Source organism: Duganella flavida (assembly GCF_009857445.1).
Lineage (GTDB): Bacteria > Pseudomonadota > Gammaproteobacteria > Burkholderiales > Burkholderiaceae_D > Rugamonas > Rugamonas flavida.
On sequence record NZ_WWCN01000023.1, the window covers coordinates 1 to 88,831 of the forward strand.

Consider the following 88,831-nt stretch of genomic DNA (forward strand, 5'->3'; position numbering starts at 1 on the left):
GACGGGACGCAGCACGTGCGGCTTCCAGCGCAGCTGTGATGGCCGCGCGTGCGGTGCTGATCGGTGCAGCAGGTGCGGCCGGAGCCGGCGCGGCTACAGGCGGCGCTATTGGTGCGCTCGGCGCTGCGACGACCGGGGCCGGAGCCGGAGCCGCGACGGGCGCTACTGGCGATGGTGCTGCTGGGGCGGCCGCTTCGCGTGCCATCGCGGCGGCTCCGGCGATGACGGATGGCGGCACCACGCTGGCGTGGTTCGCTTGCACGTTGGCGGCAGCACGTGCTGGCGTGGCACCTGCGGCGGCGCGGGCCGAAGCCATCGCCGCCTGGCGCGATACTGCTGGCGCTGCCGCTGGTTGCCCCTCCGCCCCGCCTACGCCGGGACGAAAGGCTAACATCCGTAACAAGGTCATCGAGAAGCCGGCATATTCATCCGGCGCCAGGCCCAGCTCATTGCGGCCATGCACGGCGATCTGGTAGTACAGCTGCACTTCTTCCGCATCGAACAAACCGGCGAGACGCACGATATCCGCGTACTCTGGCAAATCTTCCGGCAAGGCAGCCGGCACCGTCTGCGCCAAAGCAATCCGGTGCAGCAAAGTGCCCAGATCCTGCAAAGCGCCGTTGTACGACAGGCTGCGCGTGGCCATCTCATCGGCCACGGCCAACAGATCAGCACCATCCTGCGCTGCCAGCGCATCCAGCAAACGAATCAGGTAGAACTGGTCCAAGGCGCCCAGCATGCCCTGTACCGCATCCAAGGTCACGGCGCCGGCGGCGTAAGCAATCGCCTGATCAGTCAGCGACAAGGCATCGCGCATCGAACCATGCGCGCCGGTGGCCAGCAGGCGCAAGGCCGCCTGCTCAAAGGTGATGCCTTCCTGCCCAAGGATATTCTCAAGGTGGCCAATGATATGACCCGGCGGCATCTGCTTCAGGTTGAACTGCAGGCAGCGCGACAGCACCGTCACCGGAATCTTTTGCGGATCAGTGGTCGCCAGAATAAATTTGACGTGCTCCGGCGGTTCTTCCAGCGTCTTCAGCATCGAGTTGAAGGCGTGGTTGGTCAGCATGTGCACCTCATCGATCATATAGACCTTGAAGCGTGCATTGGTCGGCGCGTAAACCGCCTGCTCCAGCAGCTGCGCCATTTCGTCGACGCCGCGGTTGGACGCCGCATCCATCTCGATGTAATCAACAAAGCGACCCGCATCGATGGCGGTACACGCCTCGCACACGCCGCACGGCGTCGCGGTGATGCCGCCATTGCCATCCGGGCCGACGCAATTAAGCGATTTGGCCAGAATTCGCGACAAGGTGGTTTTACCCACACCGCGCGTTCCGGTGAACAGATAGGCGTGGTGCAGCCGGCCGCTATGCAAAGCATGCGTCAGTGCGCGAACCACGTGCTCCTGACCGACGAGCGTTTCGAAGTTGCGAGGGCGATATTTACGGGCGAGGACTTGATAGGACATGCTGGGATTTTACCGTATCGCGGGTGCCAAAGCGGCAATTGTAACAAGTCGCGACTGGATTAGGTAAGTCTGCGATTTCGCCCTACAATTTGTTTTTCTTTTAACATGTCAAAAATGAAAAATCTTGCCCTGCTCCCCCTGCTGTTGCTGTCCCTCGCCGCCCACGCAGATGAACGTGAATGGCATCCCTATAAAAAACTGGTGGAAGACCTGCGCCTCGACAAGTTCTATGCCCTGCCGGCCGCCGAGCGCGATAAGGTCAACCTCTACCTGACCATCAAGCCGCAGAATAAAAACATCAAACCATCCGAGGTGGTGCTGACCGTGGTGCACGGCAGTGAGCGCCAGCAGCTGCCGGCGCTGTCGCCCGACTACCGCATGGCCTTCGTCCCCAACCCCAAGTGGATGACCGACGACACTAAAATCCTGACCAGCCTGCCGAAGGAAGAAAAGTCCAAGGTCGACTACGACGCCACCACGCCGCTGCCGGAAGGCTTGCAGTGGAATTATGCGCCGGTGATGAGCAGCGTCGGCCAGATGAACCAAGCTATCAAGAAAATGGCCGGCGCACTGAGCATGTTCGCGCCGAGCGTAAAGGTGGTGGTGTTCAAGTTTAATCACCCGGCGCAGCTGAAGGTGGGCAGCGCAGTGTTTAACACCGATGCCAAGAACCAGATCAAGCTCAAGCCCGATTCGGCGCTGCTGAAGGAGAATCCGCTGATGGTGGCGTCCGAGCGGCCGTTTGAAGCCGAGCTGGACTCTGAATAAAATAAAAAAAGCTCCCCGAGGGGAGCTTTTTCTTGAATAAGGAGGCGAGCCTGATCTGCGGCACTTATGGTGAACGGCTGTGGCTGCTTCGTTCCCGACCTGACCAGGTTGACCATGCCACAATGCGCAGGGGCCCGCCAGACTTGATTATACCTTACAGCCCCAACTCCTGCCAAATTTGATCCACGCGTGTTTTCACCTCAGGTGACATGGTGATCACCGTGCCCCACTCGCGCGTGGTTTCACCCGGCCATTTATTGGTGGCGTCGATGCCCATCTTGCTGCCCAGGCCGCTTACCGGCGAGGCAAAGTCCAGGTAATCGATCGGCGTGTTATCGACCAGCGTGGTATCGCGGGTCGGATCGACGCGGGTGGTAATCGCCCAGATCACCTCGTTCCAGTCGCGGATATTCACGTCCTCATCCACTACCACGATGAACTTGGTGTACATGAACTGGCGCAGGAAGCTCCACACGCCAAACATCACGCGCTTGGCGTGGCCGGCATACTGCTTCTTAATCTGCACCACCGCCATGCGATAGCTACAGCCTTCCGACGGCAGGTGGAAATCGGTGATCTCGCTGAACTGCTTTTGCAGCAGCGGCACAAACACCTCGTTCAGCGCCAGGCCCAGCACGGCCGGCTCATCCGGCGGTTTGCCGGTGTAGGTCGAGTGATAGATCGGATCGCGTCGCATGGTGATGCGGTCTATGGTGAACACCGGGAACCAGTCCTGCTCGTTGTAATAACCAGTGTGGTCGCCGTAAGGACCTTCCAGCGCATGCTCGTAACCGGACGGATGATTTTCATCCGGGTAGATATGCCCCTCCAGCACAATCTCAGCCGAAGCCGGCACACGCAGCTCGCTGCCGATGGCTTTAACCAGTTCAGTACGGCTGCCGCGCAGCAGGCCGGCGAACTGATATTCCGACAAGGAATCCGGCACCGGCGTTACTGCACCTAATATAGTAGCGGGGTCCGCTCCCAAAGCGACGCATACAGGATAAGGCTTCCCTTTGCTTTGGATGGCGTGCTCGCGGAAGTCCAGCGCGCCGCCGCGATGGGCCAGCCAGCGCATGATGACCTTGTTCGGGCCCAGCACCTGCTGGCGATAGATACCCAGGTTCTGCCGCTTCTTATTAGGGCCCTTGGTAATCACCAGCCCCCAAGTAATTAAAGGCGCTACGTCGCCTGGCCAGCAGTGCTGGATCGGCAATTTCGACAAATCGACATCGGCGCCTTCCCACACAATCTCCTGGCACGGCGCGCCGCGCAGTTCTTTCGGCGCCATATCCCATACCGCTTTTACCAGCGAGCCCAGGCCCAGCAGATCTTTGAAGTCCTTCGGCGGCTCCGGCTCTTTCAGGCGCGACAGCACGTGGCCGATCTTGCGCAATTCGCTGACGTCTTGCGCGCCCATGCCCAGCGCCACACGGCGCTGCGTGCCGAACAAATTAGCCAGCACCGGCATGCTGTGGCCGGTCGGATTCTGGAACAGCAAGGCCGGTCCGCCCGCACGCAAAGTGCGGTCGCAAACCTCCGTCATCTCTAAATGCGGCGAAACAGGGCTTAAAATGGGCTTAAGTTCACCCATTCCTTGCAGTTGGGAAATAAAATCTCGTAGATCGGAATATTTCATCGGTTTTTTAATATTTTCTTACATTAAAGCGTACTGTTTAAAAATACAGGTCAAGTGATTGATTTTATTGGTTTTCTCTAGCTAGCAAGGCAAAATTCTAGATTTAAAAGTTATAAAGACGCTTGCCGTTAGTATTGACTTGATATAAAACGCCTTCTACAATCCACCCTACTTGATGAGGACTGGCCTTTGCGCCCCTCATACATTCACGGAGTCGGGGCTCCACATGACATTTTAAGGAGTGTTTTCAAAGGCGTCTTGCCTTGCTCCCCGGTTGTAGTTGTATTGCATCTGGTTGACTCCTGCGGGAGAGATCAGCAACAAGCAAGCAATGATGGCGTTCTCGTGAGCTTCCTACAGCGACGACGAACGAGATATTTCTGATGCACGGCATTAGCACCTGTTTAGCTGCGTTTAACGCTGGCGGGGTATCGCTTTTACGGTCATTTCAGGGGAACTCTATGATTAATCGCATCACCGGCGCAACGACGTTTGCCCGTACCATGGCTCGCCAGCCAGCCGCGTGGTTCACCACGTCGCGCATTTCGGCAAAGGGCGTGCTGACCACCGCCCAACACACCCTGACCATTGTGGGTGTGACCGCTTTAGTAGTAATGGCAGTACTGTTTGTCCGTCCAGACCTGGTAAAAGCCCTCAGTGACGGCCTGAACCGCGTTCCTGGCGCAGAAGTGGTTGCTGTCACCGCACCACCACTGGACGCGCTGATGGAGGCGCCAGCCGCCGTCACCGTGTCGACCGCTCCGCTGTCGGCCGAAGAAAAAGCCCTGCTGGGCACTGAGAAGCAGCAGAAATGGGTTACCACCTGGCTGTCCAAGCGTTACCGCGTTGCCGGCGACGCTGCCAACATGCTGGTGTCGACCGCTTACCTGACCGCTCGCGAAATCAAACTGGATCCACTGCTGATCCTGGCTGTGATGTCGATCGAGTCGGGCCTGAATCCGTTCGCGGAAAGCCCGATGGGCGCGCAAGGCCTGATGCAGGTGATGTCCAAAGTGCACCACGAGAAGTTCCAGGACATGGGTGGCACGCAAGCCGCGCTGAACCCAGTGGCCAATATCCGCGTTGGTTCGCTGATCCTGAAGGATTACGTGACCCGTGGCGGTTCGGTGGAAGCCGGCCTGAAGAGCTATGTCGGCGCCGCTGCGTTTGAAAGCGACGACGGCTACGGCACCCGCGTGCTGGCCGAGTACAACCGCCTGAAGCAAGTTTCGGCGGGTAAGAAAGTGCCAACCATCACGCCAGTGATGACGGCTGCAGCACCAGCCAAGGCTGTGCCAGTCGCAGCGACCGAGAAATCGGTAAGCGGTACGCAGATCGCTGGTCTGTAATTAGCACCGTCCTAGTAAAAGCCGCCTCGGTCAGGCGGCTTTTTTTACGTCCCTAATTCGGACAATCCCGAATGCTCACCCGGCCGGTATCCCGGAATGGATCCTTGCCGCTGCCAAAACTGTTCGACTCCTTGTAATAGCAAACCACTGCACCGCCTGGCAAACGCCACTTGGTCACGCGGCTGCCATCCGGCGCGGTGAACTCACCTATCGCGCCACTACCGCCGCCCACATACGCCTTGCCGATGGCCGTGGCCAGCGCCGTCTCATCATTCACATATTTGCGGTCGCGCTGCGTCCAGGCATCCTTGCGCGCCTTTTGGTCAGCAGCCAGTGCGCCTTTGATGGCGCGCTGCCTGAGGTCGTCCTGCGGCTTGACCGGGACGGCAAAGGGATCGGGCGGCAATGTGGCTGCAACGGTGGACTCGGCAGCGGACGCGGATGGCGGCACGGTGATCGGCTGCGGCTCGGCGGCCACCGGCACGCGCTCCGGACGCGCAGGCGCGCGAGCCAGCGCGTCGGCAGGCTTGGATGGCTTGGCCGGCTCCGCCGGTTTAGCTGGTTTAGGCGGCGGTAGCGGCTTAAACGGCGTCAAAATGTAGGTGATTGGCGTGTGCGGTCTCAAAACCGCCGCCAGCGGCCTCTCAGGCGCTTTCCAGGCGAAGAAGGCCAATAGGTGCGCGCCGCCGATCAGCGCCAGCCAGCCGCGCCGGCGCCAGCTTGGTGTCTGTAATTCGATGATACCGCTCCAAGATTAGCCGAAATGCAATTCTGTCCATTCGGCGCTGCACAAGTCAAGCGGCCAATAAAAAAAGCCACCGCACGCTACCGTGGGTGGCTTTTAACGATACCGGCGAAGCTTAGCGCTTCTTGTCTGCGGCAACCTCGTCCGGACGCAGCTGGGCCGCCAGCTTGTCCAGCACGCCGTTGACGTATTTGTGACCGTCGATACCGCCGAACGACTTGGTCAGTTCCACCGCTTCGTTGATCACGACGCGGTAAGGAATTTCCTGGTTGTTCTTCAGTTCGTACGCACCGATCAGCAGCACTGCGTGCTCGATCGGCGACAGTTCCTTGATGCCACGGTCCACCAGCGGCGCGAACATCTCGCGCAGTTCCACCGACGAACCGATGGCGCCGTTCAGCAGCACGGTGAAGTGCTCGGCATCGGCCTTGTCGAAGCCGTGCGCGCCGCGGATGTGGTTGACCACCGTGGAGGCGGATTCGTTATTCAGCAGCCACTGGTACAACCCTTGCAGCGCGAACTCACGCGAGCGGTGACGCGGCGTGCGGTTCTTGCTGGGGTTGGCGTGCAAAGTCTTCTCATTCATGTGGTTCTACCTTTATTCTTAATTACTCGTCGTCGCCGTGGTCCTGGCTCAGCTCTTCCAGAGCGATGGTCAGGTTGGCCATTTCGACGGCTACGCGCGCCGCATCGGCGCCTTTGACGGCCATGCGCACTTCGGCTTGCTCGTCGTTCTCGGTGGTCAGGATCGCGTTAGCGATAGGAATACCATAATCCAGGCCGATACGGGTGATGCCCGCGCCCGATTCGTTCGACACCAGCTCGAAGTGGTAAGTTTCACCTCGGATGATGGCGCCCAGCGCGATCAGCGCGTCGAACTGCTGCGACTCAGCCATCTTCTGCAGCACCAGCGGCACTTCCAGCGCGCCCGGCACGGTCACGTGCAGGATGTCTTCATCCGCCACGCCCAGGTGCTTCAGCTCGGCCAGGCAAGCGGACAGCAGGCCGTGGCAGATGTCTTCGTTAAAACGGGCTTGTACCACGCCAATGCGCAGGTCTTCACCGTTCAGGTTGGTTTCGTAGCTTCCTACGGTCATGATGGCCTCTTGTATGTTGGTTGAATTAGTTAGGTTTGGCGACGTAGCCGGTCACTTCCAGATTGAAGCCGGTCATCGACGGCATCTTGCGCGGGCTGGCCAGCAGCTGCATTTTGCAGACGCCGACTTCGCGCAGGATTTGCGCACCGATGCCGTAGCTACGCAGGTCCATACTGGCCGCGCGGCCTTTCGGCTTGGTGTCTTCCGGCTTGCACAGGGCGTCGAACTGGTTGAAGAACTGCTCGGCAGTTTCTTCGCAGTTGAGCAGCACGATCACGCCGCTGTCAGCCGCCTTGATCGCCGCCATCGAGGACGACAGGTTCCACGAGTGGGTGGTCGCTTCCGATTCCAGGATGTCCAGGATCGAGACTGGCTGGTGCACGCGCACCAGGGTTTCCTTGCCCTTCTCAATCTGGCCGTGCACCAGCGCCAGGTGGGCCGAGCCGCTTGGCTTGTCGCGGTAAGCGATCATGCGGAAGTCGCCATGGGCGGTCTTCAGCGTACGCTCGCCGGCTTTTTCCACCAGCGACTCATTGCGGCTGCGATAGTGGATCAGGTCGGCGATAGTGCCGATCTTCAGATTGTGTTCCTTGGCGAATTCCAGCAGGTCCGGCAGGCGCGCCATGGTGCCATCGTCCTTCATGATTTCGCAGATCACCGAGGCGGGCGTCAGGCCGGCCATGGCGGTCAGGTCGCAACCGGCTTCGGTATGGCCTGCGCGCATCAGCACGCCGCCCTTTTGCGCCTTCAGCGGGAAGATGTGGCCTGGCTGGACGATGTCCGACGGCTTGGCATCCTTGGCCACAGCGACCTCAATGGTCTTGGAGCGGTCGGCGGCCGAGATACCGGTGGTCACGCCTTCCGCCGCTTCGATCGAGACGGTGAAGTTGGTGCCATAGGCGGTGCCGTTCTTGGACGACATCATCGACAGTTCGAGTTGGTCGCAGCGCTCTTCGGTCAAGGTCAGGCAGACCAGGCCGCGCGCATGCTTGACCATGAAATTGATGGCTTCCGGCGTGACGAAGTCCGCCGCGAGCACCAGATCACCTTCGTTTTCCCGGTCTTCTTCATCGACCAGGATCACCATGCGGCCAGCGCGCAATTCGGCGACGATTTCTTCGGTGCTGGAAATTGACATTTTTAATCCTTCAAGGCTAAGCGAGAGTATTTCATTAACCCGCTATTTTAAAGGATTTACGCCAACCCTACCTTAAAACGCTGATTTTACCGGCAAAATTAGAGGGCATCATCCGCTAAAATAGTTGAATCCGGCCGCATCCTACTTGCGTATAAGAAATAAACGTAAGCCAAATCAAAGGGATAATCATGTTCACCACCGTATTACCAGCCTGCCTTGCAGCCTTGCTGCTGACGGGACTGGCACACGCACAAGACGGCCGGCAAATCGCACAGGGACAGCGATTGTGGCAGAAACGTTGTTCGGAATGCCACGCCATCGATTCCGATGAAACCGGCCCGCACCATCGCGGCGTCTTTGGGCGCCGGGCCGGCAGCGTCAAAGGCTATGACTATTCGCCGGCGCTGCGTCACGCCAACGTGCAATGGGACGAGGCCTCGCTCGACCGCTGGCTCAGCGATCCGGAAAAATTCATCCCCGGCCAGAATATGGACTTCCGCGTGCGAAACAAGACCGAACGGGCGGCCCTGATCGCCTTCCTGAAAAGTATTTCGGGCTGATTACCAGGGAGCGTTATCGACCTTGCCAGTATACACATCCCAAGTCGTACCAAGCGGCGCATCATCTGCTGCGCTGATTAACATCCGGGCTAAATCGTTACGGCTGATAGTACGCCACATAGTCATCCTGTGCAGTGGGGCGCTAGCCGTAACGGACATCGGGTTTTCCGCATCCGTCAGCCGTGGCGCCCGGCAAATGACATAGGGCAGCCCGCTATCTCGCAAAAACTTCTCGCGCTTGACGATGTTATCTCGCATGCCGGGCTTCATGGCGTTTAACAGCCACCAGACCCATGACGGCAGATCTGCGCCCATCACGGAAAGCAGCACAAACCGTCCAGCGCCGCCTGCTTTAGCTGCGGCTATCGTGTTGACACAGCCATCGAGCATCACGGCTTTGACTTGTTCGCGCGTTAGCCCTTTTCCGTGGATATCGACGGTGAAGAATACGGCGTCAAATCCACCAGACAGCGCGCCTTTAATCGCCTCCGCATCGGTCACATCGGCGGCATATGATTCCACCGTCCCGTGCGATGGCACAGGCTGCCGCGAGATCGCCCGCACCGCTGCACCGCTGGCCGCTAACTGCGCCACAACGCGCTTGCCAGTCCCGCTGCTGGCGCCCACCACCGCATAGCGCTTCATGGCTGAATCTCCTGTGCCAGCGCAGCGACAGCAGCATGAATACCCGGCGCCGCTGCCAGAAAACTGGTGCTGGCAAAGCTCCACGGATTACCTTGCACATCGGTGAGCACACCGCCGGCTTCGCTGACCAGCAAGGCGCCAGCCGCCAGTCCCGAACGGACCTGGCTAAATTGCCAGAAGCCATCCATGCGCCCGCTTGCTACATCGATTAATTCCAGGGTCGCCGGCACCGCCATGCGCACCAGGAGCGCCTTATCGAGCATTACCGTTACTGAGCGGCCGATGGCGGCATAGGTCTGCCCTCCTTCACCGGGCCGTGCCTGCCCAGTTCCCACAATGGCGGCCCGCAGTTCGTTCTTGACGGAGACCTGCAGGCGCAGGTCATTCACATGAGCACCGCCATGGCGGACGGCGGTGTAGGTCACTCCTTGAACAGGAATATTCACCACCGTGAGCACCGGCAGGCCATCCCGCACCAGGGTGGCGCTCACTGCCCAGCCAGCGCCGCCATGGATATGATTAACGTTGCCTTCAACCGGATCAACGATCCACCACTCTCCTTCAGGCAAGGCGCCGCCAGCCTCCTCATCCTCCACCCAGCCACTGCCGGGGCGCAGGCTGAGCAAGGCCGCGCGCAAATCGGCGCCGACGGCACGGTCGTTATCCTCGATTGCGGCCAACAGGGCGGGAAAATCATCAGGGGGATTCGCCTTCTGGAAGCGGGCCAGCAAGATGCGGCCGGCGGTTTCTACAGCTTCACGGACTGATGGCAGCAATCCGTTCAATTCATCTGCGTACATAAGTACTCCTTGGTGTAATGTGAGAACATGTTCATAATATGAGCAATTACTCATATTCGATACTCGCATTCCCAACATGACCAAACTGCCACCACCGCCCGCCACCGCTCCTCGGAAAAGACCGACGCAACGCCGCTCCGCAGCCACTGTGGACGCAATTCTGGAGGCCGCTGCTCGCATTTTGGAAACCAGTGGCTATGAGGGCTACACCACTAACGCGGTCGCGGCAACGGCTGGGGTGAGCATCGGCTCCTTGTATCAATACTTTCCGAACAGGGAGTCGCTAACCCAGGCGCTGGTCGAGCGTGAAACTGCGGAGTTGTTGGCCGCCATTGAGGCGATAGGAGATGTAAGCGGGGTTGACGGTATTCAGCAAATACTCAACATCGCGGTACGTCATCAGTTACAACGGCCGCACCTGAGCCGCTTCCTGGATCTAGAAGAAGCGCGCTTACCTACAAGCGAAACCAGCCGCCTTCATGGGGAGCGTGCAGCAACGATTCTGGCGGGATATTTGAAAAAAGCGGGATGCGCGGCGCCCGGTTATGCCATCCGCGATGTGATGGCGATTACCCGCGGCATCGTTGACGCTGCGGGCTGCCAGGGTGAAACTGACGAGATGGCACTGGCACATCGCGTCCGGGCAGCGGTCTTTGGCTATCTGGACATGATCGCCAGAGACCCGGTTGGCGGTTTAGTTCCCTGAAATGGCGCTCGACACGGAAACCATGCGCTCAACATAACGGGCGATCAGGTCGATTTCCAGATTGACCTTGGCGCCCACAGTCAGGTGCTTGAGCGTGGTGACGGCGATGGTGTGCGGGATCAGGTTGATCGAGAACTGGCACACGAGGTCGGCACCAGTTCCAATGTCGTTAATGCGATTGACTGTCAGCGACACGCCATTCACCACGATCGAGCCTTTGTAGGCCAGGAACTTGGCCAGCTCATGCGGCGACTCCACCACCAGCTCCCACGATTCGCCCACCGGCTCAAACTTGCGCACGACGCCCAGGCCGTCAACGTGGCCCGAAACCAGATGGCCACCGAGGCGCTCATTCAGCGTCAGCGCTTTTTCGAGGTTGACTTCGGTCAGCGTGTCGAGGCCGACAGTCTTGTTCAGGCTTTCGCGCGAGACATCGACGCGGAAGTTGGTGGCATCTTTCTCCACCACGGTCATGCAGGCGCCGTTGATGGCGATCGAGTCGCCCAGGCCAACGTCGGCCAGCGGCAGGCCGCCGGCGTTGATGTCCAGGCGCACGCCTGCGAACGAGCCGCCTTCCAGCGGCTTGACGGATTCAATTTTGCCGACAGCGGCGACGATACCAGTGAACATAATTTTTCCTAACGAGTGAATCGGGCAAGGATACGCAAATCTTGGCCGATTTGCTTAACCTCGTGAAATTGCAAATTCTTTTTGTGCGACAGGTCGGTCAGCGCCGGCAGCGCGAACATGCCTTGCGCGTCGCCGATCAGCGTGGGCGCGAGGTAGACCAGCAGCTCGTCAACGCAGCCTTCGCGGATCAACGAACCATTCAGCTTGCCACCCGCTTCCACGTGCAGCTCATTGATCTGGCGGCGGCCCAGTTCCCGCATCAGTTCCGGCAGGTCGACCTTGCCGCTGGCGTTCGGCAGCAAGATCACCTCGTGACCAGCTGCAACCAACGCCGCTTCCTTTTCAGGATGGCTCACCGCAGCGACAATCCACGTCCCGCCGCCCTCTAATATCTTGGCGGACAGGTCAATTTCAAGCTTGCTGTCGACCACGATGCGGCGCGGCTGGCGCGGCGTCTCCACTGCGCGCACATTCAGTTGCGGATCATCGGCCTTGACCGTGCCAATGCCAGTCAGGATAGCGCAAGCGCGGGCGCGCCAGTGATGGCCGTCGGCACGCGCTTCCGGGCCGGTAATCCACTGGCTGACGCCGTTGTGCAAGGCTGTCATGCCATCGAGGCTGGCGGCGGTTTTCATGCGCACCCACGGCAGGCCGCGCGTCATGCGCGAAAAAAAGCCGATATTCAGTTCATAGGCCTGTTCGGCCAGCACGCCAACATGGGTGGCGATGCCGTTAGCGGCCAGCTTGGCCATGCCCTGCCCTGCCACCAGCGGATTCGGATCTTCCATCGCTGCCACCACGCGACCGAGGCCGGCGCGCACCAGCGCATCCGAGCATGGCGGCGTGCGGCCGTGGTGGTTACATGGCTCCAGCGTGACGTAAGCGGTGGCACCACGCACATCATGGCCGCGCGCCTGCGCATCCTTGAGCGCCTGGATTTCCGCATGATCGCTGCCAGCTTGCTGCGTGACGCCGGCGCCGATCACCACGCCATTGCGCACGATCACACAGCCGATGTGCGGATTCGGCGCGGTGGTGTACAGCCCCTTCGCGGCCCACTCCAGCGCCAGCGCCATGCCTTCAAGATCGTCGCGAATATCCACGTTACCCCTACCAAATATGATTTCGCGTCATTATAAAGGCTTGTTCAGTCGGCCGCGCTGGCGCAATTAGAGGGTTCTGTCTTGGGATCGCAAACGCGCACGCGGCCCAGCATGTTGATGATGACGTTGCGGGCTTGATCACCTTGCGCGAGCGACAACGTGCCCCAGCGAGCGGTGAGGCTGTTGTCGAAGCGACAGGTGCGGCCGGCAGCGTTGTAGGCGATGTAGGTGGGCGTGCCGCCGGAGGTGAAGCGCGCTGTGATGCTGATGTCGGCCCGCAGCGGGTCGTGGCGGTAGATCAGCGGTTCACCAGGGTCGGGGCGGCGGTTGCCGTTGCGGTCGATGAAGATGGCCCAGCCGCTTTGCCAGTTGCTGCCGGATGGCTCCAACGGCGCCATCAACACTTTGCTGCCGCGTGCCATTGCTTGCGAGCGGGTCAGGTCGATGGCGGCTTGCAGATCATTCGCGGCGGTTTGCAAGCGCAGGCGCTGTAGCGATTGCTGGAAGGCCGGCGCGGCCACGCCTAGCAGGATTGCCGCGAGCGCCAGCACGACCAGCAGCTCGATCAATGTCAGGCCATTGTGGCGCCTCATGGCCAGCATCCTGATGCAGGGCCGCTGGCAAGGCGCTGGCCGGTGCTGGTGAGGGTCAGCATATTGCAATCGTTGTCGCGGAAGCGGCTATCAACCAAGGCGGTGCCGGGCCGTGCGATCACTTGGATGCATTGCGAAATCAGCTCGCCATCGCAGGCCTTGCCTTCGATTTCGTACGCACTGGCCGGCGCGCTGGCGGCGCTCCACCATTGGAAGTGGCGCGCTTCGGGCTCCGTGGCTGCGGCGGAAAAAGCAATGTAGCTGTTGTGCTGCGAGTGAAACCGTTCCTGCTGCATCATCAGCTTGAGCAAGGCCGATTGTGCTTCGCTGCGGCGCGTGCGCACCACATGCTGCTGGTAGGCCGGCATCGCGAACGCCATCAGTATCATTACGATGACCATCACCACCAGCAGCTCAATCATGCTGAACCCCGCGCGTTTCATTTGGCCGCCTCATGCAGTTCGCGCCAGTTGATGATCTCGCGCCAGCTCAGGCGGCCGGCGCGGCGCATGATGCGCACACTGCCGATGGTTGGCGCCACGCCCGCCGCCGCACCAGCGCCGACAACGACATACGTTTTCTCCTGCCAGATGCGCCCGATCGGATCGGCCTCGCCTCGCGTGACTGTTTGCGGCAGCAGTGTGGGTAGCGGCACGTAGCCGGGCAGCACCTCGCCCGCGATCGGCACAGCGCCTTCTGCCGGCAAGCCGCTGGTGACGCTGAGCGCGTAACTTCGGCTATGCGCCGGACTGCACATATCCGCGCCGGGCAGCACGGTGTTGAACAGCACCACGCCATCCGCCAGCTTGCCGGTGTCGATGCTGCGCTCGGTCGCCGCAGTGAAGTCGATATACCAGCCTTTGCTGCCGGGCTCCATACGCAAGTCGCTGCCATCGAGGAAGCGCTGGGTCAGTTGGCGGCGGCCGGTGATGATGTCCGGCGGCGTTTGCAGGCTGTCGATGAGGGCGTAGTAAGACTGCGGCGAGGCCTTGCGGTCAGCCTGCTCTATCAGCCGGCCAGTGCCGAACATGATGAAGTAGCCTTGGCTGGCGTAGGCTAGCAGCGGCAGCTGCGTGATCGGCTGGCGCCTGCCGCTGGCATCGCGGGCGATGAACAGCGGCTTGCTGATCGCCTTCGCCCACGGCGCGCTGCCGCTGAAATCGAAGCGCCAAAGATTGCCTTGCAGGTCGCCCGCGTAGGCATAGCGCAGCATGCCGTCGCTATCGTTCAGCAGCACTGGCGCGCTGAGAGCGTTGGCCTGCGTGACATCCGCAACCGGCGTTGTGATGCGGTAGTAATTGCGGTTGAACCGCCAGCCTTCGTCACGCGGTTTGTCGAGGGCCAGCAGGAATAAGGCGCCCTTGCCATCGCCAGCGTTATTGATGCCACTGGCGACGATGGCGAAGTCGCGCACCACATCGCGCCGCACGCGCACCCTGGCGAGTTGCGGGATGGCGGTGACATTGCCCATCAGCGGATCGTCGCGGCTGGTGAATTCCCACAGCGCGCCGAGGCCATCAGCAAAATGCGTGGGATCGGTGATGTCCAGCGCGAACACGCCGGGCGCTCCGCCGCCCATGGCGGCGAGCAGGATGGTTTTCTTGTTGCCGTCAATGCGGGCTTCGCCAGCGCTGGCAGGGCCGTCCACGTAGGCGCGATGCAGGTAGGCGGCATCGGTCAGGTGGTGCAGTTGGGCGATCAAGGCATCCGGGATGTAGGCGAACAGCTCGTTGCCGCTGGCGGCGTCGAAGGCGTGCAGCATGCCATCGTTGGCGCCGAGGTAGACGGCGGTGCGGCGGTCTGTCGGACCGACGTAGACAGGCGTGCCGTGGACGGTGTCGCCAAGTATGCTGCTGCGGCGGCGGAATGGTGCACCTTCCAGCGTACGATCGCCACGCAGATAGGCGACGCGCTGCTCGCCAAGATGGTCGTCACGATCGAGCTGTGCTCGCTGCGCAGCCGACAGTGCCGGCCATGTGAAGGGAATCATGGTCAATGCGCCGTCAGGCTGCACGATGGCGCTGTAAATCTGGCGCAGCGCCGGTGCAGGCGTTGGCGGTCGGCCGGCATCGCCAGTCAGGATGACGCCCGCATCCCATGCCAGTGTGGACGTTGCGCCGACGCCGGCTGACAACACGTAGCGCGAGAAATGCCCGCCCCAGTCGGCAAGATCCATCGAGGCTTGATACAAATCGCCAGCGCTGGCCGATGGCGCACCGCCGGCTACAGGGAGTCGCGCAGGCCGCAGCAGAATTGCGCCGCTGGCCGTACCTTTGCTACCGGTCGAAGCCGGGCTGCAAGTAGCGGCAATCGGACCACTATCAATCTCCAGCGGCGGCGGCACAGCGCGGGCCAGCGTGCAGATGGCCCCTGCCAGCAGCCACACAGGTATTTTGAGAATTTGCTTCATGGCGTCTCCTCCGGTTTGCTAAACACGCTTTGCAACACAACCTCGGTTTCTGGTTTGGCGCCGAAGCCGAGGGCAGTGACGCGGTAGCAATAATGCGGCTCCGCGGCGGCGGACGCGTCGTCGCCAGGTTGATGGCATTCCATACGTTCGATCAGGTAGCGCGGCTTCTTGAATGGCAAAAAGCCCTCTCCTGTCGGCATCACGGCACCTGTGTAGGTGCCGTGAGTGACTGTGCAGTCGCCGCCGTCAGCGCCGGACAGATCCACCTTTTGCCACACCGGCGTCGCGCTGGACGGCGCACGCGCACACAAACCGGCGCTGGCCGCACCGGCACCGGCATCACACGACTCCGCGAATCCTTCGCCGCTTTCAAATGCAATATGGCGGGCTGGATCGAGGCTGTTGTCGATCTCGTGTTCCGCATCTTTCAAAGCATCCTCCGTCGCCAGAAACGCCACATCCCGATCGCGCTCAGCGCGCGCCGCTTTTTCGCTTTGCAAACTCAACTGGGCAGCCGACACGCCCAATAGCATCACCATGATCAGCAGCACCAGGCTAATCAACAGTGCAATTCCTCGTTGCCCGCGCATGATTCAGCCATCCCGGTTGCGCAGCGCCACGGTCACGCTGAACAGCCGCCGCGCGCGCAGCCGCTGCGATGCCGGCAAGCTGCCCTCCACCACGCGCACGCCAATGTCCTCCCCATGCGCATCGGAGTACGCCGGGCCGAACAAGTCGTAACGCGTATTCACCGTGTCGCTGCGGGTGTTGCGCTCGCCGTGCAGCAGCAAGGCCAGCTTGATGCTGCACACGCGCCTCCAACCAGCCATGGCCTGCACGGCGGTCGCGTTGAGATAGGTGTTGGGCACGCCATCCACCGGCGTATCGGTATCAACGCCGTACAGCACTTGAAACGAGTCCACGCCGCGCACGATGGCGTCCGCGCCCCAGCCGGAGGCGCTGCGGTACTTGCAGCGCAGTTCTGCCTCGCCGCTTGCGTCTTCCGCGACGTAGAAAATGCTCCAGCCTTGCGACGCGCCCGCCACGCCAAAGCCTGCGCAGTTGACGCTGGAGCCATCGCCACTCGCGCCTGCGCCGGAGCCGCTGAAGCGCAAGGCCAGCACATCACTGCCATTCGCCACTGGCGGCAGTGGCTTGCTGATGCCGTCGCTGCTGCGGCTGATGCTGGCAGCGTCGCGGCCATCAACGGCAGGCGCATCCGGATCGAGCTCGGGCGGTGCGAGGTCGCCATCCCAGTTGATGTATGCGCCTTGCCGTATCGCTTGCGCCATCGTCTGCAAGGCATAGCGGCCGCCATCTGCCAGCCACGCGTTGTCGGTGTGATTGCGATAATTGCTGGCGGTGGCGATCAGCAGGCCGCTGGCAAGCAAGGTAAGTAACAGGCCCAGCGCAATGGCGATCAGGAATTCGACCAGGCCCCAGCCACTGCCGTTTACATTGCCGCGCGCGGGCTTCATGGCGTAGCTCCGACCGCCAGTGCCACGCCGGGCGCGTATTCGCCTGTCTCATCCACGACCGGCGTGCCATCTGGATTCTTGCCGCGCCAGCCGACCTTGACCACCAAAGGCGCAGCAGCGTCGCCCATGCAAGCCCAGCGCAATTGGCCGCCGCTCCACAAGCCTGCATCGCGGCAAATCAAGACGCGGCCAGCAGGCAGGATTTGCCGCACCTGCTGCTTGGACTCATACATATCGGCCCACGCCAGCGCCGCGCTGGCGCACGCATCGCCGTGACAGAAGACAGCAGGCGCGGATGGCAGCGGCTCCGCATAGGCATCGTAATTGAGGGTGAGATAGAGCGCGGCCTGCGCCGGATTGGCACGCATGCGCTCAACCAGCGCAGTCGCCATCTGCGTCGCCTGCGACAACAACAGGGCCTGATGCCGCGCCCGCAGCGCCGCCATCTGCAAGGCCACGCCGCCGATGATGCCCAAAGCGAGCACCACTACCGCAATCAGAGTTTCCAGCAAGGTAAAGCCGCGTGCGCGCATGGCACACCTCCGCAAGTCGGGGAGACTGCGTTAAAAGGTAGCAGCGGCTAAAGCAGAGAGTATGAGGTGTATCAAAAGTGCGCCAGCAATACGCTAGCTCTTGCGCGGAGCCTTGCGCTCCTGGCCGACTTCGGCAATGGCGTTCTGGAACTCGGCCAGATCTTCAAAGTTTTTGTAGACCGATGCAAAGCGGATGTACGCCACGTTATCGAGGCGCTTCAGTTCCTGCATTACCAGCTCGCCGATGTAGCCGGTGTCCACTTCGCGCTGACCGCTGGTCAGCAGCTTTTCTTCAATCGTAGCAATGGCGGCATCGACCGCAGGCGCAGCCACCGGACGCTTGCGCAACGCCAGCTCCAGACTACCGCGCAGCTTGGCCGAGCTGTACTCGGTGCGGCTACCATTCTTCTTGACCACATACGGCATCACCAGTTCGATGCGCTCATACGTGGTAAATCGTTTATCACATTTCCCGCAGCGCCGGCGCCGGCGAATGGAGTCCCCTTCCTCCGATACACGCGTATCGAGGACCTGGGTGTCTTCATGCTGGCAGAACGGACATTTCATAGTGGCGCTTTAGTTAGCGTCGTCCTCGCGAAAGCGGGGACCCATAGAACGCATGCTCAGTATGGATCCCCGCCTACGCGGGGACGACGGGGTATTACTTGGCGTAGACAGGGAACTTGTCAGCCAGAACCTTCACCGCCGCCTTGACGCGCTCGATGGTGGCTGCGTCGTGCGGGTTATCCAGCACGTCAGCGATCAGGTTGCCGACTTGTTCCGCTTCCGCTTCCTTGAAGCCGCGGGTGGTCATCGCTGGCGAGCCCAGACGAACGCCCGACGTCACGAATGGCTTCTGTGGATCGTTAGGAATGCCGTTTTTGTTGGTGGTGATGTGCGCCGAACCCAGGATCGCTTCCGCTTCCTTACCGGTCAGATTCTTCGGACGCAGGTCCACCAGCATCACGTGCGACTCAGTGCCGCCCGATACGATGCGCAGGCCGCGCTTGATCAGGGTCTTGGCCAGCACGTCGGCGTTCTTCACCACTTGCTGCTGGTACTCTTTGAACGCAGGCTGCAGCGCTTCCTGGAAAGCCACGGCTTTGCCAGCGATCACGTGCATCAGCGGGCCGCCCTGGATACCAGGGAAGATGGCCGAGTTGATGGCTTTCTCGTGTTCAGCCTTCATCAGGATGATGCCGCCGCGTGGACCGCGCAGCGATTTGTGGGTGGTCGAGGTGACGAAGTCAGCGTGCGGCACTGGGTTAGGATACAGGCCAGCAGCGATCAGGCCAGCGTAGTGCGCCATGTCGACCATGAAGTACGCGCCCACCGCTTTGGCGACCGCAGCGAAACGCTCGAAGTCGATTTTTTTCGAGAAGGCCGAGGCGCCGGCGATGATCAGCTTAGGCCTGTGTTCCTTGGCCAGTGCTTCCATGGCGTCGTAATCGATGTCTTCCGCAGCGGTCAGGCCGTAGGACACCACGTTGAACCATTTGCCCGACATATTCAGTGGCATGCCGTGGGTCAGGTGGCCGCCTTCTGCCAGCGACATGCCCATGATGGTGTCGCCTGGTTTCAGCACGGCGAAGAATACGCCCTGGTTGGCTTGCGAGCCCGAGTTAGGCTGTACGTTGGCAGCTTCGGCGCCGAACAGTTTCTTAACGCGGTCCATGGCCAGTTGCTCAACCACGTCGACGTACTCGCAGCCACCGTAGTAGCGCTTGCCTGGGTAGCCTTCGGCGTATTTGTTGGTCAGTTGCGAACCTTGCGCTTCCATGACGGCTGGCGAGGTGTAGTTCTCCGACGCGATCAGTTCAATGTGATCGTGCTGGCGGGTGTTTTCGTTTTGAATTGCGCCGAACAGTTCTGGGTCTACGCTGGCGAGGGTGTGATCTTTTGCGAACATGAAAAAACTCCAATCGAATGAGTAACTTTGTTTCTGGCAGTTGGATCGAAAGAGAGAAGCCATAGCGGACCGGCAGCCTCTTCGTGCTTTCCATCGAGGGCTGCCCAGGCGAACGGCTGTTGAAATCTCACGTTTCCCGGTGGATGCCCACCTTTCGCTGACTGATCAAAAACGCACTATTGTGGTGCATTTTTAGAAATCTTTCCAGCTTTTCGCCAGTTACGTGAGACGTAATGGAAGCCAGATTGTATTTGATGCGCCAGATTTGAGCAAGAAAAGGTATTGCATTATTGGCAATTTAACCTATAAGGGAATTTACGGATACAATTTTGGGCACTTCCCACCCACTTACAAGGATCGATCATGATCGTCTTCATCACCGGCGCGACGGCCGGCTTCGGCGCCGCGATGGCGCGCATCTTTGCCAGCAACGGCCACAAAGTCCTGATCAGCGGCCGCCGCGAAGATCGCCTGCAGGCGCTGTCGGCCGAGCTGGGCGGTGCTGTGCGCCCTATCGTGCTGGACGTCACCGACCGCGAGTCGATCAAGGCGGCGCTGGACGGCCTGCCGCCAGAATGGCGCGACATCGATGTGCTGGTGAATAACGCCGGCCTGGCGCTGGGCGTGACCCCGGCCCACACCTCATCGCTGGAAGACTGGGACACCATGATCGCCACCAACGTCAGCGGCCTGGTGGCCATGACCCGCGCCATCCTGCCGGGCATGGTCGAACGCAATCGCGGCACCATCATTAACATCGGTTCGATTGCTGGTTCGACGGCTTATCCGGGCGGCAACGTGTACGGCGCCACCAAGGCCTTCGTCAACCAGTTCACGCAAAACCTGCGGGCGGATTTGGCCGGCACCGGCGTGCGCACCACCAACCTGGCGCCAGGCCTGTGCGGCGGCACCGAGTTCTCCAACGTGCGCCTGAAGGATGACGCCGCAGCGGCCAAGGTCTACGAAGGCACCACCCCGCTGACGGCCGAGGACATCGCCAACACCGCCTACTGGATCGCCACCCTCCCTGCGCACGTCAACATCAACCGCATCGACATGATGCCGACCTGCCAGGGTTACGGCGCGCTCAACGTCAAACGCGCGCTGTAACCGGGCCGGGCCTCCCTTTCTAACGGGAGGCCCTGAATTCGTAAGCCATTGTTACAATCCTTGGCAAACGCCCGGGAAATCGCTTTACTATCGCCGGGTACCAACACAACAATATCGCGTAGAATGTTGCTCAATCACATTGGTAGTCAAAACAACATGTCTGCAGATTTTATCTGGAACGTCCGGGTCTATTACGAGGACACCGACGCCGGCGGTATCGTCTATTACGCAAATTACCTCAAATTCTTCGAGCGCGCCCGCACCGAGTGGCTGCGCGCCCTCCACGTCAACCAGCACGACTTGCTGGCCGAGCATGACGCCATGTTCGTCGTCAAAAGCGTGAGCGCTGACTATCATGCGCCCGCAAAGCTCGATGATGAATTAAAATTAACGGTTAGTATCGAAAAAATCGGCCGCGCCTCCATCGTGTTCCATCAGGAGGCCTGGCGCGGCGAAACATTGCTGAATACGGCGCGGGTCAAAGTTGGCTGCGTCGATTCTGCCCTGCGTCCGCGCGCCGTTCCTGCGATCGTCGCCGACAAAATGCGTCACACCACCAAAGACTGATAAACAATGAACGTCACCCAAGACCTTTCTTTCCTGTCCCTCATCACCAACGCGCACCTGATCGTACAGCTGATCATGGCGCTGCTGTTCGTCATTTCGCTGACCAGCTGGACCTACATTTTCAGCAAGCTGTTCGCCATCAAATCGGCGCGCCGCCTGACGGTGGAATTTGAAAAGACCTTCTGGGCCGGCGGCAACCTGCACGCGCTGTACCAGAACGCCGGCAAGGACCGCGCCAACAGCGGCCCGCTGGCCCGCATCTTCGAGGCCGGCATGGGTGAGTTCATCAAATCGAAAGCCGCCTTTGCCGCCAACCGCGACAACCTGGACGCCGGCGCCGTGCTGGACAGCGCACGCCGCGCCATGCGCGCTGCCTTCCAGCGCGAGATGGATGCGCTGGAATCGCACCTGGCCTTCCTGGCCTCGGTTGGTTCGGTGTCGCCGTACATCGGCCTGCTGGGTACCGTGTGGGGCATCATGAACGCCTTCCGCGGCCTGGCCAACGTGCAGCAAGCAACGCTGGCTGCGGTGGCGCCCGGCATTGCTGAAGCGCTGATCGCGACCGCCATCGGCCTGTTCGCGGCGATTCCTGCGTTCGTGGCTTACAACCGTTTCTCGTACGACGTGGACCGCCTGGCGATCCGTTTTGAGAGCTTCGTTGAAGAGTTCTCCAACATCCTGCAACGCCAGTCGCGTTAATCGAGGGCGATAGATTATGGCCTCCTCTTTCTCCAGCGGCATGCGCGGTGGCCGGACCCGCAAGCTGAAGTCCGAAATCAACGTCGTGCCTTACATCGACGTGATGCTGGTGCTGCTGATTATTTTCATGGTAATGCCATCGGCGAATGACCCGAGCGTGGTGGACCTGCCGCGCGCAGAAAAATCCACCAAGCCGCCGAGCGACTACGTGCAGATCGTGCTGAAACCGAACGGCGCGCTGTCGATCGGTGTCAAAGGCAAGGATGAAGATGCGCCGGAAACCTCGCCGAATCGGGACGCGCTGGTACGCAAGCTGCGCACCATCCACGAGGCGCATCCCGACTATCCGGTGCTGATCGCCGGCGACAAGGAAAGCAAGTACGACGACGTGATCCAGCTGATCTCGGAAGCGAAGAAACTGGGCATCACCCGCGTGGGCCTGTCCACCAAGTAAATGCAGAACATGACACCCGCAACCGCTGGCGGCCCATACAAGGTTCCGCGACAACACGACAACTGGCGTTCGATCACGCTGTCTGTGGTCATGCATGCCGTGTTGTTGATGTTCCTGTGGATAGGCGTCAGCTGGCAAAACAATGAACCGGTTGAAGTGCAGGCCGAAATCTGGGACATGAAGGTGGAACAGGCCGCGCCGACGCCGACGCCTGAACCTGCCCCGCAGCCAGAGCCTGAACCGGAAGCCGTCAAACCACCGCCAGCACCGGTGGTGGAAGCGCCGCCGGTGCCGCGTGAAGATCCTGAAATCGCCCTGCAACGCATCAAGAAGAAAAAGCAGGAAGAAGAGAAAGCTGAAAAGCTGGAACAAGCACGCCTGAAAAAAGAAGCCGACGATAAACTGGCCAAGCTGGAAGCCAAGAAAAAGGCCGAGCAACAAGCCAAGGAAGAGAAGGCAGAACAGGAAGCGAAAGAAAAAGCGCTGGCCGAGAAAGACAAGAAAAAAGCCGCTACCGAAAAACTGGCCAAGGAAAAAGCCGAGAAAGCCGCCAAGGAAAAAGCCTTCGCCGCCGAGATGAGCCGCATCACCGGCGCCGCCGCCAAAGGCAGCACCGGCACCGCCGCGCAATCGACCGGCGGCCGGGTGGATGGCGGCTACCGGGCGGCGGTGATCGCCAAGATCAGGGGCAATATGTCGGGTAACTGGGATAACTCGCTGTCGGCGACCTATTCCATCACTCAACTGCCGTCCGGCGAGATTATTGGCGTTCGCAAAGTAAAAGGCAGTGGGACAGACGCCTACGACCGCGCCATCGAAAGCGCGATCAACGCATCGTCTCCACTACCCAAGAAAAAAGATGGTACGGTAGAGCGTGACATTACCGCCGATTTCAATATGAAGGACATGCACTGATGCACACCATGAAAAAATTAAACCAAGTGATCTTCTACACCGGCTTGGCGATCGCTGCCACCATGGGCGTCGCCCAGGCGCAGATGCGGATCGAAATTTCCGGCGTCGGCAACAACCAGATTCCGATCGCCGTGGCAGGCTTTGCGAACGAAAGCGTTTCGCCGCAAAAGATCTCCGAGATCATCAAGGCTGACCTTGAGCGCAGCGGCGCTTTCAAGATCATCGACGCCGGCGTGGTCAGCGACGTCAACAACATCGACTACGGCAGCTGGAAAGCCAAGGGCGCCAATGCGCTGGTAGTCGGCACCGTTGATGCCCTCGCCGATGGCCGCTACGACGTGCGCTACAAGCTGCTGGACACCAATCAGCAAGCCAAGATCTCCAACCTGGACAAGGCCGTCACCGCCCAGTTCACCCGCCTGTCGGCCCACCTGATCGCCGACGATGTGTTCTTCAAGCTGACCGGCATCAAGGGCGCGTTTTCGACCCGCATCTCCTACGTCAAGCAGGAAGGCCGCAACTACCAGCTGATGATCGCCGACGCCGATGGCGAAAACGAGCAGCTGGCGCTGCGCTCGAACGAACCGATCATTTCGCCATCGTGGTCGCCGGACGGCACCAAGGTCGCCTACGTCTCGTTTGAACAGAAGAAGCCAGTGGTCTACGTGCAGAACCTGATCACCCGCGCGCGCACCGTGGTGGCCAACGAAAAAGGCAGCAACTCGGCCCCATCGTGGGCGCCGAGTGGCAACAAGCTGGCGGTAGCGCTGTCGAAGTCGGGCAACACCCAGATCTACACCGTCAACGCTGACGGCAGCAATCTGCAGCGCGCTACCAGCAGCAGCGGCATCGACACCGAACCGCAATGGTCGGCTGACGGCAGCAGCATCTACTTCACCAGCGACCGCAGCGGCGGCCCGCAAATCTACCGCATGAACCCGGATGGCAGCGACGCCAAACGCGTCACCTTCGGCGGCAGCTACAACATTAGCCCGCGCATCTCGGCGGACGGCAAGACGCTGGCCTACATCTCGCGCCGCGACGGCAACTTCCAGCTGTTCGTGCTGGACCTGGCTAGCGGCCAGGAGCAGCGCCTGTCCGACACCACCGACGATGAGTCGCCAAGTTTCGCCCCTAACGGCAAATACATCATGTACGCCACCCGCGCCGGCGGCCGCAAATCGCTGGCCGTGGTCTCGGTGGATGGACGTGTAAAACAACGCCTGACCACTCAGGCGGGCAACATCAAGGAGCCCACCTGGGGCCCGTTCATGCAGTAATTTCGTGTCACTACTAGGAGAATCATTATGCGTAAACTCAGCAGCTTAGCTTTCATCGTTACCACCGCCGCCATCCTGTCGGCTTGCTCGACCCCAGTCAAAGTGGCAGAAGCGCCACCAGTCGAAGAGCGCAAAGTTGAAAAAGCGGTGCCGCCACCAGTCGACACCCGCACCGTCGCGCCAGTTGAAACCAAATCGCTGGATCCACTGGACGATCCCAAAGGCGTGCTGGCACAACGTAGCGTCTACTTCGACTTCGACAGCTACGTGGTCCGCGCCGATGGCAAATCGGTGGTAGAAAACCACTCGGCCTACCTGGTGAAGAACAAAGCCCGCTCGATCCTGGTGCAAGGTAACACCGACGAACGCGGCGGCGCTGAATACAACCTGGCACTGGGCCAGAAACGTGCTGAAGCCGTGCGCAAAGCCATGAGCACCCTGGGCGTGCCTGAGTCGCAAATCGAAGCCGTCTCGCTGGGCAAAGAAAAACCAAAAGCCACCGGTTCGAACGAAGAAGCATGGTCGCAAAACCGTCGTGCTGACATCGTCTACAAGTAATCAAAAGCACTACCTTTTTGCCGGGTCACAGGCATAATACGGGGCGGCGCGCGGAGATATCCGCGCCCTGTCCCGTTTCTTTTTTTAGATTTGTGTAGAAAGCGCCTGACATGATGAAATTCTCCAAATCCGGCCTGAGCGCCGCCCTGCTGGCCGCGACCGTCTGGCTGCCGCTGCAAGCCCACGCCGGCCTGTTCGACGACGACGAGGCGCGCCGCGCCCTGCTCGACCTGCGCGCCAAGGTGGAAGCCATGCGCACCGAACTGAATGGCCGCATCGACACCAAGTCCGACAAATCCAGCACGCTCGACCTGGTGACCCAGAACGAAAACCTGCTGCAGGAAATCGCCAAGCTGCGTGGCCAGATCGAAGTGCTGGCCAACGACATCGCCAACACGCAAAAGCGCCAGAAGGATTTCTACGTCGACCTCGACGCCCGCATCCGCAAGCTGGAGCCGCGTGAAGTGGTCATCGATGGCAAGGCTTCGCAAGTCGATCCTAGCGAGCAGCGCAATTACGAGGCGGCCATGCAGCTATTCAAAGCCGGCGACTACAAGGCAGCCGGCAGCGCGCTGGGCGACTTCGTGGCGCGTTATCCAGGCTCCAGCTACGCCTCCAACGCGCAGTACTGGCTGGGCAACGCCTACTACGCGCAGCGCGACTGCAAGAGCGCCATCGCCGCCCAGCTGGTGGTGCTGAAGAACTACGGCGACAGCCCGAAAGCGCCGGACGCCATGCTGAACATCGCCAGCTGCCAGACTGAGCTGAAAGACAAGGCTGCCAAAAAGACACTGCAAGACTTGATCAAGCAGTATCCGGATTCGCCGGCGGCAGCTACTGCCAAGGAACGCCTGGGAGGCAAATAATTACCGCAGGGTATTTGACAGTTGAGCTGACCTCCCCTATAATCTCGCTTCTTTCGGGGGTCGTTAGCTCAGCTGGTAGAGCAGCGGACTTTTAATCCGTTGGTCGCAGGTTCGAATCCCGCACGGCCTACCATCCGAAAGTTCCTAGGTTTGATACCTAAGGGTCGTTAGCTCAGCTGGTAGAGCAGCGGACTTTTAATCCGTTGGTCGCAGGTTCGAATCCCGCACGGCCTACCAAGATTCATCAAAAAAGCCACCCTCGGGTGGCTTTTTTGTTTTGCTTGCGTGCCTCAGGCTTTTTTGGCGCGGCGGCGGATCAGGGACAGCAGGCCCAAGCCACCCAGCAGCATGGCGTAAGTTTCTGGCTCCGGCACTGCGGCGGTTTGCAGGTTGTCGAGGATGTAGGCGTTGTTGCTGCCACCCGATTCAATCTTGATGCTGTTGAAGACGATGTTCTGGAAACCATAGAACTCACCACCATAGCCGGTCGCGGAGGTAAAGCTCGCTACTGCGGTGGCCCCGAGGTAGGCGGTGAAAGTCGACTCGCCCGGATTGCTGACGAAGTTGAACGCCGCGCCAGACAGGTTGGAGGAGAAGGTCAGCGTCGTCGGCGTGGTGCAGCAAGGGTAGAAGTTGGCAACAACCGTACCATTCATATTCGGGTACGTACCAGCATAATAACCAGTGACAAAGTTACCATCGCCGAAGGTCACACCAGCGAAGTTACTACCAGCCGCAGCGCCTTCCGACAGTGCGGAGTCAAAGTGCTCGGTCGTATATACACCGCTCAAGCCGCTGCCGGATGCAATAATGTTGTCCGCGTGAGCCATCGCGCTCGCACTCAGGATGGCGGCACCAATCAGTAAATTTGTCAGACGCATGTGATTCCCCTTTATTAATTTTAATGGTAAAAAGAAAACACATATTAGCATTAGAATATTTAAATTTATGACGTCCTCACAAAAATCTTAAGCAGTTTGTGCGAAATTGACACAAATCCCCCTGTATCATGGCAGATCTGCTAGCGTGGTAAAATCCACGCCCTACAAAAAAATCATCTGAATCGCCGCCATGACTTACGAAGAATTCCTCGACGAAATCACCACCCTGCTCACCGAAATGTACGACCTCTCCGATGAGGCCGCGATCAAGCTGGTGGTCGATGCACAAGCCAACGATTATTTCGTCACCCACGATGACAAGGAAGAATTGCGCTCCGTCGAACAAGCCAAGATCGAAGCCACCGCGCTGTACACGGCCAAGCAAAACAAGAATGAGACTCAGCGCAAGCAACAGCAGCGCCAGGAACAGAAGAAAAAAACCCGCTGATCAGATCAGCGCAGCGTAACCCCGCCGATACGGGCGGGCAGCGGTCGTGGGATGTGGACGTCGCGTACCGCCACCTGCTCGGTGATGGTCTGGATCAGGCGTCCCAGCGGCGCCTCCACCCAGCGATGGAACAGCGCGCCGGCGGCCAGGCTGAAGCCCCACGCCACCAGCATGCCGAAGGCCTGCACTTCTGGCTCGGGCTGCACAAAGCGCGTAAAGACCGCGTTCACCAGCAAGCACACCGGGAAGTGAATCAGGAATACCGAGTAGGAAATCTTGCCCAGGCTATTGATCACGGTCCACGCACGGCCGTCGGAGGTAGTCTTGACGCGGCCGAACAGGAATAGCAGCGACGCCACCACCGCCGCCAGCGCGATGCGGCTGCGGAATTCCAGCGCCAGGCCAGCCACTGCCGGCAGCAAGGCCATCATCATTAACAGCACCGCGAAACCGGTCTTGCGGCGCGGATCGCTGGCCCACCACGCCATCACACCCATGCCGTAGCTGCCGAAGAAATACGGCGCCCAGTTATCCCAGTCGGCATCCAGGTTGAAGTACAGCAGCGACAGCGTGATGCCAAACGCCGCCGCCAGCGGCATCAGCCACGACAGCGGACGCTTGCCCTCGACAATGCCGCCCACCCACAAGGCCAGCACCATCAGTGCATACAGCTGGAAGTCAATCGCCACGTACCACGCGCCGGCCGACACCGACGGATAACCCAGCACGCCATGCAGCAGCAGCGCATGCGCGCCCAGTTGCGCCAACGTGGCCGGCGCGGAAATCGAATCGTGGCTCATCCAGCGTGCCGCCAGCGCGGAAGCGACACTGGCGATCAGGGTGGCGGCCAGGAAGGCCGGCGCCAGCTTGGCGTAGCGGCGCCAGATGGCGCCCAGCGGATAGGCATAGCCGGCATGACCGGACGGCGCCAGTGATTTGGCCGCAAGAAAGCCGCCGATGACCAGGAATACCTGGACGGCAATGCGCGCACTGTTGCTCAACCAATCGACCAGCGACGGCAGCAAGGCGCGTGCGTGATCGGACATCGGACCATAGAAGGCCAGATGGTGCAATACGATCAGCTGGGCCGCGCCCGCTTTCAACAGATTAATCAGACCAAATTGCGACGAGGCCGGTTTACCCGCACCATGCGTCGCACCCGCAACTACTTTCATCAACATTCCTTGCTATGCAATTTTCCGCCACCAAATCGTTATTTTTAGCGACAGGGCGATATGATAGCCGAGGTTGTCCCGTTAGTGGCGCGCGCATGAACATTTTGACCAAATTTCCACGCTCATCCCCTTGAACTTTCTGCCGACGGCGATTACAATTCTGGCCCTTGGGTCGTTAGCTCAGCTGGTAGAGCAGCGGACTTTTAATCCGTTGGTCGCAGGTTCGAATCCCGCACGGCCTACCAAGATTCAACAAAAAAGCCACCTTCGGGTGGCTTTTTTGTTTTTAGCGCCGGAATTTGCGCGGCTGGCGTTTGCGGGCGGCGGAGTTCTGGTCTTGCAGGATGGCGTCCACGCGCTCCGACGCTTCGCGCGACAGGCGCAGCGCCAGTTCGGTGTCCGGGAAGTACTCGGGCTGGCGGTAGGCCAGCCAGGCGTAGGCCGAATACAGGCGGCAAGCATCTTCCACCTGCTGCAGGTTCATATAGTGCAGTGGGTTGTCGGCCGGTTTGAGGTGAGTAATTTTCTTGTGCGCCAGCGACTTGGCCCAGTTCTCCCAGGCGTTTTGCAGCGCCGGCACCTTGGCCGAGATCGGCACCAGTGACAGCGCGAATTTTTCCGCCACCGTCAGCTCCAGCGTATCGAGCCAGGCCGCGCGTTCGAACTGGTCCTCGGTGATGCGCGGATAGAAGAAGCCGTCCGGCACGTCGATGTTATGGACGAAGCGTTTGAGCAGCTTGGCCAGCGCATGCTCATGCGTGACCGAGGAGATGCGGTGCAAATGCTCCAGCGTCGGCGCCACCGCGAAGCCGGTGGTCTTCAGCGGCACCGGTTTTTCGCGCAGCAGCGAGCGCATCACGTTGTGGGTCTCGTTGTCGTAGCCGGCTACCAGGCCTTCCTCGTGCACGCCGAAGCGCCCTGCCCGGCCGGCGATCTGGCGCGCCAGCGCGGACGGAATCTCTTCCTCTTCGTAACCGTTGTACTTGACGCTGGTGGTCATCACCACCCGCGCGATCGGCATGTTCAGGCCCATGGCGATGGCGTCGGTGCCTACCACCACGTCGGCCGCACCGTCGCGGAACCGCTGGGCTTGCGCGCGCCGCACTTCCGGCGACAGGTTGCCGTACACCGTGGCCACCGACAGGCCGGCCTCGGTCACCATGTCGCGCCACATCAGCACTTCGCGGCGCGAGAAGCAGATCACGGCGTCGCCGTGGCGTAGGTTGCTGAGCTTGCGCACGGCGGTGGGCTCCATCGACAGCGGGCCCTTGCGCTTGAGCAGGTGCACTTCCAGTTCGCATTCCAGCCGCTCGGCCAGCACTTCAATTGCGCGCCGCGCTTCCGGGGCGCCGACCAGATACACCACCTTGGCCGGCGCGCCGCACACGGCGGCGGTCCAGGCGGCGCCGCGATCGCGGTCGGACAGCATCTGGATTTCATCGATAACGGCGACGTCAACCGGGGTTTGCGTATCCAGCATTTCCACCGTGCTGGCCACATGGGTGGCGCCCGGCACCAGTCGGCGCTCTTCGCCGGTGACCAGGCTGACCTTCAGCGGCTTGCCATGCTGCTGCATTTCCTGCAAACGCTCGTAGTTTTCCAGCGCCAGCAGACGCAGCGGCGCGAGGTAGACGCCGCTCGGCGCCTTGCCCAGCGCTTCCATCGCCTGGTGAGTCTTGCCGGAATTGGTCGGCCCCAGCACGGCGATGAATTTGCGCTTGATGCGGCGCGCCACCTCGAACGAGGCCGGGTATTCGGCCAGATTGATGCTCTGGCGGGTGCGTTCGGCGTGCTGCTCCTCCATGTCGCGCTCAACGGCGTGCTCCAGGCGTTGCCGGATGCGGTCGAACACCAGTCCGGCCGGCTCGGAAATCTGCATGCCAGTCAGTGCCTGCAGGAAAGGCTCAGCGTCCATATCGCAGTCGTCGCAGGCATCGGCCAGTTCTTGCACGAAGGCGGCCGTTGCGGCTTGCAACTCGGCAATTACCTCGTCGCTGGCGCGCTCGCGCAGCAAGGCCGAGCGGGTGTCGGCATCCATCTTGCGCCATTTGGATGGCTTGGCCAGCACACCTTGCGTCGGCACCAGATCGTACGGCACGCGCCGGCCGGCGTACTCGACCACGCCGGTAATGCGCAGGAACACCCGGCCTTCGAGCCGGGACAGCGCGACGCCCTGCTGGGCCAGACCGAGCTGGCGCAGCAGTTCGTCATCCTCTCCCGGATCGCCGTCGAGCGCTGCAATTTGAGAGGCTGGGGAAGGATGGGTCATGGCGTTATACTCAGTGGGGATACCGCCGGGATTATACCGCGCCCTCGTCTTCGCCTTTAAATTCTGGCACCATACGCCCCCTATGCCCCAAACCATCCTCACCGCAGTTCACCACGAATTGCTGATTAAAAAAAGCCGTTTTATCGCCTGCGTCCAACCGATGACAGACCGCGCCGCCGCGCAGAAAATCGTCGCTGAATTAAAAGCTCAGCATCCGGGCGCAGCGCATGTTTGCTGGTCGTTATTAGCAGGTGGCCAATCTGCCGCTGTCGATGATGGCGAACCAAGCGGCACCGCAGGCCGTCCCATGCTCGATGTTTTACGCCACCAGGATCTGGAAGGCGTATTGGCGACCGTCGTACGTTATTTTGGCGGAGTTAAATTGGGCGCCGGCGGTTTAGTTCGCGCTTATACCGACAGCGTGGCTCAGGCATTATTAAAAACCGAAAAAATCGCGATTATCAAACAGCGCCTCCTGATTTGCAGCGCACCGTATGCCATGGAAGGCCTAGTGCGACGAGAAATAGAAATGGCCGGCGCTGCACTGGATAATGTGCAGCATACCGACCATGTTCAATTTGAATTCAGCCTGCCCGATAGCACTGCCGATGCGCTAATTATCCGTCTGAATGAAGCCGGCCACGGCCGCATTATCTGGGCTGCTCCGGACGACGAGGAAGCAAGCTGATTCTTGGTGCATACGTGCTAATTTTTAGCTTGAACCAAGGTGCCGCTGCCGATCCACGTCATTCTGTGCCACACGGTTTCCAGCGGTCCCTGCGAGTGCCGGGCCAGCCACCACACGCTGAACTGACGTTGCAGCAGCGCCAGCACGATACCGATCGCCATAGCAAAACTGGCGCCCGTGTATTTATACATGCCGAGTCCAAAGCCATAATAAATCGAGGTGCCGACGATGGATTGCACCACATAGCTGGTTAAACTCATGCGCCCCAGCGGCGAGAATATCGCCAGCCAGCGCTGCGAATAAAACAGCAGGCAGAAAGTAGCGACCAGCACCAGCATAAACGCCATATTCGACCACGAAGTAACGATCAGCAATAATGGCCGCTGGACCGCTTGCCCGACGCTCCACGCTTCCGGCCATGTTTTCAGCAAATACAGTGGAATAAATACCAAGCTGGCAATCAATAAAACCTTCAGCCAGAAGGCCTGACTATCCTCCTTGAATACACCTTTGCGGCCAGCCAGCATACCGAGCATAAACAAAGCGGGAATCTGGAATATCCGGCCATTTTCCCAGCTCCAGCGAATCACGCCCATTTTACCGTTGGTGAGATTCCCCCACCAAACCTGCGCCGCCGAACCGTGGGCAAAATAGTCATTCGCAATACCGAAATAAGCCCACGATGCTGGATCACCCAGTTTTTGATTCGGATTCGGCAAAGCCTGGATAAACTCAATCCATGCGTACGGCTGCAGCAATAACACCACCGCAATCGCCAGCACCCAGCGATTACTCAAACGCGCCACTGGTATCAGCGCCAATCCCAGCACCGCGTAGATGCTGAGGATATCGCCGTGATAAAACATCGAATTGATCAAGCCAAAGCCCAGCAGCAGCACCAGTCGCCAGGCAAAACGGGCGCGAAAATCTTCGCCGCGCCGTTCCCGGTTGTGATACTGGATGTAGAAAGTCATGCCAAACAACAAGGCAAAAATCAGGTAGGACTTGCCGCCGAACAAGAAGAACAAGCTATTCCAGATCACCTTGTCGACCGCCTTCAGCCCATCCGGCAGGCCGGCGGGCAGGAAATAGAAATCAAAGTGCTCGATGTTGTGCAACAGCATGATCGAGGCAATGGCAAAGCCACGCAGCGCATCGATCACGTCCAGCCGGGAATTATTTGTCGTCATGGGTCTCCACCATTTCCAGGGCAAAAGTGAACATAATGCCAAGTGTAATGGAATCGATCCCACGTGACACGAATGTGGTTGAACAACTGCATCTCGTTTTAATTTAATTGCCACACGGGAATTGGCTGTGTATATTGGTGACAATCCTGCAAGCTATCGATCGCCCAATTCCTGCGGTCACATCTTTCCTCACTGGCCTTATTCCCGCCAACGTTCCCCACGGGACGCGAGTCAACCTCGACAAACGGAATATTCAAATGAAACTCAACAACCTCAAGGTAGGTACCCGGCTGGGGCTGGGTTTTGGCGCGGTCCTTGTGGTGCTGGCCATCACCATCGCCCTGAGCATCTACAGCCAGGCCAAACTGGCGGCGAATACCGACGGCATCGTCCATGAAACGTATCCCAAAGTGCTGCAGGCGCAGAAGATCATGAATCACAACAACAAGATTGCGCGCTCGCTGCGCAACGCCCTGCTGATACGCGACGAAGCCAAGGCGGCCAAGGAAATGGCCACGGTCATGGAAAAGCGCCAGGAAAACGACGTTGCCATGAAGAAGCTGGACGAAATGGTGCGCTCGACTCAGGGCCGGGCCCTGTTCGACGCCGTGCAAGCCGCGCGCAAGCCGTTCAATGAATCGCTGGACGAAGTGCTGCGCTTGCGCCGCGAGGGCGATATCGACGGCGCCGTTGCGGAAATGCTGGGCAAAATGCGCGGCCTGCAACTGGCCTACATGGACGCCATCGACGCCCTGATCGCACACCAGAACGAAAGCATGGAGCGCGCCCGCGCCGAGGCCGAAGACACCTATGTGCAATCGCGCAACCTGGCGATCACGCTGGGCTTGCTGTCGCTGGCATTGGGCGCGGCGATGGCATGGATGATTTCGCGCCAATTGCTGGCCCAGCTGGGCGGCGAGCCGAATGATGTGGCCGCCATCGCGCGCCAGATCGCCGGCGGCGACCTGGCAGTGCCGATTATCCTGCGCAGCGGCGACCAGCGCAGCCTGCTGTTTGCGATCCAGGTCATGCGCGACAGCCTGGCCGACATCGTTGGACAAGTGCGCAGCGGCGCCGACTCCATCGTGACGGCGGCAACGGAAATCGCCTCCGGCAATATGGACCTGTCCTCGCGCACCGAGCAGCAAGCCGGCTCGCTGGAAGAGACCGCGTCGTCGATGGAAGAGTTGACCGCAACCGTCAAGCAAAACACCGAGAATACGCGCCAGGCCAACACGCTGGCACAGAATGCGTCCGAGATTGCGGTCCAGGGTGGCACGGTGGTGGCCGACGTGGTGCAGACCATGGGTGCGATCAACGAATCGGCCAAGAAGATCGTCGACATCATCAGCGTGATCGATGGCATCGCATTCCAGACCAACATCCTGGCCTTGAATGCGGCAGTGGAAGCGGCGCGTGCCGGCGAGCAGGGCCGCGGCTTTGCGGTAGTGGCGTCGGAAGTACGGGTGCTGGCGCAGCGTTCGGCGGAAGCGGCCAAGGAAATCAAGAAACTGATCGATGACTCGGTTGGCAAAGTCGGCGCCGGCACGCAGCTGGTGGGCGAAGCTGGCGCGACGATGGAGCGTATTGTGGCGGCCGTGCAATCGGTCACCGCCATCATGAGCGAGATCAGCACTGCCAACCACGAACAAGAAGCGGGCATCGAGCAAATCAACCACGCGATTACCGAGATGGACACCGTAACCCAGCAGAACGCGGCGCTGGTCGAAGAAGCGGCCGCAGCGGCGGAAGCGCAGCAAGACCAGGCCAATCATCTGGTACAGCTGGTGGGCGTATTCAAGCTGGCCTCAGACCAGGCACAACACGCGTCGAGCCCAGCCGGCCTGAGCGGCCAACGCAAGAAAACGCCGCTGTCGCTGGTAGCCCCACGCCGCAACGCCCTCGCCGCCTAAAAAACAACTCCGGGGTCAGGTCCTCCATTTCTACACGGCCTCAGCCGTAGTGCGAGCTAAGGCTGAGGCCGTGTAGAAATGGAGGACCTGACCCCGGAGTTACGCCAGCCGGAAAACTTTGACGGCTTCCGCCAGCCGCGCGGCCTGTTCTTGCAGGGCGCCGGCGGCGGCAGCGGCTTCCTCAACTAAGGCAGCATTCTGCTGCGTCGCGCTGTCGATGGTGCTGATGGCTTGGTTCACCTGGTCGATACCCATCTCCTGCTCGCGGCTGGCTGCCGCGATCTCGCCTACAATCGCCGTCACTCGCTGGATGCTGGAGACGATTTCGTCCATCGTGCCGCCGGCCTGGCCGACCAGCGCACTGCCCTCGCCTACTTGCGCCGCCGACGCTTCGATCAGCTGCCGCACCTCCTTAGCCGCCGCATCGGCGCGCTGCGCCAGCACCCGCACTTCCGATGCAACCACCGCAAAGCCGCGCCCCTGTTCACCCGCGCGCGCAGCTTCCACTGCCGCATTCAGCGCCAGAATATTGGTCTGGAACGCGATCCCTTCAATCACCGAAATGATGTCGACAATTTTCTGCGATGAGCTGTTAATGCCGCCCATGGTCTGCACCACTTGCGCCATCACCGCACCACCGCGCGTAGCCACTTGTGCCGCCGACGTCACCAGCTGGTTGGCTTCGCCCGCGTTGCTGGAGTTCTGCCGCACCGCCGACGTCATTTCCTCCATCGAGGACGCCGTCTCTTCCAGTGAACTGGCTTGCGACTCGGTGCGGGCAGACAGGTCCAGGTTGCCGGTCGCGATTTCGCCCGAAGCCAGCGCGATCGCATCGGCGCCGCTACGCACTTGGCTGACGATGCCGTGCAAGCTGCCGTTCATATCCCGCAAGGCGCGCTTGAGCTGGCCGGTTTCGGTGGCGTCGTCGCCAGCCACTGCCATCTGTACCGACAAGTCGCCCTGCGCCACCCGCGAAGCGAAGTCCACCGCTTCTTCCAGCGGCCGCAGGATGGAGCGCGAAATCATCTGCCCCACCACCAGCGACACCACCACCGCCAGCAACCCAAAGCCGATGATGTGGATGCGTGACTTGACCACCGCCTCATCGCCCACTTCCTTGGTCGCCTGCGAGTTGTGTTCGATCAGGTCGCTGAGCGCGGCCATGCTTTTTTCCAGCACGCGGAAGCTTTCCATGAAGGCCGGGAACTTGGCCTGCGCGGCGGTAGGATTGGTCAGCGACAGCTCGACCATTTCTTCCGCGCTCTTCAGGTAGCGATCCACGTCCGGCCGCACCTTGTCCATCGCCTGCCGCACTTCGGCATCGGTGCTGGCCGCATCCATTTCTTTGATCAGCTTGCGAAACAGCGCGATGTGCTCGGCACTATCCTGCCGCACTTCCTTCACTTCGGCCGGATCGTTTTTCTCGGCTGCCAGCCGCGCGGCCAACACGTCGGCGCGCAGCGCGTCGTGGGCCTGGTCGGCTTGCAGCTGGTCCTTCATGGCCGCGCTGTTGGTGCTGATCGCATCCATCGACATGTCCAGCACGTGTACCGCGTAATACCCCACCAGTCCCACCAGGCTGACGAACAACAGTGTCGCCAGGTTCATCAACAACAAGCGCTGCTTGATCGTGAGCCGCATGGCGTCCCCTGTTTAGAATTTGATGGATAGGCCTACCGTCCAGCTCCAGTCCGGCGTGTTCTTGTTCAGCCCGCGCGAGACGGCAGTGTCGACCTGCACCAGGTCGGTCAGCAGATACGAGCCGCCGAAGTCGAAGGTAGACAGCGATCCGCCGTTGCGGCCGCGCGCAATCTGCGGCGCCGAGTATTCGACGAAAATCCGGCTACGTTCGTTCAAGTCCTTGCCCAGTACGATACCGAAGATGCCGCTGGTGTAGCGCTCGCCATTGTCGTTGCGCTGCCAGGCCACGCCGGGCATGATGCCGAGGCCGAAATCATTGGGTAGCTCCCACTCGGCCGCCAGTCGCAGCGAGCCGCCCTTGCCGGGCGCGCGGAAGGAGCCGGAACCGGTGTCGAGGTCCAGATGGGCCAGCACGCCCATCGACGGCCGCAGGCCTTGTTCATCGGCCATATGCCATTTCACGCCGAGCGAAACGTCGGCGTAACCGCTCTCGCTGGTGCGCGCACCGCTGGCCAGGTCGTCGGTCACCAGGCGCATGCGGCCATCGGTTTCGATGCGGGCTTCTAGTGTGTCGCTGAGGCCGAAGCGCAGCAAGGTCGGCGTGGAATAAGTGCGCTCCCTGACGCCGTTGGCCTTGTTGCGCTCCAGCGCGACGCTGGTTTCGATCTGAAAGCGCCCTTCGCCGACCACATTGCTCGATTCGACGAAATCCGGACGGTCGGTGGCGATCTGGTCTTTTTCATCGCCGGCGTGGGCCAGCAGCGGCAGGCTCAGCAGCAATAAGGTACTCCATACACGAGGCATACTGACTCCACTTCATGATGCACAATGGACATCACCCTAACACATTGGTATAAATCAATCGTTGGAAAATTCCCACACTGAAATATGAAGATCGAAAAACTCAGCCTCGCCGGCTTTGCAGGCTTCCTCGACTACCTCAACGACCATTTATCGGACAATGGCCACAGCGACACGGCCTACTTCCAGCCGCTACCGCGCACCGAGTCGCGCTTTCCAGTTGAGAAGGCCGAGGCGTTCATCAGCGGCATGCAGATTGAGGTCGGCCAGCCCGGCTGGCGGCGGGCGTGGGTGATGCGAGAAGATGATGACAGCATCGCCGGCCACATCGATTTACGCGGGCATCCGGAGCGCTACACCGGCCATCGCTGCCTGCTGGGTATGGGGGTAGACCGCAAGCATCGCGGCCAAGGACTGGGCAAGCAGTTGATCGCGCATGCCGAGCAGTGGGTGCTGCTGGCCGGCGTGCAGTGGGTCGACCTGCAAGTGCTGTCGGTGAACGCGCCGGCGATCCATCTTTACCAAAGCTGCGGCTACCGCCAGACCGGCGAAATCCCGAACATGTTCCACATCGACGGCAAATACTTCAGCTACACCAGCATGACCAAACGCCTGCGCTAGCGTAAGTTGACATACGCAACAACGGCAATGACGTAGCTTGTGGCAATAATAATCGACGTAACGCCGATCCACGTCATAACACGCTCGCGCTGTTTGCGGACCGCTACGTATTCAAAAAAAGCATCGAGCAGCTTGATCACAATCGAGCCTCCTTTAATTAACTGTAATCAAATAGTGAGCCCCGCCAAACCGATCCAGGCGTAGGCTCTGCCAAGCGCGGAGGCGTGTTCCAAATATACGCCTATCTCGTAACAGGCCCCTCCACTCATCGCAATCCCGGCCCACAGCAGTTGACCGTTCTTGACAGCGTTGTAGACCACGTCATTGGCTGAAGACCGGAATGTTCGACCTATCGCCAATAGGGGCAGCATGACGATGGGCGCGAAGATGGGCACCGCGATGTGCACGACGAGCCATGCAAGAAACTGTAGCGTCTCCATGATCTAGCCTTTCAGCGAGGGTGTCCGTTTTCGGACGGTGGTGAGCGATGACGGGCAGCCGGGGAAGCAGTCCCAATTCAGCTGGTTGAGCTTAAGCCGTTGATTTATCTTGTTTTTTCCTTTTATCAAAGGTGTGGCACGGGGCTTGCGATAGGAGGGGCATGGATACGCAAATCAGCCCTCACCTCATCGCCCGGCGCCAGCGCAAGACTGCGCTGGTGGTCGCCGCCCTGCTCGCTACGCTCAGCCTGACGGCGTGGGCCATCAATCGTGCTGTCAGTCCCAGCGTGGATGCCGGCGGCGTTAGCATTGCCACGATCCGGGTCGGCAATATCGCCAATACCATCAATGCGGCTGGCGTCGTCATTCCGGTGCATGAGGAGATGGTGTCGAGCCCGGTCCAGACGCGCGTGGCCAAGGTGTATGCCAAGCTGGGCCAGCAGGTGCAGGAAGGCGAGCTGCTGCTGGAGCTCGACCACCGCACTATCCAGCTGGCTATCGAATCGCTGCGCGACCAACTGGCGCAGCAGGAAAACCGCATCCTCGCGCTGACGCTGGAGATGGACCAGAAACGCAAGCAGCTCACCAGCGCCATCGAGCTGCTGGAGCTGGACCTGCAAGCCACCCGCGTCAAGCTCGGCCGCTATCAGACCTTGCGCAAGGCCGGCGGCGTCTCGGCCGAAGATTTGCTGACCGCTGAACTCAACGTCCAGCGCACCGAGATTCTGCTGCGCCAGCACCGCGAGCAAATCGAAGACAGCAAGCGCGTCACCAGCAGCAATATCGAAGGTGCGCGGCTGCAGAAAAGCATCTTGCAAAAGCAGCTGCAGGAACAGCAGCAACTGCTGGCGCAAACGCAGGTGCGCGCGCCGTTCGCCGGCATGCTGACCTGGCTGTTGGCCGATGAAGGCGCCAGTGTCAACACCGGCCAGCTGGTGGCCAAAGTCTCGGAGCTCAACAACTACAAGGTGGAAGCTTCACTGTCCGACTTCCACGCACGCGCGCTCAACGCCGGGCAGAAAGTGCTGGTCGAGCAAGGCAATGTCAAGCTCAACGGCACGGTGCAGACCGTGCTGCCGGAAATCCAGAACGGCACGGTCAAGCTGCTGGTCACGCTGGCCGAGCCGCACCACAACATCCTGCGCAACAAGCTGCGCGTGGAGGTCAACATCATCACCGAGCAAAAACAGAACGCCCTGCTGGCCGACAACGGTCCCGCCTTCAATGGCCGCGGTCCGCAGGATATCTTCGTGGTGCGCGACGGCGTCGCCCGCAAGACCACGCTCAACATCGGCGCCAGCGATGGCAAGGCCGTCGAAATCCTGTCCGGTGCGCGCGCCGGCGACCAGCTCATCATTTCAGACACCAGCCGCTACAAGGACCGCGACAGCGTCCGCGTAGCGCAATAAAAGGAGAACTTCATGATCCGCCTGAACAAAGTCAGCAAAACCTACCAGACCGACAAAGTCGAAACGCTGGCCCTGAAAGACATCGACCTGCACGTGGAGAAATCCGAATTCGTCAGCATCATGGGCCCCAGCGGCTGCGGCAAGAGCACCCTGCTCAACCTGATCGGCCTGCTCGATGAACCCGGCAGTGGCGCCATTCACGTGGCAGGCACGCCGGTGGCATCGTACAAGGACAAGTACGTGGCCAAGCTGCGCAACAACACCTTCGGCTTCATTTTCCAGAGCTTCCACCTGATCAACGACCTGCGCGTGATCGACAATGTTGAGCTGCCGCTGTTGTACCGCAATATCTCGACCAAGAAGCGCCAGCGGCTGGCGCGCGAGGCGCTGGAAAAAGTCGGCCTCGGCGCGCGCATGGACCACTACCCGAACCAGCTGTCCGGCGGCCAGCAGCAACGCGTGGCGATTGCGCGCGCCATCGTCGGCCAGCCGCAAGTGCTGCTGGCCGATGAACCTACCGGCAATCTCGACAGCAAAATGGGCCAGGAAGTGATGGACATCCTGCTCCAGCTGCACAGCGAAGGCACCACCATCGTGATGGTCACGCACAACGAGCAAGAGGCCAAACAAGCCACCCGCATCGTGCGCGTGTTTGATGGCCAGCTGGTCGCGTAAGGGGTTCGCATGTTTAGAAATTATCTGCTGACGGCATGGAAAGTCTTCATGCGCCGCAAGCTGTTCACCGCGATCAACCTGCTGTGCATCGTGTTGACGCTGGTGGTGCTGATGGTGGTGACGGCGCTGCTGCAAAACACCTTCTACCCGACCGGTGTGGAAGGCAAAAGCGAGCGCTACCTGCAAATGATCATGATCGAGTCTACCCATACCGACAAGCCCGGCCGCCGCACCGGCACGCTGGGCTACAAGCTGATTGACCAATACCTGAAACCGCTCAAGCATGCCGAACTGGTGTCGGCGGCCAGCTTCCCGATGTCGGTCTCGGTCTACCAGCAGGAGCAGGTCAGCGACCTGCTGATGCGCCACACCGATGCCGAGTACTGGAAAATCCTCGACTTCACCGTGCTGCAAGGACGCCTCTACAACGCCGAGGATGTCGCGCAAGGCCGCATGGTGGCCGTGCTCAACCAGTCCACCGCGCGCAAGCTGTTCCCCGGCCAGACCTGGCTGGGCCAGAAGTTCAGCGCCAACGGCCAGATCTTCACGGTGATTGGCGTGGTGCAAGACGAAATGCACATCAACGCCTTTTCCGACATCTGGGCACCGCTCACCTCGCAGCCGTCCAGCGATTACAAGAGCAAGCTGTTCGGCGGCTTCAGCGCCATCATGATGGCGCGCTCACCGGAAGAGCTGCCAGCGCTGAAAAAAGAAATCATGCAAGCCGCCACTACCGTGCAGTACGACGATCCGACTCACTTCAACCGCACCAAAATGTGGGGCGACTCCAAACTCAGCCTGTTCGCGCGCACCCTGCTCAGTGACCAGACCGAAGACGGCGGCGCCGCCAAGCTGCTGACCGCCATCATCGTGCTGATGATCTTGTTCATGACGCTGCCTGCGCTGAACCTGGTCAACCTCAACGTCGGCCGCATCATGGAACGCAGCAGCGAGATCGGCGTGCGCAAAGCCTTCGGCGCTACCAGCCGCCAGTTGGTGGCGCAGTTGGTGCTGGAAAACGTGCTGCTGTGCCTGATAGGCGGCGTGATCGGGCTGGTGGGCGCGGCTGCGGCGCTGTGGTGGCTGGAAGGCTCGGGCCTGATTCCCTACCTGCAGGTTCATCTCAACCTGGCCGTGTTCGGCTACGGCCTGTTGATTACGCTGGTGTTCGGCGTGCTGTCGGGCGTGATCCCGGCCTGGAAAATGTCCCGGCTGGCGCCGGTCCACGCCTTGAAAGGAAATGCATAATGCTGCGCCATCTGTTGAAACTGATCTGGAAACGCAAGTCCCGCAACATGATGCTCAGTCTGGAGATCCTGCTGGCCTTCCTGGTAGTGTTTGCCATTGCCGCCTTCGGCCTGCGCTACTGGCAGCTGTACCAGATGCCGACCGGCCACAGCTGGAAAAACCAGTGGTCAGTCAGCATCCGCGTGGCCGGCGACATCCCCAACGACGCCGCCATCTTCGACAGCCTGAAGCGCGGCCTGCTCGATTTACCGGAAGTGGAATCGGTCGCCTTCAGCTCGTTCGGGACGTATGAAATGTCGCGCTGGACCGAGGAATACACCCTGCCCGACGGCAGCAACGAGCTGACCATCGACGGCATGGGCGTCAGCGACGACTACTTCAAGACGATGGAAGTGACGCCGGCCGCCGGCCGCGTTTTCTCGACACTGGACGACGGCGCCGACGCCGCACCAGTGGTGATCAACCAGCGCCTGGCCGATAAATTCTTCCCAGGTAAAAATCCCATCGGCCAACTCTTTGTGCTGGCGCCGCGCGAGCAGCGCGTGCAGCAGCGCTATCGCGTCACCGGCGTGGTGGCGCAGTTCCGCTCGCACGGCGAATTCATGGACCCGGTGTACTTCATGCTGCCGCGCTACATCCCCGGCGTCGGCAAGGATGCCGCCTACAACATCATGCTCAAGCTGAAGCCGGGCACGCCGCGCATCTTTGAAACCAGGCTCAACGCCAAACTCAAGCAGATCCGCAATGACTGGAATTTCGTCATCACGCCGCAAAGCGAGGCGCGCAAGTCCATGCTCAACACCCAGCTGGTGCCACTGATTATCCTGGCGGTGATTGCCGCCTTCCTGCTGGTGATGGTGGCGTTCGGCCTGTTCGGCGTGCTGTGGCAAAACACCACCCAGCGCATTCCGGAAATCGGCCTGCGGCGCGCGCTCGGTGCCGATGCCGGCAGCATTTACCGCCAGATCATCTCCGAGCAAATGCTGCTCAGTACCAGCGCCATCGTGATCGCCATGGTGCTGCTGGTGCAGCTGCCGCTGACCGATGTGTTTGGCGAAAGCCTGAACTGGACCGTGTTCACACAAGCGACGCTGCTATCGGCAAGTGTGATCTATCTGCTATCCTTGCTGTGTTCACTCTACCCCGGCTGGCGCGCCGCGCGCCTGAGTCCGACCCAAGCGCTGCACTACGAATAAACAATGGAATCGACTCGCAAGCAACGCATCCTCATCATCGACGACGACAGCGCAGTACAAGTGTCGCTGGCCCTGCTGCTCAAGCAGTCCGGCTACGACCCGCTGTGCGCCGACGATCCGAAACAGGCGCTGGCCGTGCTGGCGCAGCAGCCGGTCGACCTGGTGCTGCAAGATATGAACTTCTCGCTGCAAACCAGCGGCGAGGAAGGCTTGCAGCTGCTGGCCGATATCCGCGCTGCGCAACCGTCGCTGCCGGTGCTGCTGATGACGGCGTGGGGCTCGATCGCGCTGGCAGTGCGTGGCATGCAGGCGGGGGCGGCCAATTTCTTCACCAAGCCGTGGGACAACACCCAGCTGGCGGAACTGATCCGCACCACGCTGGAGACCGCCACACCGGCGGCGGGCCCTTCGCGGCAGGCGCTTGATGCGCAGTTCGATTTCAGCGCCATCGTCGGCGAACATCCGCGCTTGCTGAAGGTGCTGACCACCATCGGCCAGGTCGCCAACACGCGCGCGCCGGTGCTGATCCTCGGCGAAAGCGGCTGCGGCAAGGAACTGGTGGCGGACGCCATCCACCGCAACAGCGCGCGCGCCGGCCAGACCATCGTCAAGATCAATATGGGCGCGATTACGCCGTCGCTGTTTGAAAGCGAAATGTTCGGCCACGTGCGCGGCGCCTTCACCGATGCCAAGAGCGACCGCAAAGGCCATGTCGCCTGCGCGCACGAGGGCACGCTATTCCTTGACGAGATCGGCGAACTGAATCGCTCGGACCAGGTCAAGCTGCTGCGCGTGCTGCAAGACCAGACTTACCAGCCGGTCGGCGCCAGCCGCAGCGAGAAGGCCGATGTGCGCGTGGTCTCGGCCACCAACCGCGAACTGGCCGAGCTGGTGGCCAGCGGTGAATTCCGCGAAGACTTGTTCTACCGCCTGAACCTGATTACCATCCGCCTGCCGCCCCTGCGCGAGCGGCGCAGCGATATCCCGCTGCTGGCGCGCCACATCATCGGCGAGGTATCGGCCAGCTACGGCTTGCCGTCAGCGACGATTACGCCGCAAGCACTGGAGTGGCTGAGCGCGCAGCCGTGGCCCGGCAATATCCGCCAGCTCAAGCAAACACTGGAGCGCACCTTGCTGCTGGTGGGCCGCAGCGAATTGCGGCAAGCCGACTTTGTCGCCGTCGAGCAGCACGAACATGGCGGTGTGCCCGGCGTGGCCAACGCACGCCTCGGCGTCGATGGCATGACGTTGGAACAGGTAGAGCGCCACATGATCGCCCACGCACTGGAACAGCATCAGGGCAATATCTCGCGCGTGGCCAAGGCGCTGGGCCTGAGCCGCACCGCGCTGTACCGCCGCCTCGAACGCCACGGCCTCGGCAGCGCAGAGCAGCCATGAGCTTGCGGCGGCGCTTGTACGCCTATCTGATCGCGGCGCATCTGCTGTTCCTCGCCATCACCGTGCTGCTGTTCCGCACCCAGCCGCTGCTGATGCTGGGGCTGGAAGCGGCGGTGCTGCTCAGCCTTGTACTCGGCATCCGCCTGATCCGCCGCGCGCTGGAGCCACTCGGCTACACGCGCCACTTCCACGACTTGCTGCAAGACCAGCACTACGCCGCCCGCCTGCAGCACAGCAACGACAAGGAACTCAACGAACTGGTCCAGTTATTCAACACCATGCTGGGCGCGCTGTACCAAGAGCGCTTGCAGATCGGCGAGCAGCAAGGCTTCCTCGACCGCCTGCTGGAAGCCACGCCCAGCGCCGTGATCGTGTTCGATTTCGACGGCCGCATCAGTCTGCTGAACGCCAGCGCGCAAGCCCTGCCCGGCCTGGCCGATGCGCGTGGCAAGTCGCTGTCGGCCTGTGCAGCGTCGCTGGGCGAGCAGCAGCACCGTAGCTTGCTGGCCCAGCTCGACGCGCTGCCGCTCGGCGACTCTCAGCTGCTGGCCGATGCCGATGGCCGCCGCTACCGTGGCCAGCGCGGCCAGTTCTACGATCGCGGCTTCGCGCGCCACTTCCTGCTGATTGAAGAGCTGACCGAAGAATTGGAAAGTTCGGAACGCGCCACTTACGAAAAACTGATCCGCGTGCTCGCGCACGAGGTCAACAACACCGTCGCCGCCACCGGCTCAGTGCTGGACTCGCTGCTGTACTACCGCAGCCAGCTGGCCGAACGCGACAGCGAAGACTTCAGCACCGCCATCCTCGCCGTGCAGCGCCGCAACGCCAGCCTCGGCGAATTCATCGAACGCTTCACGCGCGTGGTGAAAATGCCAGCGCCGGAACTGCGGCCCAACGCCGTGCGCGACCTGATGGACGACATCCTGTATTTGTACCGCGAGCAGTGCCGCAGCCGTGGCATCAGCATTGCGTGGGAGCGCTGCGACGACGTACCGGCCATCGCCATGGATCGCCACCTGATGGAGCAGGCGCTGCTGAACGTGGTGAAAAATGCGATGGAAGCGGTGGAGATGGGCGCCGGCGCGGACAAGCGGATTGCACTGGTGCTGGCGCGCGAGGAAAGCGGCGTGCGGCTATCGGTGATCGACAGCGGTAACTTGCTGGGGGAAGTGCCGGCGCACCAGCTGTTCACGCCGTTCTACACCACCAAGAAAGGCGGCCAGGGCATCGGTCTGCTGTTCGTGCGCGAAGTGCTGAACCGGCACGGCTTCCACTACCGGCTGGCCGCCACCGGCGACGGCGCGACCAGCTTCGATATCTGGTTTTACTGAACCCGCTGCACCTTCGGATTGCGGTGCGCGCCGTCAATATCGAGGAAGATGGCGCCTAGCATGCCGCGCTTGACGGTGACTTTGGGATTGGTCAGCTCCAGCACGTCTTCGGTGTCGTCCACCACTTTCCATACCTGGCCGTTAGCGAGACGGATGCGCTGGCCGCGTACCCAGCCGTCAAATGGGCCGCTGATGGTGGTTTCGATGGAGCTCAGGCGCACCGACCTCAACGCCTCAGGCTCGCGGCCGAACATGGCTTCCAGCTCGGGCTTGGTCGGCGCAGCGACCACGGTGTAGGCCGGCTGCGCAACCGCTGCAGTTGCAGCAGCAGCGGGCGCAGCAGGATTCAAGGGAATGGCGTTGTAGCAGGCCAGGCGCACCGGGCCGTCTTCCAGCTGGCGGCATTTCAGCAGCGCCGCATCATCGGCCAGCGCCGACGTCGAAACCAACATCAGGGCAAACAAGACTTTCATCGCGACTCATCCTTAAAGATAAACACTGCCGCGATTATAGTCAGATTCAGAATTCTTCCCAATCATCTTTGCTACCGGCAGCGCTGCTGATGCGCTGCTGCGGCCGGGCCGGTGCGCGCACGGCGGGCTTGGCCGGCCGCGCTGGCTTCACTGCCGCCAAACGCGGCGCCGCCGGTTTCGCCGTCACAGCTGGCGCGGCGGTCCGCAAGGCGCCATCAACGCGGAACACGCTCACCACGCGCTCCAGATTGGCGGCCTGGTTTTGCATGGCCTCCGCCGCTGCTGCAGCCTCCTCCACCAGCGCGGCATTTTGCTGCGTCACCGTATCCATCTCGCTGACGGCCTGGTTGATTTGTTCAATGCCGGCGCTCTGCTCGTCGCCAGCGGTGGAAATCTCGGCCATGATATCGGTCACGCGCTGCACGCTGGCCACCACTTCGTCCATCGTATGGCCGGCCTGCTCCACCAGCTTGCTGCCGATCTCTACCTTCTCCACCGAGCTGCCGATCAGATCCTTGATTTCCTTGGCCGCCGAGGCCGAACGCTGCGCCAGCGTGCGCACTTCCGACGCCACCACCGCAAAGCCACGGCCCTGCTCGCCGGCACGCGCCGCTTCCACCGCCGCGTTCAACGCCAGGATATTAGTCTGGAAGGCGATACCGTCGATGACCGAAATGATGTCCACAATTTTGCGCGACGATTCATTGATCGCGCCCATCGTATCCACCACTTGCGATACCACCGCCCCGCCCTGCTGCGCCACCGCCGAGGCCGACTGCGCCAGCTGGTTGGCCTGGCGCGCATTGTCGTTGTTCGCGCGTACTGCGCTGGTCAGTTCCTCCATCGACGATGCGGTTTCTTCCAGCGAGCTGGCCTGCTGTTCGGTGCGGGTCGACAAGTCCTGGTTGCCGCTGGCGATTTCGCTGGAGGCCGACGCAATAGTCTCGGTGCCGACGCGTACCTCGGAGACGATGCGCGCCAGTGCATCGCGCATCATCTTCATCGCGTGCAGCATGCTGTGGTTGTCGTTGCTGCGGGTGTCAACCACCACCGTCAGGTCGCCGGCAGCGATGCGGCCGGCAATCGCCGCCGCGTAATCCGGTTCGCCACCCAGCTGGCGCAGCAGGCCGCGCGCGATGTGCACTGCCGCGATCACGCCAACTACAATGGCGGCGCCGCTCAGCAGCAGCATCAGCAAGCGCGCCTGCTTGTACGCATCGGTGGCGGCGGTAGCGGCGATCTGGTTGTTTTCCCGTTGCAGCGCCGCGTATTCATCCATCGCATCTTGCCAGGCTTGCGTCGCCGGGCCGGCCTGCTTCATCAGCACTTCCGTGGCTTCCGCATCCTTGTTGGCCAGCGCCAGCTCGAACACCTTGTCGTTCAATGGTCGGGTAATCTTGGCCTGGGCGGTAATGCGCTCGCGGATTTCCAGGCCCTTGGGCGTGGCCGGCATTTTGGCCAGCTGGTCCAATGCCTTGTTGTAGACGCCGCGCGCCTTGGCGACTTTTTCCAGCTCGGCGCGGATCGACGCCTCATCAGAGAGCAGCACCACGCTGCGGCTGACGCGCGCCACGATGTGCACCGACTCCGACATATCGTTCACCATCTGCGACTTGACGGCATTCTCGTTGACGATGCTTTCCAGCTTGGCGTGGATGGTGCCCATATTGAACACGCCCAACAGCGCGACCAGCAACAGCAGCACCAGCACTAATCCAAAACCCAGGCTCAGCCGGGTGCCTACTTTCATGGTTGCCATGCGATCGCTCCTTGCAGCGTGAATGTATCCCATTGTAACGCCTGAAAATTCACACAGTTTCACAGATTCCCACAGGAAAACTACTTACAACACTTGCATATGAGAATTCTGTATAGCCATATAGCCAAATATTCGCTAAACCGCGTATAAACCGTGGCTTATCGCATATAAAATGACCGACTGGTTACAAATATGTAGTAAAGGATAAGCAATGACGATCAATGTGATACTCAATCTGCTGGCGGCGCTGGCCCTGCTGGGCCTGCTGTACGCACAACAGCACAAGCACGCCTCGTTCTCGGTACGCGTGTTCACCGGCATGGGCCTGGGCGTGGTGCTGGGCGCGGTGCTGCAAGCCATCTACGGCGCGGGCTCGGCTGAAATCAAAACCACGGGCGACTATCTGGACATCGTCGGCAGCGGTTATGTGAAGCTGCTGCAAATGATTGTGATGCCGCTGATTATGGTGTCCATCATTTCCGCCATCCTGAAACTGAAAGGCATCAACTCGCTGGGCAAGATCAGCGCGCTGACCATCGGCACGCTGATGGTGACCACGCTGATCGCGGCCAGCATCGGCATCCTGATGGCCAAGGCCTTCAGCCTGACCGCCGTCGGCCTGACCGCGTCGGCGGCCGACATTGCGCGTGGCGTCTACCTGCAAGGCAAGGTGGAAGCGGCGCAGGCGATTTCGCTGCCGAGCATGCTGCTGAGTTTTATCCCGGCCAATCCCTTCCTCGACATGACGGGCGGCCGCAAGACGTCGACCATCGCGGTGGTGATCTTCTCGGTGTTCATCGGTATTGCCGCCACCGGCATCCATGACAAGAAGCCGGATATCTTCGCTTCGTTCGAGCGCTTCGTGCAGGTGGCGCATGCCATCGTGATGCGCATCGTGACCTTGGTGCTGCGCCTGACGCCGTACGGCGTGTTCGCGCTGATGGCGCAAGTGGTGTCGAGCTCCAGCTACACCGACATCCTGCACCTGATCGACTTCGTGCTGGCGTCGTACAGCGCGCTGCTGCTGATGTTTGTGGTGCATCTGCTGATCGTCAGCGGCCTGGGCCTGAATCCGCTGCGCTGGACCAAGAAAATCCTGCCGCTGCTGACCTTTGCCTTCACCTCGCGCAGCAGCGCCGGCGCGATTCCGATGAGCGTGCAGACGCAGACCACCCGCCTCGGCACGCCGGAAGGCATCGCCAATTTTGCCGCCTCGTTTGGCGCCACCATCGGCCAGAACGGCTGCGCTGGTATCTACCCTGCCATGCTGGCGGTGATGATTGCGCCGACGGTGGGCGTGGATCCGTTCACGGTGAGCTTTATCGCCCCGCTGCTGGCCATCATTACGATTGGTTCGGTAGGCGTGGCTGGCGTCGGTGGCGGCGCCACCTTTGCCGCGCTGATCGTGCTGTCGTCGATGAATTTACCGGTGGCCTTGGCTGGCCTGCTGATTTCGATTGAACCGCTGATTGACATGGGCCGTACTGCGCTCAACGTCAGCGGCTCAGTAACGGCGGGCGCGGTTGCCAGCCGCGTGATGGGCGAAACCGATCATGCAGTCTTCAACAGTGATGCGGAGCCACCGCTCGATAGTGAGCGAAAAGCAGCGTGATAAAAAAAGGGCCCTTGCGGGCCCTTTTCATTTGCAGCTCTAAGAATCAGAACTTGTAGTTATACGCGATGCCGACCAGCGACAGGTAGGTCTTGTACGTACCACGGGTGGCTTCGCCGTTGCCGGTGCAGGTGGTTTGCAGCGGGTTGCACTGGTTGGTGTAGTTGATCTTCGCGTCTTTGAAGTCCAGGAAGCTGTACGCCAGGTCGATCGACGAACGTGGGCTCAGTTTCCAGTTGGCGCCAACCGAGTACTGCATGCGGTCGCTGTCCGGCAGTGCTGGGTGGGTCAGCTCGGCGCTCTTCACTGGCGACTGGTCGTATGCAACGCCAGCACGCAGGGTCAGGTTGTCGCTGTATGCGTAGTTGCCGCCCAGCGAAACGCGCACGGTGTTTTTCCACTGCTGGCGGATCACTTCGTTACCTTCGGTGGTGCCTGGGAACTGGATGTCCAGATCGCCCATGCGGTTGTTGCGGGTGAAGGTCACGTCCGCCATGCCGGCCCATTTCGCATCGAACTGGTGGAACACGTTAGCCGACAGGGTTTCCGGCGTACGCAGGGTGACCAGCGCGGCCGAGTTGGCTTTGTGCGATGCGGCTTGCAACACTTTGTTGACGATCGGATCGGTGGTCACTTGCGAGAAGTCCCACACGGTGCTGCCTTTCAGCTGGTGCGAGATCGACGAGCGGTAAGCCAGGCCGAAACGGGTGTTCTGGTCCAGGGTGAACATATAGCCCAGGTTGAAGCCCCAGCCCCAGTCCTGGCCATCGTTGGCGCCGTGGGCGTCGCCCGCAGTGCGCAGCAGTGCAGGATTGCCGCCCAGTGCAGCGATCTGCTTGATCAGCACCGCGCCTTGCGCAGCGCCAGCGCCGCTCGACAGCGCTGCGATCGAGCCTGGTACGTCGACTGCCTGGCCCAGTTCGGCCTTCATGTGTTCCGCATCGATACCAAAGCCGAAGGCGTGGTGTTCGTTCAGTTTCCACGATACCGATGGGTTCAGGGTGATGGCTTCCAGCTTGATGTTGGACAGCGCGTAGCGGCCGTTCCAGTTGTTGCCGTAGTCCAGCTTGGCGCCGTACGGTACGAACAGGCCAAAGCCTGCGGTCCACTGGTCGTTCAGCTTTTTGCTGACGTACAGGGCTGGGGCAGCCACTGCGCTCGGCGCGTAGCCGTCGGCAGCGACGCCGCCAGTCGGCGCGCCGGTGAAGTGGGTCGAGCCGCTGTCGGTGTAGGTCGAGTGCGGCACCACCACGGTGGCGCCAGCGCTGATCTGCGTACCGTCCAGGCGGGACAGGCCAGCCGGGTTGTAGAAGATGGTCGATGGGTCGTTGGCTTCGGCGCCGTTAGCGTCAGCGGTGCCTTGGCCCGACACGCTTTGGGAACCGAAACGGTAGCCCGATGCCTGGGCGCTCACGGAAATGGCGCTCAGGGCGGCGGCAATAATCAGGGGGAGATATTTGTGCTGCATGAAGGTCTCGCTTTATGAGTGGTTTTATTTGGCTCCAGTAGCCGAATCGGTACCAGAAGGCCAGCAGCATACACCAAAAAAAGCCAAACCGAGCGAGCGCTCTGCATTTCATTAATAAAAAAAGGGCCCGAAGGCCCTTTCCTTTGCTTAACTGAAAATACTTTTAAGCAATTTTTCGTGGTTCTTCTTCCGGCAGCTCGGCTTGCTGCGTTTTACCGCGGCCGAGCAGCTTGCGCGCGCCCAGCATGACCATGCGGTAGACGAAACGCGCCAGCACCAGGAACAGCAGCGCCTCCACCACAATCGACGCCACCGCCGCCACCATGCCGAAGCGCTCGACACGGCGATGCACCTTGGCGATGGCGCTGTCTTTCTTGATCTCGATGCTGTCGTAGAAGGTTGGCACCATCAGCAAGGTCAGCACAGTCGAGGTGACGGTACCGCCGATGATGGCGATCGCCATTGGACGGTAGAACTCACCGCCCTCACCCAGGCCGATGGCCACCGGCAGCATGCCGGCGATCAGCGCAAAGGTGGTCATCAGGATCGGACGCAGGCGCATGCGGCCGGCATACATCAGCGCATCCTCACGGCCAAAGCCCTCCTCTTCACGCTTGCGCGCTGCATCCAGCAGCAGGATGGCGTTCTTGGCGACCAGCCCCATCAGCATAATCACGCCGATCAAACTCATCAGGTTAATCGTGCTCTTGGTAAGCAGCAGGCCGATCACCACGCCGATCAGCGACAGCGGCAAGGACAGCATCACCGCAATCGGCGCCGTGAAGGAACCGAACTGCATCACCAGAATCAAATACATCAAGCCGATGCCGGCCACCAGCGCGATGATCATGGCGCCAAACACTTCCTGCATGTCTTTGCCGGCGCCGCCCAGTGCCAGGCCGTAGCCCGGCGGGAAGTCGATGTCCTTGACCAGTTTCATGGCGTCGGCAGTGACCTCGCCCGGGGAACGTCCCTCCACGTTGGCGCTGACCGAAATCACACGCTTGCCGTCTTTGTGCTTGATGGTCGACGGACCTTTGCCCATGGTCACCCGCGCGATCTGGTCGAGCGGCACCATCTGGCTGGTGCCGGAGACGGCAATCGGCAAGCGCTCGATGTTTTCGGCGCTGGTACGGTCTTCCGGCGCCAGACGCACGGCAACGTCACGCGACTCACCGGTCGGATCGACCCAGTCGCCCACTTCGATACCGGCAAACGCCACCCGCAGTGCTTGTGCCGCATCGCCAGCGGCAATACCCATCGAGTTAGCCAGACCACGGTTCAGTTCGATTTGCAGCTCGTCCTTCGGATCCATTTCCGACAACCCGACGTCCACCGCGCCCGGCACTTTGCGCAGGCGGTCCATGAAGGCGTTGGTGATTTCCATCAGCTTGCGCGAATCGGTGCCGGTAAATTCAATCTGCACCGGCTTGCGGGCGCCGTTGCTCAGGTCGTCCAGTACGGTGTACTCGGCGCCCACCAGGCCAGACAGCTTCTCACGCAATTCCTTGGCCACCTCAATGGCGCCGCGCTGGCGTTCGGTTTTCTTGCCGATGTCGACGTAGATACGGCCGCCGCTCAGGTTGACGTAGCTATTGGTTTCCTTGGTTTCCTTGATGCCGCGTGCGATCACGGCGGCCTTTTCCAGCTTCAGGCGCGAGTATTCCAGCGAACTCGACGACGGCGTCCGTACGTCAATCGCAATCGTGCCCCAGTCAGACGATGGCACAAAGCTCATGCCGCCAAACACCACTTGCAGGCCGATCGCCGCCACGAAGGTCAACACCGCAATGATCCCCATCCACAGGCGGTGATGCAGCGCCCACTCAATCACGTGGCCGTAGCGGTCGGCCTGGTGATCAAACCAGACGTTGAACTTGGCGAAGTATTTTTCCAGGCCACGGCGCGGTGCGTCGTGGTGGCCCGGCGGGTCGCCCCAGAAAGCCGACAGCATCGGATCCAGGGTGAACGAGATCAGCAGCGACACCGCCACCGAGCAGGTCACGGTCAAGGCGAACGGACGGAACCACTCACCGGTGATGCCCTGCATGAAGGCCACCGGAATAAACACCGCCATGATGGAGAAGGTGGTGGCGGCCACTGCCATGCCGATCTCGGCCGTGCCTTTCAGCGCGGCGGTGCGGCGGTCGGCGCCCATCTGCATGTGGCGCACGATGTTTTCCCGCACCACAATTGCATCGTCAATCAGCACGCCGATCGCCAGCGACAAGCCCAGCAGGGTCATGAAGTTCAGCGTGAAGCCGCACAGCCAGACGCCGATGAAGGCCGCCAGCACCGAGGTCGGCAGCGACAGTGCAGTGATCAGGGTCGAGCGCCACGAGTTGAGGAAGGCGTACACCACGAAGATGGTCAGGCCGGCGCCAAACACCAGCGCGTGGATCACGTTGTCCAGGCTGCTTTCGGCGTTTTCGCCGTCATCCTGGGTGATTTCCAGCTTGGTGCCGGGCTGCATTTCCTTCTGCATTTCCTCGGCCATGGCCTTGATTTTGCGGGCCACGGTCACGGTCGAGGCATCGCGCGAGCGGGTCACCGAGATACCGACGTTCGGTTTGCCGGAGCGCACGCTCAGGCTGTTCACTTCGGCAAAGCCGTCCTGAATCATCGCCACTTGCGACAGGCGCACCAGCTCGTTGCCATTGCGCTTGACCACCACTTGCTGGAACTCTTCCGGACGCTCGATGCGGCCGACCAGGCGGATGCTCTTCTCATCCAGCTCGCCGCGCACCTTGCCGACCGGCGCATTGGTGTTCTGGTTGCGCAGCGCATTGACCACGTCGCCCACCGAGACGTTGTACTCGCGCAGTTTTTCCGCCTTCAGCAGCACGCTCAGCTCGCGCTTGAGCGAACCATCAATATTCACCGAGGCGACGCCGTCGATGCTGCGGAAGCGGTCGGCCAGCTTGTCCTCAGCCAGGCGCGAAATCTCAGCGTGGCTCTGGGTGTTGGACGACAGCGCCATCTGCATCACCGGCTGGGCCGACGGATCGATGCGCACCAGGATCGGTTCGCGCATCTCGGTCGGCAGCTTGTAGCGCACGCTGGCAATCGCGTTGCGGATCTCGTCCGAGGCTTCGATCAGATTCTTGTTGAAGCTGAACTTGATGAAGATGCTGGCACTGCTTTCCGAGGAGGTGCTATTCAGCTCGGTCACGCCGGTGATCGACTGCAGCGATTTCTCGAGGCGATTGACGATCTCGCGCTCCACCGTTTCCGGCGAGGCGCCCGGGTACGGGATGTTGACCACGATGAACGGGACTTCGACGTCCGGGTTCTGGTTGACGCGCAGCTTGTTGAGGGCCATCAGGCCCAGGCACATCATGGCAACGATCAGTACGATCGTGGCGATGGGCCGCTTGATACTAAAATCCGATAAGAACATGGCTGAGGCTCCTGATTATTTTTCTGCGACCTTGCCGGCCGAGGCCGAAGCCACGGCTTTCGGCGCGGACAAGACCACTTTCTGGCCATCTTTAAAGCCGGAGGCCGGCACCCGCACCACCATGTCGCCGGCTTGCAAGCCAGTCAGCACTTGCCAGCGGCCGCTGCGTTCGTCGCGGGTGCCGATGGTCAGCGGCACTTTGGTCAGCTGGCCGCCCTTGACGCGCCACACGTAGTTGTTGTCGCCGGCTTGCACCAGCGCCGACGGCGGCACCATCAGCGACGAGGTGGTCTCAGCCTCGATGCGGCCTTCGGCGTACAGGCCGGCCACACCGGGACGGGTGGCTTCGGCAAAGTCCACCAGCACTTCGACCTGGCGCGTGACCGCATTGGCCGAAGGATCGACGCGCTTAATCTTGCCGGTGAAATTCTGGCCCTGGTAGCCGTTCACGCGGAACAGCACCGGCTGGCCGATCTTGACCACGCCCACTTTGTCGGCCGAGACCATGCCTTCAAAACGCATGCTGCTCGGATCGATCACCTTGATCAGTTCCTTGCCCACTTGGGCGGTATCGCCGTTCGAGACTTTACGGTCGCTGACGATGCCGTCAAACGGCGCGCGCACCACGGTGCGGGTCAGCTGCTGGCGTGCCGTGACCGAACGCGAGCGGGCGGCCGCCAGGTCGCTCTGGGCGTTGTTGCGGCGCACTTCAGCGTCTTCCATCGCCGTGGTGGAGACCATGCCGGAGGCCAGCAGGGTTTTCTGGCGCTCGTACATGCGCTGGGTCTGGGCCAGCGTTTGTTCGGCGGCGCGAGTAGCTTCATCGGCCGAGGTCAGGCTGTCACGGATCGAGGTTTCATCCAGGCGCAACAGGATGTCGCCTTTTTTGACCGACTCACCATTTTCTTTAAGTACTTGAACTACAACCGCGCTGACTTCCGCGCGCAGGTCGGCGCGGCGTTCCGGCTGGATCGAACCGGTGATGACTGGACCGGAAGCCAAAGCGTTCGATTCGATGGTGAGGGTGTCTTCCGGCGACATCTGCAACGTCACTTTCGGCTGGTCTTTCGCTGCGGAAGCAGAGGCGGATGCGCTGGCGGCGGCTTTTTCAGGCTCTTTCGCTGATTTGCCGCATGCAACCAGGGCAGAGGCAATGGCAAGAGCTAGAAGGGTTTTGCGCAACATAAAGTTCTCCAGAAAGTGGCACGTCGGGGTGCTTTTAGAATGAGCCAGACTACAGGGCGCAGAGTATCCGCGACCAGCGTTGTCAGGTCAATCACAGTGCGATAAACGGTAGAATTTGTGGCTGAAACGCCAAATACGGGGATGAACGGTAAAGCAGGAATGACCGGGATCGGACAGTGTCCGGTCCCGGGCGGACAGTTTTAACCGCGTCCGAACACGGCGTTGATGAGGTGGCCAATGATGATGCCGGTGGTCAGGCCGCCGGCGATTTCCACCACGGTGTGGCCCATGCGCTCGCGCAGCCACTTGTGGCCGCCGTCCTCCTTGGCGATACGGTTGATGGCGGCGGCTTGCTTGCCGACGTGCTGGCGCAGGCTGTTGGCGTCGATAATCACGATAAAGCACAGCGTGACGGCCACGCCGAAGGCCGGATGGCCGATGCCCTCGCGCAGCGCAATCAGGGTCGCCATGCTCGATACCACGGCACTGTGGTTGCTCGGGAAGCCGCCGTTGCCGACCAGGTTGAAGGCCCACTTGCGCGCCTTGGCGCTATTAATCAGGAATTTGATCGGACCGACCGTGAGCCAGGTGACCAGCGGGGTGACGAGATAAGCGATGTCCATCGTGGGAGTCCTTTGCATTTTTGTGGCGACATTATGGCAGATGCCTCCCCAGCGGCGGAAGCAAGTATTATAAAATTCACCCTACTCTCCAATTTCAAAAAAGATAACAATGCAGCACTTCAGAATATCCTTCGCCGTCACCTTCATCCTCATGGCCCTGGCCGGCTGGTGGGGCTACCAGCATGGCGGCGTGAGCGGCCTGATTGAGGCGCTGTGGATTTCCGCAGTGCTGGGCATCATGGAAGTGTCGCTATCATTCGACAACGCGGTGGTCAACGCCTCGGTGCTGCGGCACTGGAATGAATTCTGGCGCAAGCTGTTCCTGACGGTCGGCATCGTGGTGGCCGTGTTCGGCATGCGGCTGGTGTTCCCGCTGCTGATCGTCTCGCTGGCCACCGGCATGGGCTTGCTCGACGTGTGGCATATGGCCACCACCACGCCGGAAGAATACTCGCGCCACCTGACCGGCGCCCACGCGCAGGTGGCGGCCTTCGGCGGCGCTTTCCTGCTGCTGGTGTTCCTCAACTTCCTGTTCGACGACCAGAAAGAGCTGCACTGGTTGGGCTGGATGGAAAAGAAAATGGGCCAGCACGGCACCCAGAGCCTGTCCGTGCTGCTGGCGCTGCTGGCGGTGTTCGGCTGCGTGTCGCTGGTGGGCGAAGATGAGCAATACCAGGTGCTGACCGCTGGCGTGGTCGGCGTGATCGTCTACCTGGCGGTGGGCTGGATCAGCAGCCTGCTGGAAGAGGAAGAACCGGACGATGAGGACGACACCACCGAGGCCGGCGTCTCGCCGGTGGTGGCCGCCGTGGCACGCGGCAGCATCGGCGGCTTCCTGTACCTGGAAGTGCTGGACGCTTCGTTCAGCTTTGACGGCGTGATCGGCGCATTTGCGATTACCTCGGACGTGGTGATCATCATGCTGGGGCTGGCGATCGGCGCCATGTTCGTACGCTCGCTAACCGTGTTCCTGGTGCACAAGGGCACGCTGGACGAATACGTCTATCTGGAGCACGGCGCGCACTACGCGATTGGCATCCTCGCTGTGATCATGCTGGCTAACGTGAAGTATCACGTTCCGGAGTGGATTACCGGCTTGTCCGGCGTGGCGTTTATTGCGGTATCGCTGTGGTCGTCGGTACGGCATAAACGGCTGAACGCAGCGTGATAAGATGTGAAACGTTGCCTAACCAAGAACGCTTATGACCACACCTAAACGCATCCTGCTGTACTTTTTCGGCCTGCTGGCCGCCGCCCTGCTGCTGATGGCCGGCTATACCTCGGCCATGCTGCACATTTCCTATTCGGACGGCGAGCGCGCCGGCTACCTGCAAAAGTTTTCCTCGCGCGGCTGGGTATGCAAAACATGGGAAGGCGAGATCCTGCTGACCTCGATGCCGGGTGCGATCCCGGAAAAATTCCAGTTCAGCGTGCGCGATGACAAAGTGGCGGCCGACCTGACCGCCGCCACCGGCAAGCGCGTGGTACTGACCTACGCCCAGCACAAAGGCGTGCCGACCCAGTGCTTCGGCGAGACCGAGTACTACGTCACCAAGGTCGTCACCCAGCCATAATCCGGGGTCAGTTCTGCCATTGGTACATGAGCCCGTGTACGATTGGCAGAACTGACCCCGGGTTTTAACGCGAGCGCCAGACGGCTTGGGTGGTTTCGGCTGGCGCCGTTTGACGGGCGGCTTCTTTGCGGGCACGGGCGTCGTCCAGGGTGGCGACGACGGTGCCGCTTTCCACTGCCAGCGCTTCCTCCGCCACTACTTTCGCTTGCACCGAGGCCAGCACTTTCTGTGCGGCAGCCAGGCGGCGGGTTTCCAGTTCTAGTAATTTCTGCTTGGTCGCGGTCATGGCGGCGGTGGTGTCGGCCACTTTGCGCTGCATCGCGGCGTGCGCCTGGGCGGTTTCCAGCAGGGCTTTCTGTGCGGCGGCTTTCTCGGCTGCTGCTTGCGCGGCGGCTTGCTCGGCCAGTTCGCGTTCGTGCATGGCTCCGGTTTCTGCTTCGGCCTCAACCGCGCGTTGGCGGGCGCTGGCGGCGACGGCTTTCTCGGCTTCCAGACGGCCGGCAATTGCTTGCGAGGCGCGTACTTCCGAGGCAGTCGTGATGCGCTGCTGGGTCAGTTTCTGGTCGATCAGCGCCAGCGATTTGCGCTCGCATTCGACAAATTCCCGTTCAGCTTGCAGCAGTTCTGCAGCCTTGGCAGCTTTCTCTTGCTCGACGCGGGCGCGGTCGGCGTGCACCACGCCCAGTTCCACGGCCAGGCTGGCTTGCGCTGCCAGCGCTTGGGCGGCGATGGCTTTTTGTTCTGCTTCGGCCGACACTTGGGCGGCCATCAGGCGCGCTGCTTCGGCTTCCTGGTTGGCGGCGTCAGTCAGGCGCTGGTCGGCTTCGCGCTGCTGGCGGAAGGCGTCGGCTTGCGCGCGCTCGGCGGCGATGCGCTGCTGGGCGGCGTCGGTGGCGCGCTGTTCGGCGGCCAGTTTTTCTTTCAGCGAGGCGATGGCTTGTTGTTCAGCGGCGGCACGCGCCTGTTCGGCTTGCAGAAGCTGTGCCGCTTGCTCGGCGCGCTGGACGGCGACGGCGTTGGCAGCTTGTTGCGCTTCAGCGTGCTGCGCCAGCGTGGCGATTTCGGCTTGTTCGGCGTCGTTCTGGCTGGCCGACAGCTCGGCGGCAGCACGCGACATGGCGGCGCGCTGGTCGGCCAGGCCGGCGGCGCGTTGCTGCTCAACGGCGTCGGTGCGGGCGGCTTCGGCGGCGACTTCGTCGGCGGCCTTGCGCTGCTTGGCTTGCTCCAATGCGGCGGCTTCCGCTTCCACTTTGGCCAGCGTGGCCATCTCGGCTTCTTCTTCCGCGTGCACGCGGGCCAGTGCGACGGCGCGCAGCTGGTTGTCGACTTCGATACGCGCTTCGGTGGCGGCGATGATGCGGGCGTCGGCTTCGCGGCGCGCCTGGGCACTGGCGGCGGCCACGGACTCTATGCGCTCGCGGTGGATGGCGGCGTCGCGGATTTCTTTTTCGGTTTGCAGGCGCAGGCGCAGCGATTGCGCGGCGCTACGCTCGGATTCGGCCTTGGCCTGGGCGATCTGCTCGCGTTCCTGCTCCAGATGGGCCAGCGCGCGGGCTTCTTCCAGCGCGCGCACTTCGGCGGCGGAACGGTTGAAGGCCGCTTCCAATGCCACCTGATCGGCGCGTTCGCGCTGCTTGGTCAGTTCCAGTGCGTCCGATTCCGCTTCGGCCAGCTGCTGCGCGGTCTGGCGGGCGCCGGCGGCGTGGCGTTCACGTTCGCGCGCCAAGGTGGCGACGCGAGCGTCGGCGGTGGCGATGCCGACCACTTCTTCTTTCGCAGCCTGCACTGCGGCCACGCGTTCGGCGGCCTGCATGCGGGCTTGCTCGGTGTGCGCCTGCAGATCGGCAGCGGCGCGCGAGGCTTGTTCGGTCAGTTCGGCTTCGGTGGCGATGTGTTCGTGAGCGCGCTTGCGGCTTTCTTCTTCGGCCTTGGCGCGCACTTCGGCGGCTTTGCGGATCTGGTTGTCGGATTCGGCGCGGGCGCGCAGTTCGGCGGTTTCCTGCTTGACGGCGTCCAGGCGCGCCACGCTGGCCTGGGCGGCGGCGCGCAGCGATTCCAGGCGTTCCTTGTTGGCGGCAATCGCATCTTCCGAGGCTTGCGCGTTCTGCAGCGCGACGGCGGCGGCGGCGTTGTCCATGGCGGCGCGGTCTTCGGCCAGCGCGCGGGCGCGGGCTTCGGCGTGGGCGCGGCTTTCGGCGGCGCAGGCGGCCTTGGCTTCGGCTTCTACCCGGGCGATGGCTTCCTGGATGGCTTTCATTTCCATCGCCGCCCGTGGCATGGGCATGGCGGTGGGCTCGTCCACCTCATGCAGCGAGACCAAAGGGATCGGGAGCAAATCGAAGTCGTTCGCGCGGTCTGGTTGGGTCAGTTGTGCTTGCATGAGAGTTCTCGCAGTTGGATTTCCGAGCTCTCATTATCATGTAGCCCACAAGCAAGCCTAAGCGTGAGAAGAAGCGGAAAAGCCCGCTAATTCTCAGGTTGGCTTACTGGGTGTACAAGCAAGTGATCAGCAATTGCACGCAGGCGCTAAGGGCGATCACCATGAATACGACATAGCCGGCCCACAGCGATTTGCGCTGCGACCGCAACAGTCGTTGAACCGCAAAAGATTCTTCATAGCCATCGTCGCTGCGCCGTGGATCGAAAGTCTCGTCGTACATCACTGCGTCCTCCTAGTTAAACCAGCTGCAAGCTTAGCGCCGGTCACCTAAAGGTTTTATAAAGATGCGTGATCCCGCAGTAAATTTATCGTAAATGACAGCATTCACCGTACGTTTATACGGCGTTGATTGTGCAGCCCAATTTCTTTAGAAATTATTCACAGCCAAGCCAGCACGCTGGATGAGGATGAACAACTGTCCTTGGCTGGCGCCGCGCGCCCGGATGCAGTTGCCGCTACCGCATCAAGTCCTCAAATTGGCAGCGGCGGCTCGTCCATCAGCGCGACTTGCTCGCGCAGTTCCAGCACGCGGTTTTGCCAGTAGTGCTGGGTGTTGAACCAGGGGAAAGCCGCCGGGAAGGCCGGGTCGTCCCAGCGCCGCGCCAGCCAGGCCGAGTAGTGGATCAGGCGCAGCGTGCGCAGCGCCTCCACCAGATGCATCTGGCGCGGGTTGAATTCGCAGAAATCCTCGTAGCCGGCCAGGATGTCGCCCATCTGGCGCACTTGCTCGGCGCGCTCGCCGGACAACATCATCCAAAGGTCTTGAATTGCCGGGCCCATGCGGGCGTCGTCGAAGTCGACGAAGTGCGGGCCGGCGTCGGTCCACAAGACATTGCCGCCGTGGCAGTCGCCGTGCAGGCGCAGTTGCGGCAGTTCGCCGGCGCGGTCGTAGCAGCGGCGCACGCCGTCCAGCGCTTGCTGGGCGATGCTGGCGTAGGCTTCTTTCAGGTCAGGTGGAATGAAGCCGTTGGCTTGCAAAAATTCGCAGGGTTCGGTACCGAAGCTGGCGATGTCCAGTGCCGGGCGGTGCTGGAACGGCTTGGCCGCGCCCACCGCGTGAATGCGGGCGATGAAGCGGCCGGTCCACTCCAGCACGGCCGGATCGCCCAACTCAGGCGCGCGGCCGCCGTGGCGGGTGAAGACCGCGAAGCGAAAGCCCTCATAGTGATGCAGCGTGCTGCCGTTCAGCGCCAGCGCCGGCACCACCGGGATTTCGGCGGTCACCAGTTCCTGCGTGAAGGCGTGCTCTTCGAGGATGGCCTCGTCAGTCCAGCGGCCGGGCCGGTAGAACTTGGCGATCAGCGGTTTGTCGTCTTCGATGCCGACTTGGTAGACACGGTTTTCGTAGCTGTTCAGCGCCAGCAGGCGGCCATCGCCGCGCAGGCCGATGCTGTCGAGGGCGTCGAGCACACAGTCTGGGCTCAAGGCGGAATATGGGTGGGGTGCAGTCATAGCCGCCATTGTACGGGGCGCGGCGTGTATACTGTCAGATTCCCCCAAATAAAAAGAGCAAAATATGCAACTCGATCAGCCACTGAGCGATAAAGAATTCGACGAATTGGACAGCTTCCTGCTGTCCGACCGCACTCCTGAAGATGCCATGACGATGGACATGCTGCACGGTTACCTGACCGCCATCGCCATCGGCCCGGAACCGATCATGCCATCCGAATGGCTGAAGAAAGTCTGGGGCAAGGAAGATACCGACGTGCCGTCCTTCAAGCACGAGAAGGAAGCCGCGCGCATCACCGAGCTGATCATGCGCTTCATGAACGAAGTGCTGGTGACGTTTGAAGTGGCGCCGAAGGAATTCGAGCCGCTGTTCGTCGAGCACGATCACGAAGGCCAGACCCTGATCAACGCCGAAGCCTGGTGCTGGGGCTTCTGGGAAGGCATGGAGCTGCGTCCGGGCTCGTGGCAGCCGATCTGGGATTCGGAGCAGTCCGCCTTGATGCGTCCGGTGTACCTGCTGGGCGCCGACGAGATCGAAGAGGAAGAACTGGCGCTGGTGGAAGATCCGGTCAAGGCCCACAAGCTGGGTCTGGAGCTGGAAGCCAACCTGCCGAACATCTACAAGTTCTGGCTGCCACTGCGCAAGGCCGGCGTGGAAACCGTCAAGCGCGAAGAGCCGAAAGTCGGCCGCAACGACGACTGCCCTTGCGGCAGCGGCAAGAAGTACAAGAAATGTCACGGCGCCGACTCGGCTGAATGACCTTCAAACTGCCCACCACTGCGACCGCGCCGTTCTGCCCGTCTGAGGTAGCGGGCACGGTCGCCGTGCCGGAGGGCGATCCGTTCTGGAAAAAAGTCCTGCGCTTTGCCGGCCCTGGCCTGTTGGTCTCGGTCGGCTACATGGACCCGGGCAACTGGGCCACCGCCATCCAAGGCGGTTCGCAGTTCGGCTATCAATTACTGTTTGTGGTGGTGCTGTCCAGCCTGGCGGCGATTGTGCTGCAATGCCTGAGCATGCGGCTGGGGATCGTCACTGGCAAGGATCTGGCCGTGCATTGCCGCGAGCAGTACCGGCCCGCCGTGGGCAAGGCGCTGTGGGGCTTTGCCGAGATTTCCATCATTGCCTGCGACCTGGCCGAGGTACTGGGCTGCGCGCTGGCGTTCAAGCTGCTGCTGGGCGTGTCGCTGCCAGTCGGCGTAGCGCTGACGGCGCTCGATACCCTGATCGTGCTGGGCTTGAAAGGCAAAGGTTTCCGGCAAGTCGAGGCGATTGTGCTGGGGTTGATCCTGACGGTGGCGCTGTGCCTGTTTGCGGAGCTGCTGTTCGTGCAGCCGGACTGGCATGCGGTGGCGGCGGGCATGGTGCCGTCGTTGAGCGCACTGTCGTCGCGCGAGCCGCTCTATCTGGCCATAGGCATCCTAGGCGCGACGGTGATGCCACACAATCTCTACCTGCATTCGTCCGTGGTGCAGACGCGCGTGGTGGGCAAGCATGACCAGGCCAAGCGGCAGGCGATCGGCTTGTCGCGCATTGATACGGTGGTGTCGCTGCTGCTAGCCCTGCTAATTAACGGCGCCATCCTGGTGCTGGCAGCGGCTGCGTTTTACGAGCCGGGCAACACGCGCGTACTGGATATCGATGACGCTTATCGCCTGCTGGAGCCGGTGGCCGGGACGGCGCTGGCGGCCATCCTGTTCGGATTGGCGCTGCTGGCGTCGGGCCAGAGTTCGACTTTCACCGGCACCATCGCCGGGCAGGTGATCATGGAAGGCTTCCTGAAGATGAAGATTCCGTGCTGGCAGCGGCGCGCCATCACGCGCGGTCTGGCGCTGATCCCGGCCATGATAGGCGTGATCGCGCTGGGTGAGCATTCGGTGGGCAAGCTGCTGGTGTTGAGCCAGGTGGTGCTGAGCATGCAGCTGCCGTTTGCTATGTATCCGCTAATTAGCCTGACGTCGCAGCAGCGCATCATGGGTAATTTTGTGAATGCGTGGTGGACCACGGCGCTGTCGTGGTTCCTGTTCGTGGTGATCTCCAGCGCCAATGCGTGGCTGGTGTGGCAGGCGTTCTGAAGCAGATCAATACCTTCGACTGACATCGGTTCTATAAAGGAAGGCCCACCTTGCCTAAGGGAGCCGCCATGCACGCCCTACTCCTCGTCGCCATGCCATTGATTTTTGATTGCCCGCGCGTGATCGACATCGAACAAACTACGCTGGTAGCGGACAAGACGTGGGAACTGGTGCAGGATGCCGACCTGCCGCCGGCATCGCTGACAACGGTGGCCGTGTACACCCAGCATCCGAGCGACGGCGGCAACCTCGCCCCCGACCACAGCGAGAAGACCGCCGACACCGAAATCACCAGCTGGCGCCTGCCGCCCGACTTCGCGCCGTACTGGGCAGCCTGTGTCTACATCCACTCGCGCATCCTGCTCGCCAAGCGCATCCCGGCCGAAGCCAGACAATGCCACCTCACCGAAGCCCTGCGCGCCAACAAGCCGAACGGCGTGTTGTCTTTTGTGTGCGAATGAAAGTTACGTCTGCGCTACCGCATTCTGCATTTGCCCCGGCATTACTGTTAAAGTTCTGCCTGTAACTGAACGAAGATAGAAAAGATGTTAGGAAAACAAAAACTGCCGCCGCGCGCGTTGGCGGCTGAGACGCCGGAGCAAGCGGCTGCCAAAAAGCTGGCGCGCGAGCAGCGCGATGCGCAGGTGCGCGGGGTGGCGTCGATTCATGAGATGCGCGAGGCCATCAAGCTGGCGTCGCGCCGGCTGCCGCATATCACTGAGGTGCCACGCGTTGGGTTGCTGGATGCCGCGGCGTTTCGTGCGCGCGCTGCGCTGAACCTGCCGTTCCTGGTCGAGGGTATTGTGGGGCGCTGGCCGTTGACCAGGCAGCAGCCATCCATCCTGCGCGAGCGCCACGGCCACATGCCGGTGCGCGCACGCGTTGGCGATTACATCGGCACCGCTTTCGCGCCGGACCGCGCCATGCAGGATATGACGATGGCCGAGTATCTCGATCTCGCCGAGCGCACCGAAGGCCTGCCGCCTTATCTTGGCAATCTTGAGTTGAAAGAGTTGAATAGCATGTGCCACTGGCCCACCTTCTTCGACAAGATGGGCCCGCCGCGTTTCTGGATCGGCCCGGCCGACACGGTCACACCGCTGCATTGCGATTACGACGACAATATCTTCGCGCAGATCTGGGGCACCAAGCGCATCTTCCTGGCGCCGCCGCATCACGATGAGTTCCTGTATCCCAAAGAGGCCAACGCCATCCTGTTCGGCTCGCCTTTCGATCCGGAAGCGCCGGACTACGAACGGTATCCGCTGGCGCGCCAGGCCAATCTGGTTGAGGTGATTGTCCAACCTGGCGACATGCTGTACGTCCCGGCAGGCTGGTATCACCAGGTACACGCCCTGACCTTCTCGCTCTCGTCCAACCGCTGGGCGCGCGCCGTGCCCTTGGTCATGCAGGCGGTTTGAGCACGTAGTCCGCTACATCATCGAGCGTCGGCGCCAGCCAGCGTAGCGGCGCAGCGATGGAGGCGACCAGCGTGGTGTGCCGTACCGCATCGTAATAGCGTTCCTGCACCGGGACCTGCTGCGCGCGCAGCAATATCGCCAGTTGTCCAGTGTTGCGCACCGGGTCCACCAGCTTGTCCTGGCGCGCAGCGATCAGCAAGGCCGGCGGCGCTGCCGCGCTCACATGATGGACAGGTTGAGAATCCGCCGGCGTGGCCGGGAAATGAAATACCGGCTTGGTGGTTGGATTTTGGATCGGCAGAAAATCATACGGCCCGGCCAAGCCGATCCAGCCGCGCAAGGCCGAGGGCGACATGCCCTGCTCTGCCAGCCAGCGCGGGTCCAGTGCCACCATGGCGGCGTTGTAGGCGCCAGCGCTATGCCCCATCACATACAGGCGTTTCGGGTCGCCGCCATAACGCGGCGCTTCGCGTGCGGTCCACGCCACCGCACGTGCGGCGTCGCGCAGGAATTCTGGATAGCTCACCTCGGGATAGAGCCGGTAATCGGCAATCACCGCTACGATGCCGCGGGCGGCCAGCGCCCGGCCGACAAACGCATAGTCGCCACGCGCGCCACTTACCCAGTTGCCGCCGTAGAAAAACACCACGACCGGCGCCGTGCCGCTCTGGCTGCGTGGCCGGTAAATGTCCAGCTTGCGGCGCGGGCCATCGCCATAGGCAACGCCTTCAATGCATTCAGACGCGCCGCCCGGCGACAAAGCGTTGAGCGCGGTCAGCGGCGAACAGGCGGCTAGCGCCAGCAATAACACCGGCACGCCGATAGCGAGTAAAAAATAGGGACGAATCATGGCAGCGTCGCAGCATTGATGAGCAAAGCCTGACTTTAACCCACGCGATCACACGCCTATGTACGCCACAGTACTCACACACAAAAACGCCGGCATCGGCCGGCGTTCGAGTGCTTACAGCTTGATGAAGTGCTCACGGTAGTACTTGAGTTCTTCGATCGATTCCACGATGTCGGCCAGCGCCGTGTGCTTCTGCGCTTTCTTGAAGCCGCTGACCATGGAAGGATTCCAGCGCTTGCCCAGTTCTTTCAAGGTCGAGACGTCGATATTCCGATAGTGGAAGAAGGCTTCCAGCTTCGGCATGTAGCGCACCATGAAACGGCGATCCTGGCCGATGGTGTTACCGCACATCGGCGCTTTGCCCTTCGGCACCCACAGCTTCATGAACTTGATCAGCTCTTCTTCCGCCGCAGCCTCGGTCACGGTCGATGCTTTCACGCGGTCGACCAGGCCCGAGCGGCCGTGCGTGCCCTTGTTCCAGGCATCCATCTTGTCCAGCGTTTCGTCCGACTGGTGGATGGCAAATACCGGGGCCTCGGCCAGCACGTTCAGGTGCATGTCGGTGATGACCATTGCCACTTCGATAATGCGATCGGTGTCCGGCTCCAGGCCGGTCATTTCCATATCCACCCATACCAGGTTGAACTCGTTCTGGCGCGGCGTCGCCGGCGCAGCAGCGGAACCTTCTGGCAAATCTGTAGCTTGTGACATAATTCTCTCTTGGCTAAATTAATCCGAATCCGCCATTTTCTCACAGGCACAGAATGTATTCACTCGCGTTTTCGATTTTGTTCGTTTCTTTCATTGTTTTGACCCTGCTGGTCCGCTTCTGGCTGGCCTCGCGTCATATCCGTCATGTACTGACGCACCGCAGCGCCGTGCCGGCCGAATTCGCTGAAAAAATCCGCCTCGCCGCTCACCAGAAGGCGGCCGACTACACCATCGCGCGCACCAAGTTCGGCCTGTTGACGCTGGCGGTGAACACCCTGGTGCTGGTCGGTTTCACCCTGCTGGGTGGCCTGCAGTGGCTGTCGCTGCAGATTTTCCAGGCCACCGGCCCGGGTATGGCCTACCAGCTAGCCCTGCTGGCCGCGTTCGCCCTGATTTCCGGCGCCATCGACCTGCCGTTCGATTACTACAAGCAGTTCAAGCTTGAACAACGTTTCGGTTTCAACAAGATGAGCAAGGGACTGTTCTTTGCCGATCTGGTCAAAGGTTCGCTGCTGGGCGCGGCCATCGGCCTGCCGCTGGCGTGGGTGGTGCTGACCCTGATGGGCAAGGCCGGCGACCTGTGGTGGCTGTACACCTGGATGGTGTGGAGCGGCTTCCAGCTGCTGATGATGGTGCTGTTCCCAACCGTGATCGCACCGCTGTTCAACAAGTTCACGCCGCTGGAAGACCAATCGCTGAAAGCCCGTATCGAAGGCTTGATGCAGCGCGTCGGCTTCGCCTCCAAGGGCCTGTTCGTGATGGATGGTTCCAAGCGCAGCGCGCACGGCAATGCTTACTTCTCCGGCTTCGGCGCGGCCAAGCGTATCGTATTCTTCGATACGCTGCTGGCGCGTTTGCAGCCGCAGGAAATTGAAGCGGTGCTGGCGCACGAGCTGGGCCACTTCAAGCTCAAGCACATCGTCAAGCGCGTGGTGGTGATGTTTGCCATGTCGCTCGGCTTCCTGGCCCTGCTCGGCTTCCTGAAAACCCAGCCGTGGTTCTACGACGGCCTCGGTGTCAATCCGCTGGCGTTGCCGGGCCAGAGCAATGACGCCATGGTGCTGCTGCTGTTCATGCTGGTGCTGCCGGTGTTCACCTTCCTGTTTGGCCCGCTGACTTCGCTCACCTCGCGCAAGCACGAATTTGAAGCGGACGCTTTCGCCGCCAAGCACACCGACGCGCGCGACCTGGTGTCGGCGCTGGTCAAGATGTACGAGGATAACGCCTCCACCCTGACGCCGGACCCGCTGCACTCGGCCTTCTACGACTCGCACCCGCCGGCCAGCGTGCGCATCCGTCAACTGAATCTGGCGGTGCAATAATGAACAACGCATCGAACAAACAACGTCTAGCCACCATCATCGCCGCTCACGGCCGCCACTACCTGGCGGAGTCGGACGGCCTCAAGCTGCAATGCGTCACGCGCGGCAAGAAGACCAATGTGGCTGTGGGCGACATCGTCCACATCACCATGACCTCGCCCGACCAGGGCGTGATCGACAAGATCGAAGAGCGCAAGACGCTGCTGTACCGCTCGGACCAGTACAAGTCCAAGCTGCTGGCGGCCAATTTGACGCAGCTGTTCATCGTGGTCGCCACCGAGCCCGGCTTCACCGACGACCTGGTGTCGCGCGCGCTGGTGGCAGCCGACGCGGCCGGCATCAAGGCCCACCTGATCCTGAATAAAACCGACGTGGTCGAATCGCTGGCGCGCACCCGCGAACGGGTGGCGCCATACGCCGCGCTTGGCTACCCGGTGCATGAAGTATCGGCCAAGGCCACGCCGGAGGAAACCCTGGCCATCCTGAAACCGCTGCTGGCCGGCCAATCGTCGATCCTGATCGGCCAGTCCGGCATGGGCAAGTCCTCGTTGATCAACCTGCTGATCCCGGAAGCCGACATCGCCGTGCGCGAGATCTCGGCCGCGCTGGACACCGGCAAGCACACCACCACCTTCACCCGGCTGTACACGCTGCCGGAGCTGGGGCCCGATTCGGCCATCATCGATTCGCCGGGCTTCCAGGAGTTCGGCCTCTACCACCTGAGCGAGGGCATGCTGGAACGCGCCTTCGTTGAATTTGCGCCCTACCTCGGGCATTGCAAGTTCTACAACTGCCGCCACCTGATCGAGCCCCAGTGTGCCGTGCTGGCCGCCGTGGAGGAAGGTAAGATCGCCAGAATGCGGCATACGCTGTACGGCCAGCTCTTGCATGAATCTTCACAGACCCTGTATTAAAAACAAGAGTTTGTGTCTATAATGCCTTGAGGCAATTAGCCCAAGGACCCGTGATGGACATGTTTGCGCTCGACGACGCGTTGGCCGACTGGGAGGCATCCCTGCCCCCCCTGCGCGGCCCTGCGCGCCTGCCAGTGCTGCTGCCGCTAGCCTGGCACCTGCGCCAGCGCGACACGGCGCGGGCGCTGGCCCTGGCCACCGAAGGCCTGTCCTTGCTGGACCAGGCCAGCCTGCCGGCCGCGGACACGCAAACCATCGCCAGCCGCTTCCTGCTGATCCGCGCCGAAGCCGCATGGCTGTCCGGCCAGCTGGAAGACGCCGACCAGCTAGCCGCCGATGTCGGCGAACGCTTCGCCTCCCTCGACCATCCGCTCGGCCGCGCCGACGCTCACTGGCTGCGCGCCTGGATCGCCATCGACCACGGCGACCACGCGCGCGCCGTCACCGAACTGGAACAGATGGCCGCCGCCGCGCGCATCGCCGGCGACGTCCAGCGCTGCGCCATCGCCGATGCCGTCAACGCCCGCTGGCATGTGCTGCACGACCTGCCCAGCGCGCAGCAGCGCTGGGGCCAGCGCTTCACACAGGACGACGCCAAACTGCCCGCCGTCGCCAGCTGGATCTACGACTACTACGGCCTGGCCGCCAGCCAGGCCAGCGACTTTGGCGCCGCTGCCGCGCACTACCTGCGCTGCTACGAAGCGGCGCTGGAAACCGGCCAGCTGCGCATGGCCATCACCGCCGCCATCAACATCGGCCTCGATTTCACCATCCTCAACGACCACCATGCAGCGCTGGAGTGGATGGAGAGTGCGCTCGACCTGGCGCGTCCCACCGGCTGGCCGCGCAGCATCGGCGCCTGTTTGATGCACACCGCTGATACCATGCGCCGCCTCGGCCGGCTCGACGCCACCGAGGAACTGCTGCAGGAAGCGCTCGAGATCCTGACGCCCATGTCCAGCGCGCGCAGCTACGCCACCGCCCTGCATTACCTGGGCGACCTGTCGCTCGACAAGGCCGACTACACCGCCGCGCTGGACGCCTTCCGCAAGCTGCAGGTGCGCGGCGAAGCCTTGCAGCACGCCGACTTCCAAAGCATCGCGCGGCGCGGCCAGGCGCACGCACTGTGCTTCCTCGACCGTCCGCAGGAAGCGATGACGATGGCCGAACAGGCGGCGCTACTGGCGCAGGAGCAGGCCAACCGCTACAACCACGTGGCCGCGCTGCGCGTAAAGTCGCTGATCCACCTGCGCCACCAGTTGCCCACGCCGGCCGGCATGACGGAGCCCAACGCCACCCTGCACTTCCTGCACCAGGCCTTGGCGGTGGCGGGCCACATCAGCGGCTACACCCTGCCCGGCGACCTGCACGATGCGCTGGCGCGCGAGTATGCGCAGATCGGCGACTACCAGCGCGCCTACGCATCGGCACAACTGGCTGCCGCCGCGCGCGAGAAAACTCACAGCCAGGACGCCACCAACCGCGCCATCGCCATGCAGGTGCAGCACCAGACCGAGCACGCGCGCGCCGAAGGCCTGCACCACCGCGAACTGGCGGCTGCCGAAGCGCGCCGCGTGCAGCTGCTGCAGCAGACTACCTCCACGCTGGAGCGCCTGTCCGCCATCGGCCAGGAGATTACCACCCACCTCGACGCCAAGGCCGTGTTCCAGGCGCTGGACCGCCACGTGCAGGCGCTATTGCCAGCCAATTCACTGGCGGTCTATATGTGCGATCCGGGCCACGACAGCATCAGCCGCGTGTTCGGCATCGAGAACGGCCAGCCGCTGGCCAGCAACACCATCGCCATCGACAACCCGCACGCCAACGCCGCCCGCAGCCTGCGCGAGCGGGCCGAGATCTACGTTGCCGACGCCGGCCCGGACGACATCTTCCTCGCTCCCGGCACCCAGCTGATGGCCAGCGCGCTGTATGTGCCGCTGCTGGTGGGCGAACGCACGCTGGGCGTGATGACGGTGCAGTGCACGCTGTCCAACGCCTACGGCCCGCGCGAGCGCCTGATCTTCCGCACCCTGTGCGCTTACGGCGCCATCGCGCTTGATAACGCCGAAGCCTATCGCCAGCTGAAGGATGCGCAAACGCAGCTGGTCTCGCAGGAGAAACTGGCGGCGCTGGGCGCGCTGATGGCCGGCGTGGCGCACGAACTGAATACGCCGATCGGCAACAGCCTGCTGATCGCCAGCACGCTGGTGCAAAAAACCGAGGAGCTGGAAGCGCAGATGAACGGCGCCGGTTTGAAACGCTCGTCGCTGGCGACTTATTTTGAAGACGCGCGCACCGCACATGAACTGGTGATGCGCGGCTTGAACAGCGCCGCCAACCTGGTGAACAGCTTCAAGCAAGTGGCGGTCGACCGCACCACCGAACAGCGGCGCCAGTTCAATCTGGCGCAGGTATCGCAGGAAGTCATCGCCACCATGATGAACCGCATCCGCGCCTCCAGTCACCGTATCGAGATCGAGGTGGCAGACACGATTATGCTGGACAGCTATCCAGGTCCGTACGGCCAGGTGATCGCCAACTTCATTAACAACGCCCTGCTGCACGCCTTCACGCAGGCCGGCAGCGGCAGCATGTGGCTGCGCGCGCAGGGCCCGGTGGACGGCCGGGTGCTGGTGACCTTCCGCGACAACGGCAAAGGCATCGCACCGGAACACATGTCGCGCATCTTCGATCCCTTCTTCACCACCAAGCTGGGACAGGGCGGCAGCGGGCTTGGACTGTCGATCAGCTACAACATTGTCACTTCGCTTATGGGCGGCCTGATTTCCGTGCACAGCGCGCGCGATGGCACCATCTTCACGCTGGACCTGCCCCTCACCGCGCCCGAGCACCAACAGCCGGCCGCCACGCAAATCTACAATTAAATCATTTGTATAGACAGCATAATCTGCGGCGATTAGCCCTATCCGCCGAATTGCCTTTATAATTGTTCGGTTAAGCCGTAGCCATCTGTCAGTTGTCATTATGCCTATCCAAAAACCGATCAAGCATTACCTGCAGTTTTCCGACCTCACGCTGGAAGAGTACGAGTACGTTATCGAGCGCGCGCACCTCATCAAGCGCAAGTTCAAGAACTACGAGATTTATCACCCGATGATCGACCGTACGCTGGTCATGGTGTTCGATAAAAACTCCACCCGCACCCGCCTCTCGTTCGAGGCCGGCATGCACCAGCTGGGCGGCGCCGCCATCTACCTGAACACGCGCGACTCGCAACTGGGCCGCGGCGAACCGGTGGAAGACGCCGGCCAGGTCATGTCGCGCATGTGCGACATCATCATGGTGCGTACCTATGGCCAGGACATCATCGAGCGTTTCGCCGCCAATTCGCGCGTGCCGGTGATTAATGGCCTGACCAACGAACATCACCCGTGCCAGGTGTTTGCCGACATCTTCACCTACATCGAGCACCGTGGCTCGATCACCGGCAAAACCGTAGCGTGGGTCGGTGACGCCAACAACATGCTGTATTCGTGGCTGCAAGCGGCCGAAGTCTTCGGCTTCCACGTCAACGTCTCGACGCCGCACGGCTACGAGATGGACATGTCGCTGGTCTCCACCGACCGCTTCACGCTGTTCGCCAATCCGTCCGACGCCTGCGAAGGCGCGCACCTGGTCAACACCGACGTCTGGACCAGCATGGGCTACGAAGAAGAAAACGCCGCCCGCCTGAAAGCCTTCGACGGCTGGATCGTCGACAGCGCCAAGATGTCGCGCGCCGCACCGGACGCGCTGTTCATGCACTGCCTGCCGGCCCACCGCGGCGAAGAAGTATCGGCAGACGTCATCGACGGCCCGCAATCGGTGGTCTGGGATGAAGCGGAGAACCGCCTGCACATCCAGAAAGCGCTGATCGAGTACCTGCTCCTCGGCCGCATCGACAAGAACTAATTCAACACACACATTGGAACTAGCATGAGCGACATTAAAAAAGTAGTCCTCGCCTACTCGGGCGGCCTCGATACCTCCGTCATCCTGAAATGGCTGCAGGATAACTACCAATGCGAAATCGTCACCTTCACCGCTGACCTGGGCCAGGGCGAAGAACTGGAACCGGCACGCGCCAAGGCGCTGAAGTTCGGCATTAAGCCTGAGAACATCTACATCGACGACGTGCGTGAAGAATTCGTGCGCGACTTCGTGTTCCCTATGTTCCGCGCCAACACCGTGTACGAAGGCGAATACCTGCTGGGTACCTCGATCGCGCGTCCGCTGATCGCCAAGCGCCTGATCGAGATCGCCAACGAGACCGGCGCCGACGCCATCTCGCACGGCGCCACCGGCAAGGGCAACGACCAAGTGCGTTTCGAACTGGGCGCCTACGCGCTGAAACCAGGCGTCAAAGTGATCGCGCCATGGCGTGAATGGGACCTGCTGTCGCGCGAAAAACTGCTGAAGTACGCAGAAGACGCAGGCATCGCTATCGACATGAAACACAAGAACGGCGGCGCGCCGTACTCGATGGACGCCAACCTGCTGCACATCTCGTTCGAAGGCCGCCACCTGGAAAACCCAAGCGCCGAAGCCGAAGAATCGATGTGGCGCTGGAGCGTGAGCCCTGAGGCCGCGCCGGATCAAGCCGAGTACATCGACCTGGAATACGAAAAAGGCGACATCGTCGCCATCAACGGCGTGCGCATGTCGCCAGCCACCGTGCTGACCGAACTGAATCGCCTGGGCGGCAAGCATGGCATCGGCCGGCTTGACCTCGTCGAGAATCGCTACGTCGGCATGAAGTCGCGCGGCTGCTACGAAACCCCTGGCGGCACCATCATGCTGAAAGGCCACCGCGCCATCGAATCGATCACGCTGGACCGAGAAGTAGCGCACTTGAAGGACGACCTGATGCCGCGCTACGCATCGCTGATCTACAACGGCTACTGGTGGGCGCCGGAGCGCGTCGCGCTGCAAACCCTGATCGACCACACCCAAGCCACCGTGAACGGCTGGGTGCGCATCAAGCTGTACAAGGGTAACGTCATCGTCGTGTCGCGCGATTCGAAGACCGACTCGCTGTTTGATATGAACATCGCCACCTTCGACGAAGACGGCGGCGCTTACAATCAAGCCGATGCCGGTGGCTTCATTAAACTGAATGCGCTGCGCATGCGCATCGCTGCCAACGCACGCCTGAAGCGCGGTCAATAAGCCACACTCGCAGCATCCAAGAATGGCCGCTCGCTGAGCGGCCATTTTTTTGATACATTGGCTTCACTGTCTGATCGGGAGTGGAGCCAACATGCTAGCAAACCTCAGTATCAAGAAAAAACTCGCCAGCGGTTTCGGCGCCATCGTCGTCATCATCGTGGTGCTGCTGGTGCTGGCCTATACCAACTTCGGCAAACTCTCCATCGCCAGCGGGTGGGACCGGCACACACTGGAAGTGCTGATCGAAGCGGGCGAGATCGATACCGCGATGGTGCAGATACAAAGTTCGGTGCGCGGCTTCCTGATCACCGGCGACGAAAGCATCACACCGCAAATCGGCATCGAAGAAGACATCCTGCACCAGCACCTGGCCAAAATCACCCAGCTCACCTCTGACAACGCCCACCAGCAGGAGCGGCTGAAACGCTTCACGCCCTTCATCAACAACTGGCTCGCCACCGTGGTCAAGCCGCAGCTGGAAAAGCGCCGCGTCAGCGCGCAATCGGTCAATCCAGCCGACGTGATCTCCGGCACGCGCACGGTGTTGGAAGCGCGCCGCATGCTAAAGGAAATCACCGACGAGGAAGAACAACTGCTGGCGGAACGCAGCAAGACCACCAACGGGCTGGCTGATTCCATGACACTGCTGCTGGTAGTCGGCGGCGGCATCTGCACCGTGCTGGCCATCGCCATCGGCTTGCTGCTGTCGCAGGCGCTGGCCGCACCGCTGGTACGCCTGAATGCTGTGGTGGAGCGCATCGCCCGCGGCGACCAAAGCGCGCGCGTGGAAGTAAGCTCCAATGATGAACTGGGCCAGGTATCGACAGCCTTCAACCAGATGGCGCAGTCGATCCAGGACAGCCTGGAAAAAGAACTGGCGGCCTCCAACCAGTTGCGCGCCAAGGTCGACTCCTTGCTGGGCGTGGTCTCGAAAGCAGCCGCCGGCGACCTGACCGGAAAAATCCACGTGCGCGGCGACGACGCCATCGGCCAACTGGCCGAAGGACTGGAACGCATGTTCGACAACCTGCGCGCGCTGCTCAATAACGTGCAGAAGGCCGGTATCCAGGTCACCACCTCAGCCACCGAAATCGCCGCCTCGGCCAAGCAGCAGGAAGCCACCGGTGTCGAACAGGCGCAAACCAGCGTTGAAATCCTCAGCACCACCAAGGAAATCTCGGCCAACATCTCGCACCTGGTGAAAACCATGGAGGAAGCCACCTCGGTGGCCGACTACACCACCCACGCCACTTCCGAAGCACAGGGCAACCTGAAACGCATGGACGGCACCATGCAGAACATGGTCACCGCCACCGACTCGATTAACGCCAAGCTGGCGGCATTGTCGGAAAAAGCTAGCAACATCAACAGCGTTCTGATTACAATCACCAAAGTGGCCGACCAGACCAACATCTTGTCGCTGAATGCCGCCATCGAGGCCGAAAAGGCTGGCGAGGCGGGACGCGGCTTCTCCGTCGTCGCCACAGAAATCCGCAGGCTGGCAGACCAAACCTCCGTCTCCACCTGGGATATTGAGCAGATGCTCAAGGAAATGCAGTCCGCCGTCTCGGCCAGCGTGATGGGCATGGACAAATTCTCGGAAGAGATCCGCCGCAGCGTCGGCGAAGTGCGCCAGGTGACCAACCAACTCTCCGGCGTGATGGACCAGGTACAAAAACTGGCGCCACAATTTGATCAAGTGTTGCAGGGCATGCAGTCGCAGGCCATCGGCGCATCGCAGATCAACGAAACCATGATGCAGTTGAATGACGCCACCCAGCAAACCGTGGAATCGCTTAAATCGACCAGCGAGGCGGTCCACCAGTTGCAGTATGCAGCGGGCGGATTGCAAAGCAGCGTCGCCACTTTCGCCGTGGCGACCTGAATACCCTAAAAACGGCCGGTGTGGGAGAATGCCAGCTGCACGCTGGTACCCGCCAGTCCTGGAGAAAAAATGTTTAAAGACTTGAGCATCAAGAAGAAGCTATACCTCAGTTTTAGCGCCATCCTCGCCATCATCCTGGTGTTGCTATCCATCGCTTACAACCGCTTCAACAGCCTGCAGGACGCCAATGCGTGGGACCGTCACACGATGGAAGTCATCCAAGCCATCGACCAGCTGCGCAACGATATGCTGCAAGTACAGGTGGAAGCGCGCGGCTACTACCTGACCGGCGCGCCGGAGCGCTTGACGCGCACGCGCAAGGAGATCTCTGATCTGCCGGGCTCCATCAGCCAGCTGCAACAGCTCACAGCCGATAATCCGGTGCAGGTGGAACGCTTCAAGAAGCTGGAGCAGATGACCAATGTCTGGAGCGGCCAGGTGATTGAATCGCAGCTCAAGCTGCGCGAGGAAATGGGCGACAAGCCGGGCGCCGCCGATGCCATGGGCCGTACCGGCCCGCTGGCAAAGAATGCCTCGGGCGTCAACGAAATCTACAAGCTGCTGGCCGATGCGGCCAGTGAAGAACGCCGGCTGCTGGTGCTGCGCAATCAGGCCTCTGAACAACTGCAAGGCAATATGCGTGCGGTGCTGATCGGCGGCGGCGTGGTGTGCGTGGTGCTATCGCTGGTCATCGCATGGCTGCTGGTGCGCGCGCTGCTGGCGCCATTGAACAACCTGACGCAGGCCGTGCACAAGATCGCCGCCGGCGACCAGTCGGCGCGCGCGCAAGTGCTGGCGGCCGATGAACTGGGCGACGTGACCACGGAATTCAACCGCATGGCGCAGTCGATCCAGGACAGCCAGGCCAACGAACTGGCGGCCACCAACCTGCTCAAGTCCAAAGTCGATTCGCTGCTGGGCGTTGTATCGCGCGCCGCATCAGGCGACTTGACCGGCAAGATCGAGGTGACCGGTGCCGACGCCATCGGCCAGTTGGCCGATGGACTGGACCGCATGTTCGACAATCTGCGCGCACTGCTGAATAACGTGCAGAAGGCCGGCATCCAGGTCACCACCTCGGCCACCGAAATCGCCGCCTCGGCAAAGCAGCAGGAAGCCACCGGCATCGAGCAGGCGCAGACCAGCATCGAGATCCTCAGCACCACCAAGGAAATTTCGGCCAACACCTCGCAGCTGCTGAAGACCATGGAAGAAGCCACCTCGGTGGCCGACTACACCACCAACGCCACCGCCGACGCGCAGAACAACCTGAAACGCATGGACGGCACCATGCAGCACATGGTGTCCGCCACCGACTCGATCAACGCCAAACTGGCGGCGCTGTCGGAGAAGGCCTCCAACATCAACAGCGTGCTGATTACCATCACCAAGGTGGCCGACCAGACCAACATCCTGTCGCTGAACGCCGCCATCGAAGCCGAGAAAGCCGGCGAAGCGGGCCGCGGCTTCTCGGTGGTCGCCACCGAAATCCGCCGCCTGGCCGACCAGACCTCGGTCTCCACCTGGGACATTGAGCAGATGCTGAAAGAGATGCAGTCCGCCGTCTCGGCCAGCGTGATGGGCATGGACAAATTCTCGGAAGAGATCCGCCGTAGCGTGGGCGAAGTGCGCCAGGTGACGGACCAGCTGTCCGGCGTGATGGACCAGGTGCAGAAACTGGCGCCGCAGTTCGACGTGGTGCTGCAAGGGATGCAGTCGCAGGCTGTCGGCGCGGAGCAGATCACCGCCACCATGATGCAGCTGAACGACGCCACCCAGCAAACGGTGGAATCGCTGAAAGCCACCAGCGAGGCAGTGCACCAGCTGCAGTACGCGGCTGGCGACCTGCAAACCAGCGTCGCCAACTTCGCCGTAGCGGTCTGACGGAGCGCCCCATGAAACTCCTCGTCTTCCACATCGGTGCCGATCGTTACGGCTTACGCCTGCGCGATGTGGTGCGCGTGCTGCCGCTGGTGGAGCTCAAGCAGTTGCCGCGGGCGCCGGACAGCGTGGCCGGCCTGATGGACCTGCACGGCGCCTCGGTGCCGGTGATCGACTTGTGCCGCGCCAGCGGCCTGCCCAGCGGCGAGGACCATTTCGACACCCGCATCATCATCACCGACTACGTCACGCCGGAAGGAGCGCACCACCAGCTTGGCCTGCGCGCCGAGCGCGTGCTGGGCGTACAGGAGGTGCACGACGAGCAGCTGACCGCGAGCGGCGTGCTGGCCGCGCCCTTCCTCGGCCAGGTGGCCAGCGACGCCAACGGCATGCTGCAGGTGGTGGAGCTGTCGCAGCTGCTGCCGGCCGATTTGCGCGCGCTGCTGTTCCAGACGGTGGATAGCGCATTATGACGCCGGCCCAATCCATGCTGCGCGCCGCCACCGGACTGAATCTCTCCAAGTCGGTGGTGGAACGCGCGATCAAAAACCGCATGGAGCAAACTTCTGCCACCGACCACGACACCTACCTGCAGCAAATCACGCCAGAAGAGCTGACCGCGCTGGTGGAACTGGTGGTGGTGCCGGAATCATGGTTCTACCGCGACCCGCAAGCTTTTGTGGCGATGACGGATTTTGTACGCACGCGCCTGGCCGTCAACAAAGAGCGGCTGGTGCGCATCCTCTCGATTCCCTGCGCGGGCGGCGAGGAACCGTACACCATGGCGATGGTGTTGACGGATGCCGGCATCCCGCCCGATAACTTCATGGTCGACGCCTTCGACATCAGCCCGACCTGCGTGGCGCGTGCCAAGAGCGGCATCTACGGCCGCAACGCCTTCCGCGCGCAGGACCTGACCTTCCGCGATGTACATTTCACCAACGCCGGCGACGGCGACTACCGCATCAACGACACCATACGCAAGCAGGTGCGCTTCAAACAAGGCAACCTGCTGGAGTTCGACCTGAGCACGCGCAGCGGCTATTACGACGTGGTCTTTTGCCGCAACCTGCTGATCTACTTCGACAAGCCGACCACCAAGGCCGCCATCGCCAAACTGGAAGCGCTGCTGATGGACGACGGCCAGCTGTTTGCCGGCTATGCCGAAGTGCCGTCGTTCTGCCAACATGGTTTCTCACCGCTGCAATACAACCAAGCGTTCGGCTTGCACAAGGAAGCCGCAGCACCGGCGCGCAAGCCGGCCCACGCGCCAAGCAAGGCCCTGCCGCCGCGCGCTGCGCGCAGCATCGCTTCGCCGCCTTCAATGCCGCCTGTCTTGTCACCTGCCCTGCCGGTTCCCGCGCCACGCGCACGCGTCACCGCGCCGGCCAAGGCAGCAGCTCCTGCCGCGCCGCCCGCCGCCGTCGACCTGCTGGCCGAAGCACGCCGTCTGGCCGACCTTGGCGACATCAAGGCCTCTGAGAACAAATGCCGCGACCATCTGGCCCAGCATCCCGAATCGGCCGAAGCCTATTTCATCCTCGGCCTGCTGAACGAATTAACCAACAAACCGCAAATGGCCTCCGACTACTGGAAGCGCTGCATCTACCTGCAGCCCGACCACTACGAAGCCCTGTGCCACCTGGCCCTGCTGGCCGAAGCCAATAACGACGACGCCGGCGCCGCCGCCCTCAAAGCGCGCGCCGCCCGCATCTACAAACGCCAGCAAGCCTCCTGAGACGCTAACCCATGAGCACAACCATCATCGAAGCCTGCTGGAACCAGATCGGCGTGAACGGCGACCAAAGCTGCGACAAGCTGGAACAGCACGTCCACTGCCGCAACTGCGAAGTCTACGCCGCCGCCGCGCAGCGCAATTTGCAGCGCGTGGTCGGCGACGACTACAAAAAAGACTGGGCCGCGCACTTCCGCCAGGCCGCCAGCAACAGCCAGCAGCAGGACAACTCCTGCCTGGTGTTCCGCATCGGCCGCGAATGGCTGTCGCTGCCGACCCGCATGTTCGTCGCAGTGGCGCCAATCGCCAAGCCGCACCGCCTGCCGCACCGCGCCTCGCGCGGCTTGGGCGGCATCGTCAACGTCGGCGGCACGCTATACCCATGCATGTCGCTGGCCAACCTGCTGGGCATCGATGAAAACGAAGGCGAAGCCGCCACCAACCGCCATACCTTTGCGCGCCTGCTGCTAACCCGCTGGGAAGACCAGTCCTACGCACTGCCGGTGGCCGACCTGCACGGCATCCTGCGCTATGCAACCAGCAGCGTTCAGGCGCCGGCCGCCACCATCAACAAGGGCTTGTCCCGCTTCCTCTCCGGCGTGATATCGCATGACGACATGCGCATCGGCGTGCTGGATGAAGCGCTGATCGGCTACCAACTCGCGAGAACCTTACGATGAGCGTCGATAACAACGGAGACCTGAGCCAGTTCTCCATGCTGGACCTGTTCCGCATGGAGGCCGACAGCCAGACGCAAATCCTGACCGACGGCCTGCTGGCCATGGAGCGCTTGAAAGACGACGCCAGCGCAGTCGAATCGATGATGCGCGCGGCCCACTCGATCAAAGGCGCGGCCGCCATCGTCGGGCTGGAAGTGGTGGTGCAGCTAGCGCACGGCATGGAAGACGCCTTCATCGCCGCGCAGCTGGGCAAGCTGGCGCTGACGCCGAATCGCGTCGACGTGCTGCTGGCCGGTGTGGACTTGATCCTGCAAGCGTCACGCCTGCAGGACAGCGGCGTAGATGCCTGGCTGGCCGCGAATAGCGATCAGATTAAATCCACGCTCAACTCGATCGCCACCATCGCCTTCTTACCGGAACCGGTGGATTTCACTCCGCCTGCTGCGCCCTCGCCCGCCCCAGCCGTTGCGGAGGAGGCAACGCCTGCAACGGCCGCCGACGAAGCCCCAGCCGCGCGCCAGCCCGCGCACGCGACGATGAAGAATGCGCAAAACTTCGACAAGCTGCTGTCGCTGGCCAGCGAATCGCGCATCAACGCGCACCAGATGCATCCCTTCGTACAAAACCTGCAGCGCTTCAAGCGCAACCAGAGCAGCCTGTTCTCGCTGATCGAACAACTGCACGAAGCCATCTCCAACAGCGACGACGCCGGGCTGAAAGAAAAATCCCTGCTCGCCCTGCAAAAGACCCATCCGCTCAAGCAGTTCGTGCTCGAACACATCGCCGACATCGAAGCCTACGAGCGCCGCCTGCTGGGCGTTTCGCAAAGCATGGTGGACGAAGTGCTGACCATGCGCATGCGCCCCTTCCGCGACGGTGTGCAGCACTTCCCGCGCATGGTACGTGACCTGTCGCGCAGCCTGGGTAAAGACGTGCAGCTGCAAATCATTGGCGAAGACACGCTGGTCGACCGCGACATCCTGGCCAAGATCGAGAGTCCGCTCAACCACATGCTGCGCAACGCCATCGACCACGGCATGAACGGCGCCGCCGACCGCATCGCCGCCGGCAAACCGGGCACCGGCACCATCGTGCTCGAAGCCAAGCACCGCGCCGGCATGCTGAGTATCGAAATCCGCGACGACGGCAAAGGCGTGGACCTGGAAAAAATCCGCGCCCGCGTGATCGACCGCAAAATGGCGCCGGCGCAGATGGCGGCCTCCATGTCGCCAGCGGAGCTGATGGAATTCCTGTTCCTGCCCGCCTTCAGCCTGAAAGAAAACATCACCGAAATTTCCGGCCGTGGCGTGGGTCTGGACATCGTGCATGAAACCATCCGTTCGCAAAACGGCACCGTGCGCATCGAGTCCGAACTGGGCGTCGGCTTCCACACCTACATCACGCTGCCGCTGACGCAATCGATCGTGCGCGCGCTGGTGGTGGACGTCAAAGGTGAAGCCTACGCCGTGCCTATCGTGCAGGTGGAGCGCGTGCTCAAGGTGCCGCAAACGGCCATCCACACGCTGGAGAGCAAACAATTCTTCGACTTCGGCGGCGAGCATCTGGGCCTGGTCTCGGCCTCGCAGGTGCTGGAGTTGGGCGACACCGATGCCAGCGGCAGCGAACTGTCGGTGGTGGTGGTCGGTTCCGGCACGCGCCGCTACGCGCTGGTGGTGGACGCCATCCGCGGCGAGCAAAGCCTGGCGGTGCAAGCCATCGATCCTATCTTCGGCAAGATGCGCGACATCTCCTCGGCCGCCCTGCTCGACAACGGCGAACCGGTACTGATCCTCGACGTGCCGGACCTGCTGCTATCGATCGACAAGCTGCTGCACGAAGGCGGCCTGCATCAACTGGCCAAGTCCGATGCCGCCGAACGGCGCAAGACCAAGCGTATCCTGGTGGTCGACGATTCGCTCACCGTGCGCGAGATGGAGCGCAAGCTGCTGCTTGGGCGCGGCTTCCTGGTCGATATCGCCATCGATGGCATCGACGGCTGGAACGTGGTGCGCAGCGGCGACTATGACCTGGTCATCACCGACGTCGACATGCCGCGCATGGACGGTATCGAATTGGTCACCTTGATTAAAAAAGATATACATCTTCACAAGCTGCCAGTCATGATAGTCTCTTACAAAGACCGGCCGGAGGACCGCGCACGCGGCTTATCGGCAGGCGCCGACTACTACCTGACCAAGGGCAGCTTCCATGACGAAACGCTGCTCGACGCCGTCAGCGACCTGATTGGGGACGCCACCAGATGAAGATCGCCATCGCCAACGATGTCGCCATGGCGGCAGAAGCGCTGCGGCGCGTGGTTGCCAGTACCGCCGAACACCAAGTGCTGTGGATCGCCCGCACCGGCGCCGAGGCGGTGCGCATGTGCGCGGAAAACCGTCCGGACCTGGTCCTGATGGACCTCAACATGCCGGAGCTGGACGGCGTGGAAGCCACGCGCCAGATCATGGAGCAAAGCCCGTGCGCCATTTTGGTGGTCACCGGCCGGCCGCAGGACAACGTCAACCAGGTATTCCGCGCCCTCGGTGCAGGTGCGCTGGACGTGACGGCGACACCGGTGCTGCAAGGCCAGCCTGGCGGCGACGCCGAGCTGCTGGCCAAGATCCGCACCATGGACAAGCTGATACGCCACAGCGGTGGCAACCAGGCCATGCTGCCGCGCACTGCGGCCGGCGTCAATGGCAGCCATGCCGCCGACGCGCAGGACGCCGAAAAAGTCACCTCCTTGCTGGCCATAGGCGCCTCCACCGGCGGCCCGGTGGCGGTGTCCAAGATGCTGGCCGGCTGGAAGGCGCCGCGCGGCTGCGCCATCGTGGTGGTGCAGCACATCGACCAGCACTTTGCCGACAATTTCGCGCGCTGGCTGGGCGAGCAGCTGGAAATGCCGGTGCGCGCCATCGAGGAAGGCGACGAACTGGTGGCCGGCACCGTCCTTATCGCCAAGAGCAATGATCACCTGACGCTGGATCAAAACCATCGCTTGCGTTACGATGCCAATCCCAAGGATTATGCCTACCGTCCGTCGGTCGATGTATTCTTTCGCTGCGTGTCCCAGCACTGGAAAGGCGAGACGGTTGGTGTACTATTGACCGGCATGGGTCGCGACGGCGCCGAAGGCTTGCTGTCCATGCGCCGCGCCGGCCAGACCACCATCGCGCAGGACCAGGCCAGCAGCGCGGTGTACGGCATGCCGCGCGCGGCGGCGGAACTGGACGCCGCGCAGATGATTTTACCGCTGGCGAAGATAGGCCCGTTCCTGCGTACCACCCTGGGCGGGCGTAGCTAACAATTTAAGAGAGTCCTGATGTCCGAAGCATTAGTAACCGCAGCAGACCAAGAACCAGTCCTCACCACGTTCAAAGTGCGCGTGCTGCTGGTCGATGACCAATTGATCATCGTCGAAGCCGTGCGCCGCATGCTGAGCGACCAGCCGGATATCGAATTCCATTACGTGACCGATTCCACCAAGTCGCTGGAGACCGCACGGCAGCTGCAGCCGACCGTGATCCTGCAGGACCTGGTGATGCCGACCATCGACGGCTTCGGCCAGATCACCCAGTACCGCGAAGAGGAAGGCCTGCGCCACGTGCCGGTGATCGTGCTGTCGGCCAAGGAAGACCCGAAACTCAAGGCCCACAGCTTCGCCACCGGCGCCAACGACTACATGGTCAAGCTGCCGGACAAGCTGGAACTGCTGGCGCGCGTGCGTTATCACTCCAGTGCGCACATCAGCCGCCTGCAGCGCGACCAGGCTTTCCGCTTCCTGCGCGAGAGCCAGAAGCAGCTGGCCGACGCCAATATCGAACTGCAAAAACTGGCGGCATTGGACGGCCTGACCGGCATCGCCAACCGCCGCCGCTTCGACGACACCATGCGCCTCGAATGGCAGCGCGGCCAGCGTGACAAAAAGCCTTTGACGCTGCTGCTGTGCGACGTCGACTTCTTCAAACTGTATAACGACAGCTTCGGCCACCTCGCGGGCGATTTGTGCCTGAAGAAGGTCGCCGCAGTATTAACCGAACACCTGAAGCGCCCTGCCGACCTGGCTGCGCGCTACGGCGGCGAGGAATTCGCGATTATCCTGCCGGAGACTCAATTGACTGGGGCGCTGATCGTGGCCGAGTCATGCCGCCGCCATTTGGAGCAGCTCGCGATTGAAAATCCGCAGGCCAGCACCGAGCTGTCATGCCTGACCATGTCGGTCGGCGTGGCCAGCATCGTGCCGTCGCCTGCGAGCAGCGTCGATGAGCTGATCCAGCAAGCCGACCGGGCGCTATACGCCGCCAAGCACGCGGGCCGCAACCGCGTGGTCAGCGCGGAAGACCTGCCCGGTCTCACACCATCGAACTAAGGAAAACCTGCAGCATGAGTGCTCAAATCGATCAAGTCAGCGTCGTCAAGAAATCCAATATCTACTTTGACGGCAAGTGCGTGTCGCACAGTGTCATCCTGGCGGATGGCACCAAGAAAACCGTCGGCGTCATCTTCCCTTCCAGCCTGACCTTCAACACCGGCGCGCCGGAAATCATGGAAGTCGTCAGCGGCGTGTGCAAGGTGCGCCTGGACGGCGCCAGCGAATGGCAGACTTACGGCGCCGGCACCGAATTCAATGTGCCTGGCAACAGCAAGTTCGATATTGAAACCGTTGAAACCCTGGATTACGTTTGCCACTTCGGCTAACCTTGAAAGCAGGCCTTGGCCTGCTTTTTTTACGACTATGATCCCACATCAAAAGCTACTCGCCATCATCGAAGCCCAAGTCCACCTGGTCGGCTTGGGCAATGACCTGAGCGCCGTCATGGACGCTTCTTCCGCCAAGGCGGTGGAACTCACCGGCGCCGACGGCGCCGTGGTGGAACTGCTGGAGGACGACTCCATCGTCTACCGCTCCGCCAGCGGCCTGGCGGAGCCGCAACTGGGTTTGCGCATGCCGGTGGCGAACAGCCTGTCCGGCCGCGTGCTGACCAGCCGTACCGCCGCCCTGTGCACCGACAGCGAAACCGACGACCGCGTCAACCGCGAAGCGTGCCGCAAGGTCGGCCTGCGCGCGATGGTGATCGTGCCGCTAATCGCCGGCGATGAAGCGGTCGCCGTCATGAAGCTGGTGTGGAAAGAGCCGCGCCAGTTCAACGAATACGAAGCGGAGATCGCGCAGCTGCTGGCGAATATGGCGGCGATGCTGATGCAGCGTGCCACGCAAGAAGGCCCGAATGTGCTCAAGCAGCGCATGACGCTGGACGAGGCTAGCGGCACCGCCAACCGTTCCTTCTTCTATGAGCAGCTGCAAGCCAAGCTGGCCGCAGCACAGGTAAGCGGCACGCATCTCGGTGTGGCGGTACTGCGTCTGGACGGTATTGAGAAACTGCCGGAGGCGCTGGCAGATATCTCGCGCCGCATCGAGCGCGAATGCCGTCCCGGCGATCTGGTGGCGCGTATCGGCCACGATGAATTTGGCATCATCCTGAATATGGCTTCGCGCCGCTCGATCGTCACCAGCCAGCTGCATCGCATCAGCTTATCGGTGACGGGAGAATCACTGCCCGGCATCAGCGACGCTGCGCTGCGCGCCGCCTGCCATACCGGCAGCTCGCTGTATCCGGAGGACGCCCACACCGCGATTGAGCTGGTGCAGGCAGCACGCCCTTAAACCTTAAATAAACACCGGCTCCGGCTCCAGCAGCACGCCATAGCGGGCCTGGACGTCGGCCTGTATCGCCTTGGCCAGCGCCACCACATCGGCGCCGGTGGCGCCGCCGTTATTCACCAGCACCAGCGCCTGTTTTGGATACACGCCGGCCGCGCCAAGGTTCTTGCCCTTCCATCCGCATTGATCGATCAGCCAGCCGGCGGCCAGCTTCTCTGTGCCGTCAGGCTGCGCGTGGTGCACCAGGTTCGGGAAGCGCTCCAGCAGCGCCGCGCATTGCGCGCCCGGCACCACAGGATTTTTAAAGAAGCTGCCAGCGTTGCCGATCACCGCGGGATCGGGCAGCTTGCGGCTGCGAATCGCGATGACCGCATCGGCGATTTTGCGCGGCGACGTCAGGTCCGGTTCCGCCGCCAGTTCCGCGTAGCGCAGGTTCGGCGTCCACTGTTTGGGCAGTGCAAAGGTCACATCAAGGATAATCAGGGCGCTGCCTTCGTGTTTGAACACGCTGTCGCGATAAGCGAAGCGGCACGCCGCCGCATCCATCACGCGTGTCTCGCCGCTGGCAGGATCGAACACCGTCACGCTATGGAATACGTCTTTAATTTCGAGTCCATACGCGCCGATATTTTGAATCGGCGCCGCGCCCACCGTGCCCGGAATCAGCGATAAATTTTCCAGGCCACCGACGCCTTGCGCAATGGTCCACTGCACAAACTGATGCCAGTTTTCGCCGGCTGCCGCGCGCACAAAATGGTGCGTTTCATCGCCGCCGATAAGCTCTTTTCCATCCAGTGCGATGTGCAAAACCATGCCGTCAAAATCGCGCGTCAACAGCACATTGCTGCCGCCGCCCAAAACCAGCTTCGGCAAAGTAGCCCAAGCGCCATCAGCATAAACGCCGAGCAATTGCTCTTTTTTTGTGACGCGCAAATACGCGCGTGCGGTCGCGGCGATGCCAAAAGTGTTGAGGGATTGCAGCGGAAATTGCGTTTGAATGGAAAGCGGCGCGGACATGAGGGAGATAAGCAATAAATTTAATCGATTATAGAGCGAAACAAGCAAAAAACCAGTGCCGATATGGCTGCGAACGGCAGGTTGTCCGTTAAAATGGCAGTCTTTGAAGCAGCAATCATGTAGCAAAATAAAGGAAATAGTTATGCCGTCGTTTGATGTAGTTTTGGAAGCCGATATGATCGAAGTAAAGAATGCTGTCGAGCAATCTCAAAAAGAGATCGGCACGCGCTTCGACTTCAAGGGTACCGGCGCCGCCGTCGAACAAAAAGAGCGCGAGCTGACCGTGACCGGCGACTCCGATTTCCAGTTGCAGCAAGTGCGTGATGTGCTGATCGGCAAACTGGGCAAGCGCAAGGTCGACGTGCGTTTCCTGGAAGATGGCGAGATCAAGAAAATCGGCGGCGACAAGGTGCGCCAGGTAATCAAGGTCAAAAACGGCATCGAATCCGACGACGCCAAGAAAATCGTCCGTATCATCAAGGACAGCAAGATGAAAGTGCAAGCCGCGATCCAGGGCGAATCGGTGCGCATCACCGGCGCCAAACGCGACGACCTGCAAGCCGCCATGGCCCTGCTGCGCAAGGATGCCACCGACCTGCCGCTGGAATTCAACAACTTCCGCGACTAAGCCCATCCGCCGCCCGCGCGCGCAGCCAGCCGAACGCTGCCGCGCCGTCACAAAGCTGTAGTACACATGGAGTAGAATGAATCGGGAGCACCCGACCATGCGTACTACCGCGCGACCGCAAATAACTTCGGTAGTCTAAGGATAGCAATGAAACGTGTTGACGATTTTCGCCTGCGATTTGGCAATGAAGAGTATGTGCCCATCATGATTGGCGGAATGGGTGTCGATATCTCGACCTCGGAACTGGCGCTGGAAGCAGCCCGCCTGGGCGGTATCGGCCACATCTCGGATGCCATGGTGGAGGACGTGTCGGACCGCAAGTTCGACACCAGCTTCGTCAAGGATAAGACCAAGCTCTACAAGCACAACATCAACAACATGGACAAGTCGATCGTGCAGTTCGACTTGCAGCGCCTGGCTGAGGCGCAGCGCCTGCACATCGGCGCCACCATGAAGGCGAAGCAAGGCAAGGGCCTGATCTTCGTCAACTGCATGGAAAAGCTGACCATGAACGGCCCGCGTGAAACCCTGCGCACCCGCCTCAACGCGGCGTTGGATGCGGGCATCGACGGCATCACGCTGTCCGCTGGCCTGCACTTCGGCTCGTTCGCACTGATGGCCGACCACCCGCGCTTCCGTGAAGCCAAGCTGGGCATCATTGTCTCGTCGGTGCGCGCGCTGCAGATCTTCCTGCGCAAGAACGCCAAGCTGAACCGTCTGCCGGATTACGTCATCGTCGAAGGTCCGCTGGCCGGCGGCCACCTCGGCTTCGGCCTCGAGGACTGGAAAGACTACGACTTGATGACCATCACCAAGGAGTTGCTGGCTTACTTCAAGGCTGAAAACCTCGACATTCCGCTGATCGCGGCTGGCGGGATCTTCACCGGTTCGGACGCAGTGAGCTTCCTGGAAGCCGGCGCGGCTGGCGTGCAGGTGGCGACCCGCTTCACGGTGACCAAGGAATGCGGCTTGCCGGAGAAGGTCAAGCAGGAATACTTCAAGGCTTCCGAGGACGACATCATCGTCAACGGTGTTTCGCCGACCGGCTATCCTATGCGCATGCTGAAAAATACGCCGGCCATCGGCTCCGGCATCCGTCCAGGCTGCGAATCCTACGGCTACCTGCTGGATGCCAGCGGCAACTGCGCCTACATCAACTCGTACAACCGCGAAGTGGAAGCGCACCCGAACGAGAAGACCGTGGTGGTGATGGACAAGACCTGCCTGTGCACCCACATGCGCAACTTCAACTGCTGGACCTGTGGCCACTACACCTACAAGCTGAAGGACACTTCATTCAAGAAGCCGGATGGCGAGTACCAGATGCTGAGCGCGGAACACGTGTTCAAGGACTACCAGTTCAGCACTGATAATCACATAGCTCTTCCTGAAAAAGAGTTCTAATTAAAAAAGCGCCCTATGAACTGACCCCAAATAGTTGGACGGTTTAGTTTGCTAGGCATGCAAGGGCTGAGTTCTGTATTGCACAGGACTCAGCCCTTTTAGTTTCATCTTAATACGGTCGTAATTGTAATAGCGGATGTACT

At 61.4% G+C, this 88,831-nt stretch carries 84 protein-coding genes, 3 tRNA genes, 1 other RNA gene and 1 riboswitch; of the genes, 49 read left to right on the top strand and 39 right to left on the bottom strand.

The annotated features are described in order from the left end of the window. On the bottom strand, nucleotides 1-1,471 hold a 1,471-nt coding region (gene dnaX / locus GTP46_RS26205), incomplete at its 3' end, for a DNA polymerase III subunit gamma/tau (protein ID WP_161009579.1). A gap of 114 nt (nucleotides 1,472-1,585) precedes the next feature. On the opposite strand from dnaX, the gene GTP46_RS26210 reads away from it, so the two are divergent. After that, nucleotides 1,586-2,239: a hypothetical protein gene (locus GTP46_RS26210; RefSeq protein ID WP_161009580.1), complete on the top strand. Its 654-nt coding sequence runs from the start codon at nucleotides 1,586-1,588 to the stop codon at nucleotides 2,237-2,239. A gap of 40 nt (nucleotides 2,240-2,279) precedes the next feature. Here GTP46_RS26210 and ffs read toward each other — a convergent pair. Both ffs and ubiD read right to left on the bottom strand, forming a co-directional pair. Further along, nucleotides 2,280-2,378: signal recognition particle sRNA small type (gene ffs / locus GTP46_RS26215), an RNA gene on the bottom strand. Nucleotides 2,379-2,393: 15 nt separating this feature from the next. Then, entirely contained in the window at nucleotides 2,394-3,878 is a 1,485-nt protein-coding gene (ubiD, locus tag GTP46_RS26220) for a 4-hydroxy-3-polyprenylbenzoate decarboxylase (protein ID WP_161009581.1), read from the bottom strand. Nucleotides 3,879-4,339: 461 nt separating this feature from the next. Between ubiD and GTP46_RS26225 the strand changes: the two genes are divergently transcribed. Beyond that, on the top strand, nucleotides 4,340-5,227 hold the full coding sequence (locus GTP46_RS26225) for a lytic transglycosylase domain-containing protein (protein ID WP_161009582.1): 888 nt from the start codon (nucleotides 4,340-4,342) through the stop codon (nucleotides 5,225-5,227). Nucleotides 5,228-5,279: 52 nt separating this feature from the next. Here GTP46_RS26225 and GTP46_RS26230 read toward each other — a convergent pair whose 3' ends face one another. From GTP46_RS26230 to ribBA, 4 genes are all read right to left on the bottom strand, one after another. Then, the gene (locus GTP46_RS26230; protein WP_229259105.1) at nucleotides 5,280-5,852 is read right to left on the bottom strand and encodes a hypothetical protein; all 573 of its coding nucleotides are present in this window, start codon (nucleotides 5,850-5,852) and stop codon (nucleotides 5,280-5,282) included. A gap of 235 nt (nucleotides 5,853-6,087) precedes the next feature. Further along, entirely contained in the window at nucleotides 6,088-6,558 is a 471-nt protein-coding gene (gene nusB / locus GTP46_RS26235) for a transcription antitermination factor NusB (protein ID WP_161009583.1), read from the bottom strand. A 22-nt stretch (nucleotides 6,559-6,580) separates the two neighbouring features. After that, a complete protein-coding gene (gene ribH / locus GTP46_RS26240) occupies nucleotides 6,581-7,069 on the bottom strand; it encodes a 6,7-dimethyl-8-ribityllumazine synthase (RefSeq protein WP_161009584.1) in 489 nt (162 codons plus the stop codon). A 25-nt stretch (nucleotides 7,070-7,094) separates the two neighbouring features. Next, entirely contained in the window at nucleotides 7,095-8,207 is a 1,113-nt protein-coding gene (ribBA, locus tag GTP46_RS26245; RefSeq protein ID WP_161009585.1) for a bifunctional 3,4-dihydroxy-2-butanone-4-phosphate synthase/GTP cyclohydrolase II, read from the bottom strand. Nucleotides 8,208-8,395: 188 nt separating this feature from the next. On the opposite strand from ribBA, the gene GTP46_RS26250 reads away from it, so the two are divergent. Then, the gene (locus GTP46_RS26250; protein ID WP_161009586.1) at nucleotides 8,396-8,767 is read left to right on the top strand and encodes a c-type cytochrome; all 372 of its coding nucleotides are present in this window, start codon (nucleotides 8,396-8,398) and stop codon (nucleotides 8,765-8,767) included. Here GTP46_RS26250 and GTP46_RS26255 read toward each other — a convergent pair whose 3' ends face one another. Together GTP46_RS26255 and GTP46_RS26260 are read right to left on the bottom strand one after the other, a co-directional pair. Continuing rightward, nucleotides 8,768-9,412: an SDR family oxidoreductase gene (locus tag GTP46_RS26255; RefSeq protein ID WP_161009587.1), complete on the bottom strand. Its 645-nt coding sequence runs from the start codon at nucleotides 9,410-9,412 to the stop codon at nucleotides 8,768-8,770. It lies immediately after the preceding gene. Continuing rightward, on the bottom strand, nucleotides 9,409-10,212 hold the full coding sequence (locus tag GTP46_RS26260; RefSeq protein WP_161009588.1) for an inositol monophosphatase family protein: 804 nt from the start codon (nucleotides 10,210-10,212) through the stop codon (nucleotides 9,409-9,411). Before GTP46_RS26260 ends, GTP46_RS26255 begins: the two co-directional genes overlap by 4 nt. Before the next feature lie 76 nt (nucleotides 10,213-10,288). Between GTP46_RS26260 and GTP46_RS26265 the strand changes: the two genes are divergently transcribed. Next, on the top strand, nucleotides 10,289-10,918 hold the full coding sequence (locus GTP46_RS26265; protein ID WP_161009589.1) for a TetR/AcrR family transcriptional regulator: 630 nt from the start codon (nucleotides 10,289-10,291) through the stop codon (nucleotides 10,916-10,918). Here the strand turns inward: GTP46_RS26265 and GTP46_RS26270 are convergent. From GTP46_RS26270 to glyA, 10 genes are all read right to left on the bottom strand, one after another. Next, nucleotides 10,907-11,548 carry a riboflavin synthase gene (locus GTP46_RS26270; protein ID WP_161009590.1) on the bottom strand — a complete coding sequence of 214 codons (642 nt, stop codon included), beginning with the start codon at nucleotides 11,546-11,548 and terminating at the stop codon, nucleotides 10,907-10,909. The two genes, GTP46_RS26265 and GTP46_RS26270, sit on opposite strands and share 12 nt — an antisense overlap. Before the next feature lie 8 nt (nucleotides 11,549-11,556). Then, the gene (gene ribD, locus GTP46_RS26275) at nucleotides 11,557-12,624 is read right to left on the bottom strand and encodes a bifunctional diaminohydroxyphosphoribosylaminopyrimidine deaminase/5-amino-6-(5-phosphoribosylamino)uracil reductase RibD (RefSeq protein WP_202414448.1); all 1,068 of its coding nucleotides are present in this window, start codon (nucleotides 12,622-12,624) and stop codon (nucleotides 11,557-11,559) included. A 71-nt stretch (nucleotides 12,625-12,695) separates the two neighbouring features. Then, nucleotides 12,696-13,244 (bottom strand): GspH/FimT family pseudopilin, encoded by a 549-nt coding sequence (locus GTP46_RS26280; protein ID WP_161009592.1) that lies wholly within the window; start codon nucleotides 13,242-13,244, stop codon nucleotides 12,696-12,698. Next, nucleotides 13,241-13,687 (bottom strand): type IV pilin protein, encoded by a 447-nt coding sequence (locus tag GTP46_RS26285; protein ID WP_161009593.1) that lies wholly within the window; start codon nucleotides 13,685-13,687, stop codon nucleotides 13,241-13,243. The genes GTP46_RS26280 and GTP46_RS26285 overlap by 4 nt, the downstream gene beginning before the upstream one ends. Continuing rightward, the gene (locus GTP46_RS26290) at nucleotides 13,684-15,654 is read right to left on the bottom strand and encodes a pilus assembly protein (protein WP_202414446.1); all 1,971 of its coding nucleotides are present in this window, start codon (nucleotides 15,652-15,654) and stop codon (nucleotides 13,684-13,686) included. The genes GTP46_RS26285 and GTP46_RS26290 overlap by 4 nt, the downstream gene beginning before the upstream one ends. After that, nucleotides 15,651-16,244 carry a pilus assembly PilX family protein gene (locus GTP46_RS26295; protein WP_161009594.1) on the bottom strand — a complete coding sequence of 198 codons (594 nt, stop codon included), beginning with the start codon at nucleotides 16,242-16,244 and terminating at the stop codon, nucleotides 15,651-15,653. The genes GTP46_RS26290 and GTP46_RS26295 overlap by 4 nt, the downstream gene beginning before the upstream one ends. Nucleotides 16,245-16,247: 3 nt before the next feature. Further along, nucleotides 16,248-17,132 (bottom strand): PilW family protein, encoded by an 885-nt coding sequence (locus GTP46_RS26300; protein ID WP_161009595.1) that lies wholly within the window; start codon nucleotides 17,130-17,132, stop codon nucleotides 16,248-16,250. Further along, nucleotides 17,129-17,665, bottom strand: coding sequence for a type IV pilus modification protein PilV (gene pilV / locus GTP46_RS26305; protein WP_161009596.1), 537 nt, complete (start codon nucleotides 17,663-17,665; stop codon nucleotides 17,129-17,131). Before pilV ends, GTP46_RS26300 begins: the two co-directional genes overlap by 4 nt. A gap of 93 nt (nucleotides 17,666-17,758) precedes the next feature. Beyond that, on the bottom strand, nucleotides 17,759-18,232 hold the full coding sequence (gene nrdR, locus GTP46_RS26310; protein WP_161009597.1) for a transcriptional regulator NrdR: 474 nt from the start codon (nucleotides 18,230-18,232) through the stop codon (nucleotides 17,759-17,761). Between the two features lie 94 nt (nucleotides 18,233-18,326). Next, entirely contained in the window at nucleotides 18,327-19,574 is a 1,248-nt protein-coding gene (gene glyA / locus GTP46_RS26315) for a serine hydroxymethyltransferase (RefSeq protein WP_161009598.1), read from the bottom strand. Nucleotides 19,575-19,669: 95 nt separating this feature from the next. Beyond that, a riboswitch (ZMP/ZTP riboswitch) is annotated at nucleotides 19,670-19,807 on the bottom strand. A gap of 130 nt (nucleotides 19,808-19,937) precedes the next feature. Here glyA and GTP46_RS26320 point away from each other — a divergent pair. The 10 genes from GTP46_RS26320 to GTP46_RS26365 all read left to right on the top strand — a co-directional run bounded on the left by GTP46_RS26320 (nucleotide 19,938) and on the right by GTP46_RS26365 (nucleotide 26,260). Beyond that, nucleotides 19,938-20,684, top strand: coding sequence for an SDR family NAD(P)-dependent oxidoreductase (locus GTP46_RS26320; RefSeq protein WP_161009599.1), 747 nt, complete (start codon nucleotides 19,938-19,940; stop codon nucleotides 20,682-20,684). A gap of 156 nt (nucleotides 20,685-20,840) precedes the next feature. Beyond that, nucleotides 20,841-21,251 carry a tol-pal system-associated acyl-CoA thioesterase gene (ybgC, locus tag GTP46_RS26325; RefSeq protein ID WP_161009600.1) on the top strand — a complete coding sequence of 137 codons (411 nt, stop codon included), beginning with the start codon at nucleotides 20,841-20,843 and terminating at the stop codon, nucleotides 21,249-21,251. A 6-nt stretch (nucleotides 21,252-21,257) separates the two neighbouring features. Next, entirely contained in the window at nucleotides 21,258-21,950 is a 693-nt protein-coding gene (gene tolQ / locus GTP46_RS26330) for a protein TolQ (protein WP_161009601.1), read from the top strand. Between the two features lie 16 nt (nucleotides 21,951-21,966). After that, nucleotides 21,967-22,404 carry an ExbD/TolR family protein gene (locus GTP46_RS26335; RefSeq protein WP_161009602.1) on the top strand — a complete coding sequence of 146 codons (438 nt, stop codon included), beginning with the start codon at nucleotides 21,967-21,969 and terminating at the stop codon, nucleotides 22,402-22,404. Nucleotides 22,405-22,413: 9 nt separating this feature from the next. Continuing rightward, a complete protein-coding gene (gene tolA / locus GTP46_RS26340) occupies nucleotides 22,414-23,319 on the top strand; it encodes a cell envelope integrity protein TolA (protein ID WP_161009603.1) in 906 nt (301 codons plus the stop codon). Beyond that, the gene (tolB, locus tag GTP46_RS26345) at nucleotides 23,319-24,599 is read left to right on the top strand and encodes a Tol-Pal system beta propeller repeat protein TolB (protein WP_161009604.1); all 1,281 of its coding nucleotides are present in this window, start codon (nucleotides 23,319-23,321) and stop codon (nucleotides 24,597-24,599) included. The genes tolA and tolB overlap by 1 nt, the downstream gene beginning before the upstream one ends. Before the next feature lie 27 nt (nucleotides 24,600-24,626). Further along, nucleotides 24,627-25,157, top strand: a complete 531-nt coding sequence (gene pal / locus GTP46_RS26350) for a peptidoglycan-associated lipoprotein Pal (protein WP_161009605.1) — start codon at nucleotides 24,627-24,629, stop codon at nucleotides 25,155-25,157. Between the two features lie 110 nt (nucleotides 25,158-25,267). Beyond that, complete coding sequence (ybgF, locus tag GTP46_RS26355; protein ID WP_161009606.1) at nucleotides 25,268-26,023, top strand: tol-pal system protein YbgF; 756 nt, start codon at nucleotides 25,268-25,270, stop codon at nucleotides 26,021-26,023. A gap of 57 nt (nucleotides 26,024-26,080) precedes the next feature. Then, nucleotides 26,081-26,156: transfer RNA gene (locus GTP46_RS26360), tRNA-Lys, on the top strand. Nucleotides 26,157-26,184: 28 nt separating this feature from the next. Further along, a tRNA-Lys gene (locus GTP46_RS26365) sits at nucleotides 26,185-26,260 on the top strand. 53 nt (nucleotides 26,261-26,313) lie between these two features. Here the strand turns inward: GTP46_RS26365 and GTP46_RS26370 are convergent. Next, nucleotides 26,314-26,904, bottom strand: coding sequence for a PEP-CTERM sorting domain-containing protein (locus tag GTP46_RS26370; RefSeq protein ID WP_161009607.1), 591 nt, complete (start codon nucleotides 26,902-26,904; stop codon nucleotides 26,314-26,316). 190 nt (nucleotides 26,905-27,094) lie between these two features. Between GTP46_RS26370 and GTP46_RS26375 the strand changes: the two genes are divergently transcribed. After that, nucleotides 27,095-27,352 (top strand): hypothetical protein, encoded by a 258-nt coding sequence (locus GTP46_RS26375; protein WP_161009608.1) that lies wholly within the window; start codon nucleotides 27,095-27,097, stop codon nucleotides 27,350-27,352. A gap of 5 nt (nucleotides 27,353-27,357) precedes the next feature. On the opposite strand, the gene GTP46_RS26380 is transcribed toward GTP46_RS26375, so the two are convergent. Next, complete coding sequence (locus GTP46_RS26380) at nucleotides 27,358-28,527, bottom strand: acyltransferase family protein (RefSeq protein ID WP_161009609.1); 1,170 nt, start codon at nucleotides 28,525-28,527, stop codon at nucleotides 27,358-27,360. Between the two features lie 169 nt (nucleotides 28,528-28,696). Between GTP46_RS26380 and GTP46_RS26385 the strand changes: the two genes are divergently transcribed. Beyond that, nucleotides 28,697-28,772: transfer RNA gene (locus GTP46_RS26385), tRNA-Lys, on the top strand. A gap of 41 nt (nucleotides 28,773-28,813) precedes the next feature. Here the strand turns inward: GTP46_RS26385 and GTP46_RS26390 are convergent. Next, nucleotides 28,814-30,796, bottom strand: a complete 1,983-nt coding sequence (locus GTP46_RS26390) for a helicase-related protein (RefSeq protein WP_161009610.1) — start codon at nucleotides 30,794-30,796, stop codon at nucleotides 28,814-28,816. An 82-nt stretch (nucleotides 30,797-30,878) separates the two neighbouring features. On the opposite strand from GTP46_RS26390, the gene GTP46_RS26395 reads away from it, so the two are divergent. Beyond that, the gene (locus GTP46_RS26395; RefSeq protein WP_161009659.1) at nucleotides 30,879-31,484 is read left to right on the top strand and encodes an IMPACT family protein; all 606 of its coding nucleotides are present in this window, start codon (nucleotides 30,879-30,881) and stop codon (nucleotides 31,482-31,484) included. Between the two features lie 17 nt (nucleotides 31,485-31,501). Here the strand turns inward: GTP46_RS26395 and GTP46_RS26400 are convergent, their stop codons facing one another. Next, a complete protein-coding gene (locus GTP46_RS26400) occupies nucleotides 31,502-32,698 on the bottom strand; it encodes a DUF418 domain-containing protein (protein WP_229259107.1) in 1,197 nt (398 codons plus the stop codon). A 233-nt stretch (nucleotides 32,699-32,931) separates the two neighbouring features. Here GTP46_RS26400 and GTP46_RS30230 point away from each other — a divergent pair, with 233 nt between their 5' ends. Further along, nucleotides 32,932-34,587 carry a methyl-accepting chemotaxis protein gene (locus GTP46_RS30230; RefSeq protein ID WP_161009611.1) on the top strand — a complete coding sequence of 552 codons (1,656 nt, stop codon included), beginning with the start codon at nucleotides 32,932-32,934 and terminating at the stop codon, nucleotides 34,585-34,587. Nucleotides 34,588-34,686: 99 nt separating this feature from the next. Here the strand turns inward: GTP46_RS30230 and GTP46_RS26410 are convergent, their stop codons facing one another. Continuing rightward, nucleotides 34,687-36,228, bottom strand: coding sequence for a methyl-accepting chemotaxis protein (locus GTP46_RS26410; RefSeq protein WP_161009612.1), 1,542 nt, complete (start codon nucleotides 36,226-36,228; stop codon nucleotides 34,687-34,689). 12 nt (nucleotides 36,229-36,240) lie between these two features. Beyond that, a complete protein-coding gene (locus tag GTP46_RS26415) occupies nucleotides 36,241-37,032 on the bottom strand; it encodes a transporter (RefSeq protein WP_161009613.1) in 792 nt (263 codons plus the stop codon). A gap of 84 nt (nucleotides 37,033-37,116) precedes the next feature. Between GTP46_RS26415 and GTP46_RS26420 the strand changes: the two genes are divergently transcribed. Next, a complete protein-coding gene (locus tag GTP46_RS26420) occupies nucleotides 37,117-37,650 on the top strand; it encodes a GNAT family N-acetyltransferase (protein ID WP_161009614.1) in 534 nt (177 codons plus the stop codon). A gap of 167 nt (nucleotides 37,651-37,817) precedes the next feature. On the opposite strand, the gene GTP46_RS26425 is transcribed toward GTP46_RS26420, so the two are convergent. Next, nucleotides 37,818-38,090, bottom strand: a complete 273-nt coding sequence (locus GTP46_RS26425) for a hypothetical protein (protein ID WP_161009615.1) — start codon at nucleotides 38,088-38,090, stop codon at nucleotides 37,818-37,820. Between the two features lie 161 nt (nucleotides 38,091-38,251). Here GTP46_RS26425 and GTP46_RS26430 point away from each other — a divergent pair, with 161 nt between their 5' ends. The 6 genes from GTP46_RS26430 to GTP46_RS26455 are packed head-to-tail and all read left to right on the top strand — an operon-like array spanning nucleotide 38,252 to nucleotide 45,350. Next, entirely contained in the window at nucleotides 38,252-39,499 is a 1,248-nt protein-coding gene (locus GTP46_RS26430; protein WP_161009616.1) for an efflux RND transporter periplasmic adaptor subunit, read from the top strand. Between the two features lie 12 nt (nucleotides 39,500-39,511). Continuing rightward, entirely contained in the window at nucleotides 39,512-40,174 is a 663-nt protein-coding gene (locus GTP46_RS26435; protein ID WP_161009617.1) for an ABC transporter ATP-binding protein, read from the top strand. A gap of 9 nt (nucleotides 40,175-40,183) precedes the next feature. Next, complete coding sequence (locus tag GTP46_RS26440; RefSeq protein ID WP_161009618.1) at nucleotides 40,184-41,422, top strand: ABC transporter permease; 1,239 nt, start codon at nucleotides 40,184-40,186, stop codon at nucleotides 41,420-41,422. Further along, nucleotides 41,422-42,618, top strand: a complete 1,197-nt coding sequence (locus GTP46_RS26445) for an ABC transporter permease (RefSeq protein WP_161009619.1) — start codon at nucleotides 41,422-41,424, stop codon at nucleotides 42,616-42,618. The genes GTP46_RS26440 and GTP46_RS26445 overlap by 1 nt, the downstream gene beginning before the upstream one ends. A 3-nt stretch (nucleotides 42,619-42,621) precedes the next feature. Then, nucleotides 42,622-44,016 (top strand): sigma-54-dependent transcriptional regulator, encoded by a 1,395-nt coding sequence (locus tag GTP46_RS26450; RefSeq protein WP_161009620.1) that lies wholly within the window; start codon nucleotides 42,622-42,624, stop codon nucleotides 44,014-44,016. Continuing rightward, the gene (locus GTP46_RS26455; protein ID WP_161009621.1) at nucleotides 44,013-45,350 is read left to right on the top strand and encodes a sensor histidine kinase; all 1,338 of its coding nucleotides are present in this window, start codon (nucleotides 44,013-44,015) and stop codon (nucleotides 45,348-45,350) included. The genes GTP46_RS26450 and GTP46_RS26455 overlap by 4 nt, the downstream gene beginning before the upstream one ends. Here the strand turns inward: GTP46_RS26455 and GTP46_RS26460 are convergent. Then, a complete protein-coding gene (locus tag GTP46_RS26460) occupies nucleotides 45,344-45,823 on the bottom strand; it encodes a hypothetical protein (protein ID WP_161009622.1) in 480 nt (159 codons plus the stop codon). The two genes, GTP46_RS26455 and GTP46_RS26460, sit on opposite strands and share 7 nt — an antisense overlap. Before the next feature lie 46 nt (nucleotides 45,824-45,869). After that, complete coding sequence (locus GTP46_RS26465) at nucleotides 45,870-47,573, bottom strand: methyl-accepting chemotaxis protein (protein WP_161009661.1); 1,704 nt, start codon at nucleotides 47,571-47,573, stop codon at nucleotides 45,870-45,872. 220 nt (nucleotides 47,574-47,793) lie between these two features. Between GTP46_RS26465 and GTP46_RS26470 the strand changes: the two genes are divergently transcribed. Further along, the gene (locus GTP46_RS26470) at nucleotides 47,794-49,194 is read left to right on the top strand and encodes an L-cystine transporter (protein ID WP_161009623.1); all 1,401 of its coding nucleotides are present in this window, start codon (nucleotides 47,794-47,796) and stop codon (nucleotides 49,192-49,194) included. 46 nt (nucleotides 49,195-49,240) lie between these two features. Here GTP46_RS26470 and GTP46_RS26475 read toward each other — a convergent pair whose 3' ends face one another. The 4 genes from GTP46_RS26475 to GTP46_RS26490 form a co-directional block, all read right to left on the bottom strand. Next, nucleotides 49,241-50,662 (bottom strand): OmpP1/FadL family transporter, encoded by a 1,422-nt coding sequence (locus GTP46_RS26475; protein WP_161009624.1) that lies wholly within the window; start codon nucleotides 50,660-50,662, stop codon nucleotides 49,241-49,243. A gap of 163 nt (nucleotides 50,663-50,825) precedes the next feature. After that, complete coding sequence (locus tag GTP46_RS26480) at nucleotides 50,826-54,062, bottom strand: efflux RND transporter permease subunit (RefSeq protein WP_161009625.1); 3,237 nt, start codon at nucleotides 54,060-54,062, stop codon at nucleotides 50,826-50,828. Nucleotides 54,063-54,077: 15 nt separating this feature from the next. Next, nucleotides 54,078-55,247, bottom strand: coding sequence for an efflux RND transporter periplasmic adaptor subunit (locus tag GTP46_RS26485; RefSeq protein ID WP_161009626.1), 1,170 nt, complete (start codon nucleotides 55,245-55,247; stop codon nucleotides 54,078-54,080). A gap of 200 nt (nucleotides 55,248-55,447) precedes the next feature. Further along, a complete protein-coding gene (locus tag GTP46_RS26490; protein ID WP_161009627.1) occupies nucleotides 55,448-55,870 on the bottom strand; it encodes a divergent PAP2 family protein in 423 nt (140 codons plus the stop codon). Between the two features lie 109 nt (nucleotides 55,871-55,979). Here GTP46_RS26490 and GTP46_RS26495 point away from each other — a divergent pair, with 109 nt between their 5' ends. Beyond that, entirely contained in the window at nucleotides 55,980-57,038 is a 1,059-nt protein-coding gene (locus tag GTP46_RS26495; RefSeq protein WP_161009628.1) for a DUF475 domain-containing protein, read from the top strand. 34 nt (nucleotides 57,039-57,072) lie between these two features. Beyond that, on the top strand, nucleotides 57,073-57,444 hold the full coding sequence (locus GTP46_RS26500; protein ID WP_161009629.1) for a DUF8785 domain-containing protein: 372 nt from the start codon (nucleotides 57,073-57,075) through the stop codon (nucleotides 57,442-57,444). 64 nt (nucleotides 57,445-57,508) lie between these two features. Here the strand turns inward: GTP46_RS26500 and GTP46_RS26505 are convergent, their stop codons facing one another. The 3 genes from GTP46_RS26505 to GTP46_RS26515 all read right to left on the bottom strand — a co-directional run bounded on the left by GTP46_RS26505 (nucleotide 57,509) and on the right by GTP46_RS26515 (nucleotide 61,345). After that, the gene (locus GTP46_RS26505) at nucleotides 57,509-59,824 is read right to left on the bottom strand and encodes a coiled-coil domain-containing protein (RefSeq protein WP_161009630.1); all 2,316 of its coding nucleotides are present in this window, start codon (nucleotides 59,822-59,824) and stop codon (nucleotides 57,509-57,511) included. 103 nt (nucleotides 59,825-59,927) lie between these two features. Next, nucleotides 59,928-60,104: a hypothetical protein gene (locus tag GTP46_RS26510; RefSeq protein ID WP_161009631.1), complete on the bottom strand. Its 177-nt coding sequence runs from the start codon at nucleotides 60,102-60,104 to the stop codon at nucleotides 59,928-59,930. 251 nt (nucleotides 60,105-60,355) lie between these two features. After that, nucleotides 60,356-61,345 carry a serine/threonine protein kinase gene (locus tag GTP46_RS26515; RefSeq protein ID WP_161009632.1) on the bottom strand — a complete coding sequence of 330 codons (990 nt, stop codon included), beginning with the start codon at nucleotides 61,343-61,345 and terminating at the stop codon, nucleotides 60,356-60,358. Nucleotides 61,346-61,400: 55 nt separating this feature from the next. On the opposite strand from GTP46_RS26515, the gene GTP46_RS26520 reads away from it, so the two are divergent. The 4 genes from GTP46_RS26520 to GTP46_RS26535 all read left to right on the top strand — a co-directional run bounded on the left by GTP46_RS26520 (nucleotide 61,401) and on the right by GTP46_RS26535 (nucleotide 64,830). Further along, complete coding sequence (locus GTP46_RS26520; RefSeq protein WP_161009633.1) at nucleotides 61,401-62,096, top strand: UPF0149 family protein; 696 nt, start codon at nucleotides 61,401-61,403, stop codon at nucleotides 62,094-62,096. Continuing rightward, nucleotides 62,093-63,409 carry an Nramp family divalent metal transporter gene (locus tag GTP46_RS26525; RefSeq protein WP_161009634.1) on the top strand — a complete coding sequence of 439 codons (1,317 nt, stop codon included), beginning with the start codon at nucleotides 62,093-62,095 and terminating at the stop codon, nucleotides 63,407-63,409. The genes GTP46_RS26520 and GTP46_RS26525 overlap by 4 nt, the downstream gene beginning before the upstream one ends. 68 nt (nucleotides 63,410-63,477) lie before the next feature. Then, nucleotides 63,478-63,870, top strand: a complete 393-nt coding sequence (locus GTP46_RS26530) for an STY0301 family protein (RefSeq protein WP_161009635.1) — start codon at nucleotides 63,478-63,480, stop codon at nucleotides 63,868-63,870. Between the two features lie 84 nt (nucleotides 63,871-63,954). Further along, a complete protein-coding gene (locus GTP46_RS26535; RefSeq protein ID WP_161009636.1) occupies nucleotides 63,955-64,830 on the top strand; it encodes a cupin-like domain-containing protein in 876 nt (291 codons plus the stop codon). Here GTP46_RS26535 and GTP46_RS26540 read toward each other — a convergent pair. Together GTP46_RS26540 and orn are read right to left on the bottom strand one after the other, a co-directional pair. After that, entirely contained in the window at nucleotides 64,814-65,680 is an 867-nt protein-coding gene (locus GTP46_RS26540) for an alpha/beta hydrolase (protein ID WP_161009637.1), read from the bottom strand. The two genes, GTP46_RS26535 and GTP46_RS26540, sit on opposite strands and share 17 nt — an antisense overlap. A 114-nt stretch (nucleotides 65,681-65,794) precedes the next feature. Continuing rightward, nucleotides 65,795-66,391: an oligoribonuclease gene (orn, locus tag GTP46_RS26545; protein WP_161009638.1), complete on the bottom strand. Its 597-nt coding sequence runs from the start codon at nucleotides 66,389-66,391 to the stop codon at nucleotides 65,795-65,797. A gap of 53 nt (nucleotides 66,392-66,444) precedes the next feature. On the opposite strand from orn, the gene GTP46_RS26550 reads away from it, so the two are divergent. The 15 genes from GTP46_RS26550 to GTP46_RS26620 all read left to right on the top strand — a co-directional run bounded on the left by GTP46_RS26550 (nucleotide 66,445) and on the right by GTP46_RS26620 (nucleotide 85,642). Beyond that, on the top strand, nucleotides 66,445-67,713 hold the full coding sequence (locus GTP46_RS26550; protein ID WP_161009639.1) for a M48 family metallopeptidase: 1,269 nt from the start codon (nucleotides 66,445-66,447) through the stop codon (nucleotides 67,711-67,713). Next, a complete protein-coding gene (rsgA, locus tag GTP46_RS26555) occupies nucleotides 67,713-68,627 on the top strand; it encodes a ribosome small subunit-dependent GTPase A (RefSeq protein ID WP_161009640.1) in 915 nt (304 codons plus the stop codon). Before GTP46_RS26550 ends, rsgA begins: the two co-directional genes overlap by 1 nt. Before the next feature lie 53 nt (nucleotides 68,628-68,680). Next, on the top strand, nucleotides 68,681-71,512 hold the full coding sequence (locus GTP46_RS26560; RefSeq protein WP_161009641.1) for an ATP-binding protein: 2,832 nt from the start codon (nucleotides 68,681-68,683) through the stop codon (nucleotides 71,510-71,512). Between the two features lie 100 nt (nucleotides 71,513-71,612). Further along, the gene (gene argF, locus GTP46_RS26565; protein ID WP_161009642.1) at nucleotides 71,613-72,539 is read left to right on the top strand and encodes an ornithine carbamoyltransferase; all 927 of its coding nucleotides are present in this window, start codon (nucleotides 71,613-71,615) and stop codon (nucleotides 72,537-72,539) included. Nucleotides 72,540-72,563: 24 nt separating this feature from the next. Beyond that, complete coding sequence (locus tag GTP46_RS26570) at nucleotides 72,564-73,796, top strand: argininosuccinate synthase (protein ID WP_161009643.1); 1,233 nt, start codon at nucleotides 72,564-72,566, stop codon at nucleotides 73,794-73,796. 91 nt (nucleotides 73,797-73,887) lie between these two features. Then, nucleotides 73,888-75,681, top strand: a complete 1,794-nt coding sequence (locus tag GTP46_RS26575) for a methyl-accepting chemotaxis protein (protein ID WP_161009644.1) — start codon at nucleotides 73,888-73,890, stop codon at nucleotides 75,679-75,681. 69 nt (nucleotides 75,682-75,750) lie between these two features. Beyond that, nucleotides 75,751-77,565, top strand: a complete 1,815-nt coding sequence (locus GTP46_RS26580; RefSeq protein ID WP_161009645.1) for a methyl-accepting chemotaxis protein — start codon at nucleotides 75,751-75,753, stop codon at nucleotides 77,563-77,565. A gap of 11 nt (nucleotides 77,566-77,576) precedes the next feature. Continuing rightward, nucleotides 77,577-78,035: a chemotaxis protein CheW gene (locus GTP46_RS26585; protein ID WP_161009646.1), complete on the top strand. Its 459-nt coding sequence runs from the start codon at nucleotides 77,577-77,579 to the stop codon at nucleotides 78,033-78,035. Continuing rightward, nucleotides 78,032-79,300 (top strand): CheR family methyltransferase, encoded by a 1,269-nt coding sequence (locus GTP46_RS26590; RefSeq protein WP_161009647.1) that lies wholly within the window; start codon nucleotides 78,032-78,034, stop codon nucleotides 79,298-79,300. The genes GTP46_RS26585 and GTP46_RS26590 overlap by 4 nt, the downstream gene beginning before the upstream one ends. A gap of 11 nt (nucleotides 79,301-79,311) precedes the next feature. Continuing rightward, nucleotides 79,312-79,977, top strand: coding sequence for a chemotaxis protein CheW (locus GTP46_RS26595; RefSeq protein WP_161009648.1), 666 nt, complete (start codon nucleotides 79,312-79,314; stop codon nucleotides 79,975-79,977). After that, nucleotides 79,974-82,241, top strand: coding sequence for a hybrid sensor histidine kinase/response regulator (locus GTP46_RS26600; protein ID WP_161009649.1), 2,268 nt, complete (start codon nucleotides 79,974-79,976; stop codon nucleotides 82,239-82,241). The genes GTP46_RS26595 and GTP46_RS26600 overlap by 4 nt, the downstream gene beginning before the upstream one ends. Further along, nucleotides 82,238-83,281 (top strand): chemotaxis-specific protein-glutamate methyltransferase CheB, encoded by a 1,044-nt coding sequence (gene cheB, locus GTP46_RS26605; RefSeq protein ID WP_161009650.1) that lies wholly within the window; start codon nucleotides 82,238-82,240, stop codon nucleotides 83,279-83,281. The genes GTP46_RS26600 and cheB overlap by 4 nt, the downstream gene beginning before the upstream one ends. Nucleotides 83,282-83,299: 18 nt before the next feature. Then, on the top strand, nucleotides 83,300-84,346 hold the full coding sequence (locus tag GTP46_RS26610) for a diguanylate cyclase (protein WP_161009651.1): 1,047 nt from the start codon (nucleotides 83,300-83,302) through the stop codon (nucleotides 84,344-84,346). Nucleotides 84,347-84,360: 14 nt separating this feature from the next. After that, nucleotides 84,361-84,675, top strand: coding sequence for a pyrimidine/purine nucleoside phosphorylase (ppnP, locus tag GTP46_RS26615; RefSeq protein ID WP_161009652.1), 315 nt, complete (start codon nucleotides 84,361-84,363; stop codon nucleotides 84,673-84,675). A 37-nt stretch (nucleotides 84,676-84,712) separates the two neighbouring features. Next, on the top strand, nucleotides 84,713-85,642 hold the full coding sequence (locus GTP46_RS26620) for a sensor domain-containing diguanylate cyclase (RefSeq protein ID WP_161009653.1): 930 nt from the start codon (nucleotides 84,713-84,715) through the stop codon (nucleotides 85,640-85,642). Between the two features lie 3 nt (nucleotides 85,643-85,645). Here the strand turns inward: GTP46_RS26620 and murB are convergent, their stop codons facing one another. Beyond that, on the bottom strand, nucleotides 85,646-86,656 hold the full coding sequence (murB, locus tag GTP46_RS26625) for a UDP-N-acetylmuramate dehydrogenase (protein WP_161009654.1): 1,011 nt from the start codon (nucleotides 86,654-86,656) through the stop codon (nucleotides 85,646-85,648). Nucleotides 86,657-86,798: 142 nt separating this feature from the next. On the opposite strand from murB, the gene GTP46_RS26630 reads away from it, so the two are divergent. Both GTP46_RS26630 and GTP46_RS26635 read left to right on the top strand, forming a co-directional pair. After that, nucleotides 86,799-87,284: a YajQ family cyclic di-GMP-binding protein gene (locus GTP46_RS26630; protein ID WP_161009655.1), complete on the top strand. Its 486-nt coding sequence runs from the start codon at nucleotides 86,799-86,801 to the stop codon at nucleotides 87,282-87,284. A 147-nt stretch (nucleotides 87,285-87,431) separates the two neighbouring features. Next, nucleotides 87,432-88,688 (top strand): nitronate monooxygenase, encoded by a 1,257-nt coding sequence (locus GTP46_RS26635; RefSeq protein WP_161009656.1) that lies wholly within the window; start codon nucleotides 87,432-87,434, stop codon nucleotides 88,686-88,688. A gap of 51 nt (nucleotides 88,689-88,739) precedes the next feature. On the opposite strand, the gene GTP46_RS26640 is transcribed toward GTP46_RS26635, so the two are convergent. Beyond that, nucleotides 88,740-88,831: IS3 family transposase (locus GTP46_RS26640; protein ID WP_161006927.1), on the bottom strand; the 92-nt coding region annotated here is incomplete at its 5' end.

Coding starts and splice junctions, on each gene's coding strand:
- GTP46_RS26210 (WP_161009580.1), top strand. CDS start 1,586: ATGAAAAATCTTGCCCTGCTCCCCCTGCTGTTGCTGTCCCTCGCCGCC.
- ubiD (WP_161009581.1), bottom strand. CDS start 3,878: ATGAAATATTCCGATCTACGAGATTTTATTTCCCAACTGCAAGGAATG.
- GTP46_RS26225 (WP_161009582.1), top strand. CDS start 4,340: ATGATTAATCGCATCACCGGCGCAACGACGTTTGCCCGTACCATGGCT.
- nusB (WP_161009583.1), bottom strand. CDS start 6,558: ATGAATGAGAAGACTTTGCACGCCAACCCCAGCAAGAACCGCACGCCG.
- ribH (WP_161009584.1), bottom strand. CDS start 7,069: ATGACCGTAGGAAGCTACGAAACCAACCTGAACGGTGAAGACCTGCGC.
- ribBA (WP_161009585.1), bottom strand. CDS start 8,207: ATGTCAATTTCCAGCACCGAAGAAATCGTCGCCGAATTGCGCGCTGGC.
- GTP46_RS26250 (WP_161009586.1), top strand. CDS start 8,396: ATGTTCACCACCGTATTACCAGCCTGCCTTGCAGCCTTGCTGCTGACG.
- GTP46_RS26255 (WP_161009587.1), bottom strand. CDS start 9,412: ATGAAGCGCTATGCGGTGGTGGGCGCCAGCAGCGGGACTGGCAAGCGC.
- GTP46_RS26260 (WP_161009588.1), bottom strand. CDS start 10,212: ATGTACGCAGATGAATTGAACGGATTGCTGCCATCAGTCCGTGAAGCT.
- GTP46_RS26265 (WP_161009589.1), top strand. CDS start 10,289: ATGACCAAACTGCCACCACCGCCCGCCACCGCTCCTCGGAAAAGACCG.
- GTP46_RS26270 (WP_161009590.1), bottom strand. CDS start 11,548: ATGTTCACTGGTATCGTCGCCGCTGTCGGCAAAATTGAATCCGTCAAG.
- ribD (WP_202414448.1), bottom strand. CDS start 12,624: ATGGCGCTGGCGCTGGAGTGGGCCGCGAAGGGGCTGTACACCACCGCG.
- GTP46_RS26280 (WP_161009592.1), bottom strand. CDS start 13,244: ATGAGGCGCCACAATGGCCTGACATTGATCGAGCTGCTGGTCGTGCTG.
- GTP46_RS26285 (WP_161009593.1), bottom strand. CDS start 13,687: ATGAAACGCGCGGGGTTCAGCATGATTGAGCTGCTGGTGGTGATGGTC.
- GTP46_RS26290 (WP_202414446.1), bottom strand. CDS start 15,654: ATGAAGCAAATTCTCAAAATACCTGTGTGGCTGCTGGCAGGGGCCATC.
- GTP46_RS26295 (WP_161009594.1), bottom strand. CDS start 16,244: ATGCGCGGGCAACGAGGAATTGCACTGTTGATTAGCCTGGTGCTGCTG.
- GTP46_RS26300 (WP_161009595.1), bottom strand. CDS start 17,132: ATGAAGCCCGCGCGCGGCAATGTAAACGGCAGTGGCTGGGGCCTGGTC.
- pilV (WP_161009596.1), bottom strand. CDS start 17,665: ATGCGCGCACGCGGCTTTACCTTGCTGGAAACTCTGATTGCGGTAGTG.
- nrdR (WP_161009597.1), bottom strand. CDS start 18,232: ATGAAATGTCCGTTCTGCCAGCATGAAGACACCCAGGTCCTCGATACG.
- glyA (WP_161009598.1), bottom strand. CDS start 19,574: ATGTTCGCAAAAGATCACACCCTCGCCAGCGTAGACCCAGAACTGTTC.
- GTP46_RS26320 (WP_161009599.1), top strand. CDS start 19,938: ATGATCGTCTTCATCACCGGCGCGACGGCCGGCTTCGGCGCCGCGATG.
- ybgC (WP_161009600.1), top strand. CDS start 20,841: ATGTCTGCAGATTTTATCTGGAACGTCCGGGTCTATTACGAGGACACC.
- tolQ (WP_161009601.1), top strand. CDS start 21,258: ATGAACGTCACCCAAGACCTTTCTTTCCTGTCCCTCATCACCAACGCG.
- GTP46_RS26335 (WP_161009602.1), top strand. CDS start 21,967: ATGGCCTCCTCTTTCTCCAGCGGCATGCGCGGTGGCCGGACCCGCAAG.
- tolA (WP_161009603.1), top strand. CDS start 22,414: ATGACACCCGCAACCGCTGGCGGCCCATACAAGGTTCCGCGACAACAC.
- tolB (WP_161009604.1), top strand. CDS start 23,319: ATGCACACCATGAAAAAATTAAACCAAGTGATCTTCTACACCGGCTTG.
- pal (WP_161009605.1), top strand. CDS start 24,627: ATGCGTAAACTCAGCAGCTTAGCTTTCATCGTTACCACCGCCGCCATC.
- ybgF (WP_161009606.1), top strand. CDS start 25,268: ATGATGAAATTCTCCAAATCCGGCCTGAGCGCCGCCCTGCTGGCCGCG.
- GTP46_RS26370 (WP_161009607.1), bottom strand. CDS start 26,904: ATGCGTCTGACAAATTTACTGATTGGTGCCGCCATCCTGAGTGCGAGC.
- GTP46_RS26375 (WP_161009608.1), top strand. CDS start 27,095: ATGACTTACGAAGAATTCCTCGACGAAATCACCACCCTGCTCACCGAA.
- GTP46_RS26380 (WP_161009609.1), bottom strand. CDS start 28,527: ATGAAAGTAGTTGCGGGTGCGACGCATGGTGCGGGTAAACCGGCCTCG.
- GTP46_RS26390 (WP_161009610.1), bottom strand. CDS start 30,796: ATGACCCATCCTTCCCCAGCCTCTCAAATTGCAGCGCTCGACGGCGAT.
- GTP46_RS26395 (WP_161009659.1), top strand. CDS start 30,879: ATGCCCCAAACCATCCTCACCGCAGTTCACCACGAATTGCTGATTAAA.
- GTP46_RS30230 (WP_161009611.1), top strand. CDS start 32,932: ATGAAACTCAACAACCTCAAGGTAGGTACCCGGCTGGGGCTGGGTTTT.
- GTP46_RS26410 (WP_161009612.1), bottom strand. CDS start 36,228: ATGCGGCTCACGATCAAGCAGCGCTTGTTGTTGATGAACCTGGCGACA.
- GTP46_RS26415 (WP_161009613.1), bottom strand. CDS start 37,032: ATGCCTCGTGTATGGAGTACCTTATTGCTGCTGAGCCTGCCGCTGCTG.
- GTP46_RS26420 (WP_161009614.1), top strand. CDS start 37,117: ATGAAGATCGAAAAACTCAGCCTCGCCGGCTTTGCAGGCTTCCTCGAC.
- GTP46_RS26425 (WP_161009615.1), bottom strand. CDS start 38,090: ATGGAGACGCTACAGTTTCTTGCATGGCTCGTCGTGCACATCGCGGTG.
- GTP46_RS26430 (WP_161009616.1), top strand. CDS start 38,252: ATGGATACGCAAATCAGCCCTCACCTCATCGCCCGGCGCCAGCGCAAG.
- GTP46_RS26435 (WP_161009617.1), top strand. CDS start 39,512: ATGATCCGCCTGAACAAAGTCAGCAAAACCTACCAGACCGACAAAGTC.
- GTP46_RS26440 (WP_161009618.1), top strand. CDS start 40,184: ATGTTTAGAAATTATCTGCTGACGGCATGGAAAGTCTTCATGCGCCGC.
- GTP46_RS26445 (WP_161009619.1), top strand. CDS start 41,422: ATGCTGCGCCATCTGTTGAAACTGATCTGGAAACGCAAGTCCCGCAAC.
- GTP46_RS26450 (WP_161009620.1), top strand. CDS start 42,622: ATGGAATCGACTCGCAAGCAACGCATCCTCATCATCGACGACGACAGC.
- GTP46_RS26455 (WP_161009621.1), top strand. CDS start 44,013: ATGAGCTTGCGGCGGCGCTTGTACGCCTATCTGATCGCGGCGCATCTG.
- GTP46_RS26460 (WP_161009622.1), bottom strand. CDS start 45,823: ATGAAAGTCTTGTTTGCCCTGATGTTGGTTTCGACGTCGGCGCTGGCC.
- GTP46_RS26465 (WP_161009661.1), bottom strand. CDS start 47,573: ATGAAAGTAGGCACCCGGCTGAGCCTGGGTTTTGGATTAGTGCTGGTG.
- GTP46_RS26470 (WP_161009623.1), top strand. CDS start 47,794: ATGACGATCAATGTGATACTCAATCTGCTGGCGGCGCTGGCCCTGCTG.
- GTP46_RS26475 (WP_161009624.1), bottom strand. CDS start 50,662: ATGCAGCACAAATATCTCCCCCTGATTATTGCCGCCGCCCTGAGCGCC.
- GTP46_RS26480 (WP_161009625.1), bottom strand. CDS start 54,062: ATGTTCTTATCGGATTTTAGTATCAAGCGGCCCATCGCCACGATCGTA.
- GTP46_RS26485 (WP_161009626.1), bottom strand. CDS start 55,247: ATGTTGCGCAAAACCCTTCTAGCTCTTGCCATTGCCTCTGCCCTGGTT.
- GTP46_RS26490 (WP_161009627.1), bottom strand. CDS start 55,870: ATGGACATCGCTTATCTCGTCACCCCGCTGGTCACCTGGCTCACGGTC.
- GTP46_RS26495 (WP_161009628.1), top strand. CDS start 55,980: ATGCAGCACTTCAGAATATCCTTCGCCGTCACCTTCATCCTCATGGCC.
- GTP46_RS26500 (WP_161009629.1), top strand. CDS start 57,073: ATGACCACACCTAAACGCATCCTGCTGTACTTTTTCGGCCTGCTGGCC.
- GTP46_RS26505 (WP_161009630.1), bottom strand. CDS start 59,824: ATGCAAGCACAACTGACCCAACCAGACCGCGCGAACGACTTCGATTTG.
- GTP46_RS26510 (WP_161009631.1), bottom strand. CDS start 60,104: ATGTACGACGAGACTTTCGATCCACGGCGCAGCGACGATGGCTATGAA.
- GTP46_RS26515 (WP_161009632.1), bottom strand. CDS start 61,345: ATGGCGGCTATGACTGCACCCCACCCATATTCCGCCTTGAGCCCAGAC.
- GTP46_RS26520 (WP_161009633.1), top strand. CDS start 61,401: ATGCAACTCGATCAGCCACTGAGCGATAAAGAATTCGACGAATTGGAC.
- GTP46_RS26525 (WP_161009634.1), top strand. CDS start 62,093: ATGACCTTCAAACTGCCCACCACTGCGACCGCGCCGTTCTGCCCGTCT.
- GTP46_RS26530 (WP_161009635.1), top strand. CDS start 63,478: ATGCACGCCCTACTCCTCGTCGCCATGCCATTGATTTTTGATTGCCCG.
- GTP46_RS26535 (WP_161009636.1), top strand. CDS start 63,955: ATGTTAGGAAAACAAAAACTGCCGCCGCGCGCGTTGGCGGCTGAGACG.
- GTP46_RS26540 (WP_161009637.1), bottom strand. CDS start 65,680: ATGATTCGTCCCTATTTTTTACTCGCTATCGGCGTGCCGGTGTTATTG.
- orn (WP_161009638.1), bottom strand. CDS start 66,391: ATGTCACAAGCTACAGATTTGCCAGAAGGTTCCGCTGCTGCGCCGGCG.
- GTP46_RS26550 (WP_161009639.1), top strand. CDS start 66,445: ATGTATTCACTCGCGTTTTCGATTTTGTTCGTTTCTTTCATTGTTTTG.
- rsgA (WP_161009640.1), top strand. CDS start 67,713: ATGAACAACGCATCGAACAAACAACGTCTAGCCACCATCATCGCCGCT.
- GTP46_RS26560 (WP_161009641.1), top strand. CDS start 68,681: ATGGACATGTTTGCGCTCGACGACGCGTTGGCCGACTGGGAGGCATCC.
- argF (WP_161009642.1), top strand. CDS start 71,613: ATGCCTATCCAAAAACCGATCAAGCATTACCTGCAGTTTTCCGACCTC.
- GTP46_RS26570 (WP_161009643.1), top strand. CDS start 72,564: ATGAGCGACATTAAAAAAGTAGTCCTCGCCTACTCGGGCGGCCTCGAT.
- GTP46_RS26575 (WP_161009644.1), top strand. CDS start 73,888: ATGCTAGCAAACCTCAGTATCAAGAAAAAACTCGCCAGCGGTTTCGGC.
- GTP46_RS26580 (WP_161009645.1), top strand. CDS start 75,751: ATGTTTAAAGACTTGAGCATCAAGAAGAAGCTATACCTCAGTTTTAGC.
- GTP46_RS26585 (WP_161009646.1), top strand. CDS start 77,577: ATGAAACTCCTCGTCTTCCACATCGGTGCCGATCGTTACGGCTTACGC.
- GTP46_RS26590 (WP_161009647.1), top strand. CDS start 78,032: ATGACGCCGGCCCAATCCATGCTGCGCGCCGCCACCGGACTGAATCTC.
- GTP46_RS26595 (WP_161009648.1), top strand. CDS start 79,312: ATGAGCACAACCATCATCGAAGCCTGCTGGAACCAGATCGGCGTGAAC.
- GTP46_RS26600 (WP_161009649.1), top strand. CDS start 79,974: ATGAGCGTCGATAACAACGGAGACCTGAGCCAGTTCTCCATGCTGGAC.
- cheB (WP_161009650.1), top strand. CDS start 82,238: ATGAAGATCGCCATCGCCAACGATGTCGCCATGGCGGCAGAAGCGCTG.
- GTP46_RS26610 (WP_161009651.1), top strand. CDS start 83,300: ATGTCCGAAGCATTAGTAACCGCAGCAGACCAAGAACCAGTCCTCACC.
- ppnP (WP_161009652.1), top strand. CDS start 84,361: ATGAGTGCTCAAATCGATCAAGTCAGCGTCGTCAAGAAATCCAATATC.
- GTP46_RS26620 (WP_161009653.1), top strand. CDS start 84,713: ATGATCCCACATCAAAAGCTACTCGCCATCATCGAAGCCCAAGTCCAC.
- murB (WP_161009654.1), bottom strand. CDS start 86,656: ATGTCCGCGCCGCTTTCCATTCAAACGCAATTTCCGCTGCAATCCCTC.
- GTP46_RS26630 (WP_161009655.1), top strand. CDS start 86,799: ATGCCGTCGTTTGATGTAGTTTTGGAAGCCGATATGATCGAAGTAAAG.
- GTP46_RS26635 (WP_161009656.1), top strand. CDS start 87,432: ATGAAACGTGTTGACGATTTTCGCCTGCGATTTGGCAATGAAGAGTAT.